Below are 114,462 nucleotides of genomic sequence, written 5' to 3'. Positions count from 1 at the left end.
CGTACTACGCGCTGGTGCCGACCGTGCTCGGCTATCTGTGCTGGTACGCGGGTTCGGCTCGCACGAGCGGCACCGAAGCCGCGCTGTTCACGGCGGTCGCGCCGGTCTCGGCCGTACTGTTCGCGGTCGCGCTGTTCGGCGAGACGCTCGGCGGCACGCGATTGCTCGGCATCGCGCTCGTCGTCGCGGGGATGCTGGTGGGTGCGACGCGGCGGCGCGAGCCGCCGGCACGCATCGCGTCAGCCGGTTGCCTCGATGGCTAGCCCGTTCGTCGATCGATGGCCGTCACCGCGCGCCATCGACGACGACTGTAGGAATGTGTCCGCACGCGGCAAAATCGTTGCGTACCGTCGCGCAAGATGCAATATTCGCGTGGCCGGGCCATTTGACCACCATCGAACAATAATTCGCATTGCCATGAACAAGAAGGAAGCCAAAACAAGAATCGCGGCGCTGCTGTCCGCGGGCGCGAGGAAAGCCGACGTGCTCGCCGAGCTCGCCGGACAGGGCCTCAAGGATCGCGTGCTCGCGCGCCTGATCGCGTCGCGCCCCGACCCCGAACTGTGCCGAAAGAACAAGGTGCATACCCGGATCCTGATCGCGCTCGGCGTCGCGCAGTTACTGATCAGCCTCGCACTCGCCTATCTGCTCCTGGTGGACGGGCTCAGCATCGGCGCCGCGGCGCTGTTCCTCGCGTTGACGGTGCCGCTGTCGCTGCTGTTCATCTGGGGCTTCGCGACTCATCGCGTCGGCGCGTATCACGCGTTCATCGTTCTGTCGCTGCTGCAAGTGCCGAGGACCATCGCCGATCTCGGCCGCGATCCGTCGGGCGCGCTGCCGACCCTCGGGGTGACGGTCATCCTGGTCGGCTACGTCTGGTTCGTCCGCAACCGGCTGTTCCCGGACTTCGGCTGGTTCACGCCGCGCAAGGTCGAGGGCCGTTACGCGTTCGTGGAAAACGCCTGACGCTGTCGACCGCGCGCCATGAAAAAGGCGCCGGGCCGCCCCGCGATCGCGGGACGGCCCGGCGCCTTCTGCATTCCGGAATCCGGTGGCTTACTTGGCCTTCTCGGCCGTATCGCTAATTGCCTGGCCACCCTTCGAAATGTCCTGCCCCATGCCTGCAACGGTATTGCAACCGGCGAGCGCGGCGGTCACCACCAGCAGCACTGCAGCAATCGTACGCGTCATTCTCATTCTCCTTCGAGTCAACATGCCCGACCGGGCGAATCGTATGCGGCGTCGATGCCCTGCGGCGCGCAGGACACGGGGCCTGACCTGATTATACGGAGACGGCCGCCGCGCGCCAGTGTTCGCCGGCCCGGGCGTAACCCAGGCCACACGGGCCGTCGCGCAGATTTTCCTTGACTTCGGCGGGCCTCGAACTAATATACGCACCGCGTATATTTCTCATCAGGTGCCGCCGATGACCGTTCCCCAACAAGCCTTCCTGCGCGACGCGATGCGCCGCCTCAACATGACCCGCGAAGCGTTCGCGAACCGCATCGGCGTAAGCCGTCGTGCGCTGGACACGTGGCTGTTGCCCGACGACTCGCAGGAATCGCGCGGCATGCCCGAGATCGTCGAGCGCTTCGTATCGGAAATCGTCGAACGCCCGGCACCGGATGGCGGCGACTATACGCAAAGCGTAGAAAAACAGGGGCTCGCGAAGCAATTCCTGTTCGAAGGCAAGCCGCAACTGATTTCCGTGGACCAGTTTTCACGGGATTCGGTCGAGGCGCTGTTCCGCGTCGCCGACGTGATGCAGCCGATCGCGCGCCGCCACAAGATCTCGCGCGTGCTCGAGGGCGCGGTGCTCGGCAACCTGTTCTTCGAGGCCAGCACGCGCACCCGCGTGTCGTTCGGCGCGGCTTTCTGCCGGCTCGGCGGCTCGGTGTGCGACACGACCGGCTTCACGTTCTCGTCGATGGCCAAGGGCGAATCGATCTACGACACGAGCCGCGTGATGGCCGGCTACGTCGACGCGCTCGTGATCCGCCACCCGGAGAAAGGCTCGGTTGCGGAGTTCGCGCGTGCGACCAACCTGCCGGTGATCAACGGCGGCGACGGCCCGGGCGAGCACCCGAGCCAGGCGCTCCTCGATCTCTATACGATCCAGCGCGAGTTCTCGCGCCTCGGCAAAATCGTCGACGGCGCGCATATCGCGCTCGTCGGCGACCTGAAATACGGCCGCACCGTGCACTCGCTCGTCAAGCTGCTCGCGCTGTACCGCGGGCTCAAGTTCACGCTCGTGTCGCCGCCGACGCTCGAAATGCCCGCGTACATCATCGACCAGATCGCGACGAACGGCCACGTGATCGAGCAGACGAACGACCTCGCGGCCGGGCTGCGCGGCGCGGACGTCGTCTATGCGACGCGGATCCAGAAGGAGCGCTTCACCGACGAGTCGTTCGAAGGCTACACGCCGGATTTCCAGATCAACCAGGCGCTCGTCGACTCCGTCTGCAAACCCGACACGCTGATCATGCACCCGCTGCCGCGCGACAGCCGGCCCGGCGCGAACGACCTGTCGGTCGACTTGAACCGCGATCCGCGCCTCGCGATCTTCCGGCAGACCGACAACGGCATTCCGGTGCGGATGGCGATCTTCGCGGTGCTGCTCGGCGTCGAGAATCTGGTTCAACATTCGATGCGCGACGCCACATGGCGCCCGCCGGCGTACCTCGGGCCGGAGGATGCGGTGTTTCACGGGATCGATTGACCCGCAGACGTCATACACACGACGCGCCGTCTTGCACGGCGCGTTTTTCATTTTCGATGCGGATGAGGCGGAAGCGGCCGGCCCCGCGTCAGCCGACCCACGGATCGATCACGCGCAGGCCCGCCGCTTCGAACGGCGCAACGTCGCGCGTGGCCACGATCAAGCCGTTCGCTGCGGCTGTCGCGGCGATAAAGCCATCTGCCGATGCCAGCGCGTTGCCCGTCGCACGGGCCTTCGCACGAAGGCCCGCATACGCTTTGCTGGCTGCATCGTCGAACGGCAGGACCCGGCCGCGAAACAGCGGCACGATGCGCTGCTCGATGCTTTGGTGCAGCCAGTCTCGCCTCCGCCCTTCCGGCAATGCCGCCACGCCGAATCGCATTTCCGCGAGACTGATTGCGGCAAGAAACAGCGTCTCGACGTTCTGCGCGTCGAGCCATTCGATCACGGCCAAGCTCGGCTCGCGTCGCAACGGCTCGGAAATGACGTTGGTATCGACCAGGATCATTCGAAGCTCATCGGGTCGGTGGGCGATCCGTCACGCCGAACCTCGAAATCGATACCGCCGGCCTCCCGCCCGATTTCAGCCAGCAGCGTTCCCAGCTTGGGCCGCCCGTCTGGCCGGACGGCCTGCTCCAGAATGTCGCGCACCTCGGCTTCGGTACTGCGGCCATGTTGCGCTGCGCGGACCCGAAGTGCGCGATGCACCTCGTCGGGCAAATTTCGAACCGTGATCACGGGCATGATGCGCCTCACTGAGATTGCTTTCAATGCAGTCATACTATCACCCTGCTGTCACTCTGAACGAACGAAGATGCAACCACTGTAATCCGCCCGCCACGCCCATCACACTCGGCCATTCGGCCATCCTGCCCCTCCCCGCAAGCGTTCAAGCCCTCTGCAACATTCGTCAACACTCTCACCACAAATGCGAACAAGAACGCTTCTCATTTAACCGAAAATTACATAGAATGCCGCCTGAAAACAAATCGTAATAATTCCCGGCGGCGTGCACATTTCCGTAGCGCGTCGTTCCGGGGGCCACACTGCGAGGTCGAAGCGCATCATGAAGTCACGTCCTGAAGAGCTGAAGCTCGGCAAATTCACCACCCTGTGCAGCGTGCTCGCCGCGAGCCCTGCGTTCGCCGACGGCACGCCGCCGCCCGCACCGGTCGGCACCGAAGGCCATCTCGCGCCGATCGAGGTCCAGGGCAAGGCCGAGCACAGCTACAAGGCCGACTTTTCCGCCTCCACGAAATTCACCGCGCCGCTCGTCGACACGCCGAAGTCCGTGACCGTGATCCCGCAGGAGCTGATCCAGAGCAGCGGCGCGGCAACGCTGACCGAGGCGTTGCGCACCGTGCCGGGCATCACGTTCGGCGCCGGCGAAGGCGGCAACCCGCTCGGCGATCGTCCGTTCATCCGCGGCTACGACACGCAAGGCAGCATGTTCGTCGACGGGATGCGCGACACGGGCGCGACCACGCGCGAGATCTTCAACACCGAGCGCGTCGAGATCACCAAGGGCTCCGACGGCGCATACGGCGGCCGCGGCGGCGCGGGCGGCAGCATCAACCTGATCACGAAAGCGCCGCACCTCGGCACGACGGCGGCCGCGAGCGCCGGCCTCGGCACCGACCGCTACCGCCGCTTCACCGCCGACGGCAACTGGCAGTTCGCCGATCACGCGGCATTCCGCCTGAACCTGATGAGCCACAACAACGACGTCGCCGGCCGCGACGCCGTCAACAACGAGCGCTGGGGCGTCGCGCCGTCGATCGCGTTCGGTCTCGGCACGCCGACGCGCGTGACCGCGAGCTACTACCACCTGTCGACCGACGACATGCCCGACGGCGGCATTCCGTACTTCTACACGACGTCGAACAAGCCCGCGAACGTCGACACGATCTATCCGGCGCCCGTCGACCGCCACAACTTCTACGGCCTGATCGACCGCGACTTCCGCAAGACCACGTCGGACATCAGCACGATCAAGATCGAGCACGACATCACGCCGAATCTGACGGTGCGCAACACCACGCGCTACACGGAATCGACGCAGGACTACATCTGGACGCAGCCCGACGACAGCCAGGGCAACGTGGTCAACGGCCGTGTCTGGCGCCGCAACAACAACCGCAACAGCTCGGTCAACAGCCTCGCGAACCTGACCGAACTGTTCGGCGAATTCCGCACCGGCCCGTTCAAGCACAGCTTCTCGACCGGCATCGAGCTGTCGCGCGAATGGGGCAAGCGCGATTCGTACACGGTCGCGACCGACAAGGGCACGGTCTGTCAGAAAGGCATCGGCGCGCCGTCCGGCTACAACTGCACGAGCCTGTGGTCGCCGAACCCGAACGATCCGTGGGCCGGTTCCGTCACGCGCAACAACGACTATGCGCATGCGCGCACCACGACCAAATCGATCTACGGCTTCGACACGATCGAGCTCACGCCGCGCTGGCAGGTGAACGCCGGCGTGCGCATTGACGACTATTCGACCCGCTTCACCGACACCAAGGCCAACGGCAGCAAGACCACCACGCGCGACGACACGCTCTTCAACTGGCAGGCCGGCCTCGTGTTCAAGCCCGCGCGGAACGGCAGCATCTACGCGTCGTATGCGACGTCGTCGACGCCGGCCGGCATGCTGCTCGGCGAAGGCAGCGAAACGCAGTCGCTCACGCCGGGCCGCGGCGGCGTCGGCTCGAACGCCGATCAGCTGTCGCCGGAGAAGAACCGCAGCATCGAACTCGGCACGAAGTGGAACGTGCTGAACGACAAGCTGTCGCTGACCGCCGCGCTGTTCCAGATCGACACGACGAATGCACGCGTGACGCTGCCGAACAACCAGTACGCGATGGTCGGCAACAAGCGCGTGCAGGGCCTCGAACTCGGTGTCGCCGGGCAGATCACGAAGCAGTGGCAGGTGTTCGGCGGCTACACGTACATGAAGAGCGAGCTGCGCGACAACGGCAAGGATGCCGCGAACAACGGCCACCGGTTCCCCAATACGCCGAAGCACAGCCTGACGATGTGGTCGAACTACGACGTGACGCCGAAATTCACCGTCGGCGGCGGCGCGTTCTACATGTCGGAAGTGTTCGGCGATCCCGCGAACCTGCGTGCGGTGCCGTCGTACTGGCGCTTCGACGCGATGGCGCAATACCGGATCAACAAGAAGCTCGACCTGCAGCTGAACGTGAACAACCTGTTCAACCGCACGTACTTCGATCAGGCGTATCCGGCGCACTACGCGTCGATCGCGCCGGGCCGCTCGGCGTTCATCACGCTGAACGCGCGCTACTGATCGATGGAAACCGTCTCGCTGAAGGCGCTCGCGTCGGTGTCGCCGCGCGCGTTCGCCGACATCCTGGCCGGGCCGCCCGAGCGCGCCGCCGCGTGGGTCGCGGCAGCCGCCGACAACGGAATCGTCGACGCGCAGGCCGTCTACGGCCAGTACCTGCTCGACGGGCACGGCGTCGCGCGCGATCCGGCCGCCGCATTCGGCTGGTTCCGGCATGCGGCGCGGGCCGGTCACCCGATGGCGATGAACATGCTCGGCCGCTGCTACGAGTTCGGCTGGGGGACGGCCGCCTGCGCGCCGGTGGCCGTGTACTGGTACCGCCTCGCCGCGCAGGCCGGCCTCGACTGGGGCATGTACAACCTTGCGACGGCGCTCGCGCTCGGCAACGGCGTCGCCGAGGATCGCGTCGCCGCGCTCGACTGGTTTCGCCGCGCCGCCGCGCTCGGCCATGCGAAATCGATCAACCTGATCGGCGGCTTTTACGAGGACGGCTGGGTCGTGGCCGTCGATGTCGACGCCGCGTTCGACCACTATCGCCGCGCCGCCGAGGCCGGCGATTTTCGCGGCCAGTTCAACTATGCACGGCTGCTCGCCGATCGCGGGCGCGTCGACGAAGCCCTCGTCTGGCTCGCGCGCGTGCCGGCCACCGCCACCCCCGCGTTCGTCGCGAAGATGCGCGCGTATCTCGCGTCGTCGCCGCTCGATGCGTTGCGCGCGGCGGCGCTTCAGTTTCCGTCTCACGGTATGGAATCCGAATCATGATGCTTCATATCCCAGGCGTGCTGACCCAGGCACAGGTCGCGCAATGCCGCGAGATGCTCGATGCCGCCGACTGGATCGACGGCAACGCGACGTCCGGCACGCAGTCGGCGCTCGCGAAACGCAACCGGCAATTGCCGGAAGGTTCGGCGGTCGCGCGCGCGGTCGGCGATGCCATCCAGGATGCGCTGGCCCGACATCCGCTGTTCTTTTCGGCGGCGCTGCCGCTGAAGGTGTTTCCGCCGCTGTTCAATCGCTACGAAGGCGGCGAGACGTTCGGCACGCATGTCGACAACGCGATCCGGCTGCTGCGCGGCACGGATTTTCGCGTGCGCAGCGACCTGTCGGCGACGTTGTTTCTCGAGGAGCCGCACGCGTACGACGGCGGCGAGCTGTGCGTGGAAGATACGTACGGCGTGCATCGCGCGAAGCTGCCGGCGGGCGATCTCGTGCTGTATCCGGCGTCGAGCCTGCATCGGGTGACACCCGTGACGCGCGGCGAGCGGGTCGCGTCGTTCTTCTGGATCCAGAGCATGGTGCGCGACGACGGCGATCGCACGCTGCTGTTTCAGCTCGATACGCAGATTCAGGCGTTGTCGGCAGAAAAAGGCGCCAAGGATCCCATGGTCATTTCGCTGACGGGGATTTATCACAACCTGTTGAGGAAGTGGGCGGATGCGTAGTCGCGGCAATCACGCCCGCTATGCACGCGCCATGCGCAAGTGCACGGGCCATCGCTCCCCTCCCCGCGCGCCGGCATTCATCTAACGAAATCGCCGATGACGGACGACGCGCCTTGCATCGCATTCACCGGCAACGGTTTCATCGATTACCGTCGGAATGGTTGGCATGAGTCGTCCGGCGACCGCCATTGGGCCGTGATGCAAGTTGAATCGCCTGCGATATGACGCCTCGTCGAGCGAACCTTCCCCAACGAACGCACCCGCCGACATTCTTTCCGACAACAACGTCCCCCCATCGGTAACATCCGCACTTGCCGATCCCCGCCCGCTCCCGCACAATCGGGCCACCTGCCTCCCTCCCCCCGCGCCGATGTCCTATGCGTCACTCGCCACCGGCGTCCTGCTCGCCGGCGGTCTCGGTCAACGCTTCGACCCAAGCGGTCTGCACAGCAAGCTGCTCGCGCTGCTTCCCGACGGCACGCCGGTTGCGGTCGCGGCCGCCCGTCGCCTCGCAGCGGCCACGGCCGACGTGATCGCCGTCGTGCGTCCCGGCGCGGAAAAACTCGCGATTCTGCTGAACGAAGCCGGCTGCCAGGTCGTCTATGCGCCCGACGCGATGCGCGGCATGGGCGCGAGCCTCGCAGCGGGCGTCCGCGCGACGCCGGAAGCAACCGGCTGGCTGGTCGCGCTCGGCGACATGCCCTGGATCGCGGCATCCACCTACGAAGCGGTGACGCGCGCGCTCGACGCCGACGACGCATCGATCGTCGCCCCCGTTCATCGCGGCGTGCGCGGTCATCCGGTCGGCTTCGCCGCGCACCATTACGATGCACTGGCCGCGCTCGACGGCGATACGGGCGCCCGCGCGTTGTTCGCGAGCGCACCGGTCAACCTGCTCGGCGTCGACGATCCCGGCATCCTGCGCGACGTCGACACGCCCGCGGATCTGCGCTGACATCGGCGCGCGCCGGCCGCACCGCACATCGTGGATGCCGGCCTTCGCGCGATCCGGCGCGATACCTGCAGAGACTCGCACGTCGCCGGCAATCCGCATGCCGCCGCGAGAATCCCGCTGCAAACACCCGCCCGATTGCCTATAACGGAGACGAGGCGCGCCCGCCGCGCCACCGCCGCCACGCATTGCGCGAGTTCCCCATGGACCACACGACCCCGATGCCCGAGCCCCCGGCCGACCCGAACCGCGATCCGGAAGACGATCCGTTGTCGCCGCCACCACCGGGGCATCCTCACGACAACCCGCAGCAACCCGAAGGACCGCCGAGCAAGGACCCGGTCTAGCCGGCATCCGCCCGCGAGCGTCCGTCCGCTACCGCGCCGTGTACCCGCCGTCGATCGCCAGCGACACGCCGCTGATCATCGACGCCGCGTCGCTGAGCAGGAACAGGATCGGCTCGACCACCTCGTCCGGCTCCGCGAAGCGCCCGAGCGGAATCGCCGCGAGCATCGGCGCGCGCTTCTCCGGCTCGCTCCACGCGAACTGCGCCATGGGCGTGAGCGTGACGGTCGGGTTCACGCTGTTCACGCGGATCCCGTGCGCGCCGAGTTCGATGCAGAGCACGCGCGTCATCGCGTCGAGCGCCGCCTTCGACGCGCAATAGCTCAGATGCGCGGGCAGGCCGACGAGCGCGGCCTGGCTCGATACGTTGACGATGCTGCCCCGTGCGCGTGCCGCGCCTCGCCCCGCACGTTCGATCATCTTCCGCGCGACGGCCCGCGCGACCAGCGCCGCGCCGCGCGCATTGACGGCCATCACGCGATCGAAGTGCGCCGCACTCACCTCGAGCGCCGGTTCGAGCGACGCGATCCCCGCGCAGTTGACGAGCCCGTCGAACGCGTCGTGCACGGCGAGCGCCGCATCGATCGCGTGTTCGTCGCCGCCGATATCGATGCGCAAGGTTTCGCATGCGATCTCGCCGGCCAGCGAATCGAGCGCGGCCGCATCCCGCCCCGCCGCGACGACCCGCGCGCCGGCATGGGCCAGCGCAACCGCGCAAGCGCGCCCGATGCCGCTCGACGCACCGGTGACGAGCACTCGCGCACGGCTGAAATCGAATCGTGTCTTCATGATGACGCGCGCAGTTCGTGCATGATTGGTTTGAGTGCCGGATACAACGCCGTGTAAAGCGCGAAGCGCGCCGCATACGCATTCGCGCGCGCGGCATCGGGACGCGCGCGTTCGACGAGCGTGACCCAGCCGCCTTGCGCGTCGTCGTGCGACACCAGCCCCGCGCCGACGCCCGCGAGCAGCGCGGCGCCCATCGCGGCTTCGACGTCCTGCTCGATCGTCCATACCGGAAAACCCGTCACGTCCGCGATGATCTGCATCCACAGCGCCGAATGCGCGGCGCCGCCGACGACGATCAACCGGTCGTCCAGCGCCGCCGCGCCGCGCCGGCCGGCCTCGATGTTGTGCCGCAGCGCGAACGCGACGCCTTCGAGCACCGCGCGATACAGGTGCGCGCGCGTGTGCGCGAGGCTCAGCCCGACGAATGCGCCGCTCGCCTTCGCGTCCCACACCGGGCTGCGTTCGCCCATCAGGTACGGCAGGAACAGCACGCCGTCCGCGCCGGGCGGCACGCTTTCGGCCGCTTCCTCGAGCAGCACGTGCGGGTCGCCGTGCGGCAGCAATCGCGCCGCATCGATCTCCGCATGACAGAACTGATCGCGGAACCACGCGACCGATGCACCGGCCGTGATCGCGCCGCCGAACACGTACAGGTCGCGCTGACCGTTGAACACGTGCGGCATGCTGACGAGCCCGTGCCGCGCATCGACGTGCTGGTTCACGTAGCCCCAGCACATGCTGGTGCCGATCATCGCGACATGCTGGCCGGTGCGCGTCGCGCCGGCCGCGAAGGTCGCGACGGCCGCATCCACGCCGCCCGCGACGACCGGCATGCCGGCCGGCAGGCCGAGCCGTTCCGTCCATTGCGACAGCAGCCCGCCGACGACGTCGGTCGATTCGACGAGCCGCTCGGGCATCATCGTCGCGGGGATGCCGAGCATGTCGAGCGCGTCGTCGGACCACTCGCGGCGCGCGACGTCGTACACGCCGCCGATGTTGCCGGCCGAACTGTGGTCGACCGCGACTTCACCGGTCAGCAGATAGATCACGTACGCGTTCGGCGGCAGAAAATAACGTACGTTCGCCCACACGTCCGGGCGCTGCTCGCGCAGCCACAGCATCTTGGTGAACCCGTAGTAGCTGTCGACGCCGTTGCCCGTGATCACGCGCAGCCGCTCGACGTTCACGTTCTCGTTCACCCAGTCGACCTCCGCGGTCGCGCGCCGATCCATCCAGATCAGGCACGGGTGCAGCGGCCGCATGTCGCTGTCGACCGGAATGCCGGAGCCGCCATACAGGCTGCTCACGCACACGGCGCGGATCGCGTCGGCCGGCACGCCGTGCGCGCGCGCGTCGCTCACGCAGCCCGCGATGCAGTCGAGCACCGCATCGAACCACACCTGCGGCCACTGCTCGGCCCACAGCGCGCGCGGCGTGTCGGGCTGGTAGCCGGCCGAACGGCGCGCGACGATCGTGCCGTGCCGGTCGACGAGCAGCGCCTTGGTGCTCTGCGTGCCGATGTCGACGCCTATCACGTATTCCATGATGTCTCCGGTGAGAGATCGCACGAGCCGGCGTTCAACGCGCGGGCTTCAGCAGCACCTTGATCGATTCGGGCGACTTCGCGACGCGGATCGCTTCGTCCCAGTCCTCCAGCGCGAAGTCGTGCGTGACGATGCCTTTCGACGTGACGAGTCCGCGCGCGAGCAAATCGATCGCGACCGGATAACAATACGGCCCCAGGTGCGCGCCGCGCACGTCGAGCTCCTTGCGATCGCCGATGATCGACCAGTCGGCGGTCGTGTCCTCGCCGAACACGCTGAACTCGACGAAACGGCCGAGCTTGCGGATCAGCTCCAGCCCCTGGTTCACGCCGACCGGCGCGCCCGTCGTCTCGATGTACACGTCGCATCCGTAGCCGTCGGTCAGCGCGCGGACGATCTCGCGCGCATCGTCGCGCGTCGGATTGATCGTCACGTCCGCGCCGTATTGCCGCGCAAGTTCGAGGCGCTCGTCGATCAGGTCGATCACGACGAGCTTCTTCGGCGTCTTCAGGTGCGCGACCTGCGTCATCATCAGGCCGAGCGGGCCCGCGCCCGCGATCACCACGACGTCGTCGAGCTGAAGGTCGCCACGGTTCACGGTATGGATCGCGCACGACAGCGGCTCGATGATCGCCGCATCCTCGAGCGACACGCCGAGCGGAATCCGGTGCACGATCGCCGTCGGCGGAATGCGCATGTACTCGGCCATCCCGCCGTCGGCGACCTCGCGCTGGAAGCCGAAGATGTTGTGCACCTCGCACATCCAGTATTGGCCCGACTTGCAGTAGCGGCACTTGCCGCACGGCACGATCTGCTCGGCGATCACGCGGTCGCCCAGTGCGACGCCGAAATGCTCGGCCGCGCCGTCGCCGAGCGCTTCCACGTAGCCGAAGAATTCGTGGCCGGGAATCACGGGCGCCTTCACCCACGGGCTCGGGCCGCCCCAGAACATCTTCGCGCCCGTATAGCATTTGCAATCGCTCGCGCAGATCCCGCACGCGGCGATGCGGATCACGAGCTCGTTCGCGCCCGCGCGCGGCTGCGCGACCTGCTCGACGCGGTAATCCTCGGGGCCGTGGCAAACCACCGCGGTCATGCGCGGCTGGGCTTCGGGTGTCGTCATGAGTTGTCTCTTCCGTTGATGATTCGGATGTCTGATGAATGAATCGTTACCGCGACCGCTCTCGGCTGATGTAGATCGCGAGCAGGATGATTCCGCCCTTGATCACGTTCTGCACATACGGGTTCACGCCGATCATGTTCAGCCCGTTGTTGAGCACGCCGAGCAGCAACGCACCGACGAGCGTGCCGAGGATCGCGCCGCGCCCGCCGGAGATCGACGTGCCGCCCATCACGACGGCCGCGATCGCATCGAGCTCGAAGCCGACGCCTGCGTTCGGCTGCCCGCTCATCAGGCGCCCGGTCAGCACGATCGCGGCAAGCGCCGACGTGAGCCCGGCCAGCGTGTAGACGATCAGCTTCACGCGCGCCACGCGCACGCCGGTGAGCCGTGTCGCCTGTTCGTTGCCGCCGATCGCATACACGTAGCGGCCGAACGGCATGCGATCGAGCAGCAGCCACGCGATCGCATAGACGACCAGCATGATCAGCACCGGCGCCTGGATGCCGAGCACCTTGCCGCTGCCGAAGAACGCGACCCAGTCGGGCAACCCGTCGATCGGATAGCCGCCGGTATAGATCAGCGCGAGGCCGCGCGCGATGCCCATCGTCGCGAGCGTGACGATGATCGGCGGCATCCCCGCGAACGCAACGAACACGCCGTTCAGGAAACCGAACCCGAAGCCCACCGCGATGCCGATCGCGAGCGCGGCGACCGCATTCACGCCGGCGACCATCAACCCGGCCGCGAGCGTACCGGACAGCGCCATGACCGAGCCGACCGACAGGTCGATCCCGCCGGTCAGGATCACGCAGGTCATGCCGACCGCGATGATCGCGTTGATCGACACCTGGCGCAGCACGTTCTCGAGATTCGCGGCGGACAGGAAGCTCGGACTCGCGATCATCATCGCGATGCACACGACGATCAGCCCGACGAGCGGATAGAACAGCGTCGAGCGCCGCAGTTGCGTCCACATCGCGCGCGGCGGCGGTATCTCGCCGGCCGCGGCCGCGAGTGTCGGGGAAGACGGGGAAGAGGAATCAGGCAGGTTCATGGGTCGCTCCTCGCGTGCCGGCCGTGGCATGGGTCATGACCGTGTCGGGATCGATCTCGTCGCCTTCGAGCGTCGCCTCGATGCGGCCCTGCCGGAACACGGCGACGCGATCGCACATGCCGACGATCTCCGGCAGCTCGGACGAGATCATGATGATGGCGTAGCCGCGCGCGGTGAGTTCGCGCATCAGCCCGTAGATTTCCGCTTTCGCGCCGACGTCGATGCCGCGGGTCGGCTCGTCGAAGATCAGCACCGTCGCGTGGTGATTCAGCCAGCGCGCGATCACGACCTTCTGCTGGTTGCCGCCGGACAGCGTCGCGACCTCGGTGTGGATCGACGGCGCCTTCACGCCGACGCGCCGCATCACGTCGTGCGTCGTGCGCGCTTCGCCGCGGCGATCGATCAGCCAGCGCATCGACCGGTACTTGCCAAGGTTGTTCAGCGAGATGTTGTCGCGAATCGAGAACGACGTGACGAGCCCTTCCGTCTTGCGGCTCTCCGGCAGAAGGCCGATGCCCGCGCGCAGCGCGTCGGCCGGATCGGCGAGCTTCGCCGCCGCGCCGCGCACGCGCACGTCCTTGCGGTGCGCGCGCGTCGCGCCGATCACCGCGAGCGCGGTCTCCGTTCGCCCCGAACCGACGAGCCCCGCGAAGCCCAGAATCTCGCCCGCATGCAGCGCGAAGCGGTTTACGGGGCCGTCGCGCTCGATCTGCAGCGCGTCGACTTCGAGCACGGCGGGCGCATCCGTGGCGCGCGCCGGCTTCGGCGGGAAGCTGCTTTCGAGCCGGCGGCCGACCATCATCCGCACCAGCTGCTCGACGTCCGTGCGCGCGACGTCGGTGGTCGCGACATACTGACCGTCGCGCAGCACCGTGATGCGATCGCACACCGCGAAAATCTCGTCGAGGTGATGCGAGATGAAGATCATCGCGACACCCTGCCGCTTCAGCTCGCGCATGATCGAGAACAGATGCTCGGCCTCGGCCGGCGTGAGCGTGGCGGTCGGTTCGTCGAGGATCAGGATGCGCGCGTCGAGCGACAGCGCCTTGCCGATCTCGACGAACTGCTGCTGCGCGACCGACAGCGTGCGTAGCGGCGCGTCGAGATCGATCGTCACGCCGAGCCGCGCGAAGATGCCGGCGGCGACGCGCCGCATCCGCGTGCGATCGCGCACACCCCAGCGGGTGCGCAGCTCGCGGCCGAGGAACAGGTTGTCGACGGCATCGAGGTGCGGAATCAGGCTGAATTCCTGGAACACGATGCCGACACCGGCCGCGACCGCGTCGTGATAACTCGCGAAATGCCGCGCGCTGCCGTCGATCTCGATCGTGCCGGCATCCGGCTGGTGGATCCCGCACAGGATCTTCATCAGCGTCGACTTGCCGGCCCCGTTCTCGCCGAGCAGCGCATGAATCTCGCCGCGCGCGATCTCGAGGTGAATGTCCGACAGCGCCTTCACGCCCGGAAAGCTTTTCGTGATGTGACTGAGCGTCAGTATCGTGTCCATCGGCTTCTCCGTGCGAAGGGCGTCGGCCGCGCCGCCGCCCTTCACGTCGCGTTGCGCGTCGCTCACCAGCTGAATCCCTTCGCGTTGCCGCGATCGACGACCTTCACGTCGACCGGAATCGCCTTCGGCACCGTCGCGCCCCACTTGCGCGCGATCGCGATGCCGAGCGCGATGCGCACCTGGTCGGCCGGGAACTGCGCGGTCGTCTCGATGAACTTCGAGTTCGGTTTCTGGATCGCCGCGATCGCCTCGGGCGCGCCGTCGACGCTGGTCAGCCGGATGTCCTTGCCCGATCCCTCGATCGCGGCGAGCGCGCCCATCGACCCGCCGTCGTTCACGCTGAAGATGCCCTTCAGGTTCGGATGCGCGGAGATCATGTTCTCCGTCACCGACAACGCGGTCGCGCGCTCCTGCTTGCCGTTCTGCGTGTCGACCAGCTTCACGTTCGGGAATTTCGCGAGGCCGGCCTTGCAGCCGCGCACGCGTTCGAGAATCGGCACGACCGGAATGCCGTCGAGGATCGCCACCTCGCCGCTGCCGCCGATCGCCTTCGCGAGGTATTCGCACGACATCACGCCCGCGTCGTAATTCTTCGAGCCGACGAACGAATCGACCGGGCCGTTCGCGTTCGCGTCGACGGCCACGACCACCGCGCCGGCCTTCTTCGCCTGCGTGATCGCCGACTGGATGCCGGTCGAATCGGTCGGATTCACGAGCAGGATGTCGATCTTCTTCTGCAGCATGTCCTCGACGTCGCTCACCTGCTTGCTGACGTCGTGATGCGCGTCGGTCACGACGACCTGCGCGCCGATCGACGCGGCCGCGTCGTTCAACGCCTTCTGCATCGTCACGAAATACGGGTTGTTCAGCTCCTGGAAGGTCATGCCGATCCGCAGCGGCGCCGCATGCGTGACCATCGGGAACCAGGCTGCGACAGCTGCCGCGGCAACGGCCGCGATGCGTGCGGCGCGGCGGCGGGATGAAGCGGGCGATGCGTGCGTCATGACGGTGTCTCCGGTTATGTGCGATTTTTTCGTGGGTGAGCGAGCCCCTCGCGACGCGAACGGCGCGATGGGCTGGGTGAAACGGCAAGGAAAAGTCAGGCGGGCGAACGCCCGGCGATCATCCGGGCTGCGGTACGCGCCCGCGTGCATCGGGCGTGACCACGCGCGGCGGCATCGGGTTGCCGGTGGGCGCCGCGTGCAGCGCGAGCTCGCGGCTGCGTGCGTTCAACCGCTGCAGCGCGCGGAATTCGGTCGGCGCCATCCCCTTCACCGCGCGGAACTGGCGGTTGAAGTTGGACACGTTGTTGAAGCCGGCCTGGAAGCAGATGTCGGTGATGTTCGCCTCGTCGGCGAGCAGCATCTGGCATGCGGATTCGATCCGCAGCCGGTTCACGTACTGGACGAACGGCAACCCGGTATGGCGATGGAACGCGCGCGAGAATGCGCTGACGCTCTGCCCGGTCAATTGCGCGAGATCGGATTCGCGCAGCTCGGACGCGAGATTCTTGCCGATATACGACAGCGCGTGGCTGAGCCGCGTCGGCGTCACGTGCGCCTGGTCGTACGCGGGGCTCGCGAGCAGCGTGCGTTCGGCCGCGCCGCACAACCGCTCGAGGATCGTCATGAACAGCGCGATGCGACGCATCCCGCGCGCGGTCAGCAGCTCGTCGAACAGCGGTGCGATCGCGGCGCTCGTGTCGTCGTCGAAGCCGACGCCGCGCCGCGCGTCGTCGAGCAGCGCCTGCGCGTCGCGGCATTCGGGAAACGCGTCCATGCAGCGGCGCACGAACGACGGATCGAACTGGATCACGAGATTGCGGCGCTCGACGGTTTCGCCTTCGGCCATGTCGCTGACCCAGTTGTGCGGCAGGTTCGGGCCGAGCAGCACGAGATGGCCGGGGCCGAACGAGCCGATATGGTCGCCGACGAAATACTTGCCGCTCGTCGCGACGATCAGGTGCAGTTCGAATTCGGGATGGAAATGCCAGCGGATCGTGCGGTACGGATAGCCGTGCGACCAGACCTTGAACGACTCGTCGCGTCGCACGTCGACCACTTCCAGATCGGGATGCATCATCCTGGCGTCTCCATTCCCATGTCTTGCTGGCCGGGCCGCTCGGCGGTTCGCCTCGTTCGCCGCGTGAGTCGTGCGGCAACGCGACCGGTCGCATGGGAAGCAATGTAGGTCGATCGCGTGCGCGGCTCCACCAACTTTACGCCTGATTTTCGATACTTTTTTGCGGGTTGCGGGTGGAAAGGGGCGCGAAACGCAAAATTGTGCAGTGCGGCACCCCGCCGACCGAGCGCCGGCGGGACATACGCGCGCGCCGGAACACGGCCGCCAGGCGGGTCGACGACGGCCGCTGGCGCGGCTACGCTGCCGCGCTTTCCCGGGCGACACGCACCTCGTACGCCTTCAGGTGGTTGTACGCGATCCGCAGCAACGACAACGCATCCGCCGCCTGCGGGTCGCGGCGCGCAAGCAGGTCGCCGATCACGTGATCGGCTTCGACCCGTGCGCGGTTTTCGACGTCGCGCAGCATCGACGCGGTCAGCGGCGACGGCGTCAGCACCATCCGCTGCATCCGCTCGACCGCGGCGGAATCGGGCCGGTAACCGTTGTGCGCGGCGATCGCGCTGCATTCGTCGAGCATCGTCTCGAGCAGGCGGCGGCCGTCCGGCGCGGCGAGAATGTCGCCGATCGACCCGCGAAACAGCGACGTGCTCGCCGCGAGCGTCGCGAGGAACACCCACTTGTCCCACATCCGCGCGGCGATGTCGTCGCTGAGCGTCGCATCGAAACCCGCGCCGCCGAGCACGTCGGCCACCGCGCGCACGCGCGCCGATTCGCCGCCGGCGAGTTCGCCGAACGACAGCCCTGCCGTGTCGTTCAGATGCACGATCCGCTGCTCGCGATCGAGCGTCGCCGCGATCACGCACAGGCCGCCGAGCACCTGCGCGGCATCGAACCGGTCGCGCAGCACGTCGAGATGGCGCATCCCGTTGAGCATCGGCAGGATCAGCGTCGACGGCCCGACGAACGGTGCGAACGATGCGATCGCATCGTCGAGGCTGTACGCCTTGCAGCTGAGCAGCACCAGGTCGAACGGCGCGGCCGCGTCGCTCGCGCGCAGCGTCTGCACGTTCGCGAGCGTCAGGTCGCCGCGCGGGCTGCGGATCAGGAGCCCGTCGCGCGCGAGCGCGGCCGCCCGGCCGTCGCGCACCAGAAACGTCACGTCGCGCCCCGCCGCCGCGAGCCGGCCGCCGAAGTATCCGCCGACCGCGCCGGCCCCCACCACCAGAATTCGCATCGTTGCCTCCTTTCGGATTGGTTCGACGCCGCCGCCGTTCGCCCGACCGTCGGGGCACGACGCGCAACCGCCATCGCCCGACAGTATAGCGACGCCGAATATGTATATGCATAGATAACCGCACCGCGCTCGGCGGTATCGAGCCGCCGCCGTTTCTAAGGGATTTCCCGCCTACGGCAACGTCCGTTTCGCGCCGTCAAAGAATTATCCCGTCACGCCGTTCCGGCGCGCTTGTTCGACCGACCGACCTCACTACCCATGCGCACCCTTTCCCTGAACCAGAAACTCGCCTCGATGATCGTCATCCTGTGGCTCGGCCTGCTCGTGATCGCCGGCATCGGCGCATGGCAGACGCGCGCATCGATGATCACGGATCGCCGCGACCAGCTTGCGTCGCTGGTCGCGCAGGCGACGAATGTCGCCGACCATTACTACAAGCTGTCGCAACAGAACGCATTGCCGGAAGCCGACGCGAAGCAGAAGGCCCTCGAGGCGATCGCGGCGATGCGCTACGGCACCGACGGCTACGTCTCGATCAACGATTCGAAGCCGGCGATCGTGATGCATCCGATCAAGACCGAGCTCAACGGCAAGGACGTGTCGAATTTCACGGATCCGAACGGCAAGCATCTGTTCGTCGAGATCGTGAAGGCCGGCAACGTGGACGGCGGCAAGGGTTTCGTCGAGTATCTGTGGCCGAAGCCGGGCGCCGACAAGCCGCAGGACAAGACCAGCGCAGTGCAGCGCTTCGCGCCGTGGGACTGGTATCTCGTGACGGGCATGTACATGGACGACGTCCGTTCGGCCGTGCTCGCGAGCGTCGGCCGCTGGCTCGCGATCACGGCCGTGCTCGGCGCGATCGCGACCGCCGTGATGGTGCTCGTGCTGAAAAGCGTGCGCGCGAACCTCGGCGGCGAGCTCGAAGTGGCGCTCGACGCCGCGCAGCGTATCGCGCAGGGCGACCTGACCGCGCGCGTGAGCGTGAAGCAAGACGACCGCGGCAGCCTGCTGCATGCACTGCATACGATGCAGAACGGGCTGATCGACATGGTGTCGCGCGTGCGGACGGGCACGGAGAACATCAACGTCGGTGCGAGCGAGATCGCGTCGGGCAACACCGATCTGTCGCAGCGCACCGAGGAACAGGCGGCCGCGCTCGTGCAGACCGCGTCGAGCATGGACCAGATGACCGCGAACGTGAAGCAGAACGCCGACAGCGCCGCCCAGGCCGCGACGCTCGCGGGCCAGGCCGCGCAGGTCGCGACGCGCGGCAGCGAGGTGGTCGACGATGTGGTACGGACGATGAACGAGATCACCGACCGCTCGCACAAGATCGGCGACATCATCGGCGTGATCGACGGGATCGCGTTCCAGACCAACATCCTCGCGCTGAACGCGGCCGTCGAAGCGGCGCGCGCGGGCGAACAGGGCCGCGGCTTCGCGGTGGTCGCGGCCGAGGTGCGCTCGCTCGCGCAGCGCTCGGCGACGGCCGCGAAGGAGATCAAGTCGCTGATCGTGTCGTCGAACGAAACCGTCGAGCACGGCGCGACGCTCGTCACGCACGCGGGCGAGACGATGGCCGAGATCGTGCAGTCGGTGCGGCGCGTGAACGAGATCCTCGACGAGATCAGCCATGCGTCGCGCGAGCAGAGCGCGGGGATCGAGCAGGTCAACCGCGCGGTGGGCGAGATGGATCAGGTCACGCAGCAGAACGCGGCCCTCGTCGAGGAGGCCGCGGCCGCCGCGCATTCGCTGCGCGACCAGGCCGAGGCGCTGCGCGACGCCGTCACGCGATTCGCGTTGCCGGCCTGACGTCGCGTCGTCCGTCGGCATCCCGCCGGATGCCGACGGATTTCGCCTGACCGGCCGGCAATGCGCGGCCGGCCCCCACGACCCGGGCCCCGCCCTCACTTCTTCCGCGCGCCTTCCACGCTTACCCCGCTCCGCCCGGCCGGCTCATGGGCTTGAAACCGCCGAACCCCATCCCGGCCGCCCGCTGGGCCAGCTCGATGTCGTTGGTCACGCCGAGTTTCTTCATCGCGCTGATCTTCTGCGCGCTGACCGTCTGCTTGCCCTTGTTCAACCGCTGCGCGATCGTCTTGATCGGCAGGCCGGCCAGATAAAGGCGCATCACCTCGATCTCGCGCGTCGACAGTTTCACCGGCGCCTGGTCGTGCTCGGCGACCGCATCGAGCGCACGCCGGACGAGCGGCGACTGATAGCGCCCGCCGCTGTAGCTCGAATGAATCGCGGTGACGATGTGACCGACTTCGTCGAACTTGCTGACGAGGCTCGCGCCGCCTTTCGCGAGAATCGAGCGGAAGATCACCGGATTCTCGTTGCCCACCAGCGCGACGACCCCGACGTTCGGGCGCGTGCTGTGCAGCCAGTCGAACAGTGCGAGACCGTCCATCTGCACGTCGCCGCGAATCGGATAGTCGACCAGCACGATGTCGCAGTCGACGCTGCCGAGCGCCTCGATCAGATCGCCCGGGGTCCGGGAGACGCCGACCAGATCGATCGCGCACGCGTCGCCGGCAATGTGTTCCATGCCCGCGAGCGTCAGCGGCGAGTCGTACGCGAAAACAGTGCGAATTCTGAATTTCCCCATGCGCAGTCCCAGAAGTTTCGCCGGGCCGCACGTCGCGGAATGCGTGCGCGGCGGATCGGCATTGAATCGACGTTCAGGATATTTTTATCCCGGACATCATTCTAGGCAGCAACGCACGGCCGGGATATGGGGCGTCGTCTGAATTGGTTCGTGCAGGCGTGATACGAGTTTGATATCGGCGCCGGTCCGACCGTCCGGCGGCAGCCGGGGTCGGCCGGACGGCCGACGTTGCGGGTCGCGCGGGCCGCACGGACGGCCCGCGGGGTAAAATTGCGGCCTTTGCATGCCACTCCGGGCGACCGGCCGGCGGCAGCGCGCCCTTCCCGGCCGCGCGCCCGCCCGTTCGCCGGCTGCCCGTACTCCCGCTTCCCCATGACCGAATCCGATCTGCAATCCGACGACACCATCCACGAAGACGGCCTCTGGCGCGACAACGGCTGGACGGCCCGCATCATCAAGAACGAGGACGACGACGGCTGGGCCGTCGAGATGATCAAGGACGGCGAAGCCGAGCCCGCGCTCGTCGGCCCGTGGACGATGGGTCGCGACAAGAAGAATCCGAAGCCGATGGACGCGAATGCGTTCCGCACGCTGGTGAAGACCGCGACCGAGGTGCTGATGCGACACGAGCAGCAACGCCGTGCGATGCTGCACAAGGAAGTGACGGTGCAGGACGACGACGGACAGGATGTGTCGGTCACGCTCGACATCGTGCCGGACGAGTTCGAGCCGTATGCGCAACTGAAGGCGTTCGACCCGTACGGCGAGCTGCTGGCCGACGCGAAGGTCTCCGCCGGGTTCAAGCTCAACAAGGCCAGTGCCGCACGCTGGGTCGAATCGGGCTTCGAACGGCCGGCCTGACGCCACGGGCCGGCGCCCGCGCGACGCCGCCACCCGCCCGCGCGTGCGCAACGCGCGCAACCTGCGCAATCCGCGTCAGCCGTGCAGGCCGTGCGCGGTCATCAGGCGGTACAGCGTCGCGCGCGAGACACCAAGTTCCGCCGCGACGTCGGCATGCTGACGCCGATGCCGCAACAGCGTTTCCTCGATCGTGCGCCGCTCGGCCTCGCGGCGCAATTCCGCGAGCGTCGGCGGCCGCTGCGACGTGTACTGGTTCAGTTCGAGATCGACGGCCGAGATCAGCGGGCCATTCGTCATCACGACCGCGAAGCGGATCCGGTTGATCAGTTCGCGCACGTTGCCGGGCCATGCATAGTTGTGAATCGCCTCGATCGCGCACGGCATGAAGCCGCGAATCCGGTGCGCGCTGTCGCCGCGATAGCGCCGCAAGATGTGATCGGCGAGCAGCATGATGTCGCGGCCGCGCGCGCGCAGCGGCGGCTCGTCGATACGCAGCACGCACAGCCGGTAATACAGGTCCGCACGGAACCGTCCCGCCTGCATCGCGGCCTCGAGATCGACGTGGGTCGCGGACACGATCCGCACATCCACCGGAATCGACGTGTGTCCGCCGAGCCGCTCGATCTTGCCCTCCTGCAGGAACCGCAGCAGGCTCGCCTGGCTCTCGAACGGCATGTCGCCGATTTCATCGAGGAACAGCGTGCCGCCGTGCGCGGACTCGATGCGGCCGATCTTGCGCTGATGCGCGCCGGTGAACGCGCCGCGCTCATGACCGAACAGCTCGGCCTGCAGCAGCGTCGTCGGAATCGCCGCGCAATTCACGGCGACGAACGGCGCGTCGGCGCGCGACGAATGCTGATGGATCGCCGACGCGGTCAACTCCTTGCCGGTGCCGGATTCGCCGGCGATGAACACGGTGGCCTCGGTGTTCGCAACCTTGCGGATCGTCGCGAACAGACGGCGCATCGCGTCGCACGCGCCGATCATCGTGCCGCCGGGCGGCGCGGCGTCGACGGCCGGATCGCCTTCCGCCAGTTTCAGCATCCCGTACGCATGGCCGACGAGATAACCGATCGTCGTATCGGCCGTCGCATCGCGGGCGTAGCCGAAGCAGCACTGGCGGATCAGGCGCGCGATGGTGGCGTCGCGCAGTCGCTCGTCGTCGGCGAGCGCGACCCAGCCGATCCGCGGATCGCGCAGCAGCGCCTCGAACGACGCGACGTCGGGCGACGCGAAATCGTCGAAATCGACGATGCCCGCATGCAGGCGGTTCGCCTTCACGAGATTGAGTGCGTCCGCAACGGATTTCGCGCGCCACACGTCCCAGCCGCGCGACGCGAGACAGTCGACGAGCCCCGCATCGGGACGCGGCGACAGATACACGAGCGGGCGTGACGGCACGCCATGGTGACGCCGGACCGCGACGAACGGTGGCGTGCACGGCGCCCGCTCACCCTCCTGCGGGCCTGACAGTCTGATCGGGCAGCAATGGTTCACGATGGCCTCGCCGCATGGGGTTGTCTGGCCGAACGGGCGGCGCGAAACGATGCGCGGCAGGCCTCCCTGCCCACGCGCGACGCTGCCGGCATGTCCGCTCGGGAAAGTTTCGTCATCGGCAGAACACGACGCGTTGCATGTAGATCTGCGGTTCGACGACGGGCCGCGCGGCCTGGTTGAGGTCCTCGCGATAAGCACGGTAGGTCTTGCCGTTCACCGTCACTTCCGTCGCAGGCGCCGTCTCGATCGTGTTCAGCCCTTTGCGCTGCCAGTCGCTGACCCGCGCCGACGCGGACAGGCTCGACTCGCCGGCGATCTTCTGCGTGATCGCGCTGCTGTCGCTCCACGGCTGCGTCCGCATGTCCTCCGCGTGCTGCATCGCGCCGACCGTCTTGCCGGTCGGCGTCGGCCCGTTCTGCGCGTCGAACGGCGCGCCACGACCGTACACCGGCGATTGCCACGACGGTGCGTGCCCCTCCGCCGGCATCATGTAGATCATCTGCGGATCGCCGACCATCATCATCGGCACGCATGCCGTGTTGTCCGGGCGGCCGAGCGTCGTCAGCGCCTGCTGGACGCTCGCGGCATTCGCGAGGGTCTGCTCGCTCAGGATGACAAAGACCGCGGGGTTCTGGAAAACCGACTGCGCGGCGGCTTGTGTGCCGGCCAGCAGCAGCGCGACCAAAAAGATCCTCATGATTGAGGCCTCCTTGTACCCTCGTCAGGCAAAAAGAGGTGTTGACCTCGGGGAAGGGACCAACACCCGTCAAACTTGCGACGTGCGTCGCGCCGCGGATCCCGGCGGCGCCCGTGCGACCGGCATGTTGATCGCACGGGCGCCTTGTCCGCATGCTTACGACGATGTGCTCGTCGAGATGACGGTCGGCGCCGGCATCACCGGCGCGGCCGGGGCGGCCTGCTGGTCAACCGTGGCCGGCACGTCGGCGGACGGTGCGGGCGTGGCAGCGGATTCGACCGCGTCCGTCGCCTTCGCATCGGCTGCCGGCGCGTCGGCAGCGGCAGCTGCTGCGGCGGCGGCGGGCTGCGCGGCTTCTGGCGCGGGCGCCTCGGCTGCTGCCTGCGATGCCGGTTCGGCAGCCTTCGCATCGACCGCGGGCGCAGGCGCGGACGTTGCGGCGTCCGCGGTCCGCGATGCGGCGTCGGTCGCCGCCGGTCCGGATTGCGCGACGTCCGGCGTCTTCGTGGCGAAGGCGGGCGCTGCTGCGGCTTGCGCGGCGGTGTCGGTTGCGGCCGGTGCAGGTTCCGGCGCCTTGTCGGCAATCGTCGACGCGGGTTCCTTCGCCTTCGTATCGACCGCAGGCGTCGCCGCGGCTTGCGCCGTGGTGTCGGTTGCGGCCGGTGTGGGTTCCGGAGCCTTGTCGGCAACCGCCGGCACGGGTTCCTTCGCCTTCGTGTCGACCGCGGGCGTCGCGGCGGCTTGCGCCGTGGTGTCGGTTGCGGCCGGCGCGGGTGCCGGGGCCTTGTCGGCAACCGCCGGCGCCGCAACGATGGCGGCAGCCGGCACCGCACTCACCGCGGCGGGTGCGACGGCAGGGGCAGCACTCACTGCCGGCGCTGCCGCCGCAACCGGTGCGGCAACGGCGGCAGGCACGAACGCAGCCGCTTGCGTCGCCTTCACGGCGGCCGCTTGTGCTGCGGCAGGCACCGCGCCGACGGCCGGCGCGGCGATCGACGACGCGGGCACCGGGATCGGCGCCGCCTGGACCGCGGTCGTCGCCACCGGGCGCGTCTGCGCGGGCGCGGCGGCGTCGAGCGGCGGCAGTCCCATGCGGTTGCGCACGATCGGATCGCGATACTTCACGTCGTCGGCCACGGTCGCTTCGACGGCGGGCGCCACGTTCGAGCGCGCGAGCGGCGCGGTCGTGCCCGGGCACAGGTGACCGGTCGCTTCCACCGCACGCCGGTTCGCATCGCTCTGGCAAAGCAGCGCGAGCGCGACGTCGGTCAGCCCCATCGCGCGGAATTCACGCGCGTCGAGACGACGCACGCATGCCTGGTCGACCAGGGTCGTGCCGCCCGTCGCGCCGAAGCCCGGAAACGACACGCCGACGCTCACCGAGCCCATGCAGGTATCGGACAGCGTGGTCGTGAGGCCCGGCGCCTGGATCGCGGGGTTCGTCTTGATCGTCTGGGTACCCGAGTAGTTGACGTTTTCCGACGTCTGGGTGTTGAACGGATTAGTCCCCGGCGAGCCCGCCGACTGGAGCGAGCTCACGCTCTGCGGCGTCACGTTCGAGCCGCCACTCGTGGAAGAAGGCAAGTTCAAGTTGACCTGCACGCTCGAATTGCCGCTGCCACGCACCCCGCTGCTGCTCGTGGCGTTACCGCCGCGCGAACTCGTGGTGTTCGTGTTCATGCTCGAGCCACCGCCCTGGCTGATCGCCGTCGACGACGTCGAGGACTGCGCGCTTGAAGTCGAGTCGGCGGTCTGCGCTTGGGCACCGATCGTGGCCATCGCGAACATCGCCGCACATGCCACCCTGATCTTGTTGCTGTTCATTTCAATCTCCGGACGTGGTTTGACCTCCCACCCAGGCAACCGTATTAATTCCCCTGAATGCCTTCAGTTTTGCCTGCTTCCCCGAACTGCTTCCAGCCACTGCCCAGCTGGGACCACGAACCGCCCGACATGCCCGGCCATTGCTGGGCCGCCGGTGCGCCGATGGCACTGCCCGACGAAAGCGTGTGTTGTTGTGACGGTTTGGTTGTCTGGTCAGGGTTGTTTGACGTTTGCACATTCGATTGCACGTCGTCGGCAGCACGGTCAGCGCCATACGCCGTCAGAGACGCGAGCATCAGAGCGGCGGCAATCAGTTTCTGCTTCATGCCAACTCCTTACGGTGACAACAAGGCGAGGAAAGAGACCAGCGTCGTTGGGAAGCTGGCCCCCCGACACCCGAATCAGGGACTGCCGGCGGTCGCGCCGGAACTGCCCTGGCTGCCGCCCGATGCGAACGGCGATCCGGCCGGACCGGTGCCCCATACCGTCGACGAGTTGAAGTGGTTCGAGCCCGCGACCGTTCCCGACCACCCACTGCCCGCCATGCCGGCGGCACCTGCGTTGGCAATGCCGTTGTCGTTCGCGCCGGTTGCCGTGTAGTGGTTCGCGCCGAGTACGATCGTGGCGGTCACCCCTCCCGACAGCGCATTGGCGTTCTCGCTCGTGTTGCCGGTTCCACCGAACGAGCCTGCGGCACCGATACCGCCGCCTGCCGCGAACGCGCCTCCGTTCGTGCCCCAGCCGCTGGCCGTCGAAGTCGAGTCGTGATAGGCGGATGCCGTGCCGATGGAGCCGGCGGGTGTCACGGTACTTCCGGCGTTCGCGCCCGCCACCGAAGTCGAGTTGCTCGTGTAGCTGCCGGTACCGACCAGCACCGAACCGGAGACGCCCGCCGCGACGGATTGCGTCTGGTTGAATGTCGTCGGACCCGCCGCCAGCACGGCTGACGATAGGACGGTGAGCGCTGTCGCTAAAATGACGTTGGCTTTCATAGCAATTCCTTGCTGTGAGGAAGTTCGGTGGCCGGGTCGCCGGGTCCGCCCTCGCGGGACGAAACCCGGCATCCGTGCCACCTGTCCATGACGAACGCTATGCGCCGCGGCTTAGTAGTGATACATCGTCCAGCCGGTCGAACCGGCGTTCGCACCGCTGGAACCGCCAGCTTGTGCGCCGCCGAAGCCGAAGCCGCTCACCGTCGACGTGTTGATGTGGTTCGTGTACGAGATCGAGCTGCTCGCGCCGCCGCCGGCCGTTGCACCGGCGGCGCCGAGCGCCGCGCCCGAATCGGTTGCGGTGAAGTGACCGAACCCGACGACACCGGCCATCGTCTGGCCACCGCTCGACGAGTTGCTGGTCGAGACCGTGCCGCTCGCTGCGAACGCTGCACTCGAAACCGCCATCACTGCTGCTGCAATCAGAAGCTTCTTCATGGTCGACTCCATAACGGCGTGGACGGAACAAGCGAGGAAAGCTGCACGCCTTCAACTTCCCTGCCTCGAGCAATCCTTAAAAATAAGGATCACTATCCAATCACGAAGCAACGATTCGTCTCGAATCCGAGACCACGGAACTTTTGGCCAGTCGAAGTTCAGTTAGTATTTTTTAGTTTTCCGAATTTTTTATAGAAATTCTCGATATCGCATATCGATTTTTAAAAATCAGAAAACAAATTGCCTCACGCACCCGAATACAGGCATTCGACATCCCGAAATGGTTTTTTTCGAAATTCGCTCCCGCGACACACCGGCACACGGCATTCGCTTCAGCGATCGAAAATGCGTGAAAATGGTTAAGTACCGAAAATGCAGCGCCATCCAAAACATGCACGTCATCGTGGCGATAACGGGCCTGCATGACGGTCAGTCGGCATCGCCTCTCCCTGAGCTACCGATCAATGATCTTCCGGGTCATCCGGCCATCGGGTATTCGCGCGAGTCCGGCGAGCGCCGGCATTTGCCCGGCGCACTCGATACGGCCCTGCACGGTCGAAGTCGAGTCGGGGTCAAGCTGTCCGGCACGAACAGCCCGGTCCACCCGGACGCGCTGAATGAAAGGGAGCACCGCTGTCGGCCGGTCGTCATGCGGAACGACAGGCGTTCCAGCACGTGCGACACGCGGATGCCGGGAAACCGGCGACGAACCCGCGAGGCTGGCACTGCATCGCGAGCCGTACTCCGAGCTGTCCGACTACCCCACGGATGCGCAAGGAATGCGCGGAACGAATGACTGCTTCTGGTCTTCATCTCTATTTCCCCGACTGCTTATTGACGAACGCGTCGCCCCCCATCTTTGTCGCATCAGGTCGACCGCTCGCCGGTGCGTCCCATGTCGCAAGCGGCATGCCATGCGTGATTCCACCGATGGTTGCCTGACGCGTACCATCCGCAACGCCCGGCCATTTCGCCGCGAATCGCATTTTTTGTTTCAGGAATGTATCGCGACAACGGTGGGCGACTTGCGCCGATCATTGAATGCCGCGAAGCAATGCCGGAAAAGGCGGACGAATGCGGCCCGCGGGGCTCCGCGCAAGGGGGTGACGAACGGGTGTTTCATACTTGAGAAGTGCGCGGTCGCAGATTACGGCCGATCCGCACATCGGCCCCTGCCAAACCGCCTGCTGCGGCCCGTTCGACAGCGTTCGCATACCTGGGAAACGACGAATCGAAACGCGCGGCACCCCGGTGCAGCGAAAGCTGCACGGCAGATATCGCTAGGCTTCCGGCAGTGCACGCCAGCCGCCGCGAAACGCAATTGATTCATCCGTGAAAATACCGATGGGATCAAGCGTCGACCGACAAGGCGAACGCGCGGCAAAAAAACGGCAATTGCGGTGCAGGCCGACATGGCGTTCGCGCTGCCTGCATATCGGAAAAGATGACAGCATGTGCCGCACGAACCCTTCAACACCCTTTATCCATTTTTACTGGCGTCATTCAATTCGGCGACATTCGATGTCGATAACCGCCGCGCGCCAATCGCCGGATAACGACGCACGATGCGCGCGAGAAACATTTCCGATGCGATATCGGCCGCGAATCTCATCGCTGAAACATGGTCGTGCAAAGCGTGATTCATGCAGAAAATTCGTGACGGCGCGACTTTTTTGCGCGTTTCGACCGGCCGGTTCGTATGCTACCGGCAGTTGTCACACCGGTTCGCGCAATCCACGGATACATGCGTGAAACAGAAGTTCGTGCGCGGCGCGGCAGCGCCGCCCGCTGCTCCCTCGCATCCGCATGCGGCAACCCTGGCACGCCGCTTGAATGTCGTCCTGATTCGGCAGACCGCGCAGCGCGCGACGAAGCCACGCGCGATGCAATCGCAATGAACCGCGCCGCCGCTATGTGCCGAGCAATTCCTTCTTGCGCAGATGCACGACGTCGCGCATCGGCGGCGCGCCGAACAGCCGGCTGTATTCGCGGCTGAACTGCGACGCGCTTTCATAGCCAACGGTCGCGGCCACGGACCCGACGTCGCCGCCCTGCCGCAGCAACAGCCGCCGCGCTTCGTGCAGCCGCAGTTGCTTCTGATACTGCAGCGGGCTCAGCGTGGTCACGTGCTTGAAGTGATGATGTAGCGACGACACGCTCATGTTGACCGCCTGCGCGAGCGTGTCGACGCGCATCGGCTCCGCGTAGTGATCGCGGATCCACTCGATCGCACGCGCGATCCGGTGCGTCTGGCTGCCCGCGACGGCCATGTGCCGCAGCCGCGTGCCCTGCCCGCTCGTCATCAGCCGATAAAGCAGTTCCTTTTCGATCAGCGGCGCGACCACCGGAATGTCGGCCGGCGTATCGAGCAGCCGCAACAGCCGCAGCGCGGCATCGAACAGCGGCGGCGTCAGCTCGGCAAGCGCGATCCCCTCGCCTTCGGGGCCGGCATCCGGCTCCGGCAGCCGCATCTCGGCCGCGAGTTCGACGATGCGCTGCGGATCGAGCGTGAGCGACAGGCACAGGTAAGGCGCGTCCGGCGACGCCTGCGTGACGCGCGAGAGAATCGGCAAGTCGATCGACGCAATCAGGCAGTTCCGCGTGTCGTATTCGTAAGCCTGGCCGCCCACGATCACACGCTTCGCGCCCTGCGCGGCGATCACGAGCGCGGCGCGCGACACGCCGCAGCCGAGATCGACCGGATGCCCGTGCCGGTGCAGCATCAGCGCCGGCACCGCCGTCGAGTGGGAGCCGTCGGTCGGCGCGAAGCGGGCGATCAGCGATGCCAGTTCGCGCCGCCCGGATTCGCGCGACGCCGCGATATCGGTCATGTCCATGACGGGTTCCTCGCTTCGTTTCCCCGAATCGCGCGAGCATAGCGAATCGCTCGCCGCCGCGCCGGGGATTTGCAGGATTGTTCAATAAATTTGCAGGATTGGGTAGACGCAAAAAACGCGCGCTCGCGCACACTGCCCGCTAACCGGGCGCATGCCGGGTTTTCCCCATGGAGACATACCAACATGCCTACCTCGTTTGTCCTCAACGGCAAGAACGTTACGCTCGACGCCGATCCGTCGATGCCCGTCCTCTGGGCGATCCGCGAGCACGCGGGGCTGACCGGCACGAAGTTCGGCTGCGGCATGGCGCAGTGCGGCGCGTGCACCGTCCATCTCGAAGGCCAGGCGGTGCGCTCGTGCGTGCTGCCGCTCGCCGGCATCGCCGGCAAGCACGTCACCACGATCGAAGGCCTGCAGAGCAAGCCCGCGCAGGCCGTGCAGGCCGCCTGGGTGAAGCTGCAGGTGCCGCAGTGCGGCTATTGCCAGTCCGGCCAGATCATGTCGGCCACCGCCTTGCTCGAACAGAACCCGAAACCGACCGACGCGGACATCGACGCCGCGATGAACGGCAACATCTGCCGCTGTGCGACCTACGCCCGCATCCGGGCCGCGATCCACGACGCGGCCGCGACGCTGGGAGCCTGACCATGACGATCGAACTCGACAATCGCGATTCGGTGCGGCCGTCGCGCCGCACGTTTCTGAAGGCCGCGGGCGCCGCGGCCGCCGTCAGCCTGACGATCGGTTTCGAATGGGCCGGCCTCGGCCGCCGCGCGCTCGCCGCGACGGCCCCCGCCGCCGACTTCGCGCCGAACGCATTCCTGCGCATCACGCCCGACGGCGCGGTCACCGTCATCGCGAAACACGTTGAAATGGGCCAGGGCGCGTACACGGGCATCGCGACGATCGTCGCCGAGGAGCTCGACGCCGACTGGTCGAGCGTACGCGTCGAAAGCGCGCCGGCCGACGCGAAACGCTACGCGAACCTCGCATTCGGCACGATGCAGGGCACGGGCGGCAGCTCGGCCATGTCGAACTCGTGGCAGCAACTGCGCGAAGCGGGCGGCAAGGCCCGCGCGATGCTCGTGTCGGCCGCGGCGGCGCGCTGGAAGGTGCCGGCCGGCGAGGTGACCACCGCCAACGGCGTCGTCACGCACGCGAAGAGCGGCAAGACGGCCGCCTACGGCACGCTGGTCGCCGACGCGTCGAAACTGCCGGTGCCCGACAAGGTCACGCTGAAGCAGCCGGCCGACTTCAAGCTGATCGGCCATCGCATTCCGCGCGTGGACGGGTCGGCCAAGTCGAACGGCACCGCGCATTTCACGCTCGACACGACCTTCCCCGGCATGCGCGTCGCGCTGCTGCAGCGCCCGCCGCGCTTCGGCGCGACGGTCAAGTCGTTCGACGCGACGGCCGCGAAGGCCGTGCCTGGCGTGGTGTCGGTCGTGCAGGTGCCGGGCGGCGTCGCGGTCGTCGCGACCGGCTTCTGGGCCGCGAAACAGGGCCGCGACGCGCTGAAGATCGACTGGGACGAAACGAACGCCGAGAAGCGCGGGTCGGCGGAGATCATGCGCGAGTACCGGCAGCTCGCGGCGAAACCCGGCGCATCGGCGCGCAAGGACGGCGATGCCGACGCGGCGATCGCGGGTGCCGCGCGCAAGGTCAGCGCGACGTACGAATTCCCGTATCTCGCGCACGCGCCGATGGAGCCGCTCGACGCGGTCGTCAAGCTGACCGCGAACAGCTGCGAGATCTGGGCCGGCGACCAGTTCCAGACGGTCGACCAGGGCAACGCCGCCCGGGTCGCGGGCCTGAAGCCCGAGCAGGTGCAGATCCACACGCTGTACGCGGGCGGCAGCTTCGGCCGGCGCGCGAACGCGTGGTCGGACTACGTGGTCGAGGCCGTGTCGATCGCGAAGGCGCTCGGCGCGGACGGCAAGCCGGTCAAGCTGCAGTGGACGCGCGAGGACGACATCCAGGGCGGCTTCTATCGCCCGATGTACTTCCACAAGCTCGACGCGGGGCTGACCGCGGACGGCAAGCTGGTCGGCTGGCGCCACCGGATCGTCGGCCAGTCGATCCTCGCCAGCACGCCGTTCGAGGCGTTCATGGTCAAGAACGGGATCGACGCGACGTCGGTCGAGGGCGCGGCGAACCTGCCGTACGCGGTGCCGAACGTATCGGTCGAACTCACGACCACCAAGGTCGGCCTGCCCGTGCTGTGGTGGCGCGTGGTCGGCAGCTCGCACACGGCCTACGCGGTCGAGGCGTTCATCGACGAAGCCGCGCACGCGGCCGGCAAGGATCCGTACCTGTTCCGCCGCGACCTGCTCGCGAAGGAGCCGCGGATGCGCGCCGTGCTCGAGCTGGCCGCGCAGAAGGCCGGCTGGGATCCGGCGAAGCCGCTGCCGAAGGGCCGCGGGCGCGGGATCGCGGTGGCCGAGGCGTTCAAGAGCTATGTCGCGCAGGTCGCGGAAGTGTCGGTCGACGCCGACGGCAAGGTGAAGGTCGACCGCGTGGTGTGCGCGGTCGACTGCGGGATCGCGATCAACCCCGACATCGTCGCCGCGCAGATGGAAGGCGGCATCGGCTTCGGGCTCGGCGCGGCGCTGCACAGCGCGATCACGCTGAAGGACGGCCAGGTCGAGCAGCGCAACTTCGACGGCTATCACGTGCTGCGGATGGCGGAGATGCCGAAGGTCGAGGTGCATATCGTGCCGTCGGCCGAGGCGCCGACCGGCGTCGGCGAGCCGGGCGTCGCGCCGGTGGGCCCGGCGGTCGCCAACGCGATCTTCGCGGCGACCGGCAAGCGGCATTACGTGCTGCCGTTCGATTCGGGCGATACGGCGAAGGCTTGACGGGGCGGTGAAATGCCGGCCGCGCGGCAGAAGTGCCGCGCGGCCGTTTTTTCCCCAGCGTGCGGTAGGCTCCGATGTAGGGTTCGAAGTCGGCAAAAAAACCGCACCAACCTATTGATTTGACTCCGCAATCCGTCCTATTCGGGAGGGTTCGATGTTGGGTTCGATGTCGGGTTCGCCGTCCGCTCGAAACCCTGCACGATCGGCGGAAATCGCCCGCCCCACGTAACACCGCCCGTAACGCCCGTAACGTTTCCCCGGATGCTACGTAACAATCCTTCAATGTTGCTCCGACCCTTCCGAAGCGCGCCGCGCATCCCGCGTTAAAAATTCTTTTAGATTCAAGGCCGGCGCGCCGCCAGCCCCGCCCCCGCCCCCCGTCGACGCCCGACGGACCATCCCTGGCCCGGAAGTTGCGGTACATGACCCGCAAACACTCCTTTACGGACATGCGAGGGCCAACATGGATTGCAAATACCTGTACATCGACAATATAAAAATCAACTTCGTGCGCCGCACGATCGAAATCGACAACAAAGTCGTCGACGTCACGCCGCGTGAATTCGACGTCGTCGAATTCCTGCTCGACAACATGAACAAGATCGTGCCGCGGCAAGCGATCCAGGAAGCGGTCTGGGGCCGCGAGCTCGGCGTGTCGTCGCGCACGCTCGACACCCACATCTCGCGCATCCGTTCGAAGCTGCAGCTCGATCACGACAAGAACCTGCGGATCATCCCGATTTATGCGGTCGGCTATCGGCTGGTGCTGTTCGGCGCGGCCATGACGCACGTCGAGCGCCACGACGCGGCGCCGATCCTGCGCGCCGCGCCGCAGCAGGCGCTGGCTGCCGACTACGCGTAACGCGTCACGGCTCACCCGCGCGCCGCCACCGCGCGGGGCGCCGGCAAGACTCCCCACCGCGCCGCACGTCCGCCGTGCGGCGCCGCGCGGCCCGGCACACGTGCCCCGCCGCGCCACGACCGCCGCCTCCGGGCGGCGGTTGCCTTTGTACGTGCGACGCGCCGCACGCGGCCACGCCGCCGCGCAGCAGGCTTCGTAGCTCGCCGCCGCCCGCGCGGCCGGCGGATGCGCGCGACTACGGATTCCGGCGCGGCACGCGGCCGGCGCCGTCCCTACAATCGACGCAGCAGCCGCGCGCCCCCTGCGCCGCCGGCCACAACAACCCGTCGAACCAACGCCGAATCCGCCCCGATCCCGCCGTGCCTGCGCTGTCCCTGACGAATGCCGACGCCGGCGACGCCGCGAACCGGGCCTCGCCCGCCGCTGCCACCCCGCCCGCCGCGGCGCCCGCCATCCCGCCCCCGCCGGCCGCGATCGCGCTCGACGCGTCGCCGTGGCTGCCGCGCCTGTCCGCCGCCGCCGCGCGCGGGCTGTCGCATGCGTACGGCGCCACGGGCGCGGTCCCGGTCACGCTCGGCGAACACGCGTACGAGGTGCGCTGGCGCGTCGACGCCGAACCGGCCGCCGACGCGCACGCGTACCGCTTCGTCATCGGCCCGGCCGCCGGCACGCTGTGGATCGATCCGGTCGCGGAAAGCGCATGGCTCGGCGACGCGGCCGACCCGGCCGTGCCGGCCGTGATCCGCGCGGCGCTGCTCGCCGACCTCGCCGCGCCGCTCGCGGCCGTGCTGCAGGCCGCGACACGGCAGCGCGTGGAACTGCTGCCGCCGCCGGCGAGCGTGCCCGCATGGCGCACCGCGCCGGCCGCGCTGCGCTTCGAACTGCGTCGCGCCGACGGCGCATGGCGCTGCCACGGCGCGCTGCTGTTCGATGCGCCGGACGCGCTCGCGGTGTTCTTCGCGGCGCCGGCGGCCGCGCGGCCCGACACGCGCGCCGCGTATGCAAGCCTGCCGGTGCCGCTGGTGTTCGAGATCGGCCGCACCGAGCTGACGACGGCCGAGCTGGCCGACGTCGTCAGCGGCGACATCATCGCGATCGAGCGCTGGCGCGCGCACGAGCAGAACCTGCTGTGCGTGGCGCGGGTGCCGGCCGCGCCGGCGTGGGAGATCACCGGACGGCCGTCGGGGAACCGGCTGACCGTCGAACGAATCAGGGAGATGCCTTTGGAACCGACCCGCACCGACACCCCGCCCGCCACCGCGACCGCGCACGATGCGTCGCCCGACGATGCGCCGCGCTCGCTCGACGGCCTCGCGGTCGACCTGCGCTTCGAATTGCCGCCCACGTCGATCCCGCTCGGCGAACTCGGCACGCTGCAGCCCGGCGCGGTGATCGAACTGCAGCAAGGCATCAACCAGAGCGTGATCCATCTCGTCGCGAACGGGATGCTGATCGGCACCGGCCATCTGATCGCGGTCGGCCAGAAGCTCGGCGTGCGCGTCGTCACGCTGACGCAGCCCGCGCCGCGCGAGCGCTGAACGATGGGCAGCCTGCCGAATCCGGTCGCGCTGATCGCGGTGATCGCCGCGCTCGGCATCGCGCCGTTCGCGGCGCTGATGGTGACGAGCTACACGAAGCTCGTGGTCGTGCTCGGCCTGCTGCGCTCCGCGCTCGGGATCCAGCAGGTGCCGCCGAACCTCGTGCTCAACGGCATCGCGCTGATCCTGTCGCTGTTCATCATGGCGCCGGTCGGGATGTCGATCCGCGACGCGCTGCAGGCCCGCCACTTCGACGCATCGGGACAATTGTCGACCGCCGACATCGGCGCGCTCGCCGATGCCGCGCTGCCGCCGGTCAAGGATTTTCTGGTGTCGCACACGCGGCAGCGCGACCGCGAATTCTTCGTGCGCACCGCGACGTCGGTCTGGCCGAAGAACCGCGCGGACGGCATCAAGGACGACGACCTGCTCGTGCTGGTGCCGAGCTTCACGCTCGCCGAGCTGACGAAGGCATTCCAGATCGGTTTCGTGATCTACATCGTGTTCATCGTCGTCGACCTGCTGGTCGCGAACATCCTGCTCGCATTAGGCATGCAGATGATCTCGCCGACGACGATCTCGGTGCCGTTCAAGCTGCTGCTGTTCGTCGCGCTCGACGGCTGGTCGCTGCTCGTGCACGGGCTCGTGCTGTCGTATCGCGTGGCGGGGGCCGGATGAGCGCGCGCGGCCCGCGCGGCGTCGTCGCGAGCCTGTGCGCGATGCTCGCGCTGACGCTCGCATGCGCGGGCATGCAGCCGCGCGGCGCGCACGCGGCGGGCAGCGCCGCGGGCTTCGCGCAGCTCGCGCGCGCCTGCGCGCCGAACGTCGATCCCGACACGCTCGCCGCGCTCGTGCGCACCGAATCCGGCTTCAATCCGTATGCGATCGGCGTGGTCGGCGGCCACCTGACGCGCCAGCCCGCGTCGCTCGACGAAGCACGCGCGACCGCAAGCGAGCTGGCCGCGCGCGGCTTCAGCTACAGCGTCGGCCTCGCTCAGGTCAACGAACGAAACTTCGCGAAATACGGCCTCGACGACACGACGATGTTCGAACCGTGCCGCAACCTGCGGGCGGGCGGCGCGATCCTGACCGAATGCTTCGCGCGCTCGTCGAACACCGGCCGCCCCGCGCAGGCCGCGCTACGCGCGGCGCTGTCGTGCTACTACAGCGGCAACTTCACGACCGGGTTCTCGAGCGGCTATGTGAGCCGCGTCGTCGCGAGCGCGCAGCGCAACGCACGCGAAGGCGGCGTCGAACCGATTCCGGTGGTGCGCGACATGCCGCCGCCCGCGCGACAACGGCGCATGGACGCGGCCGCGACCACACCGCCGGAGCGCGCGCGCAGGCTCGCGTCGCCCGCGGCCTCCGCCGACGCGCCGTCGTGCCATGCGCGACCGGTCGTGATGATGTGTCGCGGATTGTCGGCGAGCCAGGCGAAGCGGCTGTGCGTGCGGTGCCTCGACCAGTGACGGCGCGCGGCCCGTTTTCCGGGGCGGGAACATCGGTCGCGCGGCCCCGGGCACGCCGCCGGCGCGGGGCCGCGCGCGTCTCGTAGCGCACCGTGGCCGCGCGCGGCGGCCGGCACGCCGCGCTACGAAACGGCGAGGAACCGGCCGCAATTCGTCTCCCTACACTCGTCGGATCGCATCGTGGCGCACGTGGCGCCGTGCGGGACGCGCATCGCGCGCGTAAGGGAGACGAGCATGCTGTCGATCGACGGAATGGGACTGGGCGTCAACTGGCAACGCTTCCTGTCCGACACGCTGGACCCGGTCGTCGCGCCGCCTCCCCCGCCGCAAAAGGACGATTCGTCGACCGGCCCGGCCAACCCGACCGTGGCGCCGCCGATTCCCGTGACGGCCACGCCGTTCACCGACCCGTCGAAGCCGACCAACCCGGAAATCGCATCCGCGACGTCGCTGATCCAGAGCATGGCCGCGCAATACAGGCCGCCGCCGCCCGACATCGCGGTCGAGAACGACAAGACGCGGGCGGTGCAGAAGGCGATCCAGGACGCGCAGACGCAATACGACACCGCGTCGCAATCGCTGCAGGGCGCGCAGAACGTGCTGCACCTCGCCAACCGCGACCCCGAGTCGACCCCCGACGAACGCAATGCCGCCCAGGCCAGCTACGCGAAGGCGCGTGCCGCCGCCGACGATGCGCAGCGCAACCTGAACGTCACGACCGACGCGGGCTACATGATCCTGTACGGCGAACAGGCGACGAACGACATGCCCGCCGGCATGGTGCAGTCGGATACGGGCGAAATCACGAATCCGGGGGACGCGCGCAATCTCGCCGACCAGAAGCTCGCCGCGCTGCAGGCGCTGTTCCCCGACTCCCCGCACGATCCGAACGACAAGAACTGGGCGCCGCAGGCGAGCGACTGCAAGACCCCTGTCCAGATCCGCGCGTACGACGACTGGCAGACCGCCGACGCACATGCCGCCGCGGGCGAGGCGAAATACTACGCGGATATCGCGAACTCGAATCTCGCCTATACGCAGTTTCAGTCATACCTCGCCGATCCCGACTACAAGGCGGCCGTCGACGCCGGCGTCGGGAAGCTGAACGACGCGCTCGCGCCGCTGAACCTGGAGGTGTCGTTGCCGGATGCACCGGCGTCCATGGACGCCGCGCAGCAGGCCGTCACGACCGCCGCGAAGGACGCGAACTACGCCAATGCCGCGCTCTCGGCGGCAAACGACAACGTGACGCTCGTGCAGGCGCAGCAGCAATCGGACGCGGACCACGGCAAGGAAGGCCCGACGGTCGTCGCGCCCGGCGCGATCGAGAAGGACAAGACCGCGCTCGATCGCGCGCAGACCGCCGCAGGCACGAGCAGCAGCTATCTGCAGATGTTGTCCACGCAACAGCAGGCCGACACGCTGCAGGCGAACTTCCGCGGCAAGCATGCGAGGATCGGCGACGATCCGGGCGACCCGTACACGCAACTGCAATTGGCGAAGCAGCAGGCAAGCATCGCGCACGATGCGTTCGTCGTCGCGTATGGCGGATCGCTCGCGCAGCAGTACGACGACCAGGCCGCGCAGATCGAGGCGACGGTGAAGGCGACGGCGAAGCCGCCGACCATGTGCCGCGTGCAGCCGAACTGGCTGAATGCGTCGCCGCTGTTTGCGCCGCCGTGGAGCACGGCCGCGAACGGCACGGCGAACCTGCCCGGCGCGGCGCCGCTGTTCGCATCGCCGTTCTCGGCGGCGAATCCGGCAGCGAATCCGCTGGCGGGCGGCACACCGAACGGCGACACGCCGTCGCTCGGCACGTCGCCGTTCGTGACGAGCCCGCTCCAGCCCGCGCAAAGCGATGCGACGGCGAGCGGCACGGCGGACGCCGGCCCGACGCTGGCCGATGCGCAACGCCTGCGCGTCGTCGCGGGCGCGATCCGCGCGGCCGACGATCGCCTGTCCGATTCGGTCAACGAGCGCGCCACGAACGCGGCGCTCGCCCAGGCGCGCGACCTGCAATCGCAGAAGCACGACTCGCTGACGAACATCCAGCAGAAATACGACGACTGGCAGGCGTCGCATCCGGCACCGCCGCGCTTCCGGCAAGTCGCCGACGGCGACATCCTGCCGGCCTTTTCGCCGCCGCTGCCGAACCCGCACCAGCGCGAGCTCGACCAGGCGAAGCAGGACGCGCAGAACGCCGACAACACGGTGCAGCGGCTGCAGTTGATGGGCGAACTGGCGCATCGTCAGGTGCTGATGGACCAGTTCGATGCGGGCCTCGACGAGCGCCTGCGCTACGTGACGGACGATCATTCGGACGCGTACAAGGACTACCAGAAGGCAGCGCGCGACTTCTATTCGGCGCATCACAGCGACATGTCGAACACGCTGCTCGACGTTGCGGGCGCGAACACCGGCAATGGCGCGACGATCGATTTCGGCAAGCTGAGCGACACGCAGCAGCGCAACCTGATCGGCGTCGCGCTCGGCATGTCGCCGGACGTCGGCGGCGATCCTTCGTCGACCACGTCGGTCGCCAACGACACGCAGACGCACTTCACCAACAAGGACAAGCTGTCGGCGATCGACGGCGTGCGCGACACGCTGCTGAAGATCGGTGGCGGCGCCGACACGCAGATCAGCGTGCGGCCGATCGTGTATGCCGCGAAAGACGTCGGCATGCAGACGACCGCGCTCTTCGAAGTCAAGGACACCAAAGGCGTCACGCAGTTCGTGGACGAGACGGCCAGCACGTACCACGACATCAACGACTACATCGACAACAACGAACTGTCGTCGGACGGCACGGTCGACATCGCGACCGGCCACAACGCGGACGGCACGCTGCAGATCGTGTCGCGCGCGGCGCACCACGACAGCGGCTTCGACAGTTTCCTCAACACGTTGACGGGCACCAAGCTCAATCTCGGGATGCTGATCGGCGGGATGGTGCTCGAAGGCATCGGCGGCGTGCTCGACGCGACGGTGCTCGGCCTGCCGCTCGGCGCGACGCTGAACGTCATCGGCACCGGCATGGCGTATACGTCGATCGCCGCGACGATGACGAGCTCGGCGCTCGACCTCGCGAACCGTGCGGACCATGGCCGCAGCTTCAACCCGTTGAGCGACGCGGGGGCGCGCTCGGATTTCATCAACCTGATACCGATGGGCGCGGCGGGGGCCTCGAAGCTCGTCGGCAGCAAGCTGTTCATGCGCGGCTTCACCGGGCTGACGCGCATGCCGAAAGTGGCGTCGTTCCTCCGCGGCGCCACGAAGGTCTTCGCGGTCGGGACCGGCGTGGCCGGTGCGACCGAGTCGTTCTTCGAGGCCGGGGCCGACTACCTCAGCGGCAATGCCGACGCGGGCAACAAGGCGCTCGTCGGCGGCCTCACGAACGTCGCGCTGATCGCCGCCGGCGGGCTCAAGGCGCGCGCGGTCACGGGCGTCGTCAATCGCACCGGCATCGTCGCGCGCACGACGGACGGCAAGGCGGTGACGATCGACGGCCAGACGATCCGGCAACTGCTGAACAACGGCGGCGACGCGTCGCTCGCGGCCGGCCGCAATCGCGCGACCTTCGACGGCGAGCGCGTGACGGTGTCGCACGACGGCACGCTGATGGTCGGCGACAACGTGCTGACCTATGACGGCAAGCCGATCCGCATGCTCGACAACGCGTCGCGCAAGGCGTTGCCGACGGGCGAATCCGTCGTGCTCGGCGCGGACGGAAAACTGTCGCTCGCTTCGGTTTCCGACAAGAACTGGACCAACGGCACGCGCATCGACTCGCTGACCGATACAGGCGAAAGCCTGTCGTTCGGCCCCGGCGGCCGGATGAGCACGACGCCGAAGATCGCGGCGAGAACGCGGCTCGATCTGCTCGACAGCGCATTGCAGCAGGCGCGCGACGCGTACACCGCCGAGAACGGCGGCGAACAGACGGCACGCAGGCTCGCGCAGACGACGACGCAGGACGACACGGCGAGCGCCGCGACCGACGCGCGCAGCACGCGGCGCACGAGCGAGGAACGCGCACGCATCGACGAGCAGCGCGACGAAAGCGATGCCGATCACGCAACGAATGCAGGCAGCAACCGCCGCAGCGCCGACGCGCACGCGATGCGGTATCGTCCGTTCGACACCGATACGCCGGCCGGCGCCGGCAATCGCGAGACGCCCGGGGCCGCGCGACCGCGCGTCGACGTCCGGGTCGTCGATCTCGCCGACGAGGCGCCCGCCACCCGTCCGGCGACGTCCGACCCGGCCGGCATCGCGGTACCGCGCGGGCCGCGCGCGGTACCGATGAAGATCGGCGACCGCACGGTGTACATCGTCCGCGACGGCGCCGAAGCGGACGCACCCGCTGTCGGCGGCGTCCGCCCGCAGGACCTCGAGGAACCCGTCATCGTCGTCGCGGGCGAACACGACGGGCTACTCGCGCCCGAACTCGCGAACCGCTGGCAGAAGGCCATCTTTGCGGCCGCGCCCGACGCGTTCGGCACCGACGGCCAGCTGCGCCCCGATGCGCGCGTGCTCCGCTTCGACCCGGCGCCGGACCCCGAAGCGGCCGCCGGCCATGTGGCCGCCGACGAAACGCCGCACGCAAATTCGCCACGCGACCCGCGCGACGATACGGTGATCGTGCTCGCCGGCAGGCGCGGCCCGAACGAGCCTGCGGTGCCCCAACCCGCCACGACGCGTCAACCGGTGAATGCGCTCGACGGCAGGTTCAGCCCGCCGAACCGGGTGCTCGTGCTGATCCGCCCGGAACGCACCGATGCGGCGCAGCGTGCGCCTGCCCGCGACGGGACGGCGCCGGACGAATCCCGCACGGCGCCCGCCGCGCGCGCGGACGGCGCAAAGCCGCGATCCGCAACGACGAGCGACGCCGTGACGCAGCCCGATACCGATCTCGCGGCGGCGCACCCGGAATTGACGGAAGCCGCGCCGCCCGAAGCGGCCGCGCCGGATCACCCCGGCCGGTTCACGCAGGTGCAGTTCCGTTTCGGCGGTGCGCCGCTCCCCGAGGCCGTGCAGGCGCTCGCGATGCAGTCGGCGACCCTCGTGACGCAACTGCGCATGCTCCACGACGCCGGCTGGCGCGTGAAGGTCGGCAAGCGAGGCGGCGGCAGCTACATCGATCCGCGCAGGCGCCGCATGACGATCGACGGCGCGCTCAAGGATCCCGGCAGCATCACGTACACGCTCGCCGGCGAGGCGCGACAAGCGGTGGAAGCGATGCACGGCGTGCTGAAGCCCGACTACGGCGATTGCGGCCGCTTCACGCGCAAGGCCCTCGAAGCGGAGGCGCGCGCGCAGATCAACGCGTTCGAGGCGCGCTACGAGATCGCCCTCTCGAGCGGCGTCGACATCGCCGAACACGCGCATCTGCCCGAAGGGATCGCGCGCGAGGGGGTCGACTGGCAGCGCACGTCGAGCGATTACACGGGAACGGTCGGGCGGCTCGCCGACCTGTTCGCCGATGCGCCGGTGTCCGGACGCGACGGGCAGACCTTCAGCGCGTTCTACGACGACGTATGGGCGCACCAGAAACGCCGCGGCGGCATTCCGCGCCGCATGCCCGCGCCGCGCATGCACGCCGCCGGCGACGCGCCGGACGGCAGGCAACACCTCGACGCGCGCACCGCGTGGAGCCACGCGCATGCGGTGCTCGCGTCGCCGTTCGGCGACGGCCGCCCGGCACCCGACGCGGCCGACCTGCACGCGCGCCGCGACGGGCACATGACGCGGTTGCCGGACCGCAACCTGCTCGTGCTGCACGCGGACACGCTGCCGGACGGCACGCTGCTCGTCGACGGCGAGCCGGCCAATGTGCACGAATACACGCTCGCCCAGGCGCCGTGGAGGCTGGTCAAGGACGCCGACACGATCGTGCTGTCCGCGAAGCACGGCGGCAACGAAACCGCCGCGCGGCTCGCGAACGTGTTGCAGCGCGCCGTCTACGCGCCGCCCGAGCGTGCCGTCGGCGACGACGCGGCCGTGCTCGACACGCGCGTGTTCCACCGCTTCGACCCGGCGCCCGCGGCGCCGCACGCCCTCGGCGAACTCGCGGCCGACGCCGAGGGCGTCCATCTCGCCGGCGACCCGGGCACGCGGATCGACGTCGAGCACAACGTCGGCGCACTGCTTGGCGCGGGCGCGCGCAAGACCGCGTTCGCGCTCGGCGACGACGCGGCGCTCGTCACGGTCGATCACGGCCCCACGCCGTTGGCGCCGCTGGAGGCGCCCGAATCGCTCGACGCACGGCGCGCGGCCGACGAGCAGCTCGTGAACGCCGAACGTGAGGCGCTTCAGGAACTCGAAGCGCTGGGCGTACGCACCGTGCAGCTGCACGGTCCGTTTCGCTCGCTGGGCGGCATCGTCTCCGCGCTGGTCCACCCGCTCGGCGTGTTCCACAGCGACGCGTTCGCGACAGGCGCCCTGCCGTCCTACATCTCGCGCGCGGGAATCCAGAACATCCTGCGGCTGCACGATGTGCTCCACCAGTCCGGCATCGGCTTCGACCTGCAGGGCATCTTCACGCGCTCCGGCGACTTCCTGGTCAGCGATCCCGGACGGATTCGCCGCGACGACTACGGATCGCACCAGATGTCGCTGTCGCGGCTCGCGGAAATCGAGCGCGGCGTCGTACGCTGGCTCCAGTCGAATGAAACCGGCACCACGCTCGCGCAACGTGACGGAGCGCTGCCGTCCGACGCGTTCGTGCAGAAGCCGTCGCCGATCATGCGCGTGCGGATGCGCGTCGGCGGCGTGCCGCTGCCCGATGCCGTCACCACGCTCGCGCTGCAGTCGGACACGCTCGCGGCGCAGTTGCGCATGCTCGACGCCAACGGCTGGCGCGTGCGCGTCGGCAAGCGCGGCGGCGGCAGCCGGATCGATACGAAGCACAGGCGCGTGACGATCGACGGCGCGCTGGCCGACCCCGAATCGATGACGTACGTGCTCGCGCACGAGACCAAGCATGCGGTCGAGGCGATCGAAGGCACGCTCGGGCTCGACTACAGCGACCGCGGCCGTTTCTCGCGAACGGCCTTCGAAGCCGAGGCACGCGCGCAGATCAACGCATTCGAGGCACGTTACGAAATCAAGCTGACGAGCGGCATCGACATCGCCGCGACGGTGCGGTTGCCCGATGCGCTGCAGCGCGAAGCCGACGCGTGGCAACCGTCGACCGATCCCGCCGTCGCCGTCGCGCGGCTCGCCGATGCGTTCGCCGATGCGGCTGTGTCGGGCACCGGCGGCAAGACGTACACGGCGTTCTACGGCGACGCGCACGCGCGTGCAAAGGCACGCGGCATGCGCGCGATGCCGGCGCCGGAAACACGCGCCACGCGCGGCGACGCGAACGACGGGCCGCACACGATGCGCGAGATCCAGGCGCAGCGTGCGGCGTGGTCGCAGGCCAACGCCGCGCACGATGCGTCGCCGTTCGGCGCCGGCGGCCCGCCGCCGCTCGATACGCTGTCGTTCCTGCGCGACGGCCGCATCCTGATCGATCCGGTCACGCGTCTCGCGATCGTGCCCGCCGAGACGCTGCCCGACGGCACGCTGCTCGGCCCCGACGGGCAGCCCGTCGATCCGCACACGTTCACGCTGCTCAATCCGCCGCCGTCCGACCCGGGCTATACGACGATCCTGTCGGCGCGGCATGCGAACGAAGGCGCGGCCGCGCAGCTCACGAACCTGTGGCAGCGCGCGATCTACACCGCGCATCCGGACGCGGTCGGCGCGGCAGGCGCGTTGACCGACCTGGCCGGAATGAACCGCTACGTGCCGGCCGCGTATCGCCAGCCGTCGCTCGGCGAGCTGTCGGTCGACCCCGTGCACGGCCATCTCCATCTCGGCGACGATCCCGCCAGGCGCGCCGATCCGGCGGATTTCCTCGGGCCGGTGCTGGGCTCGGGAGCGGACAAGACCGTGTTCGACGGCGGCGCCGGACAGGCGATCGGCGTGTACCGCGACGACTCGGCCGACGGCGTCGCCGACGCCCATGCGGCCGTCGATCTCGAACAGAGCGGACTCGCGATGCTGCACGACGTCTACAAGTTACCGACCAGCACCACCGACGGGCCGTTCACCGTCGGAAACCGCGTCGCGGTCGTGCTGAAGCCGTCCGCGCAGCTCAGCAGCGTCGACGTCGAGCTCGACATCGGGCTGCCGAGCGTGGTGTCGGGCAAGGGTCTGGCCGACCTCGAGCGGATACGCCGCGTCACGCAGACGCACCATCTGCTGTACGACTTCCAGGTGCTGTTCGGCCGCAACGGCGACGTGATGCTGCACGATCCCGGTCACCTCCGGCCCGGCGCCGACCCGGACGGCAGCGTACTCGGGCGAATCGACGAAGTCGCCGCGAAGATCCACGACGGAATCGCGACCGGCCGTATCCGGCTCGCGCATCCGGCGTTCGTCGAAGCCGGCGCGTATGCGCCGCGGCCCGGCGCGATCGGGCGCGTCGTCACGACCTTCCGCGGCATCGTGCTGAAGCTGCACGCGCATGCGCTGGCCGCGCGTTCGCCGACGCTGCGGGCACAGATGCGGCTCGCGCGGTGCGACGGCTGGAAGGTGAAGCTCGGCGCCCCCGGCGGCGGCCAATACGTGGACGCGGCGCGGCGCGTGATCGTCCTCGACGGCAACACCCGTCGCGCCGGCACGCTGGTGTTCGCGCTCGCGCACGAGGCGCAGCACAGCGTCGACATCTCGACGGACACCCTCGGCATCGACCGCAGCAGCCCCGAAGCGTATGTGAGGAGCCTGCTGCTCGCGGAAGCGCGTGCGCAACTCAACGCGTGTCGCGTGCGCGACGAAATCCTCGCGGCCGGCGGCCCCGACATCGCCGCGCACGCGCAACTTCCGGACGCGCTCGCCCGCGCGGCGGAGCACGCGTTCGCGAGCGGCGACGAGGCAGCGCTCGATGCGCTCGCCGATACGTTCGGCGACATGCGCACGTCGCTGCCCGGCAAGCCGACCTATCGCACGCTGTACGCCGAGCAGGCGCGCGCCGAATTCGCCGGCCGGCCGGCGCCGGTGAAGCTCGCGGCACCGGCGCGCGGCGGCGCGCGGCGCGGCCGCTACGCGATCGACAGCGCGGAAATGACGCGGGCGCGCGCGTGGCTCGACGAACGCGGCATGCGCACGCTCAGACGCGTCGACGGCACGCACGCGCCGTCGCTGCGCGCACTCGTGCGGCAAACCGGCGTCGATACCGAACTGCTGATTGCGCGCGCCGGCCCGGTGACGCCCGACGCGGCGCCCGAATTCGTCGCGTCCGCGCGCATCGATGCGAACGGCGCGATCAAGCCGCCGAAATTCGTCGGCAACACGCTGACGCAGGACGAACGGGAATGGCTCGGCGCCGCGCTGGATACCGCGCTGGATGCGGCCGATCCCGCGCAGGCCGCGGCCGCCCGCCAGGCCTTCGCGTTCCATGCGTCGCCGGTGTCGCTCAACGAACTGCGGTCGCTCGGCGGGGTCGCGAAGATCGAGCCCGTGCGCGACGGCAAGCCGGTGACGTTCACGCAGCCCGGCCGCGTGACCCACCGCTACGTCGCCGCGATCCTCGCGCTGGACAATACGAAGCACTACCGCAGCGCGCACAAGGCGATCGCGGCGGCCGCCGAGTCCGACACGATCTACGCGGTCGACCAGGCAAGCGGCGAGATTCGCGGCCACGCACGCTACGACAGCAGCCACGGCGTCTGGCAATACCAGGAGAACGCGCCCCTGGCGCACACCCGTGTCGCGCAACGGCCCCTGGCCGGCGCGTACCCGCGACGTGCGCAAGTGCGCGTGCGGCCGCACGGCAAATCGCACGGCGTGCCGCTCACGCGCGCGCGAGCGCGCGGCATGACGTTCGCGGTCAGCAGCATCGCCCCGGCGACGCTCGAACGGATCGGCAACCGCTTCGATCCGGTCAAGCCGCCGAAAGCCGGCAAGCCCGACAAGCTGCCGCGGCCGGGCCTGCGCTATCTCGGCCATCTGGGGCTCACGAGAACGCTGAACGCGCCGCGCCGCGTCGCCTTGCTGACACGCAACCGCGCCGCCGCGGTGCTCGGACGCGGGCGCACCGGCGCCGCCCTCCCCGCCGGCGGCACGCGCGCGGCCGATCCGGCTACGCGGCTGTTCGAGAAGAACGTGTTGCCCGCCGGCAAGGACGCGGCACTCGATTTCAGCGGCCACAACGCCGTGCACCTGCTCAGCGTCGCCGAATTCGGCGGCCTCGAGGCGGGCAAGCATCACATCTACGTCTACGACACCGCGGAACCGCTGACCGACCGGCTCGACGCGCCCGAGGGCATGCTGGTGCCCGACGCGAACGGCAAGCTGACGTGGCACGATCCGCACACCCCGTCCGCGCCGGGCGTGCCGCTCGAGTCGTCGCCGATCGGCGACGGCCCATACGGCGCCAACGTGCATCTGCTGCTGACCGAACTGACGCCCGCCGAACTGGCCGCGCATGCGCGCGGCACACGGCTCGCGGCGCTGACGCGGCGCCTCGCGCACCTCGAAGCGATCGAACGGGACAAGTCGCCCGGCACGTTCGCTTCGCTGCGCACGTGGGCAAGCCAGCAGGCGCGTGACGCGCGCCGCGCGCGCAACGCGCTGAAGAAGCAGATCAAGACCGAGAAGGACGCTGCCAAGCGTCTTGGCCAGCCCGTGCCCGCCAACCCGAAGCTCAGGATCAGGCCGTACCAGCCGTCGCTCGTCAGCGCGACGCTCGTCGAATGGAAGCGCCTGTATGGCGACGGCAACGTGTCCGGCCTGTTTGCGCACCTCGAACGGATCGACGCGCTCGCGAAGCGGGAACGCGACCCGCGCCTCGCGTCGCTCGAGCTGATCGACACGCCGCCCGATGCGCCGCCGCCGGCGATGATGGCCGACGCAGCCGCGTGGCGCGGCACCGGCATGCCGCTGTACGTGGCGCGCGACTGGTCCGGCGGCGGCGCACGCTATGCGCCGGTGCCGTTCTGGAAGCGCGCGCAGCGTGGCCTGAGCACGGCCGCGGCCACCGATCGCGCGCTGCGGCGCGCGTTCCTCGGGACCAGCGAGGCATTGCAGAACCGCATGGTGCCGATGAGCCGCGCGCACCGGCTGTCCGACGATCCGGCGCCGTTCGTCCGGCAGATCGTGCGCAACGGCGGCGTGATGCCGGTCGTGACGATCCCGATCGATCCGCACACGCTCAACGCCACGCGCGGCGCGAAGCACGACCCGGAATTCGTCGACGACGTGAAATCGATCGGCAACCAGAAGACCGCGAAGATCGACTACTGGGAAGGCACGATCACCGGCGAAAACGGCGCCGTCATGCATCTCGACGACCTGACCGAGGCGAATCTGCATCGGTGGCTCGACGCGGCATCGCAGGCGGGTTTCCTGCTGCGCCTCGAAATGGCGCCCGCGCGCGCGCTCGTGTCGTCGGAGGACAACCGGCATCTGGCCGGCACCAACGACGACTATCACCATCACGCACGCCTCGGCGAGCTGCTCGAATCGTGGGCCGACGCGCATCCGGGCGCCCCCGCGCCGCACGTGATGGTGACGTTTCACGGATGGGATGCCGTGCCGGAGCCGGTGCCGGGCGCGGGCCATCTGGCGCTCGTCAACTCGCTGCTCGACCGGCCGACGCTGAAATGGGTGCATGTTGGCCTGTCGTACGCCACGCACGGCGCCGACTTCATCGCGAATCAGGAACTGACGACCGCGCTCGCCACGATGCTCGTCGACCGCGCGCAGGCGGAAGCCGCCGCGCGGGCCGGCGCGAAACCGGTCGAAAGCACGCTCGAGCGGTTGCACGGCTCGGATGCGCTGACGCGCGTGTTCGAGCGCGTCGACCGCGCCACGCTGGCGGACCAGCACCAGATGCTGCTGGCCGAAATCGAGCGGATCGGCCGCGCCAGGGGCCTGCCGCCCGACGCGATCGCGGCCTTGCGGCAGGGGATCTACGAAGGCAACACGACGCGGCTGCTGAATCGCGCGCGTTACGCGACGTCGACGTTCGCGACCCGGGCCTGGGCGGCAAACCGGCAATCCGCACCGAAGGCGGACGCGCCGGGCCGCAAGTTCACCGAGACCTGGCTGGCAAGCGTCGGCGCGCGGCTGCGCGCACCCGGCCAGGACACGACGCTGCGGCCCGGCCAGAGCGGCCCGGCGCCGCTCGCGCCGTGGCGCGAGATCGTCCGGCAACCGGCACTGATCGTCGACGACTCGCTGCCCGTCAGCGACAGCCGGCTCGTCAGCGCGCAGGCGGTCGCGCACGTCGCGGCAGACGATCCGCTCGCCGCCTACGCCGAACTGAATGCGCTGCGCCTGCAGCAGGTGGAGCGCTCGTGGTCGCTGCTCAACTGGAAGAACGTGCTGTCCGGGATGGTCGGCATCGGTGCCGGCGTCGCCGTCCATCACATCGGCCTCACGCCGACGAACTACAGGCAGGCGGCCAACACGACGTTCGTCGGCGTGCGGACCGGCCGCCTCGTCCAGGCGCTGCATCAGGACACGCTGCGCGCGCTGCAAAGCGGCGATCCGCGGCTCTTCAACCACGTGATCGACCGCTTCATGAGCGGCCTCAACAACCAGTTGTCGGCGCACCGGATGCACGAGGACCAGCGTCGCGCGTCGCTGATCCGGCTGGCGGACGAAGGCCGCGCGAAGATCAACCTGCAGCTCGAACTGCATCGCAGGCAGTCGCTGCCCGCCGACAAGACGGTCGAATACACGAAGCTGATCGCGAACGACATGGTCCAGCAGATGCAGGGGGTGCTGGCCGGCACGTCGATCCAGCAGCTCCATCACGGCAATCCGCGCCGCTTCCTCGGCAAGGTCGGCCGCACGGCGGCGATCGCCGGCTACGCGAGCCTCGGCGAGCTGTCGCTGCATACGCTGCTCCAGGATCCTTCGCTGGTGCCGTTCCTCGGCACCGCCGGCGCGCTGCTCGGCCTCACCTACACGGGGCTCGTTCAGGCGAGCGCGTTCACGCACCTGAGCATCGAGCGGCGCAGCCGCGTCGTGCGCTTCATCGACACCGCCTCCGACCTCGCGAGCATCGCGGGCGGCTACATCGGGCCGTTCGTCGGCTCGGCGCCGACGATTCACGCGAACCTGCCGATGGCGATTTCGTCCTTGAGCTCCGCGACGCTGCTCGCGCTCGCACGCACCGACACGCATTTCCCGAACCTGACGAAGCGCGTCACCGGCAAGATGCCGACGATCCTGCTGCTCGCGCCGATCGGCATCTACGTCGGCAACTGGCTCTATACGGCGTTCGGCGGCAGCGGCAGCGGAAAATCGACGCCGCCGACGGGCTCGACGAAACCGCCCGGCCCGCCGGCGGGGCCGCCGTCAGGCACGCACGTGCACGTGGCGCCGACGACGCCGGCAACGCCGACTGCTCCGTCGGGTACATCGAGCACGCCGAGCACGCCGAGCACGCCAAGCACGCCAAGCACGTCCAGCGCGCAGCCCTACATCGTCGTCGAAGGCGATTCGCTGTGGGTCGTCGCCGACCAGCATCGTCAGTCGCTGCTCGATGCCGCGCACGTGTCGCGCGCCGATCAGCAGACGATGACGCGCGGCGAACAGGATGCGCGCGCGCTGAACGAGATCCTGCAGCTCAATCCGTCGGTCGCGCACGATCCGAACCGCCTGTCGATCGGCACACCGCTGATCGTGGGCTGAAATCGGCGCCGCGCGTTACGCCGCCCGCTGATGTTCCAGCCACGCCTGGAACATCAGCACCGTCCACAGCTGGTGCTGCCAGTTCATCCGGCCCGCCTGATGCTGGCGCCACAGCCGCTCGACGGCCGCCGCATCGAAGAAGCCCTCGTCGCGCAGCCGCGACGGCTGCAGCAGCGCGTCGGCCCAGTCGCGCAATGCGCCGCGCAGCCAGTGATCGACGGGCGCGCAAAAGCCCTGCTTCGGCCGGTCGATCAGCGCCGGCGGCACGTACCGGTAAAGCAGCCGGCGCAGCAGCGCCTTCGACTGCCCTTCCGGCAAGCGCACCGACGCGGGCAGCCGCCACGCGAATTCGACGACGTGATGGTCGAGGAACGGCATGCGCGTCTCGAGGCTGACCGCCATCGCCGCGCGGTCGACCTTCGCGAGAATGTCGGTCGGCAGGTACGTGAGCGTGTCGATCGCCATCGCCTGCTCGGCAAAGCTCAGGTTCGCGGGCCATGCGGACACGGTATCGAGCGGCGTCGGCGGCTCCTGGCCGCTGAGCGCGATGCGCTCCGGATGATGCACCGACGACATCAGCAGCCGGTACAGCCCGATGCGGCTCTCGGCCGTCATCACGTGGCCGAGCTTGTGCAGCCGGTCGCCGATGCGGGTCGCCGAGTCGCGCGCTTCCACACCGCCCCATGCGCCCTGCGCGACCGCGGCGAGCTGGTCCGCGTGATCGGGGCGCAGCGCGTGCAGCGCGGCGGCGATCCGCGCGCGCACCGCCGCCGGCACGCGATGCAGCTTGCGCCACAGGCGCGGCGTCAGGAAATAGCGCGTATAGCCGCCGAACAGCTCATCGCCGCCGTCGCCGGACAGGCTCACCTTCACGTGCCGGCGCGTCAGCTCGGACACGAGGAAGGTCGGAATCTGGGAGGCGTCGGCGAACGGTTCGTCGTAGATCGTCGGCAGCTTCGGCACGACGCCGAGCGCATGGTCGGCCGTCACGTAAAGCTCGGTGTGGCGCGTGCCGAGATGGCGCGCAACCGCCTTCGCGTAGCCGGCTTCGTCGTAACCGGCCTCGTGAAAGCCGATCGTGAACGTGTCGACCGGGTTCGCCGACTGCGCCTGCATCAGCGCGACGATCGCCGACGAATCGATACCGCCCGACAGGAACGCGCCGAGCGGCACGTCGGCTTCCATCTGCCGCGCAACCGCCTGGCGCAGAACCGTGTCGAGCTGCCCGACGGCCTCGTCGGCGCTGCCCTCGAACGGCCGCTCGCGGCCCGCTTCGATCGCCTGCTCGAGCGTCCAGTACGCGCGCACGCGCGGCGTGTCGCGCGCATGCTCGAACTGGATGAAGGTGCCCGGCGGCAGCTTGCTGATGCCGCGATAGATCGTATGCGGCGCCGGCACGCTCGACTGGCGCAGGTACAGGCACAGCGCGTCGCGATCGATCGTGCCGTCGAAGCCGGGATAGCCGCGCAGCGCCTTCAGCTCCGACGCGAACACCAGTGCGTCGCCGATCCGGCCGTAATAGAGCGGCTTCTCGCCGATCCGGTCGCGCGCGAGCGTCAGCACCCGCGACGCGCGGTTCCATAGCGCGAACGCGAACATGCCGGTCGCGCGCCGCAGCGTCGCCTCGACGCCCCACGCGACGATCGCCGCGATCAGCACCTCGGTGTCGGAGTGGCCGCGCCACGCCGGGGCGCGCCCCGCGCGCTCGAGCTCCGCGCGCAACTCGCGATGGTTGTAGATTTCGCCGTTGAAGACCATGACGTAGCGGCCGCACGCGGATGCCATCGGTTGCCGGCCGTGGACCGACAGATCGACGATCGCAAGCCGCCGGTGACCGAGCGCGATGCCAGCCTCCGGGTCGACCCAGAGGCCCTGCCCGTCGGGCCCGCGATGCGCGACGCTCGCCGTCATTCGCGCGAGCGTGCCGCGCGCTGTCTCCTCATCGAAGGCGACGCTATTCAGAAAGCCGTCGATTCCGCACATTTGATTTGTCTGCCTCTGTTGACCTGGTCCGTCAGCGGCGGCGCAACCTCGCGGCCCGCCGCCCGGCTGACGGTCGAGCCATATTACGAAGAAATAAATCAGCAATAATTCATGGATGAATGTCGGACAAATCCGGAAAAAAAGCCGCGTCAAGCCCGACGTGCGATCGGCCCGGCAGGCCGGAAAAGGGTCCACATCATTCCGCATCGGCGAACGGCGTGCATGCCGGCGATCCGGGCCCGGCGTGCCGTACCCGTCATGCCGCGCCGGTCGCCCACTTCAGCAACTGCGCGACCTCGCGGAAATGCTGCTGCTGGATCGTGCCCTTTTCGGGCGTGCTCTCGTACAGCGCGTGCGCGAGGCCGGCGTTCGCGAGCGTCGGGCGCAGCGCGTCGCGCGCGAGCCGCACGATCCGCTCGGCCGCCTCGCCCTCGCCGCGCGCGAGCACCCACGGCAGCGTGCCGATCCCGCCGTAATAGAGCGCAACCGCGACGCTCGACGAATAGACGACCACCGACGCGAAGCCGATCCGGTCCGGCAGCGACGAGAACTGCGCTTCGCGCGCGAGCTGCCGGCGCTTTGCCTCGATGTGCGGATCGCCCTCGTCTTCCTTGTGCTCGCGCCGCACTTCCTCGATCGACATCTTCATCTTCTGGTTGAACTCATGGCGCTGGTGAACGATGTCGATCAGCGCCATCACGATGTAGATCAGCGCGGCCCAGCCGAACAGCAGCATCAGCAGCTTCACGATCAGCGCGAGGATCGACATCGGCCGCGTGAAGCCGGACTGCACCGACGGGTCGAGCGACTCGACGATCAGCCAGCCGAGCGTCGCGGCGAGCAGCACGGTCTTCAGCAGCATCTTCGCGAGGTTCACGAGGTTGCGCATCGACCACATGTTCTTCAGCCCCTCGGCCGGATTGAGCCGCGACAGCTGCGGCACGAGCCGGCTCCACGCCATCACGCCGCCCACCTGCACGAAGCCCGCGAGCAGGCCGGCCAGCAGCCCGGCCGCGACGATCTGCGCGGACAGCAGCGCCCAGTCGCGCGCGGCGCCGTCGATCAGCGCCGCGAGCCGGGCGGACGGATCGGCCGCGCCGGCCGCATCGAACACGAGCCGGAACAGCGCCTGCAGCCGCGCGAACAGCGTACCGAGCCCGACCGCGAGCGCGACGCACACGCCGACGAAGAACGCCGACGAGATCGTCTCCGCGCTCTTCGGCACGTCGCCCTTCTGGCGTGCTTCGCGCAGGCGCTTCGCGGTCGGCTGCTGGTTCTTTTCGGCCATCGTCGCTCCGGTTCCGGCGGGCCGTCACGCGCCGCCGTGCGCGGCGAACAGCGCGCGCAACAGCGCCATCAGCCCGCTGTCGGGACTCAGCAGCGCATGCAGCGACGCGTACACCACCGGCAGGAACAGCACCATCATCAGCACCGCGAGCGCGCTCTTCACCGGCTGTGCAAACACGAAGATGTTCAGTTGCGGCACCGCGCGCCCGACGAGACCGATGCCGAGCTCGACGAGCACCAGCACGATGATGACGGGCGCGGCGAGCTTCACCATCCATTCGAAGATCGTGTCGGTCTGCCGCACGACGAAGGTCTCCAGCATCGACGAGAAATCGGGGCCGAGCGAGCCGATCGGCCACCACGCGTACGACTGCGCGAACAGTTGCACCAGCACTTGCAGGCCGCCCGCGGTGACGAACAGCGCGATCGCGACGAAATTTAGGAAGCCTGACGTCGGGCCGCCCTCGTGCCCGCCCATCGGATCGAAGAACGCGGCACTGCCGCTGCCGGTCTGGAAATCGATCAGGTAGCCGACGCCCTGGATCGCGAACAGCACCGCGCTGAACGCGCCCGCGAGCAGCATGCCGACCACCGCCTCCTTCGCGACGAGCAGGCACCACATCAGGAACGGCAGCGCGGCGACCTGCGCCGGATCGATCACCGGCGCGACGAACGCGGCGATCACCACCGCGATTCCGTTGCGCACGAGGCCCGTGACGATCTGCTCGTTGAACACCGGCACCACGAACATGACCGGCAGCAGGCGCGGCATCACGTAGAGCAGCGGCCGCAGCGTGCCGGCGATGTCGTTGAAATTCGCGGCGTGGTCTAGCATCGGCGGTCCGCGGCGGCGGGAGGGGTTGCAGCATCGGCAGCGGTCGAGTCGACAGTGTCGGGGGAGTCGGTCGCGGCCGTCGCATCCGCATCCGCCGGCCGCGACACCATCTCCGCATCGAATACGGCGGCCATCTCCGGTTGCCCCGCCGCATGCTCCGGCGCATCGCCCGCCCACACGCCGGCTGTCGCGAAACGCCGCACCGCATGCGCGTCCGCGACCTCGTCGGCGTCGCGCTCGACCCGCGCGGCGCGCGCCTGCAATGCCTTCTCGCCCGCCTTGTCGAGCTTGTCCTCGGCGGCCTTCGCCTTGCGCGCGGCGCGCTGCAGGTCCGCGAGCGTCGCCTCGTGATCGCGGTGCACGTGCGCGGCTTCGCTAACCGACGCATTCGCGACGCCGATGTGACGATCGAACGTGCGCGTGTCGGCCGCGGCATTCTGCAGCGCGCGCGCCTCGCGCAGGTCGTCGGCGAGCCGCGTCTGGATCGCGGCCTTCGCCGCGACCTGCCGCGCGAGCTGCGCGTGCGCGGCATCGAGCGCGCGCCGGCTCTGCGCGGCGATGCCCTGCTGGCGCGCGGCCGCCACGCGCGCGATCTGGCTGCGCATCTCGCGCACGCGCTTCAGGCGCGCAAGCGTCGCGAGCACAAGACGGTCGTCGGCTTCAGACATGGTCGTTCGCGAGTTTCGTCAGCTTCGCGAGCAGCGCGTCGAAACGCACGTCCTCGTGCGACGCCTGCGTGCAGAACGCGCCGATCACATCGCGCGCGCGCAGCGCGAGATCGCCGAGCCGGTCGCTGCCTTCGCGGTACTCGCCGATCTGCACGAGCAGCTCGATCTCCTGGTACTTCGCGATCAGCTCGCGCACGCGCGCGGCCGAGTGCTGATGCGCGCGGCTCGCGACGAGCGGCATCACGCGCGACAGGCTCGCGAGCACGTCGATCGCCGGATAGCGGTTCGCGAGCGCGATCTTGCGCGACAGCACGATGTGGCCGTCGAGGATCGAGCGCACTTCCTCGGCGATCGGATCGGATTCCTCATCGCCTTCGACGAGCACCGTGTACAGCGCGGTGATCGATCCGGTCGCGCCCTGCCCCGCGCGTTCGAGCAGGCGCGGCAGCACGGCGAACGTCGACGGCGGGAAGCTGCGCCGCGTCGGCGGCTCGCCGCTCGCGAGACCGACCTCGCGCTGCGCGCGCGCGAAGCGCGTCAGCGAATCGACCAGCAGCAGCACGCGCTTGCCCGCGTCGCGGAAGTGCTCGGCGATCGCGGTCGCGACCAGCGCGGATTTCACGCGCTCCATCGCGGGACGATCGGACGTCGACACGACGACGATCGAGCGCGCACGCACTTCGGGCGACAGGCTGTGCTCGATGAATTCGCGCACTTCGCGGCCGCGTTCGCCGACCAGCGCGATCACGTTCACGTCGGCCTGCGCGCCGCGCGCGATCATCCCGAGCAGCGTGCTCTTGCCGACGCCGGACGGTGCGAAGATGCCGACACGCTGGCCGATGCCGAGCGTCATCAGGCCGTCGATCACGCGCACGCCGGTCGGAAACGGCGTGTCGATCATCTTGCGCGCGAGCGGGTTCGGCGGGTCCTGCTGCGTCGATACCCACGCGGCGCCCGTCACGGGCCCGCGATCGTCGAGCGGCCGGCCGAGCCCGTCGAGCACGCGGCCGAACAGCGCTTCGCCGACGGGGAACACGTGCTCGCGCCCGGACGGCACGACGGTCGTCTCCGGCGACAGCCCGGCCACGTCGCCGAGCGGCGTGAGCAGCGTGGTCTGCCGCGAGAAGCCGACCACTTCGGCGAGCAGCGTCGGCTGGTTCGGCGTGCGCAGTTCGCAGATCTCGCCGAGCCGCGCGCGGATGCCGGTCGCGTTGAGGATCTGCCCGACCGCGTGATTGACGCGGCCCTGGACCGACACCGGCGAGAAAAATGCGAGCCCCGCGTCGAGGTCGCCGACGAGGCGGCCGCGATCGAACGGCGCCGCATCGTCGTCGCTGTCGCCGCCGAACGACTGCGGATCGTCGAGCGGCGTGTTCATCGCGACGTGCCCTTCAGCGCATCGCGGCGGATCGCCTGGCGCAGCGCGTCGATCTGCAGGTCGAGGCTCGCGTCGATGCGCCCGGACGGCGTCTCGACCGTGCACGCGTGGCGTTCGAGCTGGGCATCCTCGACGATGCGGATCCGTTGCCGATTCGACTGGCCGGCGAATGCGCGGTCGAGCGCGTCGCGCATCTCGTCCTCGCGGCCCGGCGCGACCCGCACGATCAGGAACGCCTCGTCGCGCACGAGCGGCGCGATCCGCGCGAGCGCGGCCTCGTAGAGCTTCTGCGTGCCCATCTCGCCGACGATCGCGCGCACGGCCTTCACGACGATGTCGGCCATCGAATCCTTCATCGACTCCATCGTGCGCGCGGCGGCCAGCGCCTGCGTGTACGCCTGCGCCGCATGCTCGCGCTGCGCGCGGCGCATGCCTTCGTCGTAGCCCGCCGCCTGGCGCTTGTCGAATTCGCGCTGCGCATCGGCGACGATGCGCGCGGCCTCGTCGCGCGCGGTCGCGATCACCGCGGACGCGTCGAGCAGCGCCGCGTATTCGCGCTCCTTGAGCACCTTGCGCTCCGACAGCAGCTGCAGGTTGTCGCTCGTGATCAGAAAAGCCAGTCCCATGACGCAAGCCTCTCGGGAATCAGAAACAGGAACAGCAACTCGCCGAACTGGTCGCGCTGCGCGCGGTTCAGCCAGTACGGCGCTTCGTCGTCGATCGCGCGGTTGAATTTCAGGCGCGCGCGCCGCGCGACCGCGTCGCCGGCCACGCCGATGAAATCCGCGAGCAGCCGCCCGCCGCGCGCGCGGATCACCACCGGCAGCGCGGCCGGATCGGCACGCCACGGTTCGAGCGTATCCGTGAGCGCGCCGAATTCCGGCGCGCGCTCGAGCGCGAGTTCCAGCGCGTCGCCGCCGAGCTTCGCCGCGATTTCCGCGCGAATGCGGCGCACGGTCAACGCGTCGCGCAGCCAGCCGCGATGCAGCAGCAGCCCCGCATACGACGCAAGCTGCTCGAGCGCCGCGCCGGGCAGCAGCGCGAGCCGCGCGCACGGATTGGCGACGTCGAAGTCGTGATGCGCGGCCACGTCGTTCGCGTCGAGCAGATGGCGCGCAAGCAGCTTGCGGCCGGCCGGGCCGAACGCGTCGGGCGAGCGATAGCGCGCGGGCCACTCGGCCGGCACGCGCGTCACGTGCAGATAGCGGTCGGGCCGCAGGTTGAATTCGCAAACGAGCGCGTGAAACGCCGCGAGCCGCGCGGGCGGCGGCGGCGCGAGCGGGTGCAGCCACGGCAGCGGCGCGGCATCGGGCCTGGCACCCGGCGGCAGCGCGGCGTGTTCGCTCATGCGCCGTCGCGCGCGCCGTCCGGCGCGCGCAGGCCGCCGCCCGACGACGCGGACGCACCGCCGGCCCCGTTCGCACCGCGCGGCGTGCCGACCAGCCCGGCCAGCCGGGCGCCGAACATCCCGCGCCGCGCAGCCGACAGCGCGATCACCGCGCAGGTCAGCAGGATCAGCGCGAACACCAGCCAGCCGAGCGGCGAGCGCAGCCGCAGGACGTCCGACACCGCGCTGCCGATGCCGTCCACGCGCGTCGCGCGCGCGGCGGCCGGCTGCAGGAACAGCGACACGTTGTCGTACTGCAACCCTTCGATGCTGTGCGCGACGAGGTCCTTGACCATCGGCGCCATCGCGCGCAGGTCCACGCCGGGCCGGTAGCGGATGTACACGGCCGCCGACGACGGCTTGATCTTGTCCGCGAGCGGATCGTTCTCCGGAATCACGACCTGCACGCGCGCGACCACCACGCCCTCGATGTCCTGGAGCGTGCGCGACAGGTCCTGCGACACGCCGTACAGATAGCGCACGCGCTCCTCGGCCGGCGTCGACACGAGCCCCTGCTTCTGGAACAGCTCGCCGAGGCTCGCATAGCTCGGCTTCGGCAGCCCGTTCGCCTGCAGCACGGTGAGCGCCGACTGCATGTCGCCGTCCGCGACGCTCACCTGCCATGCGTTGCGATCCGACGTGTCGCGCGCGTCGTTGTCCTTCGACGCGCTGATGCCCGCATCGCCGAGCACGGCGACCATCTGGTTCGCGTCGCGCTCCGACAGGCCGGAGTACAGCTCCTTCTGGCAGCCGGCCAGCAGCGCGAGCAGTCCCGCGAGCAGCGCTCGCGCTGCCCGGCTGCGCCACGCATGCATGCGCGGCGTCGAATCGATCGTCGTCATCGTTTGTCCGCTTCAGGGCGCGCGGCCGCTTCGGGCACACGCACCGGCCTTCGTCACTCCTGCGTCTTCAGCACCGTGTGCGTGAAGCCGTTCGCCGCCTGCGCGACCGACAGGCTCAACTGGTATTCGGAAATCGTGGTGGTCGCCGTCCACTGGAAATCCATCGCCTTCACCATCGTCATCAGCGGATCGCTGCGATTGTCCGCCATCGACGTCAGCATCTCGGTGCGATGCTTGTCGATGTTCGCGTACCGCGTGTCGAGATCGTTGCCGTACGTGCGCAACCGCTCGACCAGCGACGAATGGTTCGCCTGCGCGGGTGTCGCGGGCATCATCTGCACCGCCGGCGCCGCATCGGCCGGCGCGCGCGACATCGCGACGCCCGATGCCGACGGCGATGCCGCGGCCGCGCCCGGCTGCATCAACGCATCGAACTGGCGCACCTGCGCCGGATCGGACGCCGTGCCCGCCTGCTGCACGGCGCCCGCGAGCGCGGCCACGCCCGGCGGCGCCGCGCCTACGCCTGTTACCGACATGATCGTGTCCTCCTTGACCGGCAGAGCCGGGAACGAGCCGGCCGGCACGCGCACACGCCCCGCCGGGCGCCCGTCATGGGCGGCCCGGGCATGTGGCGTCGCGCGGCGCGGCCGGCGACCGGCTTCATGCGCGGCCGGCGGAACTCAGGTGTTGCGCAACCTGGGCGTTCGCCGTCCCTTCCTGCGCGGTTACTGCGTTGCTGGTTTCGAACGTCGCGGTCGACTGCTGAACCTGGAAGTTGATCTTCGTCAGTTCGAGCTGCGTCTTGGTCAGGTCGTCCGCCTGCTGCTGAACCTGGGTCGTATCGTTCGGACCACCCGCGCTACCTGCTGCCGAGGCACCCATATTTCGCTCCTTTTGCGTGAAGAACGTCATCCACTTTCCGGCGGCGGCCCCATGCCCCGCCGGCGACGTGACGCGCCGCATGCATGCGGCGTGTCGCGTAATGCGCGCACCGCGCGACGCGCGATGCGCAAATCCTGTCGCGACGCTAGTGCGCCGCCTCCTTCGATGCACCGGCGGCCGCGACGGCCGGCGTCGCCGGCGCATCCTGCGGCAGCGTCGGGCCCGGCACCGGCTGCGCGACGCCGGCCGCCGCGCCGCTCGCGAGCGGCGGCACGGGCGGCGCCGGCGCCCGCTCCGGCGCGCTCGCGGACGCGCCGCCAAGCGGCATCGTGATGCGCTGGCCGTTGCGCTCGAACACGACTTCGTCCGGACCGATCGACACGACGGTCGGCCCTTCCTTCAACCGCGCGCCTTCGAAATAGCGGCTGCCGTCGGCCGTCTCGATGTAGCGCTGGTCGCCGTCGCCCGCGAATACCGTCGTGATCTCCGGAATCCCCGCGACGCCGCCGAGCGTCGTCGCGGTGCGCGGCGCGGCGGCATCGGCGTCGCGCACGTGGTCGACCACCTCGAGCGCCGGACGCGCATCCTTCATGTAGTTGCGGATGCGCGGCTCGATCTGCGCGCGCTCGGCCGCACCCGTCAATTCGATCCGGCCGCGGCCGAGATAGGTGACCGTCAGTGCCGTGTCGCTGAAATACGTCTGCGCGGTCGCGACGAGATCGCTGACCACGTAGATGTTGCCCAGCGCCGCGTTGTCGACGCCCGCGACGATCTGCGCGACGCGTTCCCGCGCGGCCGGGTCGCTCACGTAGCCCGACACGATCACGCCGTCGTCGCGCGGCGCGACGGCGAGCTCCGGATACGCGTGCAGCAGCTGCTGCAGCCGGTGCGTGCGCGCGAGCACCGACTCGTGCTGCCACGGCAGGCGCCCCGACCACGCGACGAAGCCGTAACCGAGCGCGCCGAGCAGCACGCCGATCCACAGCGCGACGACCGCGATCACGAGCCGCCGGCTGCCGAGACGTCGCAGCCCGCCGGTGAGCCAGCCGAGCCACGCGGCCTCGCGCGCGGCGTCCTGCGTGTCGGCCTCGTCGGGCACCGCGACGCTCGCCTGCGCATGACGCGCGATGCCGAGCTTGATCGAGCCGACCGTCACGACGTCCTGCGGCGTCATCGAGCGGCGGCCCGCGCCGAGCGGCTCGTCGTTGAACAGCACGGGCGCCCCGCCGTCGCCGCCGTGGTTCTGCACCGTCACCGCGAGCGCGCCGACCTGCAGGCACACCTGTTTCGCGCCGATCTCGCGATCGGGCAGGATCACTTCGCAGTCGGCCGCGGTGCCGACCCAGTTCGCGCCGCGCGCGAGCGACATCGTGCGGCCGTACATCGGCCCGCTGAGGAAGCACAGGTTCCACGGCGACGCGAGCGCGGCCGATCCGGCCGCGCCGCCGCCGGGCAATGCGCCATCGCCGTGCGGGTCAATGATGGTCGTCGACATGAGTGGACGCTCCTGCGGTCGTCGCCACGGGCTGCGCGGCCGAATCCTTCGGCGGCGGCAGCGCGGGCGGGCCGAACTTCGTGCCGGGCAGCGGCGCGGGCGTGAGCGGCACCGCGATGTCGTTGTCCGGCGGGCGATACATCGACGTGCCGTTCGAACCGGCCGGCCCGTCGGCGCCCGGATTCACCGGCGAGCCGTCCGGCGCGTACATCGACGCGGTCGTCACCACGCGCGGCGTCAGCAAATAGAACCGCTCCATGTGGTTGCCCGACTTGTCGGTGTACTTGAACAGGTTGCCGATCAGCGGGATGTCGGACAGCCACGGCACGCCGCTCTTGTTCAGCCGCACCTCGTCGTCGTTGAAGCCCGCGATCAGCAGGCTCTTGCCTTCGTCGATCATCGTCTTGGTGACGATGTTGCGCTGCTGGATCACCGGCACGTTCGACACGGCCTGGCCCGGCACGATGTTGCCGTCCTGGATGTCGATCGACATCATCACGCTCTGCGGGTTACCCGACACGGCGGCCGCGTTGCGGATCGCCTCGTCGACGATCATCGGCGTCACCTTGATGCTGGTGCCGGTCGTCACGCTGTACAGCGACGAATCCTGGTAGCCCTGCACCTGTACGTAGAACTGCGTAAGGTTCTCGAGAATGGCTTCGGTGTTGTCGAGCGCGAGCACCTTCGGCTTCGAGCGCAGTTGCGCCTGCCCCTTCTGCGCGAGCGCGTTCACGCGGGTGAGCAGATAGTTGCGCAAAGAGCCGCCGATCGACGCGGTCAGCGCGATGCCGGTCGGCATGAAGGCGCCGGTCTGCCCGGTTTCCGACGTGCCGATGCCGAACGTCAGCGGCGGATTGCCGGCGCCGTTGAACTGCGTGTTGCCGTTCAGCGGATTCTGGCCGTTGCCGATCTGCACGTCGCCGTGCGTCGTGTGCAGACGCCAGTCGATCCCGAGGCTGTCGAGCGAATCCTCGTTGATGTCGATGATCGTCACGTTGATCTCGACGATGCGCGGCCGTTCGTCGAGCTGGTTGATCAGCGACTGGTAGCGGTACATGTTCTCCGGCAGGTCGCGCACGATCACCGCGTTGATCGCCGGATCGGCGACGATCTGCGGCAGCGTGTCGCCACCGCCGCCGCTCGAGAACGGCGAGAAGCCACCCGCGCTGCCGTCCGCACCGCCGTAGCCGCCCTGGCGCGGGCCGCCGGACATGTCCGGGAAGTCGAGCCGCGGCACCGCGATCGTCAGCCCCGAGCCGAGCTTCACCTGACGCGCGGCCTGCCCGAGCGGCGTGCTCGACGGCAGTTCGCTCGTGCCGCCGCCCTTGCCGAACAGCCGGCGCAGGATCGTCGCGACGCCCGGCACCGTCACTTCCTTGCCCGAGCGGTTGATCGTGAAATCGGACGCCCAGCCGTACCTGAGCCGGAACGCGCGGATGTCCGCATGCGCGCCGTTCGCCGACGGGTCGCCGACCGAGCCGACCGCCTGCCGCACGAGCTCCACGTAGCGGCGCGGGCCGGCCACGTACACGCTGTTCGCGCGGTCGTTGATCACGAGCGTGTAGCGCTTGTCGGGAATCTGCATCGCCTGCAGCGAGCGGCCGATCTCGCCGGCCGCGTTCGGCGGAATCGGGATCATCTGCGTCTGCGACTGGTCGGCCGGATCGACGTACAGGAACGAGCCGTCGTAGTACCACGTGAGCCCGTAGGTCGAGCAGATCGTGTCGAGCGTCTGCTGCGGCGTGCCCGAGAAGCGGCCGCTGATCACGCCGTCGACCTTCGGATCGACCACGGCCGTCACGCCCTGCGACGATGCGAGCTCGCGAATGAAATCGCCGATCTTCTTGCCGTTCGCGACGATCGTGAACGGCTTGTTGCGCCAGCGCAGGTCCGCCGCGCGCGCCGGATGCGCGACCGTCATGTACAGCGATGCCGTGAGCAGCGCGGTCGCGCACATGGCGAGCGCGGCCCGTTGCAGGCGGCGCGGTTGAAACCGGATCGGGGTGACGCGTCGACGCATCAAAGCACTCCTGAGGAAGAAACGAACATGCGTTCAAGCGCCTGTTGCGCGAATCGCAGCACCTCGCTGCCGAGCCAGCCCGACAGCAGCACGAGCGCGACCATCACGGCGATCAGCCGCACCGCGATGCCGATGTTGGCGTCCTGCACCTGCGTGACCGCTTGCAGGATCGCGACCACGAGGCCGGTGACGGTGGCGATCAGCACGATCGGCAGCGACAGCAGCAGCACGAGCATCAGCGCCTGCCGGGTCAGGTCGAGGATCGTCGAGCTCGTCATTGCGCGACTCCCGGCGCGCGCACGCCGGCGCCCGCGCCGAGCGTGCCGTCGTCGGGCGGGTTCTTCACCCAGCCGACCGTATGCAGCTGCACGTCCTCCTCGACCTCCTGGTACGACAGCACCGCGAGTTCGGGCAGCACCGGCTGCAGGATCGTCTTCACGTAGCGGCGCGCGCCGAGCGCGACCATCACCGCGAGCCGCGCCGCGCCTTGCGGGTTGCCGTGGCCGCCCGCGCCGGCCGCCTGCGCCGACGTCGCGGCCTGCACGATCGCGCGCACCTGTTCGCCGATGTCCTGCTTGATCGCGCTCGACAGCGCGAGGAAATTGCCCTGCTTCGTGCGCATTACCGCGTTCTCGATCCGCTCCTGCAGGTTCTGCTCGAACAGCACGACGCGCAGCTGCCGCGTCGCGCCAGCATGCCGATCGGTGATCATCCGGCGCAGGTCGACGCGCACCAGCTCGACCAGCGCGATCACGTCGTCGGGTTCGTTCGGCGCCCACGTGATCAGGCTCTCGAAAATCACGCGCAGGTTGCGGATCGGCACCTGTTCGGCAAGCAGCCGGCGCAGCACCTCGGTTACGCGCTGCAGCGGCACGAGCCGCGTCAGTTCGCCGACGAGTTCGGGATGCTCGCGGCGCACCAGGTGCACGAGCGCCTGCGTTTCCTGGATGCCGAGCAGTTCGTCCGCATGCTGGCGCACGATCTGTTCGACGTGCGCGGCGAGCGCGCCTTCGCTCGTCAGCCACTTGCCGTCCGGCGCCGCGCCGTCGGGCTTGATCCACAGCGCGGTCGCGAACGGACCGAACGCCTCGGCCGGCTGGCGCTCCGCACGCTCGGGCAGCGGCGCGACGCCGTCCCACAGCAGCCAGCCCGGCTTCAGCGCGCCATGCGCGGCGAGCACGTCCTGCAGATAGATCCGGTACGTGCCGGCCGCCGTGCCCTCGTCGTCGTTCAGCGTGATGCGAGGAAACACCGTGCCGATATCCGCGTCGACGCGCGCCTTCGCGCTCGACAGCGCGGTCTGCAGCTGCGCGAGGTTCAGCGTCGTGCGCAGGTCGTCCGACAGCGACACCGCGATCAGCGACGTCACGCCCGCCGCATGCGACACCTTCGCGGGCTGGCCGTCGTCGGTCGCGCCGATGCGGCCGGCGATATGAATCAGGTTGAAGCTCGGCGCGGTCGTCTTGCGCTTCAGCTGCGTGAATGCGAACGCGCCGAGGCCGAACGCGATCAGCGCGAACGACCACTTCGGAAAACCGGGCACGACGAGGAAGCCGGCCAGCACCAGCGCCGCGATCAGCAGCGCGCGCGGATGCGCGCCGAGCTGCTCGCCCAGTTGTTCGCCGAGCTGGCGCTGCCGCGTGTCGCGCGTCGCGACGCGCGTCGTCACGATGCCGGCCGCGATCGACACCAGCAGCGACGGGATCTGCGACGCCATCCCGTCGCCGACCGTCAGGATCGCGTAACGTTGCAGTGCCTCGCCGATGTCCATGCCGTGCATCAGCGTGCCGACCGCGATGCCCGCGACGATGTTGATGAACGCGATCACGAGGCCCGCGATCGCGTCGCCCTTCACGAACTTCATCGCGCCGTCCATCGCGCCGTGCATCTGCGATTCCTGTTCGAGCTTCTCGCGACGCTCGCGCGCTTCGTCGGCGCTGATGATCCCCGCGCGCAGGTCCGCGTCGATGCTCATCTGCTTGCCCGGCATCGCGTCGAGCGAGAAGCGCGCGCCGACTTCGGCGACCCGCTCGGAGCCCTTCGCGATCACGATGAACTGCACGACGGCGATCACGAGGAACACCACGCCGCCCACCACGACGTTGTTGCCGACCACGAGCCGGCCGAACGCGTCGATCACGTGGCCCGCGTTCGCGTGCAACAGGATCAGCTTGCACGACGCGATGTTCAGCGCGAGCCGGAACAGGGTCGTAAACAGCAGCAGCGCGGGAAACGACGAGAAGCTGACCGCCGAAGGCACGTAGGTCGACACCGTCAGCAGCACGACGCTCGCGGCGAGGTTCAGCGAAATCATCCCGTCGAGCGCGGCTTGCGGCAGCGGCAGGATGAACAGCGCGACCACCGACACGATGAACGCGGCGAGAAACAGGTCGGCGCGCGGCGATGCCCCGAGACGTCGCCCGGACACGCTGCGGCCGGCGGAAAAGATCCGCTGCCAGTCGCGAGGGAGCGCCTTCGGTTCTGCCATCGTGCCGTCGTCCTGTCGTTGTCGCCGCCGGGCACGGGCCGTCATGCCCCGTGTCGCGCGGACCGTTGAATGGGACGAGTGTAGCGACGCGACACCGCGCAAAAAGGGATGCGCCTCGTAGCGGCGCGGCGGTTTTCCGATGACGATCCGATCCGACTACGAAACCCGGCGGCGCCTGCTCGCGCGCATCGCCGGAACCGCTTCCATCGCGCGGCGTGCGCCGCGCGCGCAGACAGGGTCAGGACTCCAGACGGCGTGCGGCGAGATACGCGAGCTGCGCGCGATTCTGGACGTTGAAGAGTTTTTCGAGCGAACGGATATGGTGACCGACCTTGTGCAGCGACGTGCGCAGCGCGCTCGCGATCTCCTGGTCGGACAGCCCGCGCACGAGGCGCTCGAGCACCTCCTGCTGCTCGTCGCCGAGCGCGAAGCCGCGCATGCGCGCGATGCGCGCCTCGAGAAACGGCAGCGCGACGCGATGCACGGCGAGGCTCACCGACAGCGCGCCGCCGATCACGCGATCGTCGATCCACTCGGTGCCGTGCGCTTCCGACGTCACGTTCACCGCGACGCGCAAGTCGAGCCGCGGCGCCGACAGGCTGAAAATCACGCCGCTGTTCATTGCATGCGCACGCAGATGGCCGGCCAGCGCGAGCACCTTGCGGTCGCCGCTGCCCTGCGCGGCCGACTCGATCTCGTCGAGCCGCCACGCGACCGGAAAGCCGCTCTGCCGCACCTGCGCGAAACGCGGATCGCTCTCGTAGAGCATGCCCTCGATATACGGCTGCATGAACGTCGCGGGCGCGAGATCGCGCAGCAGATGCGCGCACAGAATGCGCCGCCCGATCATTTCATACGCGCCGTAACCGAGCGTGCTGAAACCGATTTGCCGCAATCGGGAATGGCATTGGGCGAAATCGACAGGCGCAAGGTCGGATTTACCTGGCGCGATTTGAATGCCGGTAAAAACGTCACGCTCGATTGCATGAATTTCTTTCGAATAAGCGGCAGCGACCGCAATATCGGCTTGCGAGAACCACTCGACGCGTGGCGCGTCGTCAGCATATGTCATGAGGAGCCCACCCTTTCCCAATATGTGAACCTGCCCCGTCACGATCTGGTCTTTTCTTTATGTTTTTCTGGTTGTCTCTATACCGGTGCGAATATGAACCTTTCGCCCGAATTAGTATTACGGCATATTACGCGTACAGAGGCATTTTTGTACAATGCCCCCGCGTTTCGTCTGGATGATGATCTGCGCATATCATAAAGATGCTCGATCGCATCGTCGCGAACGCCGTGCACGACACGGCTGCCGCCACGCGATGCGCGTCGATTCCGAGGGATGGCACATGTCCGATATTGCATTGCAAGAAGAAGCGGTCGCCCCAACGTTGTCCCGTCCGTCGCGACGGACGGCCCCCTGCACCGACGCGTCGAGAGCGCGCCCGGTGCAGGTCGTCTGGTGCGACGACGTCAAGCGCGGCGACATCGCGCAGCCGCACGCGCCGAAACTCGGCGTCGCCGATACGCTCGCGCACGCGCAGAGCACCGCCGAACGCAACCGGATCGTCGCAAGCCTGCTGCACCTGACGGGCTTCTCGACGTTCGCCTATTTCGCGCTCGAATTCTCGCGGGAGCGCGTCGAAAGTCTCTACCTGCACGAGGCGTTCACGCCGACCACCTATCGCGGCGACTACGTGCGGCACAACCATCACGACATCGATCCGCGCACGCTCGGCGCGCGCGTATGCAACATGCCGATCGTGTGGGACCTGCAGCAACTGCGCCGCGAACATCGCGAACGCGACGACGGCCCGTGCGTGACGCCGGCGGCGCTCGACGGTTTCCTGCAGACGATGCAGGACGACGGCATGTGCAGCGGCATCATGTATTCGATGGCCGTGCCCGGCACGCGGCTGCATGCGTTCATGAGCTTCACCGCGCCGCGCCGCACGCGCGAGTGGATCACGCCGGCGACGATCGAGCAGGCGCTGTCGATCGGGCTGTCGGTGCACAAGTTCGCGTCGCCGCAACTGATCGCGACGTCGCGCGAACGCGCCGTGAACGGGCTCACGCCGTTCGAACAGGAACTGCTGCTGGGCATCGCGGAAGGCGCGTCGGACAAGGAGATCGGCCGGCGCCTCGACACCAGCGCGCACAACGTCGACTATCACCTGCGCAAGCTGCGCAAACGCTTCGGCGTCGCGAACCGGATCCAGCTCACGTACCTGACGTCGAAGCTCGAGCTGATCTGACGCGCCCCCGACGAACCCGCGTAAACGGACATGCCGGCCTCGCGGGCCGGCATGTCCGTACACCTGACGATCACCCCGTGCGGCGTTACTTCAGCAGCGTCATCTGCACGACCTTGACGATCACGAGACCGACGGCGATCACCAGATAGCCGCGCAGCACGGCCATCCAGACGCGCGTCGCGACCGTCATGTTCTGCGGTTCGAGCGTCTCGAGCGGCGGCATGCGCCACGTGGGGCGCAGCGCGCGGTCGATGCCCGGCTCGACGACATGCTTGTTGCGGCGAATGAGCACCGTCGCGAGATAACCGGCGATCGCGAGCACGGTGCCGCCGACCAGCACGTCGACGATCGCTTCGCCGCTGATGTCCGGATACATCACCGATGCGGTCAGGATGATCGACAGCAGCACGAGCACCCAGATCACCGCGCCCGTGAACACGTTGAGCTTCGTCGAGTTGACCCAGGGCCCAAGCACCTGGCGATCGTTGCAGAGCACGAGCAGGAACACGGTCGCGCTCGGCAGCAGCACGCCGGCGAGCGTCTGCACCGCTTCGGTCAGCAGGCCGAGCGGGCTGCCCGGAATCAGCACGAGCGCGGCAGCCGCCGCGACGATGCCGAAATAGACGAGATAGAAGCCCTTCGCATCGGACACGCCGCGATGCAGCGAATGGCGGATCTTGAACACGTCGCCGATCGCGTACGCGGTGGACAGCGACACCGCCGCCGCGCCGATGATGCACGCGTCGAGCAGCGCGACCGCGAACAGCGTCGCGCTCGTGCGGCCCGCATATTTCTCGAGGCCCGCGATCACGCCGCCCGCGTCGGTGAAGCTGCCCGCTTCCGGATGGCCGCCGAACAGCGCGGCGCTGAAGCCGATCATCGCGACCGCGCCGATCAGCACGAACGCGATGCCGATCCACAGGTCGACCTTTTCGTACTTCATGAAGCGCGGCGTGATGCGCTTGTCGATCACGTAGCTCTGCTGGAAGAACAGCTGCCATGGCGCGACCGTCGTGCCGACGATGCCGATCACGAGCAGCATCACATCGGAGAGTTTTGCGTGCACGGGCCAGTTCGGCACGAAGAAGTCGCGCGACATCTGCGCCACCGGCGGGTGGATCGACACGAGCACCGGCACGAGCAGCAGGCTCATCACGCACAGCACGATCGCGAACCGCTCGAAGCGCCGGAAGTCGCCGGTACTCACCGCCGCCATCGTCAACGCGGCCGCCACGCAGACGCCCGCAACCTTCGGGAGCCCGAAGAAAGCCAGCACGAACGTGATGCCGATGAATTCGGTGACGATCGTCAGCGCATTGAGCAGGAACAGGTCGATCACGCTGAACGCGCCCCAGAACTTTCCGAAGCGCTCGAAGATCAGGCGCGCGTGGCCGACGCCGGTGACCGCGCCGAGGCGCAGCACCATCTCCTGGTTCACGTACAGCACCGGGACGAGCAGCAGCAGCGTCCACAGCAGCGTCGTGCCGTAGTTCTGGCCGGCCTGCGTATAGGTGCCGAATGCGCCGGCGTCGTTGTCGCCGACCATCACGATCAGGCCGGGGCCGATGATCGCGAGCAGCGTGCGCAGGCGCGCCCACCACGTGCCGCGCGCGGCGGTGTCGTGATGTGCGATGGTGCCGAGCGCACCGCGGATGTCGCCCAGGTGGGCTTCGTCGAGCACGGCGCTGCGTTCGACGGCGATCGGTGGAGAGACGTTCGATGGCGTGGACATGATGAATTCCGTACGGCTGGTTTTTTATCCGGCAAGCGTGTGGCCTTGGAATACGCGCGCGGAACGAGGCCGCGCGCGCATGCCGAGACGCGCTCGGCGCTTCTTCAGCGGATCAACGATTTCAGGTGGTTCAGCAAACGGGAGAACACCCGCGGACGGGCGTCGAGCGTCAGCATCGCGTCGTAATGCGGACGCGATTCCGTGACGTGCGGGAGGTTCGACAGCAGAAGGCCGAAGTTCATGGTCTGGCTCCTGGCGGCAACGGCATGCGTGCCGGCCGCTTGGTGGGCGCGGGGCCAGTCCGGGGCCTGAACGACGTGTCAGGCTAGTCGGCCGGATTGTCCCTGCGACCCGGGTTCAAAAGGGTCTGTTGGTGCAACGGGCATATGGGACAACTGTCACTGTCGTTCACGGCGGCTCCTGTGCGGTGTTCCGGAGAACACGATTGACCGCCGCGCGGCGCGGGCCGCCGTTCGGGTGCATGCGAAACGCATGCGCGAACGCGGCCGCGCGCCGGGCGGCGGCGAAACCGGAGGGCGCATGCGCAAACGCATCACGCTAACCGGCGCGAATCAGGGTGCACGTAGGGAGTTGCTGCGGAATACTGCTGCGCGCACCGTTTGCCTGGATGACAAACGGCGGCTTCGATGAGGCGCGGACGTCGGTCGCTCAGGCGGAAATTTCGTTCAAAGATCGACTACTGCAGGCGTCCAAGGCGGCGGCCCCAAGAGTGAAGATGCCGGATTCTATGGACCGGCCGAAACGGAAGTCAACCCTCTGGCACGCCCTCCGGGGAATATTTTTTCCGTCCCCTACACGCTGAAAGATTCGCGCCCGGAATGACGCGCCGCAACCTTTCAACGCGTCGCACGGCGCGCGCCGCCGATGCGTGCGAGCAACAGTCGCCGCGTGCCGCCGGCGGGCGGTCGCGCCGGGTGTCGGCGGCTCGCGCGCGGTGCTGCTGCCGACGCAATACGCGCAACGCCGCTGCTTTTTTACTTGCACCGCAGCAAAGCTCGCGACTACAATCCGCCCCAATTCATCAAGGGAGTCCCTTCGTGGACACATGCTCCAGTTGCAGTTCGATGCCGGTCCAGGCCGGCCAAGCCATCGCGAGATAGCAGCCAGACGCATGTCATTCGCCGCTAGCTCGCATTCGTCGGGTTAGCGCGCTTCCCCCGGTGCCGGCACAGTCGGCCCGTCCGTCGCACGCTCCGTTACGTTCCAACCGCCGATCGCAGGTCGCGTCATGCACCCGCGCTCGATCACGTCGTCCGGCATGTGCCGGACCGGACGGAGGTTCGTCATGTTCTTTCAATCGTTCGCGGCCAGACTCAAGCGACTCATCCACGTCGCGTCCGACCGCTCGTTGGTTTCGGCTGTTTCGCCGCTCGTCCACGCGTTCGGCAACTGGCGCGGCAGCGCCCTCGCCCACCTGCCGGAAGCGCCGCGCCCGCTCGACTGCGTGCTGGTCGGTGCGATGGCGGCCGCCATCGCGCTCGTCGCGCTGCTCTGCACGGGCGCGTCGCGCCTCGGCTTCGCGCACGTATGGCGGATCGGGGGCTGGCTGCCATGAACGGCAATGCGGAACGCGCCGCCCGTACCCGCGCCATCGCTTCACGTTTCCATTTCTTCAGTCAAGCTAATCAATCAAACAACGGAGCCCGCATGAAGAATCGCTTCGAATCCGCACCGCGTACACCGCGCCTCGATGCGCTCGCCGCGTTGCTGTTGTCGCTCGCCGCCGCGCCCGCGTTCGCGCAATCGTCGTCGCCGGCCGCCGCGGCCGAGCCGGCGCCCGGCGTCAGCGACGCCGCCCCCGCACCGGCCGCCGATGCTGCCGCGCCCGCGCCCACCGGTTTCTGGGAGCGCTCGAACCTGTTCGGCAACATGGGCGGCCTGCGCGACGTGCTCGGCGATCACGGCGTCACGCTGAACCTGCAGGAAACCAGCGAATACCTGTACAACGCCGCGGGCGGCACGCAGCGCGGCGGCGCCTATCAGGGCCTCACGCAATTCGGCTTCAACGTCGATACGGAAAAGGCGGTCGGGCTGCCGGGCGGCACGTTCAACGTGTCGGCGCTGCAGATCCACGGCACCAACCTCACGCAGCGCTATTTGCAGACGCTGCAGACCGCGACCGGCATCGAGGCGAATTCGACCACGCGGCTGTGGGAGCTCTGGTACCAGCAGGCGTTCCTCGCCGGCAAGGCCGACGTGCGGGTCGGCCAGCAGAGCGTCGACCAGGAATTCATGGTGAGCCAGTACGCGGCGACGTTCATGAACGCGACGTTCGGCTGGCCCGTGCTGCCGTCGACCGACCTGCCGTCCGGCGGCCCCGCGTATCCGCTGTCGTCGCTCGGCGTGCGGCTGCGCGTGAAGCCGGCCGACGCGTGGACCGCGATGGTCGGCGTGTTCGACGGCAACCCGGCCGGCCGCAGCGACGGCGACGCGCAGGTGCTGAACGCGCACGGCACCAACTTCAATCTGCGCAGCGGCGCATTCGTGATCGGCGAACTCCAGTACGCGCTGAACGCGCCGTCGGCCGACCCGAAGGCGCCGCAACCGGCCGGCCTGCCGGGCACGTATAAGCTCGGCTTCTGGTATCAGTCGCAGCACACGAACGATCCGCGCCTCGGCACCGACGGGTTGTCGCTCGCGAATCCGGCCAGCAACGGCATCCCCGCCACGCATCGCGGCAACTACGGTTTCTATGCGGTCGCGGATCAGATGGTGTGGCGGCCGTCGGCGGACAGCCCGCGTTCGGTCGGCGTGTTCGCGCGCGTAATGGGCGCGCCAGGCGATCGCAACGTCGTCGATTTCGCGGCGAATGCGGGGGTGACGCTCAAGGCGCCGTTCAAGGGCCGCGACGACGATACGGCCGGCATCGCGATCGGCTACGCGAAGATCGGCTCGCATGCCCGTGCGCTCGACGGCGACACCGGCACGTATACGACACCCGGCTATCCGGTGCGTCGCGCGGAAACGGTGATCGAGGCGACCTATCAGTACCAGGTCGCGCCGTGGTGGCAACTGCAGGCCGACGTGCAACACTTCTTCCGGCCGGGCGGCGGCATCCCGAACCCGAACGCGGCCGGCGCGCGCATCGGCGACGAAACGGTGGTCGGCGTGCGCACGACGATCACGTTCTGACACCCGCGCATGCGACACGGGCCGGACTGCCGCGCGCGCGGCGATCCGGCCCGTGTCCGTTTACGTGCGTGCCTGCAACGCATGCGGCCCGTCACTCGCCATACAGCCCGAGCAGTTTCAGCGTGACGCCGTTGGTCCAGCCGAAGCCGTCCTGCAGCGGATATTCGCCGCCACCGCCGCCGCCCGCGCCGGCCCCTTCGACCACGTACTTCTCGACGAGCTTGCCTTCGGTCGCATACACATGCTTCACGTCGGCCAGGAAGCGCGTGCCGATGTCCTTCGCGAGCGCCGGTTCGCCGTAGCGGCGCAGCCCGTCGATCGCGATCCACTGCAGCGGCGCCCAGCCGTTCGGTGCGTCCCATTGCTGGCCGGTGTTCTCGGTCGTCGTCGCGAGGCCGCCCGGTTGCAGCAGCGTCTTGCGCACCTCGCGCGCGGTCGCCTTCGCGCGTTCGGGCCACGCGACGCCCGCGAACAGCGGATACAGTGCGGCGGCCGTCACGCCGTCGCGCGCCTTGCGCAACTGCCAGTCATAGTCGCCGTAATAGCCGCGGCGATTCCACAGATAGTGGTTGATCGCCGCCGCGCGCCGCGCCGCCCGTCCGGAAAAATCCGCCACGCACGCGATGTCGCGCGTGACCGCGCAGCCCTTCACGATCGTCGTCTCGAGATGGAACATCAGGCTGTTCAGGTCGACCGGCACGATCGACGTCGTGCGGATCGTCGCGAGCGTCTTGCCGTCGCCGAACCAGCGCGAGCTGTAGTCCCAGCCGCTTTCGGCGCCCGCGCGCAGGTCGCGGTACACCTCGTTCGCGGGACGATTCGGCACCGCCTTCGCGGTCGTCACGTCCTCGAGATACGACTCGTCGCGCGGTGTGTCGCTCGCGTCCCAGTAGCGGTTCAGCACCGCGCCGTCCGGCATCGCGACCACGTTGCGCGCGGCCTGCCCGCGCGGCGTCGTGGTTTCGCCCTGCATCCAGTACGCATGTTCCTTGCGCAGCGCCGGCAGGTATTTCTGGTAGACCTTGTCGCCTTCGACCTGCGCGGCGAGCGTGACCATGTAGGCGAAGAACGGCGGCTGCGAGCGGCTCGCGTAATACGTGCGGTTGCCGTTCGGGATGTGGCCGACCGTGTCGATCAGATACGCGAAGTTGTCGAGCATGTCGTCGACGAGATCCTCGCGCCCCGACACCTGCAGCCCGAGCATCGTGAAATAGGTATCCCAGTAGTAGCCTTCGCGGAAGCGGCCGCCCGGCACCACGTACGGCTTCGGCATCGCGATCAGCGAACTGTACGGCGGCACCGTCGTGCTGGTGCGCGTGAGCTGCGGCCACAGCCAGTCGATGTGCTGGCGCAGCGTCTGGTTCGCGGGCGGCGTGACCCCGCCTTCCGGCGGCGGCGTGAAATGCTGGTCGACGAACGCCTTCAGCGAGAAGCCCGGCTGCGACTTCTGTTGCTGATACAACTGTACGATCGTCGCCGGATCGGTGTTGGGCGTCGCGTCGACGAAGGTCTTCTGGTCGGGATAGATTTGCGCCGTCTGCACGGCGACGAACAGGTCGCCGTAGAGCTGGCTCGGCGGCGGCAGCAGCGCGCCGGAAGCCGGGCTCGCGAGCGTCGCCGTGGCGGGCGCGGCGGACTGGCTGCCCGCCTGCAACGCGGCCTGATTTGCGCTGTCGGCCTGCGCCGCGCAACCGGCGACGGCGAGGTAAGCGACGGCGAGGACGGCGGCCCAGCGCAGACGCGGCGCGGGAACGGGCGGATGCGAGGCAGGATGCGATGCGTTCGATGCGGCACGACGTGGCGTCATGACGTGTCCCCTCCTTTCGATGACGAATGGTTCGGCAGGGGTCTCGTTCGCGCGTGCGCTCGTCTCGATGGCCGTCGATCGATGCGCGTCGTTGTATTACGCAGATGAGTTCCGACTGTCGCACGAAACGCGCATCGCACGCAAGTTTCGCGGCGGCCACCGCGGGCGCGCGTCATGTGTCATGTCACGAATCGCATCCGGCATCGCAGTCGTCCCTTCTTTCACACGCGGTAACAGGAACGACTGTTGCAACATGCGGAACAACCGTTGTCTCGCGTGACGCAACGACCACATTGTGGGCATAATGGCGCCTTTACCGCGCGCCCTGCCCATGTCGCCCGTCTTTCTAGCACCGCTCATCGTTGCCTGTGCGTTGTTCATGGAAAGCGTCGACGCGAACATCATCGTCACCGCACTGCCCGCGATGGCGAGGGACTTCGGGCACAATCCCGTCACACTGAACATTGCGATCACGTCCTACGTGGTCGGCCTCGGCGTATTCATCCCGATCTGCGGATGGCTTGCCGACCGCTTCAGCGCGCGCTCCGTCTTCCGCACCGCGATCGGCATCTTCGTCGCCGGCTCGCTGATGTGCGCGGCCTCCAACTCGCTCGGCGTGCTGACGTTCGCGCGCTTCGTGCAGGGCGTCGGCGGCGCGATGATGGTGCCGGTCGGCCGGATCATCATCTTCCGCGCGGTGCCGCGCTCCGATCTCGTGCGCGCGATGAACTACCTCGCGATTCCCGCGCTGTTCGGGCCGACGCTCGGGCCGCTCGTCGGCGGCTTCATCACGACCTACCTGCACTGGCGGATGATCTTCTTCATCAACGTGCCGATCGGCATCTACGGGATCTACCTCGCGAGCAAGCACATCGCGAACACGCACGAGGCCGATCCCGGCCCGCTCGACTGGTTCGGATTCCTGCTGTCGGCGAGCGGCGCCGCGCTGCTGCTGATGGGCCTCACGCTGATCGACGGCTCGCTCACGTCGCGCGGCAACGCGCTCCTGATGTGCGCGGCCGGCGCGGCAATGCTCGCGCTCTACGTGCCGTATGCGCGCCGCAAGACGCGTCCGGTGCTCGACCTCAGTTTCCTGAAGATCCCGACCTACCACGCGAGCGTGGTCGGCGGGTCGCTGTTCCGCATCGGCCTCGGCGCGGTGCCGTTCCTGCTGCCGCTCGCGCTCCAGGAAGGCCTCGGGATGAGCGCGTTCCACTCCGGGCTGATCACCTGCGCATCCGCGCTCGGCGGCGCGGTGAGCCGCTCGACGGCCACCCATACGCTGCGCCGCTTCGGCTTTCGCACGGTGCTGATCTACAACGCCGCGTTCGCCGGGCTCGCGATCGCCGCCTACGGCGTGTTCCATCCGGGCATGGCGACCTGGGCGATCTGGACGATCGTGCTGGTCGGCGGCATCTTCCCCGCGCTGCAGTTCACGAGCCTGAATTCGATGATCTACGCGGATATTTCGCAGGCCGATGCAGGCCGCGCGACGAGCCTCGGCAGTGTCGTGCAGCAGATGTCGCTCGGGCTCGGCGTGACGGTCGCCGGCCTGGTGCTGCACGTGTCGCACTGGCTGCAGGGGCATCAGACGATGGTGTGGTCGGATTTCTGGCCCGCGTTCGTCGTGGTCGGGCTGTGTTCGTTCGCGTCGATTCCGATCACGCGACGGCTGCCGCCCGGCGCCGGCGACGAAGTCGCGCGCGGCAAGCGGCAATGAACGTGCTGGCTGGAGAGGGAAAGGCAGGCGGCGGAAGAGCCGGAAAACAAAAAAAATCAGCGGACATCCACACGGGGCCGGTGCACAGCCGCATGGATGTCCGCTCAGGGCTCCGGGTCTCTCGTTGGGGGTTGAGAATCCCGGATCTGCTTCCTGCGTGCCATGGACATATGTGCGTCGGAAGCCGAATCGTTGCGCGCACATTTCGTCGCGCCATGACTGCACTATAGGGAAAGTCGCGCCGCGCATCTGTCAAGCATTGTCAGACGCGTTGCATGCATGCATCGCGCACGTGCGCCGCTTTCGCGCTAAAGTGGTGCCCGACCGCCACCCTCAGCCGCCGTTCCGATGCTTACGCTCTCGCCCGCCGCCGCCCGCGCGCTGCATCTCGCCGCGCAGGGCCTGCTGACCCCGCCCCGCCGCAAGGCCACCAAGGCCGACGTGCTCGACACGATCCGCCGGATGGCGCAGTTGCAGATCGATACCATTCACGTCGTCGCGCGCAGCCCGTATCTCGTGCTGTTCAGCCGCCTCGGCGACTTCGCCCCGCAGTGGCTCGACGAACATCTCGCCGAGGCGCGCCTGTTCGAATACTGGTCGCACGAGGCGTGCTTCCTGCCGATCGAGCAATTCGGGCTGATGCGCTACAAGATGCTCGATCCGTCGGGAATGGGCTGGAAATACGCGGCCGAATGGCACGAGCAGAATCGCGCGGACATCGACCGCATGCTCGCGCGGATTCGCGACGAAGGGCCGGTGCGGTCGGCGGATTTCATTCGCGAAGACGGCGCGAAGGGCAACGGATGGTGGGACCGCAAGCCCGAGAAAAGACACCTGGAGGTGCTGTTCACGACCGGCGACCTGATGGTATCGGAACGCCGCAACTTTCAGCGGATCTACGACGTGCGCGAGCGCGTGCTGCCCGACTGGGACGATGCGCGCGACCTGCCGCCGCGCGACGCGGTGCTGCCCGCGCTGCTCGACTACACGTGCCGCGCGCTCGGCATCGTGCGCGCGGACTGGGTGGCCGATTACTACCGGCTGCCGCGCCGTTCGTACCGCACGGAGCTCGAGCGGCTCGCGGAGGCGGGCGAGCTGATTCCGGTGGAGATCGCGGACTGGAAGGAGCCCGCCTACGTGCATCGCTCGCTCGAGGCGCTGCTGCCGGCCGCCGCGGACGATACGCTGCGCTCGACCGTGACGACGCTGCTGTCGCCGTTCGATCCGGTGGTGTGGGACCGGCGGCGCGCGTCGACGCTATTCGGGTTCGACTACACGATCGAGTGCTATACGCCCGCGCACAAGCGGCGCTACGGCTATTTCTGCCTGCCGGTGCTGCATCGCGGCCGGCTGATCGGGCGCGTCGACGCGAAAGCGCATCGCGCGCTCGGCACGTTCGAATTGAAGGCGGTGCATGTCGAGCCTGGCGTGCGGTTCGGCACGGGGCTCGCGGCCGACGTCGCGAAGGCCGTGAAACGGCTGGCGGCGTGGCATGGCACGCCGGAGGTGACGGTCGCGCACGCGCCGCCCGAATTGTCGAAGGCGCTGGCCGGCGCGTAACGCCGGCGGAACGGCGACTGGCAACGGGCAACGGCGACGCGCGTGCCGCCTGCGATTGCGCGGCGGCGCGCCGGTCTCCCGCCCCCTGCCACGACTCAGTCGCGCAGCTTGCGAAAGCGCGGGGTGCCGTCCGGCAGGTTCTCGTTGAACATCGCTTCCGGCCGCACCCACAGGCCGCGCGCATGCGGCCACAGATGCTCGTACACCACCACCGATTCCTCGGTTTCGGAATGACGGGCGACGCCGATGTAGCGATACAGCCCGCCCTTGTAGTGACGATGCGTGGCGAGCTGTTCGGCTTCCTGTTCGGTCATGATCTGCTTCCCTTCGGCAAAAACGAAAGCGCGTATTGTATGCGCTCGCCGCGCGTCAGCGTTTCGCGTAGATGTCGGGGCGGCGAATCTCCATCAGCCGCTCGGGATTCGCGGACGGCCCGAAGCCGACCGGCCGGTACAGTTCGTGCGCGTCGGTCGTCACGAGCATGATGCGGCGCAGGCTCCGCACCATCGGCTGCGCGAATACGTGGTCGATCAGCGCGCGGCCATAGCCGTTGCCGCGGTCGGCCGGCAAGACGAAGACATCGCACAGGTACGCAAACGTCGCGTGGTCGGTCACGAGCCGCGCGAACCCGACGAGCCGGTCGTCCACATACGCGCCGAAACACAGCGAGCCGTCGATCGCGCGCTCGACGACATCGCGCGGAATCCCCTGCGACCAGTACGCATCGCGATGCAGGAAATCGAAGATCGCGTCGATGTCGAGTTCGCGCTTGTCGGTGGAAAATCTCAGCGTGGCGGGAGTGGCTGCGGGCACGTCGGCTCTCCGGTCAGGGCGGGGGCGGAGCAGCAACGATAGCGCGGTGCGGGGTGGGCGACAAGCGACGCCGAGCCGACATGTACAACAATCCGTACAGAAAATGCGCCCATGTTATACTTGTACAATTTCAAGTACAAGTTGAGAAAATCATGCGCACCATTCACTTTTCGGATGCCCGCGGCAATCTGAAGACGGTCATCGATCAGGTTGTCGACGACGCTGACGTGACGCTCATCACTCGTCGCGACGCGCCGAACGCAGTCATCATGTCGCAGGAATACTACGACAGCCTGATGGAGACAGTTCATCTGCTCCGCTCCCCGGCCAACGTCGCTCATCTCGAACGCTCGATCGCGCAACTGCGCAAGGGCAAGACGAAAGAGCACAAGCTGGCGGGGGACGATGAATGAGCGTACGCCGCGTGCTCTTTACTTCCGACGCATGGGACGACTACGTTTATTGGCAAGGGCAGGACCGCAAGACACTCAAGCGCATCAACCAGCTCATTCGCGAAGCCCAACGGACGCCGTTCGAAGGCATCGGCAAACCTGAGCCGCTGAAGGCCAATCTGTCCGGGTTCTGGTCGCGCCGCATCGACGATACGAACCGTCTGGTCTATGAAGCGGACGATCTTCAGATCAGCATCGTGTCCTGCCGCTACCATTACGCGTAGTGCCAATCCCGCCTCCGTCCCCGCCGCCGCTTATGAAGCCGGCAACGCCCGATCGGTCTTGCAGCGCTTCAACGGGAGCGGCCGGGCCACCACGATCCGCGTCACCTCGCGGGTGCGCGGGTCGATTTCCAGGTCAAGGCATGCGCAGCCGTAACCGTGCATCCCCTCGTTGGTGACGACCCAGCCGCGCGACACCCCCGGCGTCTGCTCGACCATCCCGCCTCGCCCCGGGCACATCCGGCTCGATTCGGTGATATCGTCACCGGCTCAATGAACTCGCCGCATCGCTTCATGCCCTATCGACTCATCGCGTTCGACTTCGACGGCACGCTCGCCGATTCGCTCGACTGCTTTCTCGCGGCGCTGACGGAAGCGTCGCGCATGCACGGCTTTCGCGACGCGACGCCCGAACTGCGTCCGGCGCTGCGCGGCATGTCGGCGCGCGAGATCATCCGCGCGCTCGAGGTGCCGATGTGGAAAGTGCCGCGCGTGACGCTCGACATGCGCCGGCTGATGCGGCCGCGCATCGCGCACGTGAAGCTGTTTCCCGGCGTCGACACGACCTTCGACGCGCTCGCCGCGCGCGGCATCCGCATCGCGATCGCGACGTCGAACAGCGAGGACATCGTGCGCGACCGGCTCGGCCCGCATGCGAGCCGATGCGTCGATACGTTCGCGTGCGGCATTCCGCTGTTCGGCAAGGCGCGCCGGCTGCGCGCGCTCGTGCGCGAAACGGGCATGCAGCCCGACGACGTGCTGTATGTCGGCGACGAAATCCGCGACGCCGACGCGGCGCGCCGCGCGCGGATCGCCTTCCAGGGCGTCGCGTGGGGTTACACGGCCGCCGATGCGTTGCAGGCGCATTGCGCGACGCCGTTGCTGCCGCGTCTCGACGCATTGCTCGATCGCGTGTGAGGACGCAGCGCGCATCGCGCGTTCGATTCGACGTATCTCGTCGCGAAATAATCGACGCGTTTCCTGCGCAAGACGATGAAACGCCGATGACACGCGCACGCAAAAATTGCCGCCACGATGCGCGCGACAGGTACGCCCTACCTGCCCGCTCGCACCCGCATCGATTCGTCTTACCAACCGTTACACAAACCACAGCGCGGTTGCACCTGCTACCCGAGCGCTCTCCTAGAATCAGTCGGGCCGGGAAACACTTCGAACGCCGCCGCGGCAGAGCGGCCATCGAATCCGGCCCGGGCGCGCCCGGTCTCTCGCACAGCTGCGGATCATCCGATCCGCCCGTTAATCAGAGCCCCGATAGAAAGGAGGTCCCATGAACCGCTTTCCCCACATCTCGCGCCTTGCACTGTCTGCCGCTGGCCTGCTTCTCGTCGCCGTGACGGCGACCGCGCAAACCGCGCAGCCGGCGCCGTCCGCACCGGCCGCCGCCACGCAAACGCGCATCCACGAAGCCGACCAGGCTTTCATCACCGACGGCACGAAGACCGTGTCGACGCAGCACGACGCCGCGCGCATCGCCAATTCGCGCACGTCGGACAGCCAGGTGAAGGCGTTCGCGCAGCGCGTGTCGACCGACGACGAGAAGATCATCCAGGCGATGCGCGCGGCCAGCCCGCGCGGCGTCGACGTGCCGGCCAACGATCCCGACACGGCCGTGCTGGACAGCATCAAGAACCTGCGCGGCGCGGAATTCGACAAGGCATACATCGAGCAGGTCGCGCTCGCCGGCCAGCAAAAGACGATCTCGGCATTCCAGGCTGAAATCGCTTCGGGCCGCGATACGAAGCTGAAGGAAGTCGCACGTCAGGCGCTGCCGATCCTGCAGGCGCACTACGCGGACGCGCAGAAGCTTGCGCAGCGTCACCACCTCGCATCGGCGCAGTAACGCGATGCCCCGCCGCGCATCGCGCGCGGCTCCCCGCTTCCCCCTCGTCGCGTCGCCGCCCCTTCCGGCGGCGCGACGCCAGCGGCACCCGGTTCGCGTCAAGTCGCGAGCTTCGCCCGCAACCGCTCGCGCACGTCCGGCCATTCGTCGTCGATGATGCTGAAGCGCACCGAATTGCGCTTGCGGCCGTCGGGCATGATCCGCTCGTGTCGCACGATCCCTTCCTGCTTCGCGCCGAGTCGCAGAATCGCCGCGCGTGACTTCTCGTTCAGTTCGTCGGTCGTGAACTGCACGCGCACGCAGTGCAGCGTGTCGAACGCGTACGAGAGCAGCAGCCATTTCGCCTCGGTATTCGCGCGCGTGCGCTGCGCCGATTCGCTCAGCCACGTATGACCGATCTCGAGCTTGCGATTCTTGCGGTCGATCTTCCAGAAACGCGTGCTGCCGATCGCGCGGCCCGACGCCCGATCGACGATCACGAACGGCATCACGGTGCCGGCCGCGCGACCTTGCAGCGCCGTGTCGATGTAGGCGTCGACCGTGTCCTCGCCCGGCACGACCGTGACCTTCAGATTCCACAACCGGCCGTCCGCCGCCGCATCGAGCAACGCCTGCCGGTCGGATGCCTCGAGCGGCCGCAGTACGATGCGCTCGCCGGCGAGCGTCGGTTGTTCGAGTTCGAGGGAAGAGGAAGCGTCGGTCATGACGGGTTGCGTTTCCATGAAGATGACGAGGAGGCTGACCCGGCGCGCAGCGAAACGCCCATCATACGGGCAGCGCGGCGAGCCGTTGGCGAATCGCGTGCGCTTCGCCGCGCAGCGCTTCGGCGAATGCGTCGACGAGCAGGCTCTTCGGCCGGTGCTCCGGCACGATCACGCTGACGCGATACGGAAACGAGCGCGTGAGCGGCCGCACGTGCAGGTCGCGCCCGACGAAATCGAGCGCGGTCAGCGGGTTGACGATCGCGGCGCCGAGCCCCTGCCGCACGAACGCGCACACCGACACGGCCGACGGCGTCTCGACGACGGAACGCGGCGCGACGCCGAGCTGCGCGAACGCCTCGTCGATCAGGATCCGGTACGGGTCGTTCAGCGACAGGCTCACGAACGGGCGATCGGCGAGATCCGCGAGATCGATCGCCGGTTGCGCGAGCAGCGGATGGCCGTCCGGCAGCACGCATACCTCGTCGACTTCGAGCAATGGCGTGAGGACCGTGCCGGCCGGCGCGATGTCGTGTTCGGTCAGCCCGAGATCGTAGCGCTGCGCGGTCAGCCACTCCTCGAGCACCGGCGACTCCTGCGTCGCAACCGACACGCTGACGCCCGCATGCGCGTCATGGAAACGCCGGCAGGCGCCGGGCAGGATCGCGTGCGAAAACGCCGGCAGCGCGATCACCGACAACTGCCCGTCGCGAAACTCGCGCAGCCGCGCGGCCGTCGCCGCGACGCGCTCGAGCCCCACATACGCGAGCCGCACGTCGTCGAACAGTGTGAGCGCGGCCATCGTCGGCCGCAAGCGCCCGTGCGAGCGCTCGAACAGCGCGAAACCGATCACCTGCTCCATGCGCGCGAGCTCGCGGCTGATCGTCGGCTGCGACGTATAGAGCATCTCGGCCGCGCGCGTCGTGCTGCCGGTGACCATCAGCGCGCGGAAGACCTCGATGTGCCGGTGTGTGAGCATGATCGTCTATATCAGAAATGAATCGAATCTTGATAAACAGGCATTTTACTGTATAGCCGTTCAGGCGCATCATTCACGCTATCCGTTCAATCGATCCGATTCTTCCGCCATGTCCCTCGATTCCCGCCAGCTCGCGGCGCTCGCGCAGCAATACGGCACCCCGCTGTGGGTGTACGACGCCGACGTCATCCGCGATCGCATCGCCCAACTGCGCCAGTTCGACGTGATCCGCTATGCGCAGAAGGCGAACTCGAACCTGCATATCCTGAAGCTGATGCGCGACGAAGGCGCGTGCGTCGACGCCGTGTCGCTCGGCGAGATCGAGCGCAGCCTCGCGGCCGGATTCAGTCCGGCAGGCGAACCGGAAGGCGTCGTATTCACGGCCGACCTGATCGACCGCCCGACGCTCGCGGCCGTGCTGAAGCACGGCGTGACCGTGAACGCCGGCTCGCTCGACATGCTCGCGCGCGTCGGCGAGCATGCGCCCGGCCATCGCGTATGGCTGCGCGTGAATCCCGGCTTCGGCCACGGCCACAGCAACAAGACCAACACCGGCGGCCCGCAAAGCAAGCACGGCATCTGGATCGACGACGTGCCGCGCGCGATCGAGATCGTGCGCCAGTACGGGCTGAAGCTGGTCGGCATCCACATGCATATCGGCTCGGGCGTCGACTACGGCCATCTGTCGCAGGTGTGCGACGCGATGGTCGACCTCGTCACGACGCTCGGCCACGACATCGAAGCGATCTCCGCCGGCGGCGGGCTGTCAATTCCGTATCGCGACGGCGAGCCGCGCGTCGACGTCGGCCACTACTTCAGCCAGTGGGACGCCGCGCGCAAGCGGATCGAACGGCATCTCGGCCATGCCGTGCGCATCGAGATCGAACCGGGCCGCTTCCTCGTCGCGGAAGCCGGCACGCTCGTCACCGAAGTGCAGGCCGTGAACCGCCGGCCGAAGCACGACTTCGTGCTGATCGACGCGGGCTTCAACGACCTGATGCGTCCGTCGATGTACGGCAGCTACCACGCGGTGTCCGTGCACGCGCACGACGGCGCGCTGCCCGCCGGCCGGCCGCTCGTCGACATCGCGATCGCAGGGCCGCTGTGCGAGTCCGGCGACGTGTTCACGCAGGACGCGGGCGGTGTGGTCACGCACCGCAAGCTCCCGCAGCCGCAGATCGGCGACCTGCTGTTCCTGCACGACGCGGGCGCATACGGCGCATCGATGTCCTCGAACTACAACAGCCGGCCGCTCGCGCCGGAAGTGCTCGTCGATCGCGGCACGCCGCGGCTGATCCGCCGCCGGCAGACGATCGACGAACTGCTTGCGCTCGAAACGTTCGAGTAACACGCGCATTCGCGCCGCGTTCGACGAACCGGACGCCAACGGCCAGGCTTGCCGCGACCGGCATGCCTGGCCGTTTTGTTTTTCGGCGCGCTGCGCTCATGCTGTCCGGCAACGCACGAAGCGCGCCGCCGACGTTGCCGATCTTCCACACGCAGTCGCCTCGCCCCTTCGTCGCCTGCGTCGACCCGATCCGACACCCGCTTCCCGGGTGTTCGGTCACGCGCCGGACCATGACTTCCGCCGCATTGTTCGCCCGCCGCGCGCCGCGCACAGTGGCCGCACGGCAGCGCATTCGCTTCGACCCGCGCGCCGTCTCGACGGCCGAGCGACGCCGGGTCATCGACAGGAGCGAACATCGTGCGACTTCGACTCACCACCGGCAGTGACTATCAGGACGACCTCACGGCGCTGCGCGACGCGATCCGCCGGAACGGCACGCGCGCGACGCGGCAAGCCGTCGACGTCGTGATCGGCGACGACACCGGCGCGCCGCGCGTGTCGCTGCTGCTGAACCTCGCGTGGCAAGCCGCGAAGAACGGGCCCGCCGTCGACGCGTCGCTGTATACGCTCGGCTTCGTCAGCCAGGGCGGCACCGCCTTCGTGTTCGACATCCGGCCGTTTCCGGGCGGCACGCCGGCCGGTGCGGCAACGCTCGGCGGCGACGGTTCGTACGGCTGGCTCGGCTACGCGACCGATCCGTTGCCGACGATCAATCCGAGCAACCTCCATCAGGCCGTGTGGACGCTGTCGAAGCTCAAGCCGGCGGACGCGTCGAAACCCGCACCGTTCAAGCCCGATCTCACACGGCTCGTGATCGCGTTGTCCGAGGCGCTGCGCTTCGCGCGCACCGAGCATGCGATCGCCGGCCTGCTCGACGGCACGCTCGCGACCTATGCGCCGAACGACGATCGCACGGCCTGCTTCAACAATTGGGCGGCGAAGGGTTTCCCGCTCGGCGACCCGTCCTGATGCAGACGAAGGAGCCATTCATGTCTGGACTCGACTTCAACACGTCGCTGCGCTGGGAAACGTTCGTACTGGGCCTGATCGCGAATGCCGGCGATACGCCACGCGCGGGCAAGCAGCAGACCGGCTGCGCACTGCCGATGTACGTGATTCCGTTCGCGCGGCTCGACGCGCCGCCCGAGTTGCGGGCACTGATGTCCGAGATCGCGACGTCCGCGCGCGTCGTCGATCGCGGTCCGCCCGGGCGCCATATCGGCGGCGACGTGCTCGGCGCGATGCGGCAGATCCACCAGAACGTGCCCCGCTATCTGCCGACCTTCACGTACGGCACGCAGACGGACCCGTTCGACGGGCTCACCGAACGCGCGAAGCTGTACGAACGCTATGCACGCACGTTCAAGGCGAATTCGAGCGGTCGCGGCGGCGGCACGCAAACGACCGGCTACGTCGAATACACGGCGGGCACGAACGCACTGTTTCGCGGCGGCAATCGCGCGCGCATCGCGTTCGACTACGTGTTCGGCCGCCTGTACTTCTCGCCGATCCATTACGAAACCTGGGTGCCCGGCACGCTCGATCCGGGCCCCGGACAAACCGTCGCCAAGGTCGTCGACGGGCCGTACGCGAACCCGTGGTTCTGGATCACCGACATCACGTCCGTGTGAAGCCAAGGCGACGCGGCCTGAAGCGCTGCACCGCCGTCATCGAGGAAGAGGAATCCATCATGAAACAAGCAGTCCGAATCGTTTCCGTGCGCCACGCGTGCGACTGCAAGCCCTTGCGCGCGCCCGACGAAGCACTCGACGCGTATGCTGCACGCGTGCAGCGGGTCGCGCTCAATCACCTGAGCGGTGCGCTGTCGAGCGCGTTCGAAGCCGTCCGCCGCGACGCGAAAGATGACGATGCGCGCTGCGTCACGTTCGTCACCGCGCCCGAGTTCTACTGGAACGTGCCGTGGGGCGCGCTGCACGACGTCGACGAACTCCATGCGCTGGTCGACCTGCAGCTCGACCCCGTACGGCGCGCGATCGGCGCGGTCGCCGAACGCTTTCCGGTGCATCGGTACGGGCAGATCGTGTTCCTGCCCGGCACCGTCGCGATGCTCGTCAAACACGAGACGGCGGCCGACGTGCCCGATGACGGCCCGCTCGTCGGGCCGTACGTGTCGCTGAATTTCACGTTCGCGACGACCAATTTCCTGCCGCCGCTCGCGCGCGACGAAGACGGCGACGGCGACGGCGACGCATCGCGCCGCGCGGCGATCTGGCCGAAGCGGCACACGTCGTGGATCGACTACGGCGAATCGGTCGACGCGCTCGACACGCCGTTCACCCACACGTTTCGGCTCGGCGACGGCACGCTGGTCGAGGTGCTGAAGACGAGCGACGTATCGCCGCAAAGCGCAACGGCCGAGGCGCCGCCGTCGTCGCCGTACCAGGGGCCGCGCCTGTCGGACAGCTTCGACAACCGGCTCGGCGACGCGCCGCCGTTCGGCATCGACATCTGCCTCGACTTCCTGAAATGGCGCCAGCATCCGGGCAACGACGTCAAGCCGCCGCATCTCGACGACGGCGCGCTCGTGCTCGACTTCGTGCTGTCGTACGGCGTGAATCCGACCGATCGCGCGTTCGACGTGCCCGACTCGCTGCAATACATCGCTCACAACGACGGGCGCCTCCGCAAGGAGGTCGCCGTGTTCGCGGTCGACCGCGCGCGGACACACTGGCAGCGCGTCGCCGAAGCGCCGTGCGTGCGCCACCTGTCGAGCGCGGACCGCGAACGCGTCGCGATCCACGCGTTCGACGTGGACGTGCCGGACGCGGACGGCGCACCGTGACATGGGCGCCCCGCGCTTCGGACGCTGGCGCGCGCGGCCGGCGATGCCGGAGCCGACACGCGCACCGGACGATCTTGCCGCGCAGCTGTGCGACGAATGCGAGGCGATGGCGCGCTATGCGCTCCATCACGGGCTGCCGATCGAGCCCGAACTCGTCGCGCGGCTGGCGGCGCTGATCGCGGCCGCCGGCTCGGCCGCCCCGTCGGCCGGCGCATCGCCCGCCACGCCGCTGACGCCCGCGCAGCAGCAGGCGCTCACGGCGATCCACCGCAAGCTCGCGACGCTCGTCGCGCCCGCGACGCCGCAGGCCGTCACGTTGCTCGACATGCACCGGCGCCAGGCGCATCCGTTCGCGTGGCTGGGCCCGGTGCCGCTGATCCGGCTGCTGACCGGCTCCGCGCTCGGCTTCCTGCTCGCGGTCGTGCTGACGAGCCTGTCGCCGCACGTGTCGGGCGAGAACATCGAGCGTGGCTTCCTGCAATCCAACGGCATGCAGCTGCTGTGGAACACGACGTTCCTGCTGTGCTGCGCGGGGCTCGGCGCATCGTTCGCCACGCTGTTCCAGGCACACCACTACGTCGCCGCGTCGACCTACGATCCGAAATATGACGCATCGTACGGCGCGCGGCTGATTCTCGGCGTGATCGCCGGCCTGATCATCGTCCAGATGCTGCCGGCGCAGTTGTTCGCACAGGGCAGCATGCACAACTTCGGACGGCCGGCGCTCGCGATGCTTGGCGGCTTCTCGGCGACGGCCGTGCATCGCGTGCTGCAAAGGCTCGTCGAAACGCTCGAGACGCTGGTGCAGGGCGACCGTTCGACCGACGTCGGCGCGGCGCTCGCCGCGAATCGCGCGCGCGCCGCCAGCGAACGCGCGCAGTGGCAGGGCGAACTGGCGGCCAACCTGCTCGATCTGCAGCAATCGCTCGACGGCGCGGCGTCCGCCGAGGTCGTGCGCGCGCGCCTCGCCGAATTCACGCGCGCGATGCTCGCGGCCCACCCCGCGCCGTCGGCCGCGGACGATCCGCTTCCGCCCGACGCGCCCCGGCAGTAGCGCGACGCGGCGCTGGCGCGCCGTTCGCGGCGCCGCGCGCAGCCGGCCTTCGCCCGCCGCGCGCTCGCACGCCGGCCCGGCCGATGCGTCCGTCGCACGCATCACCCCGGCGAACTGCAAACGGGCGCGAACGCGAATGCCGCCGGCTCGGATGGCACGTGGCGCGCGAGCCACAATGCGGCCTCGGTCCGGTTGCTCACGCCGATCTGGCGGAACAGCGCATACAGATGGTTCTTGATCGTGCCCTCCGCGACATTCAGTACACGGCAGATCTGCTTGTTCGACTTGCCTTCGGCCAGCAGCCGCAGCACCTCGCGCTGGCGCGGCGTCAGACGCTCGAATGCGCGATCGTCCCCGGCCGGCGCGCCGCCCGGGCGCGCCTGCGTCGCGCCGCCGTCGTTCGGCGGCACGTAGATCGCGCCGGCCGCGACCCGGCCGAGCGCGTCCGCGAACTCGTCGGCGCTCGCGTGCCGGTCGATGATGCCGGCCGCCCCCGCCAGCAGCGCATCGGCAATCGTGCGGCGGCACACGACGGCCACCACGCACAGCCACGGCGCGCCGGCGAACGTCTCGTTCAGCACGCTCGGCCAGCTCGGCCGCGCGGCCTGCTCGCCGCATTCGATCGTGATCGCCTCGACCGTCCCGGGCAGCAACGCGTCGCGCAAGCGCAAGACGTCCTCGGGACGGCGGGCCGACCACACATGCCAGTCGACATCGCGTTTACACAGTACGTCCGCCACGCCCGCGACGAATAACGGCGGGCTATCGATCATCAGAACGTTCATTGCGCGGTTTCCTCGAAATCGGGATGCTCGGTTTAGGTTTTTTTGCTTCCCTACCCGGCGTTTTTTTTACCGCTGTTTTACCCGCCGCGCACTAGGCCCGTCGCTCCGTGACGAATGGCCTAATTCATCCACGCCCCAACCCGCCGCGCATACCGATGCCCGCCGCGGGCCGGCCAGGGCCGCCGGACGTGACGGACGTCATATTTGGTAAACGTCTTCAATTTCCTAACGTGAATAAAGACAACGAATTTCCGTTGTCTTCAACACGAAGAGGAGTTTATTCATGGACGCGAATTTCATCGGCTCAGTGATTAACGCTTTACCCATGGACCAAATGATCGCCGGCCCGTTAAAGGCGATGATCAGCGCGCAGACGCAGGCCGCGAAGAGCTACGCGGATTTCCTGATGCAGGTCTGCATCCAGGGCGGCAAGGCCGTGGCCGTCCAGTTCGACTACGACGAGACGCTGGTGGACGAAAGCGGCGTGTCGAAGGGCGTCGTGCAGAAGACGATGCGCATCCCGCTGCTCGCGGCGATCGTCCACCCGATCATCGCGATCGAGGAAGGCACGATCGACTTCGAGATGGAGATCACGCAATCGGAGAAGTCGTCGTCGTCGACCGAGGCCGGCGGCGAATTCCAGGCGAAGTTCGGCTGGGGGCCGATCAGCGTCAGCGTGTCCGGGCGCGTGTCGCACAAGGCGGAGCAGACGCGCAGCACCGACACGCGCGCGAAATATTCGATCCATACGCAGGTGAAGCGCCAGTCGCCGCCCGAAGCGCTGATGCGCGTGATCGACTTCCTGACCGAAGCCGCGACCAAGCCGGTCGTCACGGAAGGCAACGCGAAGGCCGTGAAGCCGCTGCCGGCGACGCCGACCGACGGCAAGCTGGTCGGCGATGCGTCGGGCGCGGGCGGTAGCGCGGCCGCGCCTGCCGGCGCCGGTGCGGATGCCCAGCAGCCGGCGCACGCGTAAGCGCGCGGACCGGCCATGTTCAGGCTCTTCAGACGGTCTCGCCGCGCGGGCGGCGGGCAGGACGACGGAGATACGCGTCCGGGCGGCCGCACCGCCCGAGCGGAACCGGACGGGCCGGTCCCGCCGCCGGCCGATGCGGCGGCCGGCACTGCCGGGACGGTCGCGGGCACCGCCGCGCCGGCGGCGGTAACCGCCGATCCAGCGCGCCACGTGCCGCCCGACGTCTCCGGTGCGCCGGCCGGGGCCGCGCCGGGCACGCACGACGCACCGGGCGCCGTGCCCGGCGCGTCCGCCGGCGGCGTGCCTCCCGCTCCGCCGGCCCCACCGGCGCCGCCCGGCACGCCTGCCGACGACGAGCGCCCGCCGCCACGCGGCATCGCGCTCGACGAAATCGCGCGCGGGATGCAGCACGCGGCGGCCGCCGCGAACCAACTGCTCGCGCACCAGTACACGGCCGTGCTCGACCAGTTCTTCGACCTGCGCGACGACGGCCTGCTCGCGCCACGCGAGGTCACGGTCGCGCTCGACGCGGAGCACACGATGCCGGTGCCGCTCGTCGCGCTCGCCACGCCGCGCGGGCTCGCGCTCGACCGGATGGTCGTGCACCTGACCGTGCGCGGCGACTTCACCGAGGCGTTGCCGGCCGGCGGCGTCGCGGGCGGCGACGACCAGCGCAGCCGTTTCTACGTGACGTTCGCGCCGCCCTCCGGGAAGAAGGACGCACAGGGCAACGCGCGGCAGCGCGACACCGAGCACATCGACATCGAAATGCAGTTCGCGGCGCTGCCGCCGCCCGAAGCGATCATGCGCGTGATCGACGAATACACGCATCGCCTGGTGCCGCGCGCACGGCCGGGCAGCAAGGAGAACGACGATGGCGAACCAGCCTGAACACACCGGTGAGCAAGGCATCGCGCTGATCAAGCAGTTCGAGGGGCTGCGGCTCGCGCGCTATCTCGACGCGGTCGGCAAGCCGACGATCGGCTACGGGCACCTGATCCTGCCGAACGAGCGCTTCACGCGACCGCTCACGCCGGCCGAAGCCGAGGCGCTGTTGCGGCGCGACCTGCGCGGCGCCGAGCTGAACCTGCGCAAGCTGCTGCGCGTGCCGGTCACGCAGCAGCAGTTCGATGCGCTGATGTCGTTCGTCTTCAATCTCGGCGCGGGACGGCTGCGCTCGTCCACGCTGCTGCGCTATCTGAACGCCGGCGCCAGCGCGCGTGCGGCCGACCAGTTCCTCGTCTGGAACAAGGCCGGCGGCAAGCCGCTCGCGGGGCTCACGAAGCGCCGCCAGGCCGAGCGCGCGCTGTTTCTGTCGTGAGCGACAGGACATCGCACCGGCCGAACGTCACGGGTCGCCGCGCATGTCGTTCGCGCCATTTCGCGTGTCGTCGGCTGCCCGTAAGCTGAAACCGTCGCTGAAATCTCGCCGCATCCGTTCCAGCCGTTCGTCATTCGTCATTCACGTTCGTTACTCGTCACGACAGGAGCCCCGCATGAAGATCACTCGCTCGCCCGGCCACACGACGTCGCCGCATTTCACCGTTTCGCGCATGCTGCGCCGCGTGCTCGGCGCCGCATGCGTCGCCGTCGCCGCCGTGGCGACGGTCGCGCCGCACGCCGTCGCCGCCCCCGCCGATCCGCTGCCCGCATACGGCGCCGACCTCTCGCGCACGTCGGTGTCGGGACTGTCGTCCGGCGGCTTCATGGCCGCGCAGTTCGACGTCGCGTTCTCGAGCCGGCTGATCGGCGCGGGCATCGTCGCGGGCGGCCCGTTCTACTGCGCGGGCGTGAACGCGCTGATCCCGCCGGCGGTGGCCGCGACCACGCTGTGCATGCAGCCGATCGGTCCCGCGCCATCCGCGGCCGATGCCTGGCGCGCCGCGCGCATGTTCGCGCAGCGCGGCGAGATCGACGATCCGGCCGCGCTGCGCGCTCAGCGCATCTACGTGTTCAGCGGCGCGAAGGATACGGTGGTGTCGACGCGCGTCGTCGACCAGACAGCGCGCTTCTACACGCTCGCGCAGGTCCCGGCCGCGAACCTTCAGTACCGCGAATCGCCGGACGCCGGCCATGCGTTCATCACGAACCGCCCCGAAGACAACGCATGCAGTGCGAACGCGAGCCCGTATATCGACAACTGCGGCTTCGAGCAGGCACACGACATCGTGCGCTGGATCTACGGCACCCCCGACAAGCCGCTCAATCCGCCGGCCGCCCAGGCAGGCGGCAAGCTGCTGAAGTTCGATCAGCGCGCGTTCGATCCGCGGCGCGGCGCGTCGCTCGGCGACACGGGTTATGCATACGTGCCGGCCGACTGCGAGCGCACGGCCTGCGCGGTGCACGTGGTGTTCCACGGCTGCGTGCAGAACGTCGCGGCCGTCGGCGAGAAGATGATTCGCGGCGTCGGCTACAACGAGATCGCCGACACGAACCGGCTGATCGTGCTCTATCCGCAGGTCGAGAAATCGGCCGTCAATCCGCTCGGCTGCTGGGATTTCTGGGGCTATACGAGCACCGATCCGCTCAACCCCGGCTTCTACCGCCGCGACGCGCCGCAGATGGCCGCCGTGATGCGGATGGTGCAGCGCCTCGGCGCCGCGCGTCAGTAATCCGCGTACCGGCCGTCGTCACGCCGTCACCGCCCCTTCATCACGAGGAATCGCCATGTTCTCCACGTTCATCGCCCAATGGGAACGCGCGCACGCCGACGCGCTCCAGCTGTTCGGCAAGGTCGCCGCGCAGACGACCGGCGCCGGCGGCACGTCCGGCGGCCCCGCGTGGCGCGCGTTCGCGCACACCGCGCTGCTCGCCGGCCACCGTTACTCCGACGCCTGCCAGGCCGCGATCGACGCGTCGTGGCGCGGCCAGCTCGAACGGTTCGCGCCCGGCAGCTCGGCCGCCGCGGTCAAGGAGCTGGCGGCGCTGAACGCCGATCTCGCGACGCGTTTCACGCAGAGCCACCTGCAGCATGCGGGCGCGATGGCCGACGCGGCCGCGCAATACCTCGACGATCTCGCCCGCACGCGCGGCCCCGCCGATGCCGCGATGGCGCTCGGCCGCTTCGCGGGCGACCTGCAGGCCCAGGCGCGCGCCCATGCGCTGCACGTCGCGTCGCTCGCGAACGGCGTCGCGCCCGCGCTTGCGCAGTGGGCCGACCGCACGCTGCGCGACGATCGCGGCACGTCCGATCAGGAGCAAACGTCATGAACATCAAGCTCCGCTTCGTCAACCGCTCGAACGACTGCGGCAACAGCGAAGTCGTGCTGTTCCAGCGCGACGTGATCCCCGATCTCGACGCATTTGCGATCGCGTGGAAGGTGATCCGCTATTGCGGGCGCGACTGCTTCCATCCGTTCGACTACTCGACCGACATCGACGTCGCGCTCGGCGACGAGCACGGCAACTTCTCGCCGCGCGTCGCGGCGCCCGCCGGCGTGCGCTTCGTGGTCGACGCGCAGCCGACCGGACGCGGCCGGCTCGTGTCCGACCCGGCCGACGCGCCGGGCGGCGACATCGAGGTCGTCAACCGGTTGCCGCGCGGCGCCGTGAACGTCAACGCGTTCAGCGCCGGCCGGCTGATCGCGGTGAAGGAAGCGGTCGCGCCCGGGCAGAAGGCCGTGTTCCGCTTCACGCCGACGCTGTGGATCGGCGTGGCGTCGCAGATACAGGAAAGCCGCGCGCTGCACGCGGCGGTGATGTCGAGCGCGAATACGCTTCTGCCGCTGGCGGGCGTCGCCGCGGCCGACATCGTGATGACGGGCGGCGGCACCGGCACCGACGCGCAGCCGTTTGCGTTCTCGCTCGAACACATCGTGCGCGCGTAGCGCCGCCTGACATGGCTTGAACCGGCTTGACGGCACGGCTTCGCGGCCGGGCCGGCGGGAAAGGTGTGCGGCAGACCGACTGCCGTTTTTTTCAAACTCAAGGAGCAACGACGTGGATATCCAACTGAACCTGATCAACCGCTCGAACGACGCGAACAATTCGAGCGTCGTGATCTTCCAGAAGAACGTGGCGACCGACTTCGACGAACTCGCGATCGCGTGGAAGGTGATCCGCAATTGCGGCCAGGGCGACAACCATCCGTTCAAGTTCCCGATGACGATGAGCGTGAGCGCGAGCGACAGCTGGGGCAACTACATGCCGCAGCAGGTCGCAGCGAACGGCCAGGTGTTCCAGGTCGTGCGCTCCAGCTCGGGCGACGTGCTGCAGCTCGGCGGCGACCCGGGCGCGAGCTCCGAGGTGCAGGTGCGCAACGACCTGCCGGCCGGCGCGATCAACGCGACGATCTACAAGGACGGCAGCGCGCTCGCGCGCAAGACGTCCGTCGCGCCGGGCCAGAAGGCCGTGTTCCAGTTCAAGCCGACGATCTGGATCGGCGTCGCGTCGCAGATCGAACAGGGCGCGCTGATGAATTCCGCGGTGATCTCCGACATCAACACGGAACTGTCGCTGCTCGGCATCGCGAGCGCCGACATCGTGATGACCGGCGGCGGCCCCGGCCCGCGCTCGATGCCGTTCACGTTCCGGCTGGAAAACGTGGTGATGGCGTAACGGTCCGTGCGCCGGCGACGCACGGCCGGCGCCCCTTCAATCAGTTCTCCAAATCGAATCAAGGTGACTCATGGACATCAATCTCAACTTCGTCAACCTGTCGAACGACGTCAACAACAGCCAGATCGTGATCTTCCAGAAGAACGTGTCGACGGACTTCGACGAGCTCGCGATCGCGTGGAAGGTGATCACCAACTGCGGGCGCGGCGACAACCATCCGTTCGTGTTCCCGATGCTGACGACCGTCTCCGCGAGCGATGCCGACGGCAACTACATGCCGCAGAAGCGCGCGGACAACGGACAGGTTTTCACCGTGTCGCGCGCGACGTCGGGCAACGTGCTGGCGCTGGCCGGCCCCGCGCCGACGTCGCGCGAGATCCAGCTGCGCAACGACCTGAGCCAGGGGGCGATCACCGCGTCGGTCTTCAAGGACAACCGGCTGCTCGCGCACAAGACGGGCATCGTGCCGGGGCAGAAAGCGGTGTTCGAGTTCAAGCCGACGCTGTGGATCGGCACGGCATCGCAGATCGAACAGGGCGCGGTGATGAACTCGGCCGTGCTGTCCGACATCAACACCGAACTGTCGCTGCTGGGGATCAAGAGCGCCGACATCGTGATGACGGGCGGCGGCGGCGGCACCACCGCGACCGCGTATCAGTTCCGGCTCGCGAACGTCGTGATGGGATAAGCCGCAAGCCACGCGTGCGCGACGGCGAACGGGCCGCACCCGTCACGTCGTCGCGCGACCGCGGTGCATGAATCAGCTCGCGCGCCGCACGGGCGCCATCTTCGAGAAGTACTTCGCACCCGCGACGCAGCCGACGACCACGACCGTCACCGCGAGCATCGACGGCGGCACCGTCTCGTGCAGCAGCCCGGCCGCGAGCAGGAAACCGAAGAACGGCTGCAGCAACTGAAGCTGGCCGACGCCCGCGATCCCGCCGAGCGCGAGGCCGCGATACCAGAACACGAAGCCGATCAGCATGCTGAACAGCGATACGTACGCGAGCCCCCACAGCGCGGCGGCGTCGACGCCGTCGAACGTCGCGGGCCACGTGAACCACGCGAGCGGCAGCATCACCGGCAGCGACAGCACGAGCGCCCACGAGATCACCTGCCAGCCACCGAGCTGACGCGACAGGCGCGCACCCTCCGCATAGCCGAGCCCGCACGCGACGATCGCGGCCAGCATCAGCGCATCGCCCACCACCGACGCGCTTCCGCCGTTGCGCAGCGCGAACGCGGCCACCGCACCGCTGCCGACCAGCGAGAAGATCCAGAACGGCAGCCGCGGCCGTTCGCCGCCCCGCCAGACGCCGAACAGCGCGGTCGCGAGCGGCAGCAGTCCGACGAACACGATCGCATGCGCGGACGTCACGTGCTTGAGCGCCAGCGCCGTCAGCAACGGAAAACCGACCACGACCCCGAGCGCGACGACGACGAGCGACGCGGTCTCGGCACGCGTCGGCCGCTTCTGCCTCAGCGCGGCGAGCAGGATCAGGCCGAGCACGCCGGCGATCGTCGCGCGCGCGAACGTGAGGAACAGCGGGTCGAGCCCCTGCACCGCGACGCGCGTCGCGGGCAGCGAGCCACTGAAGATGATCACGCCCAGCAGGCCGCTGAGCCATCCGTCGGTCGTCTTTTGCACGGGAAATCCTGATCGGAACAAGGTGGATGACCGATGATCCGCCGCCCGTGAAAAGCGCGTAAGCTACAGCCCAATACAATCCGGACAAACTGTACTGGACAACCGGCCGTACAGTTCCCCCTCGCCATGAGCCGTTCCGTGCAAGCCCCTGCTCCGCCCGCGCCGTCGCGCACGCGCGTGGAAACCGTGATGAACACGCTGCGTGCAAGGATCGCGAGCCGCGCGCTGATGCCCGGCGCGCGCGTGCCGTCGATCCGGATGATGGCCGACGCCCTGCACGTGTCGAAGTCGACCGTCGTCGACGCGTACGAGCGGCTCGCGAGCGAAGGCGTGCTCGTCGCGCGGCGCGGCTCCGGCTTCTACGTGTCGGGCCACGCGCCGCCGCTCGCGCTCGCCGAACTCGGCCCGCGCCTCGATCGCGAACTCGATCCGCTGTGGCTGTCGCGCCAGGCGCTCGAGGCGGCGCCGAACTCGGTGAAGCCGGGCTGCGGCTGGCTGCCATCGTCGTGGCTGCCGGACGAGAGCCTGCGACGGGCGCTGCGCGCGGCGTCGCGCGACGAACCCGACGCGCTGACCGACTACGCGACGCCGCTCGGGCTGCCCGCGTTGCGCCAGCAGCTGGCGTGGCGGCTCGCGCAGCACGGCGTCCATGCGGAGCCCACGCAGATCATGCTGACCGACGGCGGCACGCACGCGCTCGATCTCGTGTGCCGGCTGCTGCTGGAGCCGGGCGACACCGTCGTGCTCGACGATCCGTGCTACTTCAACTTCCAGGCGCTGCTGCGCGCGCATCGCGCGCGGATCGTCAGCGTGCCGTTCACGCCCAACGGCCCCGATCTCGCACGCTTCGAGCAGGTGCTTGCCGAGCATCGGCCGCGTCTGTACATCACCAACGCGGCGCTGCACAACCCGACCGGCGCGACGCTCGCGCCGCCGGTCGCGCACCGGCTGCTGACGCTGGCGGCCGAGCACGGCCTGCTGATCGTCGAGGACGACATCTTCGCGGATTTCGAGAGAACGCCCGCGCCGCGCCTTGCGGCATTCGACGGGCTGTCGCGCGTCGTGTCGATCGGCAGCTTCTCGAAGACGCTGTCGGCCGCGATCCGCTGCGGCTATGTCGCCGCGCGCCCCGAATGGATCGACGCGCTCGTCGACCTGAAGCTCGCGACGTCGTTCGGCAACGCGCAGATCGGCGCGAACGTCGTGCACCGGCTGCTGGTCGACGGCACCTACCGGCGCCATCTCGACGGCCTGCGTGCGCAGCTGGCCGATGCGATGGGCGAAACGATCCGGCGGCTCGCGCGCGCCGGGCTCGGGATCTGGACCGAACCGCGCGGCGGCCTGTTCGTCTGGGCGGAACTGCCCGACGGGCTCGATGCCGCGCGCGTGGCGCGTCATGCACTCGACCACGATGTGGTGCTCGCGCCCGGCAACGTGTTCAGCGCGTCGCACGGCGCGACGTCGTTCATGCGCTTCAACGTGTCGCGCTGCAAGGGGCCGGCGGTGTTCGATGCGCTGGCGCGGGCGATGGACGCGACGCGTGCGGCGGAACGCAGCGATCGCACACTGGCCGGCGACCGATGACCATCGAAGGCGGCGGGACGCACGAACGCCCCGCCGCCACCGTCACACTTCCGCCGCGTGCGCCCTCGCCCGCACCTCCGCGAACGTCGTATCGACCAGCATTCTCCCCGTATCGAACACCGTTTCGAGCGCATCGTCCCACTCGCCTTCGAGCGCGCGATCGTCCCACGCGACCGGCAGCGTCACCGTCCGGTATTCTCCCGTGCGCCGATTGCGCAGCAACGTAAGGCGCCCCCTCTTCGAGCGCTTGCCCGGATCGGTGACCGGATCCTTGCTCACGTCGTGCCACACGCCGTCGCGCCGGATCGCCGAGCACTTCATCGCGAAGCGCTGCGTATCGCGATTGACTTGCTGCAGCAGCGCACCGCCCATCCCGAACACGACGTTGCCGGCCGCGTAGCCCGCGTCGTCGAGCGCGGCGAGAATCGCGTCGATCGACAGCTCGTCGACGCCGTCGCCCTGGATCACGCGCACGTGGTTCAGCACGCGCCGTCCCTTGCCGTTCAAGGACGAACCGAACGATGCGTCGAGCGCGCGCACGGTCTGCAGCACGATCGCCACGGGGTCGCCCGAATCGGGACGCACGACCAGCGTCGCGCCCGAATCGATCACGGCTTGCCGAAGCGCGCCGCCCCACATCTCGAGCGCGGCGAACAGATCGTAGGAGTCCGACACGACCGATACGATCGCGCCGGGCAGACCGAAGCGAGCGATCATGTTTCGATACGCATCGGCTTCGTGCTCACGCCCCCACGACGTGATCGTGCTGTGCTCGGCCGCCGGCACCGAATACGCGGCCATCGGCTCGCGATAGAAGCGGTTCGCGGCCAGCACGCCGAGCACCGTGTCCGAACCCATGAAGCTCACGAGATGCGCGGCGCCGCCGATCGCGGCCGATTCCGCGCTCGATACGCCGCGCGCGCCGAAGTCGTGCAGCTTGAACGGCAACTGCGCGAGATCGTCGTCGGTCTTCTCGAGAAAGCGGCGGATCGTCTGCCGCAGGTGCCAGCTGCGCGTCGCGACCGTCACCGGGTACCACACGCGCAGCAGCATCGTCTCCAGATACGACGCGAGCCAGAACACCTTCGGGTCGTCGCATTCGACGGTCATCAGCACGTTGTGCACCGGCACGATCGAACCTTCGGGCACCGCGCGAATCGTCACGGGCAGATAACCGTCGTAGTGCTCGACGATATGGCGCCAGCCGTCCTCGTTGAACGGCTCGCCATGCACCGCGAAGAAATCGCGGGCGTCGTCGATCATCGCGTGCGTGACGGGCCGGCACAGATATTCCTTCAGCAGCATCTGCAAGCCGAAGAACAGCGTGCGGTCGTAGCGGCCGCCGCGCGACTCGACGTACGAGAACATCGCCTGCGCGTCGGGCGGATATTGCAGGAAGTGGGAAACCTTGTACGAATCCGTGTTGAGGATCGGATTGGCGAGAACCGCGGCAAAGCCGCCGGGATCGTTTTGCATGGCTAGAGCTCCTCTAGGCCGTTGAAGTGCCGCCGCGTCTGTCGCGGCGGACCGGAATCCGGGGAATCAGCGCGTCACAGCTTCCCCAGGAAGTGATACGCGATCTCGAAGTGATCCTCGAACATCACGTTGCGCATCTGCGCGAATTCGTTGAGCGGCACCCAGCGCGCCTTGTCGGCGTCGTCGCTGCCCTTCACGCGCGGCAGCTCGCCGGTCGGGAAGTTGAACAGGCACGCGTGCGTGATCGTGCGGCCGCGCAGCGAGCGGGCCGGATGATCGAACACCTGGCGATCCTTGATCGAGCCGCGCAGCACGGGCTCCGGCAGCTTCAGGCCGGTTTCCTCGCGCAATTCGCGGATGCACGCCGCGTCGAGCCGTTCGTCCTGGTTCACGAAGCCGCCCGGCAACGCCCACAGGCCGCGCCCCGGTTCGCTGCGCCGACGCACGAGCAGGATATGGCCGGAGTGCACGACCACCGCATCGACCGTCACGAACGTGACCGGATACGGTGCGGCCGACCATGCCTTGCGATACGCGGCGATGAATTCGGCTTCGGCCTTCAACTGCGCGAATTGCGGCTGCGTGCGGAAATGTTCGAGCCAGCCGAACACGGGTTCCGGCACGGCCCATTGCACGAAGCTGTTGGTTCGTTCGGCGAAATACTGGTCGCGGATTTCGGTGGCGGAAATGTCTTCGGTCGCATCGACGTCGACGAGCTCCCATTGCGGGAACATCCGCAAGTAATACGACGTGGCGTCCTTTTCGTGGCCGATCAGCCCGACCTTGCGCTGCGCGACGTCGCCGAGCGCGGCGGCCACGGCATCCTGCACCCAGCGCACCCAGTCGCCGTCGTTGTACGTCGAATCCTGCACGGGTGCGACCGTCACACGATCGCGCTCGGACGGCTCGAGCAGCGAAGCCAGCATCTGGCAGCGCTCGTCGAACGAAAACGGATCCTTGATGGTGCGGGGCTTGTCGGTCGACCCGATCAGCACGCACACGCGCTCGGCCCGGCTCAGTGCCGACTTCAGCACGTTCAGGTGACCACGATGCGGGGGCTGGAAACGACCAATGAAAACGAGCGCGTCGAAGCGCCGGTTCTGTTGCGTACTCATGAGGCTCCCTCAAGAGATTGAAACGCTTCGGGTCTTTCCCGAAGGCATGGAATCGATCGTAGGGGAATTCCCGGAGAAGGTCAATCGAGCACGCGCTCGACTTGACGAAGTCTGACGAAACGCGCGGCGCCGGCGCGGTACACTCGATTTCATCCCAATCCGCGCCGTGGCGCCCGCCATCCATCATGAGGATCTCAGTCAGCCGGATCGTCGGCGTCGATCGCAGACGCCTCTTCACGTGGTCGCAGGACTACGCGCGGCGGCTCGTGTGGGACAGCTTCCTCGCCGACGCGTATCTGCTCGACGGGATGACGGCCGACGTCGGCGTCGACGCGTTCTGCCGCAGCCAGTCCGGCGCGACGATGGTGTCGCGCTACATCTCGTACCGTCCGCCGCAGGTCGCGGCCATCGAAATGGTCGACGGGCCGAAAGTGCTCGAACGCTTCAGCGGCAGCTGGAATTTCACGGAGCGCACGCCGGGCACGACCGAAGTGAAGTTCACGTACCAGTTCCGCGCGCAGCCGTCCTGGCTGCGCTGGCTGCTCGAACCGCTGATCGGCGCGTTCTATCTCGTGCACACGCGCCGGCGTCTCGACTCGTTCAAGCGCTGGGCCGAAGCCGAAGCGCTGCCGCACTGACGCGCGACGCCGCGCGCATCAGAGGAACGGCGAAATGTTCGCGATCGCGCGCGAGACGTAATCGTCCTTCTCGCCCACCGGCGCGACATAGTGAATCGCGCTGCGCGCAGCCTCGACGCCGGCCAGACGCGCGATGAACCACGCGGCCAGATACTGCGACGACAGACACCCGCCGGCGGTCGCGACGTTCCCGCTGGCCACGAACGGCTGGTCGAGCACGGCCACGCCGGCTTCCTGCACCCACGGCTTCGTGGTCAGGTCGGTACACGCGGGGACATCGCCGAGCCATCCCAGTTTCGCCAGCACGAGCGTGCCCGAGCACTGCGCGCCGAGCAACTGCCGCGCGGGGTCGAACTGCAATTGCGCCATCAACGCGGCATCGGCCACGACGTCGCGGGTCCGCACGCCACTGCCCACCAGCACGGCGTCGGCGTCGCGGGCGTCCTGCAGCGACGCTTGCGCGTCGATCGTCACGCCGTTCATCGAGCGCACGCGGGCGGTCGGGCTTGCGATCGAAACCCGCCAGCCCGGCTGCTTGACCCGGTTGAGAATGCCGAGCGCGATCAGCGAATCGAGTTCGTTGAAACCGTCGAAGGTCAGGATGGCGATGTGCACGGGGGCCTCTGCGCGGGGACGTAGTACCGCCCGATCATAAGCCGTTCGCGAAATCGGTGCAGCGCGTCGTCGAATGCGCGACCACCGCCGTCGCCCCGGCCGCTCACGCGACGCCGCGCGCCACCTGCTGCCGGACCTGTGCATGCGTGCCGAGCGCGCGCCGTGGCTCGTGTCCAACTTCCTGCTCGACGGGATGCCGGCCGAGGAAGCCGGCGTGCCGCTCGCGTGGGACAACGTCGTCTACGACGGCGCGGGGCTCGGCTATGTCGTGTCGACGCACCAGCAGATCCGGATGTCGCCGCCGACGCGTTCGGTGTTCTCCGCCTATCAGGGTGTTCGCGCACGCGGGCCTGTCCGGGCTGTCGGTGTTCGAGGAAGCGTCGTACCGGGGCATGCTCGCCGCCCGGCGCGTGCTCGCCCGATCGCCGGCGCGCGACGCCGTGCGGCAGCGGTCATTTCGTCATTGCGGCGCCGCCGGCAACCGCTATAATCGCGCGACATTCCGACTGCATTGAGCAGGCCGACGGTGCGCGCCATACGACGCGCCGCATGTCCTCCTCGACAACAACAATGACAAACCGAACCGTTCGACGCCTTCGCCCGTTCGTGCGCGCCGCCGCGCGCCTGCTCGCGTGCGCGCCGCTGCTGGGCGTGCCGCCGGCGCTGCATGCGGCCGATGCCGCAAGCCCGGATGCGCAGCCGGCCTCCGGCCGCTACGTCGTCGTCGACACCGGCCATACGCCGGCCCACCCGGGCGCCACCGGCGCCAGCGGCCGCGTCGAATACCGATACAACCTCGACCTGTCCACCGCCGTCGCGGAGAAACTCGCCGCGCACGGCGATCGCGTACTGCGCACGTCGGCCGACGGCCGCGAGATCGCGCTCGACCAGCGCGCGACGCAGGCCCCCGACGCGAACCTGTTCGTGTCGATCCATCACGATTCGATGCAGCAGCAGTTCATCGACGCGGGCCGGCAACGCGAATTCCGCGGTTTCGCCGTGTTCGTGTCGGAGCGCAATCCGCACTACGCGGAAAGCCTGCGTTGCGCGAAGGCGATCGCCGAGCGGCTGGTCGCGGCCGGCGAACGGCCGTCGCTGTATCACGCGCAGCCGATCAAGGGCGAGAATCGTCCGCTGATCGATCCGCAACTCGGCATCCACCGCTTCGACGATCTCGTCGTGCTGCGCACCGCGCCGATTCCGGCCGTGCTGGTCGAGGCCGGCGTGATCGTCAATCCCGACGAGGAAAAACGGCTCGCGCAGCGCGAGACGATCCAGCGCCTCGCCACCGCGATCGCGGGCGGGATCGACGCGTGCACGGCGGCCAGGTAAAGGTAACGCCCGTTGGTTTTCAACGGATTTCACCCAGTGAGGAGGAGTGCCATGAAAAAGAAGAATCTGCTCGTATCCTGCGCGCTGCTTGCGCTCGCCGTTCCGTTCGCCGCGCATGCGGCCGGCTGCGGCAAACCGCGCAGCGCGTTCGACCAGGTGTACTGCAGCAGCAACGAGTTCTCGCAGCTCGACCGCGAGCTGAACGACGAGTACGGCCGCGTGCGCAAGCAGTTGAGCGGCGACCAGCAGGCGAAGCTGAAGACGGGCCAGCTCGCGTGGATGAAGCAGCGCGACGATCGCTGCAGCGAGACACGCGACGACGGCTACCTCGTGAACCTGCAATGCGCGATCGATGCGACGCAATCCCGCCTGTCGTTCCTGCGCGAACGCGAGCGCGAGTGCGCGAGCACCGGGTGCGTGACGGCGAAGCTCGGGGAGTAAGGGCTGACCGGGTGCCGTGCCGTGAGTCGATTCGCGGCGCGGTACCTTCTTTCGTGCACCATTTGTCATTCGGCAATCCGATGGCACATCGATCACATCGAACATGACGACGATCGACATCCGCGCCGCAACGCCCCCCGATGCATCGGCCATCGCCGAAATCCACGTCGCATCGTGGCGCACAACCTACCCGGGCATCGTGCCTGCCTCGTACCTCGCCGGTCTGTCGGTCGAACAGCGCACCACCGTCTGGCGCGAGGTGCTCGACGCCGAACAGTCACGCGTCGCACTCGCGTTCACGGAAGGCGAGCTCCGGGGCTGGATCAACTATGGTCCGACGCGCGACACCGACAAGGATTCCACCTGGGGCGAAATCGGCGCGATCTATCTGCATCCGTCGCATTGCGGCCGGGGAATCGGGGCCGCGCTGGTCGCCCATGCGCGCCGATCACTGCACGACGCGGGGCATCGGTGGGTATCGCTGTGGGTCCTCGTCGAAAATCGTCGGGCGAAGGCATTCTACGAACGCGAAGGTTTCGTCGCCGAGCGCGACGCCAAGACGTTCGAGATCGACGGTGTGCCGATCGAAGAGATCCGCTATTGGCGTGCGCTTCCTTAGCCACGCCCTCGGTTCATTTCCCGTCGGGTTTGCCGCCGCCCCGCGGCGAAGTCACGCGTCGCGCCGTCACAGAAACCACCGATACTCCCGCGCCCCGATCTCGTTGCGAAAATCCAGCTCCTCCTGCCGCTTGTTCTCGCAATACACCATCACGAATTCACTGCCGAGCCCTTCCCGCACGGCCGCGTGATCCTGCATCGCCGCGACGGCCGACAGCATCTCCTTCGGAAAATCGATCCCGCTGCCGCGATCGTCGTTGAGCGGCGCGATCGGCTCGATCCGTGCGTCGAGCCCGTGCTCCATCCCGCTGAGGATCGCCGCGAGCACGAGGTACGGATTCGCATCCGCACTCGCGAGCCGATGCTCGATCCGCAGATTGCGCGCATCCGATTCCGGAATCCGGATGCACGCATCGCGATCCTCGAAGCCCCAGCTGGCACGGCTCGCCGCGTTCACCATCGACCCATAGCGCCGGAACGCATTGTGATTCGGCGCGAACACCGGCATGCAGTGCGGCAGCAGCTCGAGGCAGCCGGCCACCGCATGCCGCAGCGGCCGCTGCCCGTCCGCGGCGAGCAGGTTGCGGCCCGCGTCGTCGTACAGGCTCACGTGCACGTGCATCCCGCTGCCCGGCGCATGCAGATACGGCTTGCCCATGAAGCTCGCGCGATAACCGTGCCGCAACGCGACGCCGCGCGTGCTGCGGCAGAACAGCGCCGACCAGTCGGCCGCGCGCAACGCGTCGTCGGTGTGTCCGAAGTTGATCTCGAACTGGCCGGGCCCGAGCTCGGCCGTGATCACAGTCGCGTCGACGCCCTGCTCGCACGCGGCCTCGACCATCTCGTGCAGCACGTCGGAAAACCGCGACAGGCGTTCGATGTGCATGTTCGGCTGGTCGTCGCGGTCGTCGCTCAAGCGATCGCGCGGATACTGCGGCATCCCGTCAGCGAGCTGCGCGGCGAACAGATAGAACTCGAGCTCGAACGCGACGACCGGCCGGATGCCGCGTGCCGCGAACCGCCGCAGCACGCGTGCCAGCACCTCGCGCGGCTCGAACTCGATCGGCGCATCCGTGCCGTCGGAGCTGATCAGCATCTGCGCGAGCGGCTGCCGCTCCCAGCGCACCGGCTTCAGCGTGCCGGGAATCAGGCGACGCGGCGCATCCGGGTCGCCGTCGTTGAAGCAGTAGTCGCCGATCTTGTAGAGACCGCCCTGCGTGCCGAGCAGCACGCAGTTCTGCGGCAGCTTCAGCAGCGAACCCGACGCGACCTTCTCGAGCGCATCGATCGGATAGCGCTTGCCGTAGAAATGGCCGGGCAGGTCGAGACAGATCAGGTCGACATAACGGATCTCGGGATGCGCCTGCCGGAATGCGCGGATTTCATCGACCAGCACGGGAACGGCGTCAGCCATGTCTCATCCTTTCCATGTCTTGTATGACGGTGCCGCGGCGCGGCGAACCGGACTCATCGGCATGCGGCACGTCACATGCCCGCTATCGCTCAGTACTGCAAACCGGCAGCACGGCGCGACGACCCGTCGCGCCGCCGTCCGACAACCTCAGGTGAACACCCAGATCACGCGTGCCGGCACATCGCTCAGGTTCGCGTAACGAAACCGCTTGTGCGCGGGAAGCTGAAATGCGTCGTTCGGGCCGAGCGTGACGGGCGTGTCGTCGCCGTCGATCCAGATCGTCAGCTCGCCTTCTAGAACGAAGCCGCCCTGCTCGTCGCTGTCGTCGACGGAGCGCTCGCCGCTGCTCGCGCCGGGCGCGAGATGGCTCTCGAGGATCGAGAAGCGCGAACGCATGTTCGGCGACACGAGGATGTCCGTGATGCCGGCCGCGTAATACACGGTGCGCCGCTCGTCGGGCCGCGTGACCCACGGCACGCTGCGCGGTTTGCTGAGGCTGTAGAAATACGTGGTCGGCACGCCGAGCGCCTCGCCGATCGCGGTGAGATCCGCGACCGTCGGACGCGACAGCCCGCGCTCGACCTGCGACAGAAAGCCGACGGAGCGGCCGATCCGTTCCGCGAGATCGTTGAGCGTGACCTTGCGATGCTTGCGCAGATCGCGGATCAGGATCGCCAGACTTTCTATCTCTTCCTGTTCGTTCATGATGGATTCCGGTGCGTCAGACGGTATCGCGCAAACGGTACCAGGCCTTGCCGATCGCTTCCAGCGGCGCGGCGAGGCGATCGCCGCCGGGGAAGCGCGGGTTGCGGATGCGCTGGTACTGCGCGAGCAGGCGGTCGTCGCCGAGCACGGCATCGGCGACCGCGCGCGCGCCGGCAAGCGTCGGCAACACGCCGTGCCCCGAGAAGCCCTGCAGCCAGAAACGCTGGCCGCGACGTCCGATGTCCGGCGTGCGTCGCATGCTGATGTCGATGTGGCCGCCCCACGCGTAGTCGAGCGGTACGCCGGCCAGTTGCGGGAACACGCGTTCGAGGTGCGGGCGCGTCGCGGCCGCGATGTCGGCCGGAATGCCGCCGAGATACGTGCAGCCGCCGCCGAACAGCAGGCGGTTGTCGGGGCTCAGGCGGAAGTAGTCGGGCACGAACTGGTTGTCGATCACGCAACTGTTCCGCGGCAGCAGCGAGCGTGCCACGTCCGGTGCGAGCGGCGCGGTCGCGACCTGGTAGGTGCCGACGGGCAGCAACCGGCGCGACAGTTCGCGATCGAGCCGGTCGACATACGCATTGCACGCGAGCACCAGCACATCCGCGCGCACCTCTCCGTGCGCAGTGCGGGCAACGTGACCGCCCGCGGTCTCGCGACAGTCGAGCACGCGGCTTTGCTCGAAGATGCGGCTGCCGGCCCGTTCGATCGTCTGCGCGAGACCGAGCGCGAGCTTCAGCGGATTCAGATGGCCGGCCTCGGGATCGTGAAGCGCGGCAAGATAGCGCGCACTGCCGATCCACTCGGGCATCTCGTCCGGCCCGATCACGCGCAGCCGGTCGTAGCCCCAGCGCTGCGCGGCTTCGTCGCGGGCCTGCGCGAGCATCGCGACGCGACGCGGCCGCACCGCGGCCCACAGGCTGCCGGGCCGGTAGTCGATGTCGAAGCCGTGCCGCGCGGGCAGTTCGCGCACTTCGGCCGCGGCCCAGCGCATGCTGTCCCACAGCACGCGCGCGCCGTCGCGGCCGAGCGAATCCTCGAGCGGCTGCATGTCGCACGACCAGCCGAGCAGCGCCTGCCCGCCGTTGCGGCCCGATGCGGCCCACGCGACGCGGCTCGCCTCGAGCACGACCACGCGCTTGCCCGCAAGCGCGAGGCGCAACGCCGTGTGCAGCCCGCTGAAGCCCGCGCCGACGACCAGCACGTCGGCGTCGACGCATTCGTCCAGCTCGGGCCGCCGCGGAATCGGCGCCGGGTAAGTGCCGGCGTAGTAGCTTGCGACGTGGCGGTCGGACTGCACGAACATGCGGACTCCCGTGAAATTCTCGCCGGATAATTTCATGAAAAATTAGCACGGCAATTTCACAAGAGCAAGCGGGAGAATGAGGGCGCGCGTCGTCGGATAAATGAAAGCCTCGCCGGGTGCCGGCATGGCGCTTGCGCCTGTCGTCCGTACTTTTTCCACGCGCGGCCAGCGCCGACGATGCGTAGGCAACGACCGGCTGATCGCGCAAGGGCACCGGCAGCGCTGCGCGATCATGTGTTCGAAAGCCGTGTGGTGGCGCTGTCATCGGCGCATCGTGTCCGACTACCTCATCGCGCGCGGCGAGACGGTGCTGCACATCATGGGCCCGAATCGCGTGGAGCCCGCGCACCTCACGACCGGCGCGGTGATCCGGGACGACGGGACGATCATCTATCCGGACGTCGAAGGCGATGCGCCGGCAGACGAAGCCCGCGCGCAGCCGAACGCGCGACGCGATACCGACGCCGCACGCGATGCCGTGACGGCATGAAAGCGCGATGGCGCGTCATGCCCGATGCAACATCCACGTCGATCGGCCGCGCCCGCTGCACACCCGATACACGGCACGCTCGCTCCGCTTTGCGCCGCTGCGATCCTGCATTACCATCGTGCGTCCACCGCGCGTACCCGCGCGCCCCGCCACCTCTGTGCTCCCGCACCGATGCTCGCTCTCATCATCATCGCCGGCCTGTGGGCCGGCCTGCAGAACGCCCTCGCGGGCGGCGGCTCATTCGTCACGCTGCCCGCGCTGATCGTGTCGGGGATGTCGCCGCTCGCGGCGAACATCACGTCGACGGTCGCGCTGTTCCCCGGCCAGGTCACGACGGGCTGGGCGAGCCGGAACATGGTGCGCGGCGCGGGCAAGCTGCCCTTTCGCGCGCTCTTCGCGATCAGCGTGGTCGGCGGCGCGCTCGGCGGCCTGCTGCTGCTGAAAACCCCGTCGTCGATCTTCTCGCACCTCGTGCCGTGGCTCGTGCTGTTCGCGACGGTCGTGTTCGCATGGGGCAGTTTCTTCCGCAAGCCCGGCGCCGGCACGCAGCATATCGGCCCCGTCACCGCCGCGATCTCGCAATTCCTGATCGCGATCTACGGCGGCTACTTCGGCGGAGGCATCGGATTCCTGATGATGGCCGCGCTGACGATGGCGGGCCTGTCGCCGCGTCACGCGATGTCGACGAAGAATGCGCTCGCGGGCGTGATGAACGCGTCGGCGGTCGTGCTGTTCCTGACCTCGCCGCATCTGCACTGGCGCGAGGCCCTCGCGCTCGGCGGCGGCGCGATCGTCGGCGGCCTGCTCGGTGCGTGGGCGCTGCACCGCGTGAACGAACGCGTGCTGCGAATCGCGATCGTCTGCATCGGCGCCGCGCTGACCGTCGGGCTGTTCGCCAAGCCGATCTGACGCACGCGCGCCGTCGGCCGCGACGCATGCGCAATCGACGGGCAAGCGTCCGTGCGGCGAGCGACGGCGGAGTAACGCGCCAAACTCGATGTCGCGGGCGCTTCGGGGCGGCTTGCGCGCCCCGCGCTTCAATGCCCGCAGGCGTGTGCGTTCAACTTCAACCGAACGGCCGCACGCCGATCAGCGGGCCATGCAGGAACAGCGCGAAGACGGCCCATACGACGAGCCCGGCGACGATCGTCACGGCATCGCCCGACAGCCTGCCGGCCGGATAGCGGACGCCGTCGCGGCGATCGCGCGCGCGCCACACGACGAAATCGACCAGCGACCACACGAAGAATGCGCCGAACAGCACCACCGCATGCAGCGTGCCGTTCGCGAGCAGGTGCGCGACCGCCCAGACCATCACGCCGGCCACCATCGGATGGCCGACGAGCGTCTTGATGCGGTTGCGCGGCACGTAGGCCGCGGCGATCAGCACGAATGCGATCGCGGTCAGCATGCCGGTGAGATGGCGAACGCCGACGGGCGACACCCACAGCAGCGTCCCGCCCTGGCGCGCGACGCCGTAACCCCAGATGATCAGCACGAAGCCGACGATCGACGCGAGCGCATAAGGGCCCTTCCAGCGTTTCTCGCCGATCCGCTCGATGGTCGCGGATCGCCAGCCGTCCGCGACGATCCGAATCGAATGCACACCGAGGAAGATCGCTAAACCGAGAATCAGGACGAGCATCGGCTATCTCCGTCTGGAACGATGAGTGGGGAATCATTCGCGCGGCTTTCGATGCGCCGTTCGCGAGGCCGGCGGCGAGACCGGCTCGGGGTCGCGCCGGGCACGGACGCGATCGCGCCGATCATAAACGCCGGGGCCGCCGTTGTGAAGCAGGCGGAACATGCGGTGCGTCAAACCCGGCGCTTGCGCGCACCCGCGGTGGATCGAAAGAAAGAAAGGAAAAGGAAATGCGCCGCCGTACGCTCAGCGCCCGGTGCTACGTGCGCTTGCGCGTCGCTTCCGGTTTCGGCGCCGGCTTCGACTTCGGCCGCGCCTTGCGCTTCGGCGCCCCCGCCAGCAGCGCCGCGCGATACGCGCCGCGACACCAGTCGAACAGCGCGCCCGCGTCCTCGAGCACGTCGGCCGGCGTTTCGTAATAACCCTCGAGCGCAACGGTGCGCGTGGGACGCTCATACGAGAACGGCCCCATCCCCGCCGCGACGAACGCGGGACGGTTCACGTCGTCGACGCGCAAAAACAGCGACCCGCGCGACATGAAGCCGAACATCACGCCGTCGAGCCGCATCGCGGCGCCGCTGAAGAACCGCACGACCTGTACGTTGCCGAGCGGCGCGAGCCGATACGCGATCTCCTCGCCGTGCGCCTTCTCCGATTGCCAGCTCATGCGGGCTCCGTGCAGCGCTGCGTCCAAACGTCGAGTTCCGCGTCGTCGAAACCGACGGCCGCCGCGCTTTCGCGGATCTGCCGCCACGTCGCACGATCGACCGGAATGCCGTCCGCGCCGCGCGCGGCGCGGCTCGCCTCCTCCGGCTCGCCGGGCATCCGCACCGGCGCATCGCCCGCCTGCGGCGACGCCTTCGCCCATTCGACGAACGCATCGGCTTCGCGCTCCGCGTCGGCCGCGTCGAACGCGTTCGGATCGATCAGCACCGACAGCATCCCGTTGACGATCGCGCTCGTCTTCTGCAGCGTGCCGCCGTAGGTCGTATGCCCGCCGACCAGCGCGCCGCCGAAGATTTCGCACATCGCCGCCAGCGCATAACCCTTGTGCAGTCCGAACGGCAGCAGCGAGCCGAACGGCTGCTCGTGCATGACGGCCGGATCGTCGGTCGGCTGGCCGCGATGATCGATCAGCGACCCGGCCGGCACGCGCTTGCGCTGGTTGTATGCCACCCGCGTCTTGCCGTACGCGATCGCGCTCGTCGCGAAATCGAGCAGCAGCGGCGGCCGGCCCGCGCGCGGATACGCGGCGCAGAACGGATTCGTGCCGAAACGCGGATCGGTGCCGTGCAGCGGCGCGACGAGCAGATCGCCCGGCACGTTGACGAAATGGAACGACACGAGCCCCGAGCGCGCGCACTGCTCGGCCCAGTGCCCGATGCGGCCGAGGTGATGGACGTCGCGCAGCCCGAGCGCGCAGATGCCCATGCGTCGCGCGCGCTCGATCCCTTCGACCATCGCCTCGAACGCGATCACCTGGCCGAAGCCGCGCCCGCCGTCGATCGTGAGCACCGCGCCGCCGTCGCGGACGATCGACGCGTGTCCGTTCAACTGCAACTGCCCCTCCCGCCACGACGCCACGTAGTTCGGGATCATCCCGATCCCGTGCGAATCGTGACCCGCCAGATTCGCGGCGACCAGATGATCGGCAACGAGCCGCGCCTCGCGCTCGCTGCTGCCGGCCCGCTCCCAGAGTGCCGCGACGAATGCATGCAGCGGTTCGGCGCGCATGCGCAGCGGGTCGGTATCGGAGGTCGGCAGCGCGGTCATCGGCAAGGCTCCGTGAGGTCGGGGTGAATCCGGTGGAATCCGGTTGAGTCCGTTCGGGTCGGGCAGCGCGAACGCTCAGCGCGCGGACGCGATCACGTCCGCCACCGCGGCGGTCAGCTTCTTCGCGTACGGCACGTGCAGGAACTCGTTCGGGCCATGCGCATTCGACTTCGGCCCGAGCACGCCGCACACCATGAACTGCGCGGACGGGAAACCGGCCTGCAGCACGTTCATCAGCGGGATCGTACCGCCGAGGCCCATGTACGCGCAGTCCGCGCCGAAGTGGCGGCGCGACGCGGCGTCGAGCGACGACGCGAGCCACGGCGCGAGATCCGGCGCGCTCCAGCCGGTCGCGGCGCCTGCGTCCGGCTTGAACGTGACCTTCGCGTTGTACGGCGGATCGAGTTCGAGCAGCTCCTTCAGCTGCTGCACGGCCTGTGCGGCATCGACCAGCGGCGGCAGGCGCAGCGACAGCTTGAACGCGGTGCGCGGACGCAGCACGTTGCCCGCGTCGGCGAGCGCCGGCAGGCCGGCCGCGCCCGTCACCGACAGCGACGGACGCCACGTCGAATTCAGCAGCGCCTCGCGCGGATCGGTCGTGGTCGGCAGCACCGGCTTGCCGTCCGCGCCGCATGCCCACGGCAGCCCCTTCCACACGGCGTCGCCGAGGATCGCGGCGGCCGCGTCGGCTTCGCGCACGCGGCTGTCGGGAATCTCGCAATGAAACACGCCGGGCAGCAGGTTGCCGTTCTTCGCATCTTCCAGGCGCTCGAACAGCTGGCGCATCACGCGGAAGCTCGACGGCGCGATGCCGCCGAAGACGCCGGAGTGAACGCCTTCCTCGAGCACCTCGACCTGCAGGTCACCGGACACCAGCCCGCGCAGCGACGTCGTGAGCCACATCTGGTCGTAGTTGCCGGCGCCCGAATCGAGGCACACGACGAGCGACACCTGGCCGAGCCGGTCGCGCAGCGCGTCGACGTACGGCAGCAGGTCGTAGCTGCCCGACTCCTCGCAGGTCTCGATCAGGCCGACGCAGCGCGGCCGTTCGACGCCCTGCTCGTCGAGCGCGCCGAGCGCCGCGAGGCTCGCGTAGATTGCGTAGCCGTCGTCCGCGCCGCCGCGGCCGTACAGCTTGCCGTTCTCGAACTTCGGCGTCCACGGGCCGAGGTCCGCGCGCCAGCCGTCGAATTCGGGCTGCTTGTCGAGGTGGCCGTACAGCAGGATCGTGTCGGTGCTGCCCGAGCGTGTCGCGGGCGTTTCGAAGAAGATCACCGGCGTGCGGCCGGGCAAGCGCACGATCTCGAGCTTCAGGCCTTTCACCGGCTGGCGTTCGGCCCACTGCGCGGCATCGGTGACGACCCGCTCGAGATAGCCGCGCTTCGCCCAGTCGGGATCGAACGCGGGACTCTTGGCGGGGATCGCGATGTAGTCGGTCAGTGCGTGAAGAATTTCATCGTTCCACTTGCGCTCGACGAAGGTAACGAGCTTGTCATGGTCGAGGACGGGGGTAGTGTCGACGGAGGTCATGGTGGGGTGCCTGGATAGGGCTGACGAAACACCGGATGATACGCCGATGCCCCCGCTCCCGGGGGCGCTTTCCGTGGCCGTATTCAGGGCCCGTTCCCGCAGCGTTTCACACGCGCGCCGAACGCGACTTCGACCGTGATGCCGCGGCCGTCGGCAATTGCACCGATGCATCGTCATCGGCATCACCGTTCGGTAGAAATAATCACTGGCGCCGGCGAGCGCATTTCAAGCGCTCGATAATAACCGACTAATTCAATCAGGGTTTCCCGAGTCATTCAGCCCATGAATTGAATTAACCAGTTCGGCAAAAAATCGATTATCCGTTCCATTTTCGAGATACTGCACCGTCACCCGCGAACACGACCCGGAGCGGCCCAGGCCCGCCGCCCTGCCGCATACGCCCACATCCGTTCGCACCATGACATTTCATCTTCTTCAATGATGACGATCAATATTCAAGATATTAAATTGCATCGTTTACTCTTATTGAAACTCAATTAAGAGATAAGATGCTGTCGTTCAATAAAGCGACGGACCATTCCGGATTCGTCGACCGGCGCCGGGCCGCGCCACCTCAACTGCATCACGATCATTCAAGGAGCCTCGCATGTCCGATGCCAGCTCGTCTTCCTCCCGTTCCACCGCCGCGCCAGCCGCGACCGCCGCGCCGAAAATCGGCGTCATCCCCGCCACGCTGATGGTCGCGGGCAACATGATGGGCTCCGGCGTCTTCATGCTGCCCGCGAACCTCGCCGCCACCGGCGGCATCGCGATCTTCGGCTGGCTGATCACCGTCGTCGGCGCCGTATCGCTCGCGCTGGTGTTCGCGAAGCTCGCGGCGATCGACCCGGCCGCCGGCGGCCCGTATGCATACGCGCGCAAGTCGTTCGGCCCGTACATCGGCTACCAGACCAACCTGATCTACTGGCTCGCGAACGTGCTCGGCAACGTCGGCCTCGCGGTCGCCGGCCTCGGCTATCTCACGCACTTCTTCCCGATGCTGCGCGACCCGCTGGTATTCGCGCTCGCGCAGATCTTCGTGATCTGGCTGTTCACCTACGCGAACATTCTCGGGCCGAACGTGGTCGGCCGCGTGCAGTCGGTCACGACGATCTTCGCGCTCGTGCCGATCCTCGGGATGGCCGTGTTCGGCTGGTTCTGGTTCAGCAAGGACGTGTACTTCGCCGGCTGGAACGTGTCGGGCGCGAGCAGCGTCGGCGCGATCGGCGCGACGCTGAACTTCACGCTGTGGGCGTTCATCGGCGTCGAGAGCGCGTCGGTGTCGGCCGGGGTCGTCGAAAACCCGTCGCGCAACGTGCCGATCGCAACCGTCGGCGGCGTCGTGCTCGCGGCCGTCTGCTACGTGCTCAGCTCGACCGTGATCATGGGGATGATCCCGAACAAGGCGCTGCTCGCATCGAGCGCGCCGTTCGCGGATGCCGCGCGCCTCGCGCTCGGCGACACCGCCGCGAACGCGGTCGCGATCTGCGCGGCGCTCGGCTGCCTCGGCTCGCTCGCGGGCTGGACGCTGCTGGTCGGCCAGACCGCGAAGGCCGCGGCCGACGACGGCCTGTTCGCCGGCGTGTTCGCCCGCGTCAACTCGAAGAACGTGCCGTCGGCCGGCCTCGCGATCGTCGCGGTCATCATGTCGGTGCAGGTGCTCGCGACGATGTCGCCGAGCGCGAGCGAGCAGTTCGGCAAGATCGCGTCGATCGCCGTGATCATGACGCTCCTGCCGTACATCTACTCGTGCATCGCGATCAAGGTGCTCGGCTACGGCAAGATGCCGTCGCACCAGTTCACCTTCTAC

The 114,462-nt window shown here is 68.4% G+C and carries 101 protein-coding genes and 2 pseudogenes (2 of these 103 only partly in view); 48 read left to right on the top strand and 55 right to left on the bottom strand.

Annotation, left to right across the window (positions count from 1 at the left end; all coding sequences use genetic code 11):
- Together WS46_RS25640 and WS46_RS25635 are read left to right on the top strand one after the other, a co-directional pair.
- A protein-coding gene (locus WS46_RS25640) for a DMT family transporter (protein WP_059692205.1) crosses the window boundary here: on the top strand, positions 1-263 show its final stretch. Its footprint begins 661 nt before the window's first position; the window shows 263 of its 924 coding nt (coding positions 662-924); its start codon lies beyond the left edge, outside the window; its stop codon occupies positions 261-263.
- A gap of 154 nt (positions 264-417) precedes the next feature.
- Positions 418-966 (top strand): hypothetical protein, encoded by a 549-nt coding sequence (locus tag WS46_RS25635; RefSeq protein WP_059692161.1) that lies wholly within the window; start codon positions 418-420, stop codon positions 964-966.
- Positions 967-1,056: 90 nt separating this feature from the next.
- On the opposite strand, the gene WS46_RS25630 is transcribed toward WS46_RS25635, so the two are convergent.
- Positions 1,057-1,191 (bottom strand): entericidin A/B family lipoprotein, encoded by a 135-nt coding sequence (locus WS46_RS25630; protein WP_059449563.1) that lies wholly within the window; start codon positions 1,189-1,191, stop codon positions 1,057-1,059.
- A 235-nt stretch (positions 1,192-1,426) separates the two neighbouring features.
- Here WS46_RS25630 and WS46_RS25625 point away from each other — a divergent pair, with 235 nt between their 5' ends.
- A complete protein-coding gene (locus tag WS46_RS25625) occupies positions 1,427-2,722 on the top strand; it encodes an aspartate carbamoyltransferase (protein ID WP_059526663.1) in 1,296 nt (431 codons plus the stop codon).
- Positions 2,723-2,810: 88 nt separating this feature from the next.
- Here WS46_RS25625 and WS46_RS25620 read toward each other — a convergent pair whose 3' ends face one another.
- Both WS46_RS25620 and WS46_RS25615 read right to left on the bottom strand, forming a co-directional pair.
- Positions 2,811-3,230: a type II toxin-antitoxin system VapC family toxin gene (locus WS46_RS25620; RefSeq protein ID WP_059526665.1), complete on the bottom strand. Its 420-nt coding sequence runs from the start codon at positions 3,228-3,230 to the stop codon at positions 2,811-2,813.
- The gene (locus tag WS46_RS25615; RefSeq protein WP_059527196.1) at positions 3,227-3,466 is read right to left on the bottom strand and encodes an Arc family DNA-binding protein; all 240 of its coding nucleotides are present in this window, start codon (positions 3,464-3,466) and stop codon (positions 3,227-3,229) included. Before WS46_RS25615 ends, WS46_RS25620 begins: the two co-directional genes overlap by 4 nt.
- Before the next feature lie 322 nt (positions 3,467-3,788).
- Between WS46_RS25615 and WS46_RS25610 the strand changes: the two genes are divergently transcribed.
- The 5 genes from WS46_RS25610 (at position 3,789) to WS46_RS36150 (ending at position 8,770) form a co-directional block, all read left to right on the top strand.
- A complete protein-coding gene (locus tag WS46_RS25610; protein ID WP_059692160.1) occupies positions 3,789-6,032 on the top strand; it encodes a TonB-dependent siderophore receptor in 2,244 nt (747 codons plus the stop codon).
- Positions 6,033-6,035: 3 nt separating this feature from the next.
- Positions 6,036-6,791: a tetratricopeptide repeat protein gene (locus WS46_RS25605; protein ID WP_059692159.1), complete on the top strand. Its 756-nt coding sequence runs from the start codon at positions 6,036-6,038 to the stop codon at positions 6,789-6,791.
- Complete coding sequence (locus WS46_RS25600; RefSeq protein WP_059692158.1) at positions 6,788-7,471, top strand: Fe2+-dependent dioxygenase; 684 nt, start codon at positions 6,788-6,790, stop codon at positions 7,469-7,471. Before WS46_RS25605 ends, WS46_RS25600 begins: the two co-directional genes overlap by 4 nt.
- A 370-nt stretch (positions 7,472-7,841) precedes the next feature.
- Entirely contained in the window at positions 7,842-8,426 is a 585-nt protein-coding gene (locus WS46_RS25595; protein WP_059526676.1) for an NTP transferase domain-containing protein, read from the top strand.
- A 200-nt stretch (positions 8,427-8,626) separates the two neighbouring features.
- On the top strand, positions 8,627-8,770 hold the full coding sequence (locus tag WS46_RS36150; RefSeq protein WP_179949185.1) for a hypothetical protein: 144 nt from the start codon (positions 8,627-8,629) through the stop codon (positions 8,768-8,770).
- A gap of 28 nt (positions 8,771-8,798) precedes the next feature.
- On the opposite strand, the gene WS46_RS25590 is transcribed toward WS46_RS36150, so the two are convergent.
- From WS46_RS25590 to panE, 8 genes are all read right to left on the bottom strand, one after another.
- Complete coding sequence (locus WS46_RS25590; RefSeq protein ID WP_059692157.1) at positions 8,799-9,557, bottom strand: SDR family oxidoreductase; 759 nt, start codon at positions 9,555-9,557, stop codon at positions 8,799-8,801.
- Complete coding sequence (locus WS46_RS25585; RefSeq protein ID WP_059692156.1) at positions 9,554-11,101, bottom strand: FGGY-family carbohydrate kinase; 1,548 nt, start codon at positions 11,099-11,101, stop codon at positions 9,554-9,556. The genes WS46_RS25590 and WS46_RS25585 overlap by 4 nt, the downstream gene beginning before the upstream one ends.
- Before the next feature lie 34 nt (positions 11,102-11,135).
- A complete protein-coding gene (locus WS46_RS25580) occupies positions 11,136-12,224 on the bottom strand; it encodes an alcohol dehydrogenase catalytic domain-containing protein (RefSeq protein ID WP_059692155.1) in 1,089 nt (362 codons plus the stop codon).
- Between the two features lie 46 nt (positions 12,225-12,270).
- Complete coding sequence (locus WS46_RS25575) at positions 12,271-13,278, bottom strand: ABC transporter permease (protein WP_059692154.1); 1,008 nt, start codon at positions 13,276-13,278, stop codon at positions 12,271-12,273.
- Positions 13,265-14,851 (bottom strand): sugar ABC transporter ATP-binding protein, encoded by a 1,587-nt coding sequence (locus WS46_RS25570; RefSeq protein WP_373558370.1) that lies wholly within the window; start codon positions 14,849-14,851, stop codon positions 13,265-13,267. Before WS46_RS25570 ends, WS46_RS25575 begins: the two co-directional genes overlap by 14 nt.
- Positions 14,848-15,789, bottom strand: coding sequence for a substrate-binding domain-containing protein (locus WS46_RS25565; protein WP_059692153.1), 942 nt, complete (start codon positions 15,787-15,789; stop codon positions 14,848-14,850). The genes WS46_RS25570 and WS46_RS25565 overlap by 4 nt, the downstream gene beginning before the upstream one ends.
- A 118-nt stretch (positions 15,790-15,907) precedes the next feature.
- Positions 15,908-16,867: an AraC family transcriptional regulator gene (locus WS46_RS25560; protein ID WP_059692152.1), complete on the bottom strand. Its 960-nt coding sequence runs from the start codon at positions 16,865-16,867 to the stop codon at positions 15,908-15,910.
- Positions 16,868-17,162: 295 nt separating this feature from the next.
- Complete coding sequence (panE, locus tag WS46_RS25555) at positions 17,163-18,101, bottom strand: 2-dehydropantoate 2-reductase (RefSeq protein ID WP_059526697.1); 939 nt, start codon at positions 18,099-18,101, stop codon at positions 17,163-17,165.
- Between the two features lie 258 nt (positions 18,102-18,359).
- Between panE and WS46_RS25550 the strand changes: the two genes are divergently transcribed.
- A complete protein-coding gene (locus WS46_RS25550; protein WP_059526701.1) occupies positions 18,360-19,913 on the top strand; it encodes a methyl-accepting chemotaxis protein in 1,554 nt (517 codons plus the stop codon).
- Between the two features lie 121 nt (positions 19,914-20,034).
- On the opposite strand, the gene WS46_RS25545 is transcribed toward WS46_RS25550, so the two are convergent.
- Complete coding sequence (locus tag WS46_RS25545) at positions 20,035-20,712, bottom strand: response regulator transcription factor (protein ID WP_059526704.1); 678 nt, start codon at positions 20,710-20,712, stop codon at positions 20,035-20,037.
- A gap of 372 nt (positions 20,713-21,084) precedes the next feature.
- Here WS46_RS25545 and WS46_RS25540 point away from each other — a divergent pair, with 372 nt between their 5' ends.
- Positions 21,085-21,573: a hypothetical protein gene (locus WS46_RS25540; protein WP_059692151.1), complete on the top strand. Its 489-nt coding sequence runs from the start codon at positions 21,085-21,087 to the stop codon at positions 21,571-21,573.
- 75 nt (positions 21,574-21,648) lie between these two features.
- Here WS46_RS25540 and WS46_RS25535 read toward each other — a convergent pair whose 3' ends face one another.
- From WS46_RS25535 to WS46_RS25500, 8 genes are all read right to left on the bottom strand, one after another.
- Positions 21,649-23,070, bottom strand: coding sequence for a sigma-54 dependent transcriptional regulator (locus WS46_RS25535; protein WP_059692150.1), 1,422 nt, complete (start codon positions 23,068-23,070; stop codon positions 21,649-21,651).
- A 112-nt stretch (positions 23,071-23,182) separates the two neighbouring features.
- Entirely contained in the window at positions 23,183-23,767 is a 585-nt protein-coding gene (locus tag WS46_RS25530; protein ID WP_059692149.1) for a hypothetical protein, read from the bottom strand.
- A gap of 156 nt (positions 23,768-23,923) precedes the next feature.
- Positions 23,924-25,591, bottom strand: coding sequence for a hypothetical protein (locus WS46_RS25525; protein ID WP_059692148.1), 1,668 nt, complete (start codon positions 25,589-25,591; stop codon positions 23,924-23,926).
- Positions 25,592-25,635: 44 nt separating this feature from the next.
- Positions 25,636-25,917 (bottom strand): hypothetical protein, encoded by a 282-nt coding sequence (locus WS46_RS25520; RefSeq protein WP_059692147.1) that lies wholly within the window; start codon positions 25,915-25,917, stop codon positions 25,636-25,638.
- Positions 25,918-25,992: 75 nt separating this feature from the next.
- Entirely contained in the window at positions 25,993-26,583 is a 591-nt protein-coding gene (locus tag WS46_RS25515) for a hypothetical protein (RefSeq protein ID WP_059526722.1), read from the bottom strand.
- A 111-nt stretch (positions 26,584-26,694) separates the two neighbouring features.
- A complete protein-coding gene (locus WS46_RS25510; RefSeq protein WP_059692203.1) occupies positions 26,695-27,021 on the bottom strand; it encodes a hypothetical protein in 327 nt (108 codons plus the stop codon).
- Between the two features lie 1,480 nt (positions 27,022-28,501).
- Positions 28,502-28,666, bottom strand: coding sequence for a hypothetical protein (locus tag WS46_RS35625; protein ID WP_156443184.1), 165 nt, complete (start codon positions 28,664-28,666; stop codon positions 28,502-28,504).
- Between the two features lie 265 nt (positions 28,667-28,931).
- Positions 28,932-29,858 (bottom strand): AraC family transcriptional regulator, encoded by a 927-nt coding sequence (locus tag WS46_RS25500; RefSeq protein WP_059692145.1) that lies wholly within the window; start codon positions 29,856-29,858, stop codon positions 28,932-28,934.
- 183 nt (positions 29,859-30,041) lie between these two features.
- Between WS46_RS25500 and WS46_RS25495 the strand changes: the two genes are divergently transcribed.
- The 7 genes from WS46_RS25495 (at position 30,042) to WS46_RS25465 (ending at position 50,280) form a co-directional block, all read left to right on the top strand.
- On the top strand, positions 30,042-30,503 hold the full coding sequence (locus tag WS46_RS25495; protein ID WP_059468378.1) for a (2Fe-2S)-binding protein: 462 nt from the start codon (positions 30,042-30,044) through the stop codon (positions 30,501-30,503).
- 2 nt (positions 30,504-30,505) lie between these two features.
- A complete protein-coding gene (locus tag WS46_RS25490) occupies positions 30,506-32,716 on the top strand; it encodes a xanthine dehydrogenase family protein molybdopterin-binding subunit (protein ID WP_059692144.1) in 2,211 nt (736 codons plus the stop codon).
- Between the two features lie 463 nt (positions 32,717-33,179).
- A complete protein-coding gene (locus tag WS46_RS25485; RefSeq protein WP_059526731.1) occupies positions 33,180-33,578 on the top strand; it encodes a winged helix-turn-helix domain-containing protein in 399 nt (132 codons plus the stop codon).
- Positions 33,579-33,937: 359 nt separating this feature from the next.
- Positions 33,938-35,116, top strand: coding sequence for a type III secretion system cytoplasmic ring protein SctQ (gene sctQ, locus WS46_RS25480; RefSeq protein WP_059692143.1), 1,179 nt, complete (start codon positions 33,938-33,940; stop codon positions 35,114-35,116).
- A 3-nt stretch (positions 35,117-35,119) separates the two neighbouring features.
- Complete coding sequence (gene sctR / locus WS46_RS25475) at positions 35,120-35,794, top strand: type III secretion system export apparatus subunit SctR (RefSeq protein ID WP_044847619.1); 675 nt, start codon at positions 35,120-35,122, stop codon at positions 35,792-35,794.
- Positions 35,791-36,585 (top strand): lytic transglycosylase domain-containing protein, encoded by a 795-nt coding sequence (locus WS46_RS25470; RefSeq protein ID WP_059692142.1) that lies wholly within the window; start codon positions 35,791-35,793, stop codon positions 36,583-36,585. The genes sctR and WS46_RS25470 overlap by 4 nt, the downstream gene beginning before the upstream one ends.
- A 234-nt stretch (positions 36,586-36,819) precedes the next feature.
- A complete protein-coding gene (locus tag WS46_RS25465; protein WP_059692141.1) occupies positions 36,820-50,280 on the top strand; it encodes an LWXIA domain-containing protein in 13,461 nt (4,486 codons plus the stop codon).
- 15 nt (positions 50,281-50,295) lie between these two features.
- Here the strand turns inward: WS46_RS25465 and asnB are convergent, their stop codons facing one another.
- The 15 genes from asnB to WS46_RS25390 all read right to left on the bottom strand — a co-directional run bounded on the left by asnB (position 50,296) and on the right by WS46_RS25390 (position 66,617).
- Positions 50,296-52,263, bottom strand: coding sequence for an asparagine synthase (glutamine-hydrolyzing) (gene asnB / locus WS46_RS25460; protein WP_059692140.1), 1,968 nt, complete (start codon positions 52,261-52,263; stop codon positions 50,296-50,298).
- A gap of 256 nt (positions 52,264-52,519) precedes the next feature.
- On the bottom strand, positions 52,520-53,551 hold the full coding sequence (locus WS46_RS25455; protein WP_059692139.1) for an EscU/YscU/HrcU family type III secretion system export apparatus switch protein: 1,032 nt from the start codon (positions 53,549-53,551) through the stop codon (positions 52,520-52,522).
- A gap of 24 nt (positions 53,552-53,575) precedes the next feature.
- Positions 53,576-54,385 (bottom strand): type III secretion system export apparatus subunit SctT, encoded by an 810-nt coding sequence (gene sctT / locus WS46_RS25450; protein WP_059526749.1) that lies wholly within the window; start codon positions 54,383-54,385, stop codon positions 53,576-53,578.
- Positions 54,379-55,053 (bottom strand): hypothetical protein, encoded by a 675-nt coding sequence (locus tag WS46_RS25445; RefSeq protein WP_059692138.1) that lies wholly within the window; start codon positions 55,051-55,053, stop codon positions 54,379-54,381. The genes sctT and WS46_RS25445 overlap by 7 nt, the downstream gene beginning before the upstream one ends.
- Positions 55,046-56,431 carry a FliI/YscN family ATPase gene (locus WS46_RS25440; protein ID WP_059692137.1) on the bottom strand — a complete coding sequence of 462 codons (1,386 nt, stop codon included), beginning with the start codon at positions 56,429-56,431 and terminating at the stop codon, positions 55,046-55,048. The genes WS46_RS25445 and WS46_RS25440 overlap by 8 nt, the downstream gene beginning before the upstream one ends.
- Positions 56,428-57,057, bottom strand: coding sequence for a type III secretion system stator protein SctL (sctL, locus tag WS46_RS25435; protein ID WP_059526757.1), 630 nt, complete (start codon positions 57,055-57,057; stop codon positions 56,428-56,430). Before sctL ends, WS46_RS25440 begins: the two co-directional genes overlap by 4 nt.
- Positions 57,039-57,779 carry a SctK family type III secretion system sorting platform protein gene (locus WS46_RS25430; protein WP_059692136.1) on the bottom strand — a complete coding sequence of 247 codons (741 nt, stop codon included), beginning with the start codon at positions 57,777-57,779 and terminating at the stop codon, positions 57,039-57,041. The genes sctL and WS46_RS25430 overlap by 19 nt, the downstream gene beginning before the upstream one ends.
- Complete coding sequence (sctJ, locus tag WS46_RS25425) at positions 57,776-58,660, bottom strand: type III secretion system inner membrane ring lipoprotein SctJ (RefSeq protein WP_059526762.1); 885 nt, start codon at positions 58,658-58,660, stop codon at positions 57,776-57,778. The genes WS46_RS25430 and sctJ overlap by 4 nt, the downstream gene beginning before the upstream one ends.
- Positions 58,661-58,713: 53 nt before the next feature.
- Complete coding sequence (locus tag WS46_RS25420; RefSeq protein WP_059692202.1) at positions 58,714-59,196, bottom strand: hypothetical protein; 483 nt, start codon at positions 59,194-59,196, stop codon at positions 58,714-58,716.
- Positions 59,197-59,320: 124 nt separating this feature from the next.
- A complete protein-coding gene (locus WS46_RS25415) occupies positions 59,321-59,542 on the bottom strand; it encodes a hypothetical protein (protein ID WP_059527208.1) in 222 nt (73 codons plus the stop codon).
- A gap of 145 nt (positions 59,543-59,687) precedes the next feature.
- Positions 59,688-61,037, bottom strand: coding sequence for a type III secretion system inner membrane ring subunit SctD (gene sctD, locus WS46_RS25410; protein WP_059526765.1), 1,350 nt, complete (start codon positions 61,035-61,037; stop codon positions 59,688-59,690).
- A complete protein-coding gene (sctC, locus tag WS46_RS25405) occupies positions 61,018-63,057 on the bottom strand; it encodes a type III secretion system outer membrane ring subunit SctC (protein ID WP_059692135.1) in 2,040 nt (679 codons plus the stop codon). Before sctC ends, sctD begins: the two co-directional genes overlap by 20 nt.
- The gene (gene sctS, locus WS46_RS25400; RefSeq protein ID WP_011659215.1) at positions 63,057-63,335 is read right to left on the bottom strand and encodes a type III secretion system export apparatus subunit SctS; all 279 of its coding nucleotides are present in this window, start codon (positions 63,333-63,335) and stop codon (positions 63,057-63,059) included. The genes sctC and sctS overlap by 1 nt, the downstream gene beginning before the upstream one ends.
- Positions 63,332-65,545, bottom strand: a complete 2,214-nt coding sequence (gene sctV, locus WS46_RS25395) for a type III secretion system export apparatus subunit SctV (protein WP_059692201.1) — start codon at positions 65,543-65,545, stop codon at positions 63,332-63,334. Before sctV ends, sctS begins: the two co-directional genes overlap by 4 nt.
- Positions 65,546-65,783: 238 nt before the next feature.
- Positions 65,784-66,617 (bottom strand): autoinducer binding domain-containing protein, encoded by an 834-nt coding sequence (locus WS46_RS25390; protein WP_059526771.1) that lies wholly within the window; start codon positions 66,615-66,617, stop codon positions 65,784-65,786.
- A gap of 280 nt (positions 66,618-66,897) precedes the next feature.
- Here WS46_RS25390 and WS46_RS25385 point away from each other — a divergent pair, with 280 nt between their 5' ends.
- On the top strand, positions 66,898-67,803 hold the full coding sequence (locus tag WS46_RS25385) for a LuxR family transcriptional regulator (RefSeq protein ID WP_059527214.1): 906 nt from the start codon (positions 66,898-66,900) through the stop codon (positions 67,801-67,803).
- 85 nt (positions 67,804-67,888) lie between these two features.
- Here the strand turns inward: WS46_RS25385 and WS46_RS25380 are convergent, their stop codons facing one another.
- Together WS46_RS25380 and WS46_RS36145 are read right to left on the bottom strand one after the other, a co-directional pair.
- Complete coding sequence (locus WS46_RS25380; RefSeq protein ID WP_059692134.1) at positions 67,889-69,535, bottom strand: NRAMP family divalent metal transporter; 1,647 nt, start codon at positions 69,533-69,535, stop codon at positions 67,889-67,891.
- Positions 69,536-69,639: 104 nt separating this feature from the next.
- Positions 69,640-69,777, bottom strand: a complete 138-nt coding sequence (locus WS46_RS36145) for a hypothetical protein (RefSeq protein WP_175752182.1) — start codon at positions 69,775-69,777, stop codon at positions 69,640-69,642.
- Positions 69,778-70,841: 1,064 nt separating this feature from the next.
- Between WS46_RS36145 and WS46_RS25375 the strand changes: the two genes are divergently transcribed.
- Both WS46_RS25375 and WS46_RS25370 read left to right on the top strand, forming a co-directional pair.
- Positions 70,842-71,111: a hypothetical protein gene (locus WS46_RS25375; protein WP_059692200.1), complete on the top strand. Its 270-nt coding sequence runs from the start codon at positions 70,842-70,844 to the stop codon at positions 71,109-71,111.
- 92 nt (positions 71,112-71,203) lie between these two features.
- Positions 71,204-72,688 carry a carbohydrate porin gene (locus tag WS46_RS25370; protein ID WP_059692133.1) on the top strand — a complete coding sequence of 495 codons (1,485 nt, stop codon included), beginning with the start codon at positions 71,204-71,206 and terminating at the stop codon, positions 72,686-72,688.
- A gap of 91 nt (positions 72,689-72,779) precedes the next feature.
- On the opposite strand, the gene treA is transcribed toward WS46_RS25370, so the two are convergent.
- Positions 72,780-74,495, bottom strand: a complete 1,716-nt coding sequence (gene treA / locus WS46_RS25365; RefSeq protein WP_059692132.1) for an alpha,alpha-trehalase TreA — start codon at positions 74,493-74,495, stop codon at positions 72,780-72,782.
- Positions 74,496-74,826: 331 nt separating this feature from the next.
- Here treA and WS46_RS25360 point away from each other — a divergent pair, with 331 nt between their 5' ends.
- Complete coding sequence (locus WS46_RS25360) at positions 74,827-76,215, top strand: MFS transporter (RefSeq protein WP_059526783.1); 1,389 nt, start codon at positions 74,827-74,829, stop codon at positions 76,213-76,215.
- A gap of 348 nt (positions 76,216-76,563) precedes the next feature.
- Positions 76,564-77,775 carry a winged helix-turn-helix domain-containing protein gene (locus WS46_RS25355; RefSeq protein ID WP_059692131.1) on the top strand — a complete coding sequence of 404 codons (1,212 nt, stop codon included), beginning with the start codon at positions 76,564-76,566 and terminating at the stop codon, positions 77,773-77,775.
- A gap of 95 nt (positions 77,776-77,870) precedes the next feature.
- Here WS46_RS25355 and WS46_RS25350 read toward each other — a convergent pair whose 3' ends face one another.
- Together WS46_RS25350 and WS46_RS25345 are read right to left on the bottom strand one after the other, a co-directional pair.
- Positions 77,871-78,089, bottom strand: a complete 219-nt coding sequence (locus WS46_RS25350) for a DUF1653 domain-containing protein (protein ID WP_006751720.1) — start codon at positions 78,087-78,089, stop codon at positions 77,871-77,873.
- A gap of 55 nt (positions 78,090-78,144) precedes the next feature.
- Positions 78,145-78,588, bottom strand: a complete 444-nt coding sequence (locus WS46_RS25345) for a GNAT family N-acetyltransferase (RefSeq protein WP_059526789.1) — start codon at positions 78,586-78,588, stop codon at positions 78,145-78,147.
- A gap of 152 nt (positions 78,589-78,740) precedes the next feature.
- On the opposite strand from WS46_RS25345, the gene WS46_RS25340 reads away from it, so the two are divergent.
- The gene (locus WS46_RS25340) at positions 78,741-79,001 is read left to right on the top strand and encodes a type II toxin-antitoxin system Phd/YefM family antitoxin (RefSeq protein WP_059526792.1); all 261 of its coding nucleotides are present in this window, start codon (positions 78,741-78,743) and stop codon (positions 78,999-79,001) included.
- A complete protein-coding gene (locus WS46_RS25335) occupies positions 78,998-79,264 on the top strand; it encodes a Txe/YoeB family addiction module toxin (RefSeq protein WP_012366508.1) in 267 nt (88 codons plus the stop codon). The genes WS46_RS25340 and WS46_RS25335 overlap by 4 nt, the downstream gene beginning before the upstream one ends.
- Positions 79,265-79,294: 30 nt before the next feature.
- Here the strand turns inward: WS46_RS25335 and WS46_RS25330 are convergent, their stop codons facing one another.
- Positions 79,295-79,480, bottom strand: coding sequence for a DUF4087 domain-containing protein (locus WS46_RS25330; RefSeq protein ID WP_059526795.1), 186 nt, complete (start codon positions 79,478-79,480; stop codon positions 79,295-79,297).
- A gap of 75 nt (positions 79,481-79,555) precedes the next feature.
- Between WS46_RS25330 and WS46_RS25325 the strand changes: the two genes are divergently transcribed.
- Entirely contained in the window at positions 79,556-80,179 is a 624-nt protein-coding gene (locus WS46_RS25325; RefSeq protein ID WP_059692199.1) for an HAD hydrolase-like protein, read from the top strand.
- 370 nt (positions 80,180-80,549) lie between these two features.
- On the top strand, positions 80,550-81,122 hold the full coding sequence (locus WS46_RS25320; RefSeq protein ID WP_059526798.1) for a DUF4142 domain-containing protein: 573 nt from the start codon (positions 80,550-80,552) through the stop codon (positions 81,120-81,122).
- 98 nt (positions 81,123-81,220) lie between these two features.
- On the opposite strand, the gene WS46_RS25315 is transcribed toward WS46_RS25320, so the two are convergent.
- On the bottom strand, positions 81,221-81,826 hold the full coding sequence (locus tag WS46_RS25315; protein WP_059692198.1) for a GNAT family N-acetyltransferase: 606 nt from the start codon (positions 81,824-81,826) through the stop codon (positions 81,221-81,223).
- Positions 81,827-81,887: 61 nt separating this feature from the next.
- Positions 81,888-82,802, bottom strand: a complete 915-nt coding sequence (locus tag WS46_RS25310) for a LysR family transcriptional regulator (RefSeq protein ID WP_059692130.1) — start codon at positions 82,800-82,802, stop codon at positions 81,888-81,890.
- A gap of 52 nt (positions 82,803-82,854) precedes the next feature.
- On the opposite strand from WS46_RS25310, the gene lysA reads away from it, so the two are divergent.
- The 5 genes from lysA to WS46_RS25285 all read left to right on the top strand — a co-directional run bounded on the left by lysA (position 82,855) and on the right by WS46_RS25285 (position 88,007).
- Complete coding sequence (gene lysA, locus WS46_RS25305; RefSeq protein ID WP_257130056.1) at positions 82,855-84,150, top strand: diaminopimelate decarboxylase; 1,296 nt, start codon at positions 82,855-82,857, stop codon at positions 84,148-84,150.
- Positions 84,151-84,507: 357 nt separating this feature from the next.
- Positions 84,508-85,119: a ribosome-inactivating family protein gene (locus tag WS46_RS25300; protein ID WP_059692128.1), complete on the top strand. Its 612-nt coding sequence runs from the start codon at positions 84,508-84,510 to the stop codon at positions 85,117-85,119.
- Between the two features lie 20 nt (positions 85,120-85,139).
- Entirely contained in the window at positions 85,140-85,781 is a 642-nt protein-coding gene (locus WS46_RS25295; protein ID WP_059692197.1) for a hypothetical protein, read from the top strand.
- A gap of 59 nt (positions 85,782-85,840) precedes the next feature.
- On the top strand, positions 85,841-86,953 hold the full coding sequence (locus WS46_RS25290; RefSeq protein ID WP_059692127.1) for a hypothetical protein: 1,113 nt from the start codon (positions 85,841-85,843) through the stop codon (positions 86,951-86,953).
- Position 86,954: 1 nt separating this feature from the next.
- On the top strand, positions 86,955-88,007 hold the full coding sequence (locus WS46_RS25285; protein ID WP_156443183.1) for a hypothetical protein: 1,053 nt from the start codon (positions 86,955-86,957) through the stop codon (positions 88,005-88,007).
- Between the two features lie 101 nt (positions 88,008-88,108).
- On the opposite strand, the gene WS46_RS25280 is transcribed toward WS46_RS25285, so the two are convergent.
- A complete protein-coding gene (locus WS46_RS25280) occupies positions 88,109-88,792 on the bottom strand; it encodes a response regulator transcription factor (RefSeq protein WP_059526814.1) in 684 nt (227 codons plus the stop codon).
- Positions 88,793-89,075: 283 nt separating this feature from the next.
- Between WS46_RS25280 and WS46_RS25275 the strand changes: the two genes are divergently transcribed.
- From WS46_RS25275 to WS46_RS25240, 8 genes are all read left to right on the top strand, one after another.
- Positions 89,076-89,768 carry a DUF2589 domain-containing protein gene (locus WS46_RS25275; protein ID WP_059526817.1) on the top strand — a complete coding sequence of 231 codons (693 nt, stop codon included), beginning with the start codon at positions 89,076-89,078 and terminating at the stop codon, positions 89,766-89,768.
- 15 nt (positions 89,769-89,783) lie between these two features.
- Complete coding sequence (locus WS46_RS25270) at positions 89,784-90,659, top strand: DUF2589 domain-containing protein (RefSeq protein ID WP_257130053.1); 876 nt, start codon at positions 89,784-89,786, stop codon at positions 90,657-90,659.
- On the top strand, positions 90,643-91,089 hold the full coding sequence (locus WS46_RS25265) for a lysozyme (protein ID WP_059506658.1): 447 nt from the start codon (positions 90,643-90,645) through the stop codon (positions 91,087-91,089). The genes WS46_RS25270 and WS46_RS25265 overlap by 17 nt, the downstream gene beginning before the upstream one ends.
- A gap of 175 nt (positions 91,090-91,264) precedes the next feature.
- Positions 91,265-92,380 carry a poly(3-hydroxybutyrate) depolymerase gene (locus WS46_RS25260; protein WP_059692126.1) on the top strand — a complete coding sequence of 372 codons (1,116 nt, stop codon included), beginning with the start codon at positions 91,265-91,267 and terminating at the stop codon, positions 92,378-92,380.
- Between the two features lie 55 nt (positions 92,381-92,435).
- Positions 92,436-92,978: a hypothetical protein gene (locus tag WS46_RS25255; RefSeq protein ID WP_059692125.1), complete on the top strand. Its 543-nt coding sequence runs from the start codon at positions 92,436-92,438 to the stop codon at positions 92,976-92,978.
- On the top strand, positions 92,975-93,595 hold the full coding sequence (locus WS46_RS25250; RefSeq protein WP_059692124.1) for a hypothetical protein: 621 nt from the start codon (positions 92,975-92,977) through the stop codon (positions 93,593-93,595). The genes WS46_RS25255 and WS46_RS25250 overlap by 4 nt, the downstream gene beginning before the upstream one ends.
- 112 nt (positions 93,596-93,707) lie before the next feature.
- A complete protein-coding gene (locus WS46_RS25245; protein ID WP_059526829.1) occupies positions 93,708-94,325 on the top strand; it encodes a hypothetical protein in 618 nt (205 codons plus the stop codon).
- A gap of 70 nt (positions 94,326-94,395) precedes the next feature.
- Complete coding sequence (locus WS46_RS25240; RefSeq protein WP_059692123.1) at positions 94,396-95,013, top strand: hypothetical protein; 618 nt, start codon at positions 94,396-94,398, stop codon at positions 95,011-95,013.
- A gap of 72 nt (positions 95,014-95,085) precedes the next feature.
- Here WS46_RS25240 and WS46_RS25235 read toward each other — a convergent pair whose 3' ends face one another.
- The gene (locus WS46_RS25235) at positions 95,086-95,973 is read right to left on the bottom strand and encodes a DMT family transporter (RefSeq protein WP_059526834.1); all 888 of its coding nucleotides are present in this window, start codon (positions 95,971-95,973) and stop codon (positions 95,086-95,088) included.
- 126 nt (positions 95,974-96,099) lie between these two features.
- On the opposite strand from WS46_RS25235, the gene WS46_RS25230 reads away from it, so the two are divergent.
- On the top strand, positions 96,100-97,557 hold the full coding sequence (locus tag WS46_RS25230) for a PLP-dependent aminotransferase family protein (RefSeq protein ID WP_059692122.1): 1,458 nt from the start codon (positions 96,100-96,102) through the stop codon (positions 97,555-97,557).
- A 42-nt stretch (positions 97,558-97,599) separates the two neighbouring features.
- Here WS46_RS25230 and WS46_RS25225 read toward each other — a convergent pair whose 3' ends face one another.
- Positions 97,600-99,033, bottom strand: coding sequence for a nicotinate phosphoribosyltransferase (locus WS46_RS25225; RefSeq protein WP_059692121.1), 1,434 nt, complete (start codon positions 99,031-99,033; stop codon positions 97,600-97,602).
- Positions 99,034-99,107: 74 nt separating this feature from the next.
- Positions 99,108-100,148 (bottom strand): bifunctional nicotinamide-nucleotide adenylyltransferase/Nudix hydroxylase, encoded by a 1,041-nt coding sequence (locus tag WS46_RS25220; protein ID WP_059526842.1) that lies wholly within the window; start codon positions 100,146-100,148, stop codon positions 99,108-99,110.
- A gap of 185 nt (positions 100,149-100,333) precedes the next feature.
- Here WS46_RS25220 and WS46_RS25215 point away from each other — a divergent pair, with 185 nt between their 5' ends.
- Complete coding sequence (locus tag WS46_RS25215; RefSeq protein ID WP_059692120.1) at positions 100,334-100,786, top strand: type II toxin-antitoxin system RatA family toxin; 453 nt, start codon at positions 100,334-100,336, stop codon at positions 100,784-100,786.
- 18 nt (positions 100,787-100,804) lie between these two features.
- Here the strand turns inward: WS46_RS25215 and WS46_RS25210 are convergent, their stop codons facing one another.
- Positions 100,805-101,401: a DJ-1/PfpI family protein gene (locus WS46_RS25210; protein ID WP_059692119.1), complete on the bottom strand. Its 597-nt coding sequence runs from the start codon at positions 101,399-101,401 to the stop codon at positions 100,805-100,807.
- Between the two features lie 94 nt (positions 101,402-101,495).
- Here WS46_RS25210 and WS46_RS34510 point away from each other — a divergent pair.
- The 4 genes and pseudogenes from WS46_RS34510 to WS46_RS25190 all read left to right on the top strand — a co-directional run.
- Positions 101,496-101,916: pseudogene (locus tag WS46_RS34510) on the top strand (hypothetical protein); the annotation flags it as partial.
- A 55-nt stretch (positions 101,917-101,971) separates the two neighbouring features.
- On the top strand, positions 101,972-102,733 hold the full coding sequence (locus WS46_RS25200; RefSeq protein ID WP_059692117.1) for an N-acetylmuramoyl-L-alanine amidase: 762 nt from the start codon (positions 101,972-101,974) through the stop codon (positions 102,731-102,733).
- Between the two features lie 51 nt (positions 102,734-102,784).
- Positions 102,785-103,174: a lysozyme inhibitor LprI family protein gene (locus WS46_RS25195; protein ID WP_059692116.1), complete on the top strand. Its 390-nt coding sequence runs from the start codon at positions 102,785-102,787 to the stop codon at positions 103,172-103,174.
- A gap of 103 nt (positions 103,175-103,277) precedes the next feature.
- Positions 103,278-103,793 (top strand): GNAT family N-acetyltransferase, encoded by a 516-nt coding sequence (locus tag WS46_RS25190; protein WP_082725397.1) that lies wholly within the window; start codon positions 103,278-103,280, stop codon positions 103,791-103,793.
- A gap of 66 nt (positions 103,794-103,859) precedes the next feature.
- On the opposite strand, the gene WS46_RS25185 is transcribed toward WS46_RS25190, so the two are convergent.
- The 3 genes from WS46_RS25185 to WS46_RS25175 form a co-directional block, all read right to left on the bottom strand.
- Complete coding sequence (locus WS46_RS25185; RefSeq protein ID WP_059692114.1) at positions 103,860-105,206, bottom strand: glutamine synthetase family protein; 1,347 nt, start codon at positions 105,204-105,206, stop codon at positions 103,860-103,862.
- Positions 105,207-105,353: 147 nt separating this feature from the next.
- The gene (locus tag WS46_RS25180) at positions 105,354-105,911 is read right to left on the bottom strand and encodes a helix-turn-helix domain-containing protein (RefSeq protein ID WP_059526860.1); all 558 of its coding nucleotides are present in this window, start codon (positions 105,909-105,911) and stop codon (positions 105,354-105,356) included.
- 16 nt (positions 105,912-105,927) lie between these two features.
- Positions 105,928-107,217: an FAD-binding oxidoreductase gene (locus tag WS46_RS25175; RefSeq protein ID WP_059692113.1), complete on the bottom strand. Its 1,290-nt coding sequence runs from the start codon at positions 107,215-107,217 to the stop codon at positions 105,928-105,930.
- 184 nt (positions 107,218-107,401) lie between these two features.
- Between WS46_RS25175 and WS46_RS25170 the strand changes: the two are divergent.
- Both WS46_RS25170 and WS46_RS25165 read left to right on the top strand, forming a co-directional pair.
- Positions 107,402-107,707: pseudogene (locus WS46_RS25170) on the top strand (DUF488 family protein); the annotation flags it as partial.
- Between the two features lie 171 nt (positions 107,708-107,878).
- Positions 107,879-108,616: a sulfite exporter TauE/SafE family protein gene (locus WS46_RS25165; RefSeq protein ID WP_059526866.1), complete on the top strand. Its 738-nt coding sequence runs from the start codon at positions 107,879-107,881 to the stop codon at positions 108,614-108,616.
- Between the two features lie 157 nt (positions 108,617-108,773).
- Here the strand turns inward: WS46_RS25165 and WS46_RS25160 are convergent, their stop codons facing one another.
- From WS46_RS25160 to WS46_RS25145, 4 genes are all read right to left on the bottom strand, one after another.
- Positions 108,774-109,352 (bottom strand): NnrU family protein, encoded by a 579-nt coding sequence (locus WS46_RS25160; RefSeq protein ID WP_059526870.1) that lies wholly within the window; start codon positions 109,350-109,352, stop codon positions 108,774-108,776.
- A gap of 256 nt (positions 109,353-109,608) precedes the next feature.
- Positions 109,609-110,016: a TfoX/Sxy family protein gene (locus WS46_RS25155; protein WP_059527237.1), complete on the bottom strand. Its 408-nt coding sequence runs from the start codon at positions 110,014-110,016 to the stop codon at positions 109,609-109,611.
- Positions 110,013-111,122: a malate/lactate/ureidoglycolate dehydrogenase gene (locus tag WS46_RS25150; protein ID WP_059692112.1), complete on the bottom strand. Its 1,110-nt coding sequence runs from the start codon at positions 111,120-111,122 to the stop codon at positions 110,013-110,015. Before WS46_RS25150 ends, WS46_RS25155 begins: the two co-directional genes overlap by 4 nt.
- Positions 111,123-111,197: 75 nt before the next feature.
- Entirely contained in the window at positions 111,198-112,652 is a 1,455-nt protein-coding gene (locus WS46_RS25145; RefSeq protein WP_059506616.1) for a M20 family metallopeptidase, read from the bottom strand.
- A gap of 607 nt (positions 112,653-113,259) precedes the next feature.
- On the opposite strand from WS46_RS25145, the gene adiC reads away from it, so the two are divergent.
- Positions 113,260-114,462, top strand: partial view of an arginine/agmatine antiporter gene (gene adiC / locus WS46_RS25140; RefSeq protein WP_059526878.1) — the 5' portion only. The gene runs 324 nt beyond the window's last position; the window shows 1,203 of its 1,527 coding nt (coding positions 1-1,203); it begins with the start codon at positions 113,260-113,262; the stop codon falls past the right edge of the window.

The sequence above is a fragment of the Burkholderia sp. RF4-BP95 genome, assembly GCF_001521985.1.
GTDB classification, from domain to species: Bacteria; Pseudomonadota; Gammaproteobacteria; order Burkholderiales; family Burkholderiaceae; genus Burkholderia; species Burkholderia diffusa.
This window is presented reverse-complemented; position numbering and strand designations above follow the sequence as displayed.

What these genes read in the sequence shown, in the direction of transcription:
- WS46_RS25635 (WP_059692161.1), top strand. Translation starts at nt 418, where the DNA reads ATGAACAAGAAGGAAGCCAAAACAAGAATCGCGGCGCTGCTGTCCGCG.
- WS46_RS25630 (WP_059449563.1), bottom strand. Translation starts at nt 1,191, where the DNA reads ATGACGCGTACGATTGCTGCAGTGCTGCTGGTGGTGACCGCCGCGCTC.
- WS46_RS25625 (WP_059526663.1), top strand. Translation starts at nt 1,427, where the DNA reads ATGACCGTTCCCCAACAAGCCTTCCTGCGCGACGCGATGCGCCGCCTC.
- WS46_RS25620 (WP_059526665.1), bottom strand. Translation starts at nt 3,230, where the DNA reads ATGATCCTGGTCGATACCAACGTCATTTCCGAGCCGTTGCGACGCGAG.
- WS46_RS25615 (WP_059527196.1), bottom strand. Translation starts at nt 3,466, where the DNA reads ATGCCCGTGATCACGGTTCGAAATTTGCCCGACGAGGTGCATCGCGCA.
- WS46_RS25610 (WP_059692160.1), top strand. Translation starts at nt 3,789, where the DNA reads ATGAAGTCACGTCCTGAAGAGCTGAAGCTCGGCAAATTCACCACCCTG.
- WS46_RS25605 (WP_059692159.1), top strand. Translation starts at nt 6,036, where the DNA reads ATGGAAACCGTCTCGCTGAAGGCGCTCGCGTCGGTGTCGCCGCGCGCG.
- WS46_RS25600 (WP_059692158.1), top strand. Translation starts at nt 6,788, where the DNA reads ATGATGCTTCATATCCCAGGCGTGCTGACCCAGGCACAGGTCGCGCAA.
- WS46_RS25595 (WP_059526676.1), top strand. Translation starts at nt 7,842, where the DNA reads ATGTCCTATGCGTCACTCGCCACCGGCGTCCTGCTCGCCGGCGGTCTC.
- WS46_RS36150 (WP_179949185.1), top strand. Translation starts at nt 8,627, where the DNA reads ATGGACCACACGACCCCGATGCCCGAGCCCCCGGCCGACCCGAACCGC.
- WS46_RS25590 (WP_059692157.1), bottom strand. Translation starts at nt 9,557, where the DNA reads ATGAAGACACGATTCGATTTCAGCCGTGCGCGAGTGCTCGTCACCGGT.
- WS46_RS25585 (WP_059692156.1), bottom strand. Translation starts at nt 11,101, where the DNA reads ATGGAATACGTGATAGGCGTCGACATCGGCACGCAGAGCACCAAGGCG.
- WS46_RS25580 (WP_059692155.1), bottom strand. Translation starts at nt 12,224, where the DNA reads ATGACGACACCCGAAGCCCAGCCGCGCATGACCGCGGTGGTTTGCCAC.
- WS46_RS25575 (WP_059692154.1), bottom strand. Translation starts at nt 13,278, where the DNA reads ATGAACCTGCCTGATTCCTCTTCCCCGTCTTCCCCGACACTCGCGGCC.
- WS46_RS25565 (WP_059692153.1), bottom strand. Translation starts at nt 15,789, where the DNA reads ATGACGCACGCATCGCCCGCTTCATCCCGCCGCCGCGCCGCACGCATC.
- WS46_RS25560 (WP_059692152.1), bottom strand. Translation starts at nt 16,867, where the DNA reads ATGATGCATCCCGATCTGGAAGTGGTCGACGTGCGACGCGACGAGTCG.
- panE (WP_059526697.1), bottom strand. Translation starts at nt 18,101, where the DNA reads ATGCGAATTCTGGTGGTGGGGGCCGGCGCGGTCGGCGGATACTTCGGC.
- WS46_RS25550 (WP_059526701.1), top strand. Translation starts at nt 18,360, where the DNA reads ATGCGCACCCTTTCCCTGAACCAGAAACTCGCCTCGATGATCGTCATC.
- WS46_RS25545 (WP_059526704.1), bottom strand. Translation starts at nt 20,712, where the DNA reads ATGGGGAAATTCAGAATTCGCACTGTTTTCGCGTACGACTCGCCGCTG.
- WS46_RS25540 (WP_059692151.1), top strand. Translation starts at nt 21,085, where the DNA reads ATGACCGAATCCGATCTGCAATCCGACGACACCATCCACGAAGACGGC.
- WS46_RS25530 (WP_059692149.1), bottom strand. Translation starts at nt 23,767, where the DNA reads ATGAGGATCTTTTTGGTCGCGCTGCTGCTGGCCGGCACACAAGCCGCC.
- WS46_RS25525 (WP_059692148.1), bottom strand. Translation starts at nt 25,591, where the DNA reads ATGAACAGCAACAAGATCAGGGTGGCATGTGCGGCGATGTTCGCGATG.
- WS46_RS25520 (WP_059692147.1), bottom strand. Translation starts at nt 25,917, where the DNA reads ATGAAGCAGAAACTGATTGCCGCCGCTCTGATGCTCGCGTCTCTGACG.
- WS46_RS25515 (WP_059526722.1), bottom strand. Translation starts at nt 26,583, where the DNA reads ATGAAAGCCAACGTCATTTTAGCGACAGCGCTCACCGTCCTATCGTCA.
- WS46_RS25510 (WP_059692203.1), bottom strand. Translation starts at nt 27,021, where the DNA reads ATGAAGAAGCTTCTGATTGCAGCAGCAGTGATGGCGGTTTCGAGTGCA.
- WS46_RS35625 (WP_156443184.1), bottom strand. Translation starts at nt 28,666, where the DNA reads ATGAATCACGCTTTGCACGACCATGTTTCAGCGATGAGATTCGCGGCC.
- WS46_RS25500 (WP_059692145.1), bottom strand. Translation starts at nt 29,858, where the DNA reads ATGGACATGACCGATATCGCGGCGTCGCGCGAATCCGGGCGGCGCGAA.
- WS46_RS25495 (WP_059468378.1), top strand. Translation starts at nt 30,042, where the DNA reads ATGCCTACCTCGTTTGTCCTCAACGGCAAGAACGTTACGCTCGACGCC.
- WS46_RS25490 (WP_059692144.1), top strand. Translation starts at nt 30,506, where the DNA reads ATGACGATCGAACTCGACAATCGCGATTCGGTGCGGCCGTCGCGCCGC.
- WS46_RS25485 (WP_059526731.1), top strand. Translation starts at nt 33,180, where the DNA reads ATGGATTGCAAATACCTGTACATCGACAATATAAAAATCAACTTCGTG.
- sctR (WP_044847619.1), top strand. Translation starts at nt 35,120, where the DNA reads ATGGGCAGCCTGCCGAATCCGGTCGCGCTGATCGCGGTGATCGCCGCG.
- WS46_RS25470 (WP_059692142.1), top strand. Translation starts at nt 35,791, where the DNA reads ATGAGCGCGCGCGGCCCGCGCGGCGTCGTCGCGAGCCTGTGCGCGATG.
- WS46_RS25465 (WP_059692141.1), top strand. Translation starts at nt 36,820, where the DNA reads ATGCTGTCGATCGACGGAATGGGACTGGGCGTCAACTGGCAACGCTTC.
- asnB (WP_059692140.1), bottom strand. Translation starts at nt 52,263, where the DNA reads ATGTGCGGAATCGACGGCTTTCTGAATAGCGTCGCCTTCGATGAGGAG.
- WS46_RS25455 (WP_059692139.1), bottom strand. Translation starts at nt 53,551, where the DNA reads ATGGCCGAAAAGAACCAGCAGCCGACCGCGAAGCGCCTGCGCGAAGCA.
- sctT (WP_059526749.1), bottom strand. Translation starts at nt 54,385, where the DNA reads ATGCTAGACCACGCCGCGAATTTCAACGACATCGCCGGCACGCTGCGG.
- WS46_RS25445 (WP_059692138.1), bottom strand. Translation starts at nt 55,053, where the DNA reads ATGTCTGAAGCCGACGACCGTCTTGTGCTCGCGACGCTTGCGCGCCTG.
- WS46_RS25440 (WP_059692137.1), bottom strand. Translation starts at nt 56,431, where the DNA reads ATGAACACGCCGCTCGACGATCCGCAGTCGTTCGGCGGCGACAGCGAC.
- sctL (WP_059526757.1), bottom strand. Translation starts at nt 57,057, where the DNA reads ATGGGACTGGCTTTTCTGATCACGAGCGACAACCTGCAGCTGCTGTCG.
- WS46_RS25430 (WP_059692136.1), bottom strand. Translation starts at nt 57,779, where the DNA reads ATGAGCGAACACGCCGCGCTGCCGCCGGGTGCCAGGCCCGATGCCGCG.
- sctJ (WP_059526762.1), bottom strand. Translation starts at nt 58,660, where the DNA reads ATGACGACGATCGATTCGACGCCGCGCATGCATGCGTGGCGCAGCCGG.
- WS46_RS25420 (WP_059692202.1), bottom strand. Translation starts at nt 59,196, where the DNA reads ATGTCGGTAACAGGCGTAGGCGCGGCGCCGCCGGGCGTGGCCGCGCTC.
- WS46_RS25415 (WP_059527208.1), bottom strand. Translation starts at nt 59,542, where the DNA reads ATGGGTGCCTCGGCAGCAGGTAGCGCGGGTGGTCCGAACGATACGACC.
- sctD (WP_059526765.1), bottom strand. Translation starts at nt 61,037, where the DNA reads ATGTCGACGACCATCATTGACCCGCACGGCGATGGCGCATTGCCCGGC.
- sctC (WP_059692135.1), bottom strand. Translation starts at nt 63,057, where the DNA reads ATGCGTCGACGCGTCACCCCGATCCGGTTTCAACCGCGCCGCCTGCAA.
- sctS (WP_011659215.1), bottom strand. Translation starts at nt 63,335, where the DNA reads ATGACGAGCTCGACGATCCTCGACCTGACCCGGCAGGCGCTGATGCTC.
- sctV (WP_059692201.1), bottom strand. Translation starts at nt 65,545, where the DNA reads ATGGCAGAACCGAAGGCGCTCCCTCGCGACTGGCAGCGGATCTTTTCC.
- WS46_RS25390 (WP_059526771.1), bottom strand. Translation starts at nt 66,617, where the DNA reads ATGACATATGCTGACGACGCGCCACGCGTCGAGTGGTTCTCGCAAGCC.
- WS46_RS25385 (WP_059527214.1), top strand. Translation starts at nt 66,898, where the DNA reads ATGTCCGATATTGCATTGCAAGAAGAAGCGGTCGCCCCAACGTTGTCC.
- WS46_RS25380 (WP_059692134.1), bottom strand. Translation starts at nt 69,535, where the DNA reads ATGTCCACGCCATCGAACGTCTCTCCACCGATCGCCGTCGAACGCAGC.
- WS46_RS36145 (WP_175752182.1), bottom strand. Translation starts at nt 69,777, where the DNA reads ATGAACTTCGGCCTTCTGCTGTCGAACCTCCCGCACGTCACGGAATCG.
- WS46_RS25375 (WP_059692200.1), top strand. Translation starts at nt 70,842, where the DNA reads ATGTTCTTTCAATCGTTCGCGGCCAGACTCAAGCGACTCATCCACGTC.
- WS46_RS25370 (WP_059692133.1), top strand. Translation starts at nt 71,204, where the DNA reads ATGAAGAATCGCTTCGAATCCGCACCGCGTACACCGCGCCTCGATGCG.
- treA (WP_059692132.1), bottom strand. Translation starts at nt 74,495, where the DNA reads ATGACGCCACGTCGTGCCGCATCGAACGCATCGCATCCTGCCTCGCAT.
- WS46_RS25360 (WP_059526783.1), top strand. Translation starts at nt 74,827, where the DNA reads ATGTCGCCCGTCTTTCTAGCACCGCTCATCGTTGCCTGTGCGTTGTTC.
- WS46_RS25355 (WP_059692131.1), top strand. Translation starts at nt 76,564, where the DNA reads ATGCTTACGCTCTCGCCCGCCGCCGCCCGCGCGCTGCATCTCGCCGCG.
- WS46_RS25350 (WP_006751720.1), bottom strand. Translation starts at nt 78,089, where the DNA reads ATGACCGAACAGGAAGCCGAACAGCTCGCCACGCATCGTCACTACAAG.
- WS46_RS25340 (WP_059526792.1), top strand. Translation starts at nt 78,741, where the DNA reads ATGCGCACCATTCACTTTTCGGATGCCCGCGGCAATCTGAAGACGGTC.
- WS46_RS25335 (WP_012366508.1), top strand. Translation starts at nt 78,998, where the DNA reads ATGAGCGTACGCCGCGTGCTCTTTACTTCCGACGCATGGGACGACTAC.
- WS46_RS25330 (WP_059526795.1), bottom strand. Translation starts at nt 79,480, where the DNA reads ATGGTCGAGCAGACGCCGGGGGTGTCGCGCGGCTGGGTCGTCACCAAC.
- WS46_RS25325 (WP_059692199.1), top strand. Translation starts at nt 79,556, where the DNA reads ATGCCCTATCGACTCATCGCGTTCGACTTCGACGGCACGCTCGCCGAT.
- WS46_RS25320 (WP_059526798.1), top strand. Translation starts at nt 80,550, where the DNA reads ATGAACCGCTTTCCCCACATCTCGCGCCTTGCACTGTCTGCCGCTGGC.
- WS46_RS25315 (WP_059692198.1), bottom strand. Translation starts at nt 81,826, where the DNA reads ATGACCGACGCTTCCTCTTCCCTCGAACTCGAACAACCGACGCTCGCC.
- WS46_RS25310 (WP_059692130.1), bottom strand. Translation starts at nt 82,802, where the DNA reads ATGCTCACACACCGGCACATCGAGGTCTTCCGCGCGCTGATGGTCACC.
- WS46_RS25295 (WP_059692197.1), top strand. Translation starts at nt 85,140, where the DNA reads ATGTCTGGACTCGACTTCAACACGTCGCTGCGCTGGGAAACGTTCGTA.
- WS46_RS25290 (WP_059692127.1), top strand. Translation starts at nt 85,841, where the DNA reads ATGAAACAAGCAGTCCGAATCGTTTCCGTGCGCCACGCGTGCGACTGC.
- WS46_RS25285 (WP_156443183.1), top strand. Translation starts at nt 86,955, where the DNA reads ATGGGCGCCCCGCGCTTCGGACGCTGGCGCGCGCGGCCGGCGATGCCG.
- WS46_RS25280 (WP_059526814.1), bottom strand. Translation starts at nt 88,792, where the DNA reads ATGAACGTTCTGATGATCGATAGCCCGCCGTTATTCGTCGCGGGCGTG.
- WS46_RS25275 (WP_059526817.1), top strand. Translation starts at nt 89,076, where the DNA reads ATGGACGCGAATTTCATCGGCTCAGTGATTAACGCTTTACCCATGGAC.
- WS46_RS25270 (WP_257130053.1), top strand. Translation starts at nt 89,784, where the DNA reads ATGTTCAGGCTCTTCAGACGGTCTCGCCGCGCGGGCGGCGGGCAGGAC.
- WS46_RS25265 (WP_059506658.1), top strand. Translation starts at nt 90,643, where the DNA reads ATGGCGAACCAGCCTGAACACACCGGTGAGCAAGGCATCGCGCTGATC.
- WS46_RS25260 (WP_059692126.1), top strand. Translation starts at nt 91,265, where the DNA reads ATGAAGATCACTCGCTCGCCCGGCCACACGACGTCGCCGCATTTCACC.
- WS46_RS25255 (WP_059692125.1), top strand. Translation starts at nt 92,436, where the DNA reads ATGTTCTCCACGTTCATCGCCCAATGGGAACGCGCGCACGCCGACGCG.
- WS46_RS25250 (WP_059692124.1), top strand. Translation starts at nt 92,975, where the DNA reads ATGAACATCAAGCTCCGCTTCGTCAACCGCTCGAACGACTGCGGCAAC.
- WS46_RS25240 (WP_059692123.1), top strand. Translation starts at nt 94,396, where the DNA reads ATGGACATCAATCTCAACTTCGTCAACCTGTCGAACGACGTCAACAAC.
- WS46_RS25230 (WP_059692122.1), top strand. Translation starts at nt 96,100, where the DNA reads ATGAGCCGTTCCGTGCAAGCCCCTGCTCCGCCCGCGCCGTCGCGCACG.
- WS46_RS25225 (WP_059692121.1), bottom strand. Translation starts at nt 99,033, where the DNA reads ATGCAAAACGATCCCGGCGGCTTTGCCGCGGTTCTCGCCAATCCGATC.
- WS46_RS25220 (WP_059526842.1), bottom strand. Translation starts at nt 100,148, where the DNA reads ATGAGTACGCAACAGAACCGGCGCTTCGACGCGCTCGTTTTCATTGGT.
- WS46_RS25215 (WP_059692120.1), top strand. Translation starts at nt 100,334, where the DNA reads ATGAGGATCTCAGTCAGCCGGATCGTCGGCGTCGATCGCAGACGCCTC.
- WS46_RS25200 (WP_059692117.1), top strand. Translation starts at nt 101,972, where the DNA reads ATGACAAACCGAACCGTTCGACGCCTTCGCCCGTTCGTGCGCGCCGCC.
- WS46_RS25195 (WP_059692116.1), top strand. Translation starts at nt 102,785, where the DNA reads ATGAAAAAGAAGAATCTGCTCGTATCCTGCGCGCTGCTTGCGCTCGCC.
- WS46_RS25190 (WP_082725397.1), top strand. Translation starts at nt 103,278, where the DNA reads ATGACGACGATCGACATCCGCGCCGCAACGCCCCCCGATGCATCGGCC.
- WS46_RS25185 (WP_059692114.1), bottom strand. Translation starts at nt 105,206, where the DNA reads ATGGCTGACGCCGTTCCCGTGCTGGTCGATGAAATCCGCGCATTCCGG.
- WS46_RS25180 (WP_059526860.1), bottom strand. Translation starts at nt 105,911, where the DNA reads ATGAACGAACAGGAAGAGATAGAAAGTCTGGCGATCCTGATCCGCGAT.
- WS46_RS25175 (WP_059692113.1), bottom strand. Translation starts at nt 107,217, where the DNA reads ATGTTCGTGCAGTCCGACCGCCACGTCGCAAGCTACTACGCCGGCACT.
- WS46_RS25165 (WP_059526866.1), top strand. Translation starts at nt 107,879, where the DNA reads ATGCTCGCTCTCATCATCATCGCCGGCCTGTGGGCCGGCCTGCAGAAC.
- WS46_RS25160 (WP_059526870.1), bottom strand. Translation starts at nt 109,352, where the DNA reads ATGCTCGTCCTGATTCTCGGTTTAGCGATCTTCCTCGGTGTGCATTCG.
- WS46_RS25155 (WP_059527237.1), bottom strand. Translation starts at nt 110,016, where the DNA reads ATGAGCTGGCAATCGGAGAAGGCGCACGGCGAGGAGATCGCGTATCGG.
- WS46_RS25150 (WP_059692112.1), bottom strand. Translation starts at nt 111,122, where the DNA reads ATGACCGCGCTGCCGACCTCCGATACCGACCCGCTGCGCATGCGCGCC.
- WS46_RS25145 (WP_059506616.1), bottom strand. Translation starts at nt 112,652, where the DNA reads ATGACCTCCGTCGACACTACCCCCGTCCTCGACCATGACAAGCTCGTT.